The following is a 115,343-nucleotide window of genomic DNA, read 5'->3' as shown; positions in this document are numbered from 1 at the left end:
CACGGTCGCCGCCGACCAGCAGGAGCAGATGTACGTCGACGCGGCCCAGCAGTCGGGCGGCGACGTGGCGCGGGCGCGGGCGAACGCCGCCGCCGTCTCCCCGCTGTCCGAGGACGGCCGGATCGGCACCATGTCCTTCGCATGGGACCTCGACACCGTGGCCGACCTCGAGCGGGCCTCGGTCGAGGAGTTCGAGGAGCTCATGGACACCGTCCACGAGGACACCGGACTCATCGTCGAGGCCAACGGCCAGGGCATGGCGGTCATGGCGCCGCCCGGCGGGACTGCCGAGCTGATCGGTCTCGGCATCGCGCTGATCGTCCTGCTGCTCACCTTCGGCTCCTTCATGGCCGCCGGCATGCCGCTGCTCAACGCGATCTTCGGCGTCGGTCTCTCCATGGCAGGGGTCACCGCGATGACCGCCTTCATGGATCTCAACTCCTCGACCACGGCGCTGTCGTCGATGATCGGTCTCGCGGTCGGCATCGACTACACGCTGTTCATCCTGGCCCGTTACCGCACCGAGCTGCACCACACGGACGACCGCCGGCACGCCGCCGGCATCGCCGTCGGCACCGCCGGATCCGCGGTGGTCTTCGCAGGCCTCACCGTGCTGATCGCCCTCTCCGCCCTCACGGTGGTGGGCATCCCGTTCCTCACCTCGATGGGCCTGGCTGCCGCTGCGACGGTGCTGATCGCCGTACTGGTGGCGTTGACGCTGCTCCCGGCGTTGCTCGGCCTGACCAAGTCCAAGGCCTTCGGTGGCCGGGTCCGCCGTTACGCGCCGAAGCGCGACGACCACGGCCACGTCCTCAACAACGGCGTACGCTGGGCGAACATCCTGTCCAAGGCGCCCATCGCCTGGGTCGCCGGCGTGGTCATCGCCCTCGGCGCCCTGGCGATCCCGGTCACCGACATGTACCTGGCCTTCCCCAGCGACAGCACGGCGCCCAGCGACACCACCCAGCGCAAGGCCGCCGACCTCACCGAGGAGGCCTTCGGCGCCGGGCGCCAGGGCACCTTCCTGATCGTGGCCGACGGTCGCGACATCGCCGACGACGACGCCCGCACCGAGGCCTTCTCCTCGGTCGTCGACTGGGCCTCGGCGCAGGAGGGCGTCGCCAACGCGCAACTGGTGGCCACCAACGCCCCGGTCGACGACACCGGCGCACCGACCGGACCGGCCACCGGCGCGATGATCGTGCTGACGCCGACCTCCGGCCCGGACGACCCGGCGACCCTCGACCTGCTCGAGGTGCTGCGTGACGGCGAGGCGGCCGTGGAGGCCCAGACCGACCTGGTCGTCGGCGTCACCGGCCTGACCGCGATCACCACCGACGTCTCCGACCAGCTCAACAGCGCGCTGCCGGTCTACCTGGCGGTGGTCATCGGCCTGGCGTTCGTGCTGCTCGTGCTCGTGTTCCGCTCGATCCTCATCCCGCTGACCGCCACCCTGGGCTTCCTGCTCTCGGTGCTGGCCACCCTGGGCGCGACCGTGGCGATCTTCCAGGAGGGCACCTTCGGGATCTTCGAGGGCCAGCCGCTGGTCAGCTTCATCCCGATCTTCGTGATCGGCGTGGTGTTCGGCCTCGCGATGGACTACCAGGTGTTCCTGGTGACCCGGATGCGGGAGGCGCACGTGCACGGGCTGTCCACCCACGACGCCGTGGTCGACGGCTTCCGCAACAGCGCCCGGGTGGTCACCGCCGCCGCGGCGATCATGATCGCGGTCTTCTCGGGCTTCATCCTCGAGGACGACGCGATCATCAAGTCGATGGGCTTCGCGCTGGCGCTCGCGATCGTGTTCGACGCCTTCATCGTGCGGATGGTGCTCATCCCGTCGCTGCTCTACATCCTGGGCGACAAGGCGTGGTGGCTGCCGGCATGGCTGGACCGGATCCTGCCCAACGTCGACATCGAGGGCGAGGCGCTGGAGCGCGACTCGATCCCGGGCCGTGCGCCGACCGGCCCGGCCGCCGACGGCCAGGAGCGCGACGACGACCTCCAGGTGATGGGGGTCTGAGCAGACCGCGAGTCGGCAGAAGGTGACGGCCACCTTCTGCCGACTCGGCGCGTTCCTCGGTCCGGGTTCTGGTCGGGGCGGGGGCTCAGCCCTCGGCGGCCCGTGCCTTCGCCAGCGCCTTCTCGATGTCGCCGCCGAGCTTCTCCGGCTTGGTGGTCGGGGCGTAGCGGTCGATCACCTGGCCGTCCGGGCCCACCAGGAACTTGGCGAAGTTCCACTTGATGGCGTCGCCCAGGATCCCGCCGTGCTGGCTCTTGAGCCACTGGTAGAGCGGGTGGGCGCCGTCGCCGTTCACCTCGATCTTGGAGAACATCGGGAAGGTCACCCCGAAGCTCGACTCGCAGAAGGAGGCGATCTCCTCCTCCGAGCCCGGCTCCTGGTGGCCGAACTGGTCGCACGGGAAGCCCAGGACCGTGAAACCCCGGTCCGCATAGGTGTCGTAGAGCTCCTGGAGGCCCTGGTACTGGGGCGTCAGGCCGCACTGGGAGGCCACGTTGACGACGAGCACCACCTGGCCGTCGTACGCCGACAGGTCGACGTCGGAGCCGTCGATCGCGGTCGCGGAGAAGTCATGAAGCGAGGTCATGCCCGCAGTCTGGCAGCCCCGTGGTGAGAGACGTCAGGCATCCAGCACACGGCGCAGGAACGCGCGGGTGCGCTCCTGCCGGGGCGCACCGAAGACCTGCTCCGGCGGACCCTCCTCGACGACCCGACCGCCGTCCAGGAAGCAGACCCGGGTGGCGACGTCGCGGGCGAAGGACATCTCGTGGGTGGCGATCACCATCGTGGTGCCGGCCGCGGCCAGGTCCCGGACGATGCCCAGCACCTCGCCGACCAGCTCCGGGTCGAGCGCCGCGGTGATCTCGTCGAGCAGCAGCAGCCGCGGCTCGGTGCACAGGGCGCGGACCAGGGCCGCCCGCTGCTGCTGGCCACCGGAGAGCCGGTCGGGGTGCTGGTCGGCATGGTCGGCCAGGCCGAAGCGCTGCAGCAGGTCGCGGGCCCGCTCCTCCGCGGCGCGCTTCGACAGACCGTGCACCGCGCGGGGCGCGAGCGTGCAGTTGGCCAGCACCGTGCGGTGCGGGAAGAGGTTGTAGGCCTGGAAGACCATGCCGATGTCGCGACGCACGTCGCGGGGGTCGACCAGCGGGTCGCTGACCTCGCGCCCGCCGAACTCGATCACGCCGTCGTCGATCTCCTCCAGGAGGTCCAGGCAGCGCAGCAGCGTCGACTTGCCCGAGCCCGAGGAGCCGATCAGGCAGACCACGTCGCCGGGCTCCACGCGCAGCGAGACGCCGTCGAGGACCAGCCGGTCGCCGTACGACTTGCGCAGGTCGCGCGCCTCCAGCAGGGCACTCACAGCATCCCGGCCCTCTCCCGCCGCTGCGCCCGCAGCACCAGCCAGTCGCACAACCGGGCCAGCGGCACGGTCAGGGCGATGAAGAAGCAGGCGACGACGACGTAGGGGGTGAAGTTGAAGTTGTAGTTGACGTAGTCGCGGGCGGTGAAGAGGGCGTCGAAGAGCGCCACCGAGGAGACCAGCGCCGTGTCCTTCTGCAGCGAGACGAAGTCGTTGAGCAGCGGCGGGATCACCCGGCGTACCGCCTGCGGCACCACCACGTGGCGCATGGTCTGGCCGCGGGTCAGCGCCAGCGCCTCGGCCGAGGCGACCTGGGAGGGGTGGATCGACTCGATGCCCGCCCGGAAGACCTCGGCGACGTAGGCGGAGTAGGAGACCACCAGCGCGGCCGTCGCCCAGAAGAACGTCGAGGTCGGGACGCCCTGGAGCCCGAGCGCCGGAGCACCGAAGCCGAGCATCAGCACCAGCAGGATCGTGGGGATGCCGCGGATCACGTCGGTGTAGCCGACCGCCAGCGCCCGCACCGGGACCAGCCAGGGCGAGCGGGACTGGCGGACCAGCGCGATCGCCAGGCCGAGCAGCAGGATCAGCGGCTCGGCGATCAGGAACATCTTCACGTTGAGCCAGAAGCCGTCCGTGATCGCCGGCAGCGACTCCCACGCGTGGTGCGGGTCGAAGAACGTGGCCTGCACCGCCGGCCAGCCCGGGGAGAGGACGATCGCGAGGTAGCCGACCCCGAGCAGGAAGAGGCAGGCCAGGGTGGCGATCGCCGTCCGGCGTCGGCGCAGCGAGCGGCGCAGCAGCCGACGCTGCTGCTCCCGCTCGCTCGGCACCCAGCCGGCGCTCATCCGGCGCTCACCGGACGATCATCGCGTGGTGAGGGACCGTCACTGCAACTCGGGCACGCTGACCGAGTCCGACATCCACTCCTGCTCGATCTGGTCGAGCGTGCCGTCGTCCTCGAGTGCCTCCAGCGCGCCGTTGACGCACGGCAGCAGCTCGCTGCCCTGCTCGAAGAGGATGCCGAACTCGTCGGCCTGGCCGCCCTCGTACTGGAACTGGCCGATCACGGTGCTCTTCGGGATCTCCACGGCGCTGATGTAGAACGCCGTCGGCAGGTCGGCCAGGATCGCGTCGACCTGCCCGTTCTGCATCGCCTGCTTGGCGATGTTGGTGTCCTCGAAGACCAGCGGGTCCTGCTCGGGCTGGATCACGTCGCGGATCGCGGTCAGCGAGGTGGTCCCGGTCTGCGCGCCCAGCTTGAAGCCGGCGAGCTCCTCGAGGCTGGTCGCCTCCGCCGCCGGGCTGTCCTTGAGGGCGATCACGGCCTGGGAGGCCGAGTAGTAGGGCGCGGAGAAGTCGACGACCTCCTCGCGCTCCGGGGTGATCGAGATCTGGTTGATGTCGAAGTCGAAGTCCTTGGCGCCCGGCTTGGTCACGCTGTTGAAGCCGACCTTGATCCACTCGACCTGGTCGGCGCTGAAGCCCAGCTGGTCGGCGACCGCGTAGGCGACCGCGGACTCGAAGCCCTGGCCGTTGGAGGGGTCGTTGTCGACGAAGTAGGGCTCGTAGGCCGGCGAGTCGGTGCCGATGGTGAGCACGCCGTCCTTCTTCAGCGGCAGGTCGGCGGTGGCGCACTCGTCCGCCGCGGCCACCTCGCCGGACCTGTCCTCCACCGGCTCCTCGGCGGCGCAGCCGACCAGGGCGGCACCGGCCAGCGTGGCGAGGCCGATCGCGGCGATCGGGCGAGACAGACCGTTGCGGAGGTTCAGGCGCATGGGCGAAAGGCTAGAGCCTCCGGATCAGAAAGGGCGCGAGGGGTCCGGGCGCTCCGGGTCCTCGGGCTCACCCGGCCGCCACCTGCCCACTCGCCGCGCCCACCACAGGACCGCGGCGAGCGCGACCAGGAGGGCGTCGACGACGAGAAGGACCACCCACCCCGTCGAGCCCGTCACCGCGCCCTCGACGGTGTAGGCCGACAGCCTGTCGGGCACCACGCGGACCCGGAGCCAGCCGTCGGACTCCGCGGCCAGGTACGCCGGACGGTCGACCTCGATCGGCCAGATCTGCCGGTCGGGATCGACGTCGCCGTCGTAGCGGAACTGCAGCACGTAGTGCGGCTCGGCGCGAGCGCCGACCACGCGGGTGGAGACCACCTGGGCGGTCGTCTCCACGCCCGACCGGTGCAGGCGGACCTGGGACCAGAGGTGGTCCGCGAGCGGGAGGTTGACCAGCACCGCCACCAGGACCAGCGCCCAGGCGACGCGGCGGCCCGACCCCATCAGCGCCCCCCGGCGCCGGGCCCTGGCTCCTGCTCGGCTCGCGGCTCGGTCGCCGGCTCGGCTCCCGGCCAGGGCCGACCCCAGGCGTCGGCGTACGCGATCTCCGCGAGCGGCCGGCGCTCCCGGGTCCGCTCCTGCTTGGACCGGTCGCGCTCGGTCGCCGTGGCCGGGTCGCCGAGCGCACCGACGGCGATCCCGGTGAGCAGCCGGACGTGGCCGGGGTAGCCGAGGGCGGCGGCGACGGCCTCCTTGTCGAAGCCGGCGAACTGGTGCGCCTGGAGGCCCATCGCCCGCGCCTGCAGGGTCAGGTGGGCGGCCGCCTGACCGAGGTCGTGGAACGAGTACTCCGGCTGGTCCGGCCCCTCGCCCGTCTCGTCCGGGGCGACCTGCGCCGCACCGAGGAAGACCACCGAGGCGCGCGGGACCCAGGTCGCGTTGCCGCGACGCAGGTGCCCGACCAGCACGGCGTGCGCCGGCGTACCGCGCTCGGCGACCAGCAGGCGCCATGGCTGCATGTTCCCGCGGCTGGGGGCCCAGCGCGCGGCCTCCAGCAGCGCGGCGACCTGGTCGGCGGTGAGCCGGTGGTCGGGGTCGAAGACGCTCGGGCTCCACCGCGAGCGCATCGGCTCGGCGAGCACCTCCGCGCCGGGCATCGGGGCGTGGGCCGGGCTGTCGGGCATGGCGCCCAGTATCGCCAACCGGGATCGCCGCGCCCTGCCTTCCACCCGGGTGGTGCCGGAGTGACTTGGGAGTAACCCTGGCGCGAGAGGAGAATGTGTCGGTGACTCGTCCCGTGCCCGCGACCGCGACCGCCTCGTCCAACTCCATCACCATGCGCCTCCACACGGCGGCGGACCACCGGGTGGTGGGCGCGGTGGCGACCGCGATCGCCGAGGCCGGCGGCGTGGTCACCGCGATCGACGTGACCGAGTCGGGGCACGAGCGGCTGGTCGTCGACGTCACCTGCTCCTCCGCCGACGCCGAGCACGGCCGGGAGCTCGAGTCCGTCGTCGCGGCGGTCCCGGGCGTGGAGGTGCACAAGGTCTCCGACCGGACCTTCCTGCTGCACCTGGGCGGCAAGATCGAGGTCCGCTCCAAGGTGCCGCTGAAGACCCGCGACGACCTCTCGATGGCCTACACCCCCGGCGTCGGCCGGGTCTCCATGGCGCTCGCGGAGAACCCCGACGACGTCTCCCGGCTGACCGTCAAGGGCAACACCGTCGCGGTGGTGACGGACGGCTCGGCCGTGCTCGGCCTGGGCAACATCGGTCCCGGCGCGGCGCTGCCGGTGATGGAGGGCAAGGCGGCGCTGTTCAAGCGGTTCGGCGGCGTCGACGCCTGGCCGATCTGCCTGGACACCCAGGACGTCGACGAGATCGTGCGTGCGGTCGAGCTGATCGCTCCCGGCTTCGGCGGGATCAACCTGGAGGACATCGCCGCACCCCGCTGCTTCGAGATCGAGGCGCGGCTGCGCGAGAAGCTGGACATCCCCGTCTTCCACGACGACCAGCACGGCACCGCGATCGCCGTGCTCGCCGGCCTCACCAACGCGCTGCGGGTGGTGGGCAAGTCCCTCACCACGAGCCGCGTGGTCGTCTCCGGCGGCGGCGCGGCCGGCACCGCGATCGTCACCCTGCTGCTCGCCGCCGGCGTCACCGACATCGTCGTCTCGGACCGGTTCGGCCTGCTGGTCGCCGACGACCCCGAGCTCTCCCCGGCACACGCCACCCTGGCCTCGGTGACCAACCCGCGCCGCGTCCGCGGAGCCCTGCGCGACGCGTTGCAGGAGGCCGACGTCTTCATCGGCGTCTCCGCCCCGAACATCCTCGAGCCGGCCTGGATCAAGGAGATGGCCGCCGACCCGATCGTCTTCGCGATGGCCAACCCGGTGCCGGAGGTCGACCCGGCCGCCGCCGCCGAGTACGCCGCCGTCGTCGCCTCCGGCCGCTCCGACTTCCCCAACCAGCTCAACAACGTGCTGGTCTTCCCGGGCGTCTTCCGCGGCCTGCTCGACGCCCGCGCCGGCCAGGTGGGCCTGGACCAGATGATCCGCGCCGCGGAGGCGATCGCCGGCGTGGTCACCGACGACGAGCTCAACGCCTCCTACATCATCCCGAGCGTCTTCCACCCCGACGTGCACCACGCGGTGGCCGCGGCGATCTCCGGCCACCACTGATCGAGCCGGGCGTCAGGCCCCCCGAGCCGGGTCGGCGGGGCCCGAGGCGCAGGTCGGCGGGGCCCGAGGGCCGGGTCGGCGGGGCCCGAGGGCCGGGTCGGCGGGGCCCCAGGCCCGGCTCGGCGAGGAATCGGGTGGGCGGGTCGACCGCCGGTAGGCTGACCCGCGGTGCTGTGCCGGCGATGGGGCCGGCCCGCCTCAGCGCCGCCCACGGAGATGCCACCGCGCGCCCGGGCAGCGCTTCGTCGTACGACGTGGTGGGGTGCGTCCCGCCGCGCCTCGACGCCTGAGCCGCGAAACCCGCGACCCGAGACCGGAGCCGAGCCTTGTCCCAGCCCCAGACCGCCACCGCCGTACCGCCGGCGCCGCCGCAGCACACCGTGCGCGCGGTGCTGCGCTCCCCCCAGCTGCTGCGCACCGAGGCGCTCGCCGGACTGGTGGTCGGCCTGGCGCTGATCCCCGAGGCCATCGCGTTCTCGATCATCGCCGGCGTCGACCCGCGGGTCGGCCTCTTCGCGTCGTTCACGATGGCGGTGGCGATCTCGTTCCTGGGCGGTCGCCCCGCGATGATCTCGGCCGCGACCGGAGCCATCGCGCTGGTGATCGCGCCGGTGGTCCGCGACTACGGCTACGACTACCTGATCGCGACCGTGCTGCTCGGCGGCCTGATCCAGATCGCGCTCGGCGCGGCGGGGGTCGCCCGACTGATGCGCTACATCCCGCGCTCGGTGATGGTCGGCTTCGTCAACGCCCTGGCGATCCTGATCTTCTCCTCGCAGATCACCCACCTGGTCGACGTGCCGTGGCTGGTCTACCCGATGACCGCGGCCGGCGTCGCGATCATCGTGCTGTTCCCGCGGGTCAACACCGTGATCCCTGCCCCGCTGGTCGCCATCGCGGCGCTGACCGTGCTGGTCGTCGCCGGCGGCATCAACGTCCCGACCGTGGGCGACGAGGGCGCGCTGCCCGACAGCCTGCCGTCCTGGTTCTTCCCGGACGTGCCGTTCACGCTCGAGACGCTGAAGATCATCGCGCCGTACGCGCTCGGCATGGCGCTGGTCGGCCTGCTGGAGTCGCTGCTCACCGCGCAGCTCGTCGACGACATCACCGACACCCGCTCGGACAAGACCCGCGAGTCGCTGGGTCAGGGCGCGGCGAACGTGATCACCGGCTTCTTCGGCGGCATGGGCGGCTGCGCGATGATCGGCCAGACGATGATCAACGTGAAGATCTCGGGTGCCCGGACCCGCGTCTCCACCTTCCTGGCCGGTGTCTTCCTGCTGATCCTGGTGGTCGGCCTGGGCGACGTGGTCGCGATGATCCCGATGGCCGCGCTGGTCGCGGTGATGATCATGGTCTCGGTCGGCACCTTCGACTGGCACTCGATCCAGCCCTCCACGCTGCGCCGGATGCCGAAGTCCGAGACCACGGTCATGCTGACCACGGTCGCGTTCACCGTCGCCACCCACAACCTGGCGATCGGCGTGGTCGTCGGCGTGCTGGTCGCGATGACGCTCTTCGCCCGTCGGGTCGCGTCGCTGACCCAGCTGCACCGCGAGCTGGTCACCCTCGACGGGGTGGAGACCGCGCGCTACCGCGTCACCGGCGAGCTCTTCTTCGCCTCCAGCAACGACCTGTACGCCCAGTTCGAGTACGCCGCCGACCCGGCGCACGTGCTGATCGACCTCAGCGACTCCCACATCTGGGACGCCTCGACCGTGGCGGCGCTGGACGCGGTCACCACCAAGTACGAGCGGCACGGGACCACGGTCCGGATCATCGGGCTCAACCAGCCCAGCGCCGACCGGCACGAGCGGCTGACCGGCACGCTGGTCTCGCACTGATCCGGCACGAGTCCCGGCCCGAGACCGCGCAGGCCCGCCCGCTCGCTAGAGCCTCCCGGCCCGGCGGTCGGGCCCCGGGGTGGGTGCCGGCGTCGCCGGACCGCCGAAGCGGCGAGCCCAGGCGACGACCGGTCGCCAGCTGCCGATGACCTTGTGGACGGTCGGGTCCTCGGAGATCACCCGGCCCAGCAGGGCCGCCGCGACCATGATCGCGGCGTACCCGATCAGCCAGGTCGAGACCGCGAGGATCACGCCGAGGGTGCCGAACTGGTCGGCGTTGGCGCGCACGTACGGCGGCATCACCACCGACGAGCCGTGGTTGTAGACCACGCCGACGAAGCCGGTGAGGGCTGCACCGAGCAGCAGCCGGTGCCACGGCACGCGGCCGAAGAGCAACGCCCAGCTCGTCACCAGCCAGATCAGCGTCATCAGCAGTCCCTGGAGGGTGAACTCCAGCCCGTTGCCGAGGATCCCGTCGAGGCCGCCGATGATGCGCTTGATCGCCCCGAAGATCTGCAGCGTGACCAGCCAGCCGATCAGCCAGAGCAGGCAGCGCCGCAGCCCGGAGACGCCGCCGATGTGCTTGCGCTCCCAGATCCGCTCGTACATCCGCTGGATGGCGCGGGCGAAGCTGGTCGCCGAGAAGATCGTGATCGCCAGGCCGATGTAGCCGGTGTGGGTGCGCACCGTCAGCGGGTCGACCTCGGACTCGATGATCGACCTCCCCGAGCCGCCGACCCCCGACGCCGAGGAGAACGTGCTGACGGCTTCGCCGACCAGGTGCGGGAAGAAGGCGGCCAGCACCACCAGCGTCGGCACCAGCGCCAGCAGTCCCTGGGCGGCGATCAGCATGCAGCGGTCGATGAACTCGATCCGGACGAACTCGCTGATCAGCCGGCCGAAGATGGGGATCCGGTCGACCAGGCCCTTGGCCCGGTCCCGACGCAGCTGGTACGCCGACCGCCACCGCTCGCGGGTTCCGGCGATGTCCATCGTCCCTCACCTCCCGTCGCCCGCGCCGCGCGCCCGTCCGGCGGTGCGGGAGACACGGTACGCAAGCGGGGGGCCGGGTCGGCGCGAATCCACCCCGCCGCGGGTGGTCCCGTGCACCCCCGCACCGTGCCACGCTGACTCCATGAGCCACTCCGACACCCCCTCCAGTTGGGCGTCCGGCGTCAGCATCTTCGCCGGCGCGGCGCTCCTCACGATCGGCATCCTCCAGGTCCTCGAGGGCATCTCGGCGATCGCCAAGGACGAGATCTTCGCGGTCACCGAGAACTACGTCTTCGCCTTCGACCTCACCGCCTGGGGCTGGATCCACCTGGTGGTCGGCCTCCTCAGCGCGGCCACCGGCGGCGCGATCCTGGCCGGCCGGACCTGGGCCTACATGGCCGGCATCGGCTTCGCGGTCGCCTCGGCGGTGGTGAACTTCGCCTGGCTGCCCTACCAGCCGTTCTGGGCGGTCGTCATCGTCGCCTTCGACTTCTGGGTGATCTGGGCGCTGGCCAAGGTGCTCGGCAGCGACGACGGCTGACCCCCCGGTGTTGAGGCGCGAGCGAAGCGAGCCTCGCCCGGTGGTTGAGGTGCGAGCGAAGCGAGCCTCGAAACCAGCCGGCGGGCGCCTTGGCTTCGAGGCTCGTGGCTAGCGCTCCCCGTACCTCACCCAGCGGCGACGAGCTCGCCCCAGACCCGCAGCCGCGCCATCCCCCCGTCGGGGAAGACGTCGAGCCGCACGGACTCCACCGGCGTCGCGGCCCCCGCGGTGCCCTCGACCACGAAGACGTGCCGGGTGTCGGGCTGCAGCCGGGTCCGCGGGAGGAGATCGACGTCCCCGTCGGGGCCGCGGCCGGTCACCGACGCCCAGCCGGGGGCGTTGCCGACGAAGTAGCTGGTGTCCAGCTCCAGCCGCCGCACGACGCCGCGGCCGGCCAGCCGCACCTCCACGAAGTCGTTGCCGTCGTCGCGGCGCCGGGCGTTCTCCCAGCCGTCGCCCATGCTCCGCGCCCGGCCGGGGAGCAGCAGCTGCGTGGCGGAGCCGTAGAAGGCGTCGGAGCAGCCGGTCACCACCCCGCCGTTCTCCAGCGCGGCCAGGTCGATGGTGCCGGTCAGCAGCGCCGGGTCCGGCTCGGCCACCCCGTGCACCCGGAACCGAGCGACGCCACCGTCGGGGTAGATGGTGAGCCGGACGTGGGTGATCCGGCGGCCGGCCGCCTCGTCCGAGAGCCCGAACGCGTTCTCGCAGTCGCCCTTGACCGCCACCTTCTCCAGCAGCGGGAACCAGCCGACGATCGCCTCCGGGTCCGGGTAGCCGTCGACCACGGCCCCCTCGACCGAGACGTACGGCGGGTAGTTGCCGGCGAAGTAGGCGGTGTCCACCACGACGCCGTGCACCCGTCCGGGCACCGCGAGGCGCACGATCGCGTGGTCGGAGCCGGGTGTCCGCCGACGGCGGGTCTCCCAGCCGTCGTACACCTTGCCCTTGTGCCCGAAGTCGTCCGAGCGCTGCGCCGGGCCGGGCTTGATCAGGTTCTCCTTCTCCGCGAAGAGCTCGTCGTTCGCGTGGACCACCGCGCCGCCCAGGGCGCGGGCAGCCAGGTCCGGCAGGTTCCGGAAGTCCGTCACAGGGGTTTCCTCCTCAGCAGCCGACCACGCGGCTCGTCGTCCGGCTCGATCCGGTTCCCGGCCAGCCAGGTGCTGCGCACCCGGCCGGTCACCTCGCGGCCGTGGTACGGCGAGACCGGGTTGCGATGCTCCAGGGCCGGGGCGTCGATGGTCCAGCGCTCGTCCGGCGCGAAGACGACCAGGTCCGCGTCGCCGCCGACCGCGATCCGTCCCTTGTGGCCGAACCGGACCAGCTCGGCGGGCCGGGTCGCCATCCAGGTGACCACCTCCGACAGGCCGATGCCGCGCGCGCGGGCCTCCGTCCAGACCAGGGCGAGGCCCAGCTGCAGCGAGGCGATGCCGCCCCAGGCGGTGCGGAAGTCGCCGGTCAGCTTCAGGTCCGCGGTGGCCGGCGAGTGGTCGGAGACCACGCAACGCAGGGTGCCGTCCCGCAGCGCGGCCCAGAGCCGGTCCTGGTGCGACCGCGTGCGGATCGGCGGGCAGCACTTGAACTCGGTGGCGTCGTCGTCCACGTCGGCGTCGGTCAGCGTCAGGTAGTGCGGGCAGGTCTCCGCGCTCAGCACGCCGGGGTGGGCGGCCAGCACGTCCAGCGCCTCGGCGCCCGACACGTGGACGACGTGGATCAGGCAGCCGGTGGCCTCCGCGACCTCGACCAGCCGGGCCACCGCGTCCCCCTCGGACGGGCCGGGGCGCGACGCCAGGAAGTCGGCGTACCCGGGTCCGGCGGGGTCGGCGATCTGCTCGGCGTCCTCGGCGTGCACGATCAACGGCACCTGCAGCCGACGGAGCTCGGCGGCGGCGGCCTCGAGCTCGGCGTCCGACAGCGGCGGGAACTCCGCCACCCCCGAGTCGAGCAGGAAGCACTTGAAGCCGACCACGCCGGCCTCGGTCAGCGGCGCCAGGTCGGCCAGGTTGCCCGGTACGGCGCCGCCCCAGAAGCCGACGTCGACGAAGCACTGGCCCTCCGCGGCCGCCCGCTTGACCTCCAGCGCCTCGACCGAGGTAGTCGCCGGGATCGAGTTGAGCGGCATGTCGACGAGCGTGGTCACCCCGCCGGCGGCCGCCGCGCGGGTGGCGGTGGCGAAGCCCTCCCACTCGGTGCGGCCGGGCTCGTTGACGTGGACGTGGGTGTCGACCAGGCCGGGCAGCAGCACCTCGTCGTCGGCCAGGGCGATGATCCGGTCGCCGACGGAGAGCTCCCGGTCGGCCCGGACCTCCTCGATCGAGGCGATCCGGCCGTCCTCGACCACCACGTCGCGCGGGGTCGGCTCGGCCACGTCCGGCAGGACGACGCGCCCCCGGAAGACGATCACTCGCGCACCACCGTCGCCTCGATCAGCCCATAGGGCCGGTCGGCGGCGTAGAAGACCTCGCCGTCGTTGGCGATGCCGAACCGGTCGAGGTCGTAGAGGAAGTGGTGCTTGTTCGGCGCCGCGAACGAGATCTCGGCGATCTCGGGGTGCTTCTCCAGCACGGCGCTGCCCATCGCGAAGAGCGTCTGCTGCAGCGCCTTGCTGTAGTGGTCGGCGAACGTGCCCAGCACGGTCTCGACCACCGAGGAGTACGCCGCCTCCCAGTCCACGCTCCCGGCGCCGGTGGTGGCGGCGTACCGCCAGGTGGCGACCAGCGAGGTGGCCAGGATCCGGTCGTCCGCCTCCTCCAGGGTGGTGAACTCGTCGACCAGGAAGCCGCGGAACTCCGACCCGGTCGACTTCAGGATCACCAGGTCCTTGATCCCGGAGACCACGCTGACCCCGGCGGGGCCCATCTCGACCACGGTGGTGCGCACCCCGCGCCCGGAGCGGACGAAGGCGTGGTCGTGGTCGCCGATCCGCTCCCAGGCGTACTGCTCCACCGCGATCCGCGCCTCCTCGGCGGCCGGGGTCGCCTCGAGCAGCCGCGTACCGATCGCGATCGCGTACTCCTCGACCGCGCCGGTGGCGTGCTCCTTGGCCAGCGCGAACGCGGTGTTCTTCTGGGTGTCGGTGGGCAGCACCGCGGACTGGTCGCCGACGGTGTGCGCGGCCGTGAAGTCGCCGCGCAGGCTGGTGGAGACGTTGAAGTCGTGGATCTCGTGCCGCGGGGTGTCCCGGACGATCCGGACGACGCGGTTCTCCGCCTTGCCGTACTGGTTGGCACCCAGGCGGATCCCGGCGGTCGAGGTGGTCGGAGCGGTCATGTCAGGACCCCCTGTAGGTCGAGTAGGAGTAAGGGCTGAGCAGCAGCGGCACGTGGTAGTGGCCGTCGTCGTCGACGGCGAACGTGATCACCACCTCGGGGTAGAACGGCGTCGCCACCTCGAAGGTCAGCCGGTAGGTGCCGTGCGGCAGCGCCTCGGGGCCGAGCTCGCGGACCCGGCCGTCGTCGTCGGTGACGCCGGTGGCCTCGATCCCCGGCCCCTCCAGCCGGACCGGTACACCGGCGTAGGGCCGCCCGGCGGCGGCGTCGAGCACGTGGGTGGTCACCTGGCTCATCGGTCGTCCTCCTCACCATCACCGGCGCTCGGGCCGAGCACCGCCTTGCCGATCCGGGAGAGCGCCAGCGAGCGCATCTGCTCGCGGACCTCGGCCTCCTCGGTCGCGTCGTCGTGGTCGAGCCGGCGCCGCAGGTGGCCGATGATCTCCTGGCCGCTGCGGCCCTGGGCGTGGATCAGGAAGACCCGGCCGAACCGCTCCTCGTAGGCGAGGTTGAGCGTGACCAGCTCGTCGGCCTCGGTGGCCCGGACACCGCCCTGCTCCTGGCGCGACCAGCGCGAGTGCGCGTCGGCGCCGGCGGCGCGCTCGCCGATCCGCGGGTGGGCGCGGACGGCCCGGTCGACCTCGGCGTCGGGCAGGGCGTCGAACGCCTCGCCGGCCGCGGCGGTCAGCTCGGTCAGGTCGGCGTACGGCCGGCCGGCGAGGACGGCGTCGACCCACTGCTCGCTCTCGCAGCAGGGCAGCAGGATCGCGGCCGCGTCGTCGGGCGCGGCGTCGTTCAGCCCCGCCAGCGTGGTCTCGGTGGTCATCCGGCTCCTCCCGCGGGGGTGGTCGGCGCGGTCAGGTCCAGCAGGTCGGCGGTCGGGTGCGGCACCTCGGCGGCGTCCACCGCACCGCACTCGACGGCGCGCAGCACGTAGTCGGCGAGCGCGGCCGCGGTGGCCGGCTCGTCCAGGTAGGTCGACGACTGCCGGCCCAGGTAGGCGTCGAGGCGCTCCAGCGCCAGCGTCAGCCCGTCGCGGAAGTAGGCGTAGGTGGCCAGGTACCGGCTCGGCAGCTGGGCGGGGTGCAGGTCCCAGCCCTGGTAGTAGCCGCGGTGCAGCGACCGGGTGACCAGGGCGGCGTGCAGCCGCCATCCCTCGGCACGCGCCTCGGCGCCCCCCACGGGCAGCACGTTGCAGGAGCCGTCGCAGACGAAGACGCCGGTGCCGGCCGCGGCGGCCTGCATCACCGCCTTGGCGTGGTCGGCGACCGCGTGGTCGAGCGCCTGGTCCCGGGCGGCGATGCCGAGCGATCGGGCGTAGTCGTAGGTTCCGTAGTGCAGCCCGGTGACCCGCCCCTCGCCGGCGGCGATCATCCGCGGCAGCGGGGCGGTGCCGTCGGGGCCGAGCACCGCCTGCGCGGTCTCCACCTGGATCTCGAAGGTGAGGGCGCCGTCCGCGAGCCCGTGGCGCGCCTCGAGGGTGCGGGCGATCAGCGCCATCGCCTCGACCTGCGCCACGGACGTGACCTTGGGCAGGGTCAGGTGGTCCTCGGCCCGGTGCGCCCCCGCGGCCAGCCAGCGGTCCAGCGTCCGCAGCCCCCGGGCCCGCGTGGGGGCCTCCAGCGACTTGAACCGGATCCCCTGCTCAGGGGCCCGTCCGCCGCCGGCGACCAGCGCCGCCACCCGGTCGACCTCCGCGTCCTCGACCTCGTCGGGTCGCACGCCGTAGCCGTCCTCGAAGTCGATCCGCAGGTCGTCGACCGGCCGACTGGCCAGCCGCGCGCGCACCCGCTCGACGACGGCCGGGTCGGCGCCGAGCACGTCGGCGCACTCCTCGAGCAGCCCGGCCGCCTCCGCGCCGTACCGGGCGAGGCTGTCGGCGTCGTAGCGGTCGGCCGGCACGTAGAGCGTGTGCACCGGCTGCGGCGCCCGCGGACGGGTACGGCGCCCCGCCAGCGTGGCGTCGGCGTCGGCGAGCAGGGCGTCGACCTCCTCGGCCAGGGCGTCGGGCAGCACCGCGGGCATCGTCGAACGCTCAGCCATCGATCGCCTCGTAGGCGGGCAGCGTCAGGAAGTCGACGTACGCCTCGTCGAGGACGACGCCCTCGAAGATCGGGCGGGCCTCGGCGACCTGGTCGCCGAGCTCGGCGGCCACCTCGTCGATGGTCGCGGCGACCAGCTCGCGGGTCACCGTGCGGCCGTCGTCGAGCACCGACCCGTTGTAGATCCACTGCCACAGCTGGGAGCGGGAGATCTCGGCGGTGGCGGCGTCCTCCATCAGGTTGTGGATGGCCACCGCGCCCTGGCCGCGCAGCCAGGCGGCCAGGTAGAGCAGCGCCACCTCGACGTTGAGCCGCATCCCGGCGTAGGTGATCGCGCCGGAGCCGTCCGCCCAGGCGGAGGCGACGTCGAGCAGGTCGGCGGCGCCGACCTCGACGTCGTCGCGCTGGCGGTCGAGCTGGTTGGGTCGGTCCCCCAGGACCGCGTCGAAGGCCTCGACGCAGATCGGCACCAGGTCGGGGTGGGCCACCCAGGAGCCGTCGAAGCCCTGGCCGGCCTCCCGCTCCTTGTCGGCCTTGACCTGGGCGAACGCCTTCGCGTTGACCTCGGCGTCGCGGCGGCTGGGGATGAACGCCGACATGCCGCCCATCGCGAAGGCGCCGCGCCGGTGGCAGGTCTTGACCAGCAGCTCGGCGTAGGAGCGCAGGAACGGCACGGTCATCGGGACCGCGGCGCGGTCGGGGAGGACGAACTCCGGGCCGGCGTCGCGGAAGCACTTGATCATCGAGAACAGGTAGTCCCAGCGGCCGGCGTTGAGGCCCGACGCGTGCTCACGCAGCTCGTAGAGGATCTCGTCCATCTCGAAGGCCGCCGGGACGGTCTCGATCAGGACGGTGGCGCGGATGGTGCCGCGCGGGATGCCGAGCGCGTCCTGGGCGTGGTTGAAGACGTCGTTCCACAGCCGCGCCTCGAGGTGGCTCTCCATCTTCGGCAGGTAGAAGTAGGGGCCGCTGCCCTGGCGGAGCAGCTCGGCGGCGTTGTGGAAGAAGTAGAGGCCGAAGTCGACCAGGGCGCCGGCCACCCGCGCGTTCCCGGCGGCATCGGCCAGCCCGGGGCCGAGGTCGATGCTCCGCTCGTCGAGGTGCCACCCGCGCGGCCGCATCACGATCGTGGCCAGCGGGTCGTCGTTCAGCGCGTAGGACTTGCCCTCGTCGGAGGTGAAGTCGACCTGGCGGCGGATCGCGTCGTAGAGGTTCACCTGGCCGCCGACGACGTTCGACCAGTGCGGGGTGCTGGCGTCCTCGAGGTCGGCCAGCCAGACCCGGGCTCCGGAGTTGAGCGCGTTGATCGTCATCTTCCGGTCGCACGGGCCGGTGATCTCGACCCGGCGGTCCTGCAGGTCGGTCGGCGCCGGCACGACGGTCCACTCGGCCTCGCGGACCTCGACGGTGTCGGGCAGGAAGCCCAGCGGCAGGCCGCGGCGAGCGGAGCGGGCGGCGAGCAGGTGCTCGCGCCGTACGCCGAAGGCCTCGTGCAGCCCGCGGACGAAGGCGAGCGCGTCCGGGGTGAGGATGCGGTCGGCGCCGGGGACCGGTTCGGTCGGGTGGGGCTGGTCGGACATCGTGGTGCAGGTCCTTTCGCGGTCGCGGATCGGATGAGCTGCGGACCCACGCCGATCGGACGGGTGGCGATCGGGTGGGGGGAGCTGTGGTGGGCTCGTCTCCGTCAGACGGTAGACGCAGGCGGCGCATGGGCCGGGCGAGCGCGTGCTCGACCAGCACCCTCGGCCGGGCCGGGACGCGGACCGCGATCGCGGGCGGCGCCTGCTGCCGATCGTGTCGACGCGGCGGGCGCCGGGTGAGGGCCACCGTGTCGACGTGGCCCACCAAGCGCAGCTGTTCGCCGACGAGCGACCACTTGGCGCCGGACCCTATCAGCCCAGCTCCGCCGCGGACCGGCGGTCCGCCGGGCGCTCGACGAGCGCCAGGACCTCGGCCGCGACGTCGACCGCGATCGCGGCCGGCTCCTTGCTGCGCACACCGCCGGCGCCGATCGGGCAGCGGATCCGGCCCTCGACCTCGGCGTCCTCGTGGCCCGCCGCCCGCAGCTGGCCGCGGAACCGGGACCACTTGGCCGCGGAGCCGATCAGGCCGATCGACGCCGGGCGACGGTGCGCCGGGACCCGCAGCGCGGCGTCGCAGATGGCCAGGTCCTCGGCGTGGTCGTGCGTCATCACCAGCAGGTGGGTGCCGGCGGGGAGCTCGGCGAGCGCGGCCTCCGGGAGCACCGGGAAGTGGCGGGTCTCGACGTGCGCCACGGCGCCGGCGACGGCCGCCGCCAGGTCGTGGGAGCCGAGGACCTCAGCGCGCGAGTCCACCAGGTGGAGGTCGAGGTCGAAGCGGCCGAGGATCCGGGCCAGCTCCAGCCCGACGTGGCCGGCCCCGAAGATCGCGACCGCCGGCACCACGGCGAGCGGCTCGATCAGCAGCGTCACCTCGCCGCCGCAGCACTGCACGCCGTGCTGGTACTCCGCCCGGTCGGAGAGCGCGACCGTCAGCGTCTCCGGCTCGGGGCTCGGGTCGGCCCCGGAGACCTCGCGAGCGCGCCGGATCGCGATCTCCTCGACGTTGCCGCCGCCGATCGATCCCCAGGTGCGGTCGGGGCCGACGACCATCTTCGCCCCGGCGTCCCGGGGCGCGTGGCCGCGTGCCTGGACGACCGTGACCAGCGCGCCGGGCAGGCGGTCCCGGCGCAGTGAGGTCACTCCGTCGATCCAGCCCACGTCAGACCGTCCCCACCAGGTCGCCCGGCTCACCGGCCGAGTCGTCCCGGGCAGCGGTGGTCGGGGTCCCGGCGCCGCCCCCGGCCCGGCGGGCCGCGTCCAGCGCCCAGTAGACCGCCTCGGGAGTCGCCGGCGAGGCGAGCTCCACCGTGCGCCCCGCGGGCCCGAACGCGCCGGCGGCCTCGCGCAGCGCCTCGCGCGCCGAGAACGCCAGCATCAGCGGCGGCTCGCCGACCGCCTTCGACCCGTGCACCACCCCGGTCTCGGTGGCGTCGGCGAGGAAGTCGACGTTGAGCACGTCGGGCAGCTCGGACAGGCTCGGCAGCTTGTAGGTGCTGGCGGCGTTGGTCAGCAGCCGGCCACGGCCCGGCCCGTCGGACTCGTCCCAGCGCAGGTCCTCCAGGGTGAGCCAGCCGAGGCCCTGCAGGTAGCCGCCCTCGACCTGGCCGCGGTCGACCAGCGGGGAGAGCGAGTCGCCGACGTCGTGGACGATGTCGACGCGTCGTACGACGTAGGCGCCGGTGAAGCCGTCGACCTCCACCTCGGTCGCGGCGACGCCGTAGGCGAAGTACTTGAACGGGTGGCCGCGCATCGCCCTGGCGTCCCAGCTCAGGCCCTCGGTCCGGTAGAAGCCGGCGGCGGAGAGCTGGATCCGGGCCAGGTACGCCGCCTCGACCCGCTCCTCCCAGGTCTCACCGGGCACGTCGGCGATCCGCTCCAGGATCTGCTCGCAGGCGTTCTTCACCGCCGCGCCGTTGAGGTCCGCGCCCGAGGAGGCGGCGGTGGCCGAGGTGTTGGGCACCTTGTCGGTGCGGGTCGGTGCGAGCCGCACCTTCTCGGCCGGCAGGCCGAGGGCGGTGGCCGCGACCTGGAGCATCTTGGTGTGCAGGCCCTGGCCCATCTCGGTGCCGCCGTGGTTGATCAGCACCGACCCGTCCCGGTAGACGTGCACCAGCGCGCCGGCCTGGTTGAACGCGGTGAAGTTGAACGAGATGCCGAACTTCACCGGGGTCACCGCCAGGCCGCGCTTGCGGTGCTCGTGCGTGGCGTTGAACGCCGCGACCTCCTCGCGCCGCGCGGCGAGGTCGCCGCGCGCCTCGACCTGGTCCCAGGCCGCCGCCAGCCGCTCCGGGTGGCGGACCGGCTGGCCGTACGGCGTCTCCTGGCCCGCCGCGTAGAGGTTGCGCCGCCGCAGGTCGCCGGGGTCGATCCCGAGCAGCGGCGCGCACCGGCCCAGGATGTCCTCGATCACCAGCATCCCCTGCGGGCCGCCGAAGCCGCGGAACGCGGTCTGGGAGGTCTTGTGCGTCCGCGCGACGCGGCCGGCCGCGCGGATGTGCGGGATCCAGTAGGCGTTGTCGACGTGGCACAGCGCCCGGGAGAGCACCGGCTCGGAGAGGTCCAGGCTCCAGCCGCCGTCGGCGGTCAGCGTGGTGTCCAGCGCGAGGATCCGGCCCTCGTCGTCGAAGCCGACGCGCCAGGCGGCGTGGAAGCCGTGCCGCTTGCCGGTCATCGTCATGTCCTGGGCCCGGGTCAGCCGGACCCGCACCGGCCGCCCGGTCAGGGTGGCGCCCAGGGCGGCGATGGCGGCGTACCCGTGCGGCTGCATCTCCTTGCCGCCGAAGCCGCCGCCCATCCGCAGGCACTGCACGGTGACCTCGTGGCTGCGCAGCCCGAGCACGTGGGCCACGATCTCCTGGGTCTCGGTGGGGTGCTGGGTGCTGCACTGCACGAAGACCTGGCCGGCCTCGTCGACCTGGGCCAGCGAGCAGTGTGTCTCCAGGTAGAAGTGCTCCTGGCCGGCGAATTCGGTCTCGCCCTCCACGATCCGGGCCGCGGCCGCGAAGCCGGCATCCAGGTCGCCGCGCTCCGCGCACAGCGCCATGCCCTGGAAGTGGCCGCCCTCGATCGCCTCGCGGACCGTCACCACCGACGGCAGTGGCTCGTAGTCGACCTCGACCGCCTCCGCACCGAGCCGGGCAGCCTCCAGGGTCTCGCCGAGCACCCAGGCGACGGAGTGGCCGTGGAACATCACCTCGTCGGGGAAGAGCGGCTCGTCGTGCTTGACGCCGGCGTCGTTGACCCCGGGCACGTCGGCGGCGGTCAGCACCCGTACGACGCCGTCGACCGCGTAGGCGGGGGCCACGTCGAGGCGGGTGACCCGGGCGTGGGTGTGCGGCGCCTGCACCGGATGGGCGTGCAGCGTGCCGTGCAGGCGGCCGACCAGGTCGTCGGTGTAGAGCGCCTCGCCGGTCACGTGGCCGGCGGCGCTCTCGTGCGCGACGGCGGCGCCCACCCCCGTGCTCGCGCTCATGCCGGGCTCCCCTCTGCCTGCCCCGCAGGCTCCAGCTCGGCGTGGAAGCGGCGCAGGGCCTGGCCGAGCATCGCGGTGCGGTACGCCGCGCTGGCCCGGTGGTCGTCCATCGGGGTGCCCTCGCCGGCGAGCACGGTGGCGGCGCGCTCGACGGTCTCCTCGGTCCACGGCTGGTCCACCAGGGCCGCCTCGGTCGCCAGGGCGCGGATCGGGGTGGCCGCGACGCCGCCGAGGCCGATCCGGGCGCCGCGGACCACCCGGCCCCCGGGGCCGGCGCCCGAGCCGTCGTCGACCAGGTCCAGCGCGATCGCGACCGCGACGCTGGAGATGTCGTCGAAGCGTCGCTTGGCGATCTTGTGGAAGGCGGTCGCGCCGGCGAGCGGGAGCGGGACACGGACCGCGCGGATCAGCTCGGCCGGTCGGCGTACCGAGGTGCGGTAGCCGGTGAAGTAGCGGTCGAGCCGGACCGTCCGCTCGCCCTCGAGCGAGGCCAGCACGACCTCGGCGTCCAGGGCCAGCAGCGCCGGGGCGAGGTCGCCGATCGGGGACCCGGTGCCGAGGTTGCCGCCGATGGTGGCGGTGTTGCGGATCAGCCGGGAGGCGAACTGCGGCAGGGTCTGTGCGAGCAGCGGCACCCGGCCGTCGAGGCCGCGCTCGACCTCGGTAAGGGTCAGCGCGGCGCCGATCTCGACCGCTCCGGACCGGTCGGGGCCGTCGGTCCAGGTGAGCGTGCGCAGCTCCGGCAGCCGGTCGATCGCGACCACCCGCTCGTGGCGGGTGCCCTTGAGGTTGGCCTCCACCCCGGCATCGGTCCAGCCGGCGACCGGAACGGCGTCGGGGTCCTCGGCCAGCAGCCGGAGCGCCGCGGGGAGCGCGGCCGGGCGGACGAACCACCCGGTGGGCGCCGCCGGGGCGGCGGGCGGCTCCTCGCGGGTCCGCCGCAGCAGCGGGTCGTCCTCGGGCGCCGGGCCGAGCGCCTCGGCGGCCTCGACGATCGGCCGGTAGCCGGTGCAGCGGCACAGGTTGCCGCTCAGCGCGTGGTGGTCGAACCCCTCGCGGCCGGGCCGGTAGTACTCGGCGGCCATCGAGCAGATGAAGCCGGGCGTGCAGTAGCCGCACTGGGAGCCGCCGCGCTCGGCCATCTCCCGCTGCACCGGGTGCAGCCCCGGCCTCCCGTCGGCGCCGAGGGCGAGCCCCTCGGCGGTGCGCACCTCCTGGCCGGCGAGCGCGGCGGCGGGCAGCAGGCAGGCGTTGACCGCCACCCACTCGGTCGGCGCGTCGATGCCGGGCCGCGCGACGAGCACCGCGCAGGCGCCGCACTCACCTTCCGCGCAGCCCTCCTTGGCGCCGGTCAGCCCGCGCTCGCGCAGCCAGTCGAGTGCGTTCTCGTGCGCGCGCGCCGGAGCCGTCCTCGGTTCGCCGTTGACCAGCGCCGAGACCTCCATGCAGCCACCCCCGTCTTCCGTCGGAACGCTCCACCGTCCCACCGACGGCGTCACGCCGGTGGGAGGTCCGCACAGGTGAAACATCGATTTTATGTCGGAAGCGGTCGTTTGCGCGCGGATCGAGTGAGCACCGTTCCGGCGGGCGCAAGGCTTGTCGCGAGGTTTGTAGGGTGCCGAGGAAGAACAAGGTCGGCGACGGCGCCGGCGACGGAGGTGTCCGATGGCGACGCAGCTGGACCTCGGGGCGCTGGTCGACGCGCTCCGCGACGACCTGGGCGATGACCTGGCCGATGACCTGGGCGATGACCTGGGCGACGACGTCGTCCTGGTGGACCCGGACCGGATGGCCGGCTACCGGTGGGACCGGGCGCAGGACCCCGCCGCGGGGGTGCCGCTGGCCGTCGTACGGGCGCGGAGCACGGCGGACGTGCAGGCCGCGGTCCGGTTCGCCGCCGAACACGGCCTGGCGGTGGTGACCCGGGGCGCGGGCACCGGGCTGTCGGGCGGCTCCTCGGCCCTCGACGGCTGCCTGGTGGTCTCGACCGAGCGGATGCGCGCGATCGAGGTCGACCCGGCGACCCGGACCTGCGTGGTCGAGCCGGGACTGCTGAACGCCGAGGTCAAGGCGGCCGCCGCGGAGCACGGGCTCTGGTACCCGCCGGACCCCTCGTCGTTCGAGATCTGCTCCATCGGCGGCAACGTCGCCACCAACGCCGGCGGCCTGTGCTGCGTGAAGTACGGCGTGACCACCGACTACGTGCTCGGGGTGACGGTCGTGCTCGCCGACGGGACGGCGGTCGAGCTGGGCGGACCGCGCCTCAAGGACGTCGCCGGACTGTCGCTGACCAAGCTGTTCGTCGGCAGCGAGGGGACGCTGGGGATCATCACCCGGATCGTGCTGCGACTGCTGCCGGCGCAGCGTCGGCCGGCCACGCTGGTGGCGACGTTCCCGGCGCTGGAGGCGGCGACGTCGGCGGTGCTCGGCATCACCCGGGTGCTGCGGCCCTCGATGCTGGAGCTGATGGACCGGGTGTCCATCAACGCGGTGGAGGACCTGACCCGGATGGGGTTGGACCGCAGCGCCGAGGCGCTGCTGGTCGTGCAGTCCGACGAACCGACCGACTCCGCCCGCGCCGAGCTCGCGCAGGTGGCGGAGATCTGCGCGGAGCACGGCGCCGCCGAGGTGCTCGCCACCGAGGACCCCGACGAGGGCGAGGCCTTCGTGGTCGCCCGGCGGATGACGATCCCCGCCGTCGAGCGGAAGGGCACGCTGCTGCTGGAGGACGTCGGCGTACCGGTGCCGCGGCTGGGCGCCCTGGTCACCGGGATCCAGCAGATCGCGGCGCGGCGCGGGGTCGAGATCGCCGTCGTGGCGCACGCCGGCGATGGCAACACCCACCCGCTGATCGTGGTCGACCCCACCGACGACGAGCAGGCGACGCGCGCCCAGCAGGCGTACGGCGAGGTGATGGAGCTGGCGATCGGGCTCGGCGGCACGATCACCGGCGAGCACGGCGTCGGGCGGCTCAAGCGCCCCTGGCTCGCGGACTACCTCGGGCCCGAGGCGATGGCGCTCAACCGGCGGATCAAGGCGGCGCTCGATCCCGCGGGGATCCTCAACCCCGGCGCGGGGGTCTGAGCCCTCACGGACGGCCGGGGTCGGTCACCCGACGGTGCGCCCCGGATCCCCCAGGCGGCGGGCCACCAGCTCGCGCGGCTCGTCGACCCACAGCGCCACGCGGGAGGCGGTGACCTCGCCGGCCGAGGTGCGCAGCGTCGTCGGGCCGTCGAGGCCGATCTCGACGTTGGTGCGGCTGCTGACCCCGACGAGGACGAGGTCGCCGTCGACGTGCAGCGTGGTCACCAGGCCGGGCAGCTCGTGCTCGGCGGGTCGGACGGTGGCCACCCGGTCCAGCGGCACCTCGACCCAGGTGCGGGCGCCGCTGCGGATCCGGAGCCGGTCGGCGGCGAGCAGGTGCGGGCGGACCCGGTGGGCGGCGATCATGCCGAGCATCCAGAGCGCGCCCCAGACCCCGAGCACCAGCAGCGGCAGGCGGATCGCCTCGGACCAGCCGGTGTCGATGGTGCGCAGCACGACCTCGATCACGACGGTCTCGATGGAGGCCGCGAAGGTCCACAGCCACAACAGCGGGGTGACCTGGCGGGCGTACCCGATCGCGGTCGTCCCCGCCGGCACGTCGGGGCGGCGCGCGAGCCACCGGGCGAGCGAGCGGTAGAGCGCCAGCTCGAGCAGCACCAGCTCCCGGGCCAGGCGACCCAGGCGGCCCAGGCGGCCCAGGGGACCCGACCGGGCCCCGGAGACGCGCGCCCGGGGGGCGTCCGTGTCACTCGTGCTCACCACATCCCGGAACCTATCCGCGGTCGGCGGGTGCCCGGGAATCCCGGTACGCGTGGGCTGCCTGCCCGATGGCGTGGGTCGTGTGCCCCAGACCCCCTCATGCCGGTGCCTCAGGCACACGACGCCAGCCGACGAGGGGGCGCGGACTGATCGGCGCGGACGGATCGGCGCGGACTGATCCGGTGGCGCGAAGGACTGGGGAATATCCCCCCGGGGGGTTATGGTTGTGTCTGTCATCGGGTGCAGCAGCACCCACCGACCTCCGCCGACGCCCCGCGCAAAGGAGCCCGCGACCATGATCTTCACCCAGTACTACCTCGACTGCCTGTCCCAGGCCTCGTACCTGATCGCGGACGAGGAGTCCGGCAACGCCGTCGTGGTGGACCCCCGCCGCGACATCGGCGAGTACCTCGCCGACGCCGAGGAGCGCGGCCTGCGGATCATCGGCGCGATCAACACCCACTTCCACGCCGACTTCGTCTCGGGCCACCTCGAGCTGGCGGACGCGACCGGCGCCTGGATCGGCTACGGCGAGGTCGCGGAGACCGAGTTCGACTCCCGCGCCCTGGCCGAGGGCGAGCGGATCCCGCTGGGCGGCCCCGACGGCGTCACCCTGGAGATCATGGCGACCCCGGGCCACACCCCGGAGTCGATCAGCGTGCTGGTCTACGAGCGCGGCACCGACGAGACGCCGTACGGCGTGCTCACCGGCGACGCGCTCTTCATCGGCGACGTCGGCCGCCCCGACCTGCTGGCCTCCTTCGGCGTGACCGCCACCCAGCTGGGCGAGATGCTCTACGACTCGGTCCAGCACAAGCTGATGGGCCTCGCCGACGAGGTCCGCGTCTTCCCGGCGCACGGCGCCGGCTCGGCGTGCGGCAAGAACCTGTCGACGGAGACGCAGTCCACGATCGGCGAGCAGCGCCGGTTCAACTACGCGTGCCAGCCGATGACGCAGGAGCAGTTCCTCGCCGTCGTCACCGCGGGCCAGCCGCCGGCCCCGGAGTACTTCGGCTACAACGCCACCCTCAACCGGCAGCAGCGCGAGCTGCACGCGCCGGACGCCGCGCTGCCGGCCCTGGACGCCGCCGCGTTCGACGCCGCGGTGGCCGCCGGCGCCGTGGTGATCGACGCCCGGGAGAACACCGCGTTCGCGGCCGGCCACCTGGCCGGGGCGATCAACGTGCCGGTCGACGGCCGGATGGCCGAGACCGTCGGCATGGTCACCGACCCCGACGCCACGATCGTCCTGATCGCCGCCGACGGCGACGAGCTCGAGGCCGCGACCCGGCTGGTCCGGATCGGGTTCGACGGCGCCATCGGCTACCTCGAGGACGTGGAGGGCTACCTGCTCTCCCACCAGGACCAGGTGCGCCGCGCCAGCCGGCTCACCCCCGACCAGCTGGTCCGCGCGCAGGCCGACCACCCGGTCCAGATCGTCGACATCCGCGGGCCCGGCGAGGTCGAGGCCGGGATGCTGCCCGGCGCGCTCACCATCCCGCTCGCCGAGCTGCGCAGCCGGGCGGGCGAGCTGGACCCGCACGCGCCCACGGTGCTCTACTGCGCGGGCGGATGGCGGTCCTCGGTCGGCGCGAGCCTGCTGCGCCACGAGGGGTTCGACGACGTCTCCGACATCCTGGGCGGCTACAGCGCCTGGGACGCGATGGCGCTGGCCTGATCCCCCACCCCGACCACCACCCCACCCGGTCCCTCCCGATCCCACCCGTCCCCCGAACCCCACCAGAACTGCTGAAAGAGGAATCCCCATGTGCTCTCCGGCCACCTGCAACAACTGCGGCAAGGCGTCCTACACCGGCTGCGGCCAGCACGTCGAGCAGGTCCTCGGTCACCTGCCCGCCGACCAGCGCTGCCAGTGCGACGCCCAGCCGCTCGCCGACACCCTGATGGGCAAGCTGTTCGGTCGCTGACCCGCGCGCCGGTCGAGGTGACCGGCCGCTGGTTGAGGTGCGAGGCGCCCCGGCGCCGAGCCTCGAAACCCCGGCACCTGAGTGGCGGTGGTTTCGAGGCTCGCTTCGCTCGCACCTCAACCACCACCCCGCCGTACGACGAAGCGGCCGCACCCCACCCGGGGCGCGGCCGCTTCGTCGTTCCGCTCAGGTGTTCTGCGGGAACCCCAGGTTGATGCCGCCGTGCGACGGGTCCATCCAGCGCGAGGTGACCGCCTTCTCGCGGGTGAAGAACTCCACGCCCTGCGGCCCGTAGGCCTTCGCGTCGCCGAACAGCGACTGCTTCCAGCCGCCGAAGGAGTGGTAGGCGACCGGCACCGGGATCGGCACGTTGACCCCGACCATGCCGACCTGCACGTCCCTGACGAAGCGCCGGGCGGCGCCGCCGTCGTGGGTGAAGATCGCCGTGCCGTTGCCGTAGGGGCCGCCGTTGACCAGCGCCACCCCCTCCTCGTACGACGCCACGCGCACCACCGAGAGCACCGGCCCGAAGATCTCGTCGGTGTAGACCGCCGAGGTGGTCGGGACGTGGTCGATCAGCGTGGGGCCGAGCCAGAACCCGTCGGCCGCCCCGTCGGCCTCGACCGCGCGGCCGTCGACGACCAGCGCGGCCCCGTCGGCCTCGGCGACGTCGAGGTAGCCGGCCACCTTGTCGCGGTGCTCCCGGGTGATCAGGGGCCCCATGTCGCAGGCGCGGCGGCCGTCGCCGGTGACCAGCTTGCCCATCCGGTCGGTGACCTTCTCGATCAGCTCGTCGCCGATCGGGTCGACGGCGACCACCACCGAGACCGCCATGCACCGCTCGCCCGCGGAGCCGAAACCGGCGTTGACGGCGGCGTCGGCGACCAGGTCGAGGTCGGCGTCGGGCAGCACCAGCATGTGGTTCTTCGCCCCGCCCAGCGCCTGGACCCGCTTGCCGTGGGCGGTGCCGGTCTCGTAGACGTACTTCGCGATCGGCGTGGAGCCCACGAACGAGATCGACGCGACGTCGGGATGGGTGAGCAGCGCGTCGACCGCCTCCTTGTCGCCGTGCACCACGTTGAGCACGCCGGGCGGCAGGCCGGCCTCGGCGAAGGCCTCCGCGATCCAGTTCGAGGAGCTCGGGTCCTTCTCGCTCGGCTTGAGCACGACGGTGTTGCCGGTGGCGATCGCGATCGGCACGAACCACAGCGGCACCATCGCCGGGAAGTTGAACGGGGTGATCACGCCGACCACGCCGAGCGGCTCCTTGAGGGAGTAGACGTCGACGTCGGTGGCGACCTCGACCGAGTGCGCCCCCTTGGCCAGGTGCGGGCTGCCGCAGGCGAACTCGACGACCTCCAGGCCGCGGGCGATCTCGCCGGCTGCGTCCGAGAGCACCTTGCCGTGCTCGGAGGTGAGGATCGCGGCCAGCTCGTCGCGGCGGCTGTTGAGGATCTCCCGGAACGCGAACATCACCTGCTGGCGGCGGGCGATCGAGGTGCGGCCCCAGGTCGCGAACGCCTCGGTCGCGGCGGCCACCGCGGCGTCGAGGTCCGCGGCGCTGGCCAGCCGGACGTGCTTGGTCACCTCCCCGAGCGCGGGGTCGTGGACCGGGGCGGTGCGGGTCGACGTACCGGCGGAGGGCGCGCCCCCGATCCAGTGGTCGAGGACGGGCAGGTCGGTGCTGGTCATGCGGATCAGAGCTCCTCGTCGAGCTGGCTCAGGACGGTGTCGTAGATGCCCAGCGCGGTGTCCACCTCGTCGGCGGTCACCACGCACGGCGGTACGACGTGGATGCGGTTGTCGGCGATGAACGGGAGCAGCCCGGCGCCGACGAGCGCGGCCTTGGCGCGGGCCATGGTCGCCGGCGGCAGCGGGGCGCGGGTGACGCGGTCGGCGACCAGCTCGAGCGCCCAGAAGACGCCGGAGCCGCGGGCCTCGCCGACCACCGGGTGCCGCTCGGCCAGGTCGCGCAGACCCGGCCCGAGGACGTCGGCGCCGATCAGCTTGGCGTTGTCGACGATCCCCTCGGACTCCATCGCGTCCAGGGCGGCGACGATCGAGGCGGCGCCGAGCGGGTGGCCGGAGTAGGTGAGGCCGCCGGGGAAGACCCGCTCGTCGAAGGTGGCCGCGATCGGGTCGCTGATCACCACGCCGCCGATCGGCACGTAGCCGGAGTTCACGCCCTTGGCGAAGGTGATCAGGTCGGGGGTGACGTCGAAGGCGTCGAAGGCGAACCACTCGCCGGTGCGGCCGAAGCCGGCCATCACCTCGTCCAGGATCAGCATGATCCCGAACTCGTCGGCCAGCGCCCGGACGCCCGGCAGGTAGCCGGGCGGCGGCACCATGATCCCGGCCGTGCCGGGGACGCTCTCGAGCAGGATCGCGGCGACCGTGGAGGGGCCCTCGCACTCGATGGTGCGGCGCAGGTGGTGCAGCGCGCGCTCGCACTCCTCCTCCGGCGTGGTCGCCCAGAACTCGCTGCGGTAGAGGTAGGGGCCGAAGACGTGGACGTGGCCGCGGGCGTACTCGTTGGGGATCCGGCGCCAGTCGCCGGTCGCGGTCACCGCCGCGGTGGTGTTGCCGTGGTACGAGCGGTAGCGGGAGATGATCTTGTCCCGGCCGGTGTGCAGCCGGGCCATCCGGATCGCGTTCTCGACCGCGTCCGCGCCGCCGTTCGTGAAGAAGACCTTGTTCATGCCTGCGGGTGCGCGGCCGGTGATCCGCCCCGCCGCCTCGCCGCGGGTCAGGTTGGCGATCGCGGGACCGATGGTGGAGAGCTTCTCGGCCTGCTCCTTGATCGCGGCAACCACGGCCGGGTGCTGGTGGCCGATGTTGACGTTGACCATCTGGCTGGAGAAGTCGAGGTAGCGGCGGCCCGCGTGGTCCCAGACGGTGCTGCCGCTGCCGCCCGCGATGACGAGGGGGTCCAGGGCGGCCTGCGCCGACCAGGAGTGGAACACGTGCGCCTTGTCCAGTCGCTTGGCCTCGGCGTCGAGGTCGAGCTGGGTCTCCGTCTCGGTGGTCACGTCCGGTCCTTTCGCGGGGGAGGTTCCGAGTCTCGTCCTCGGGGGTCGCGGGTTCAACGGCCCCGGTCGGGGCAGCGCCTTGGTTTCGAGGCTCGGCGCCGGGGCGCCTCGCACCTCAACCAGCGGCGCCCGCTGGTTGAGGTGCGAGCCTGCGAGCGGTGGTTGAGGTGCGAGCCTGCGAGCGGTGGTTGAGGTGCGAGCCTGCGAGCCTCGAAACCACCACCACGACGGGCGCCTTGGTTTCGAGGCTCGCTCCGCTCGCACCTCAACCGGCGGCTACACGATCAGTTGCCGCCCTCGGTGAGGGTGACGTCGATCGGCGCGAAGTCCGCACCGGTGGTGTCGACCTCGTCGCCCAGCTCATCGATCGCCTGCTGGATGTAGGTGTTGTCGTAGGCGGTGGCCGGCGGCTCCGCGGTGATCAGGTTCTGGCCCTGCTCGTTGACCGCCGCCAGGGCGCCGTCCACGGTCCGGCCCCAGGCCGCCTCGTCGATGATGCCGATGCCGTTGGTCGACGGCCAGATCAGCTTGTTGGTTTCGTTGGCCATCCACAGCTCGTGGCTCGGGCCCCAGCTGGAGCCGGCGGCGACGGTGATCTCGGCGGCGGACTCGACGTTGTCGCGGGCGTAGGCCCAGCCCTTGATGACCGCCTTGAGGAACTTCACCGTCCGGTCCGCGAAGGCCTCGTCGTCCAGGCACTTGGTCTCGGCCCAGATGGCGTCCTGGAGCATCGCGCCGTCGGTGTCCTCGTACGAGATCACGTTGAAGTCGTCGGGCGTGTAGAGCTCACCGGTGTCGGGGTCGACCGACTCCAGCAGCTGGGCGTACTCGTTGTAGGTCATCGCCTGCGCGGCATCGATGTCGCCCTGCAGGAAGGCGTTCATGTTGAAGTCCTGGGTGACGATCTCGACGGTGGTCGAGTCGAGACCCTCGGCGGCCATGGCGGCGAAGATCTCCCACTCGTTGCCGTAGCCCCAGGAGCCGATCTTCTTGCCCTCGAAGTCGGCGACCGACTCGATGCCGGAGTCCGCCCAGGCGACCTGGAGGGTGCCCGAGCGCTGGAAGATCTGGGCGATGTCGGTCAGCTCGGCGCCCTGCTCGATCGAGCCGAGCACCTTCGGCACCCAGGCGATCGCGTAGTCGACGTCGCCCGAGGAGAGCGCGTCCTGGGGGACGATGTCGCCGCCCGACGGGATGATCTCGACGGTCAGGCCCTCCTCCTCGAAGAAGCCCTGGTCCACCGCGGCGTAGTAGCCGGCGAACTGCGCCTGGGGCAGCCACTGCAGCTGGAGCTTGATGTCGTTGCCGGTGTTGCAGCCGCTCACGCTGGCCTCGCCGCTCCCCTCGTCGTCGTCGCTGCCGCACGCGGCGAGCAGGCTGGAGGAGGCCAGGACGACCGCCGTCACCGCGAGGCCGCGGCGTACAGATGTCAGCATTCGATTGCCTTTCGAAACGGTTCTTCAACGGGTGGTGAGAGCACGTACGCCGCGCGACGCTGCGGCAGGCGGACGGTGCGACCGGGGCTCGGCCGACTCACGACGCGGCCCCGGTCGGCAGGAAGTGCTGCACGAGACGTTCGAGCAGCGCGGTCACGACGTACGCGACCAACCCGAGAACGATGGCGGCCGCGACGTAGGCCCACGCACGGGCGTAGGCGCTGGTCGCGGCGCTGGTGGAGATGAAGCTGCCGAGGCCGCCGCGCGGCCCGCCGAAGTACTCCGCCACCAGCGCGGAGATCACGGCCAGCGAGGAGGCGATCCGGATGCCGGTGAGCACGTACGGCGCGGCCGAGGGCAGCGTCAGTCGCCGGAACCGCTGCCCGGCCGAGGCGTGGTAGGCGCGCATCAGGTCGCGGTGCAACGCGGTGGTCTGGTGCAGCCCGCGGACGCTGTTGACGTAGACCGGCACGAAGGCGGCGATCGCGGCGATCACCCGCCGCCCGTACTCGCTGTCGGCGCCGTACATCGAGTTCAGCACCGGCGCCAGCGCCACGATCGGCACCACGGCGAGGCCGGCGACGACCGGGGCGGCCATCCCCTCGGCCCAGCGCGCCGAGGAGGAGACGGCGGCCAGGCCGACCCCGGCCAGGGTGCCGGCGACCAGCCCGATGAACGCGTTGGTGCCGGTGATCCAGAAGGCCTCACGGATCGCCTCGGAGTTGGCACGCCACTCCTCGGCGATCTCGGCCGGCCCCGGCAGCAGGTACGGCGACACCTCGACCACCGAGACCAGGAACTGCCACACGGCGAGCCCGAGCAGGCCGACCACCACGGGCGCGGCGATGCGACCGATCCGCGTCCAGCCCGGGGGTGCGCCGGTGGCGCTCGTGCCGCTCATCGCGCCTCCCGGCCCGACCCGGTGACCGGCGCGCCGTGCAGCGCCTCGCGCACCTCGGTCACCTTGGCGAAGAAGTCGCGGTCCTCGCGGAGCGCGTCGTCGCGCGGGACGTCGCGGCCGATCCCGGTGACCACCTCGCCGGTGATCCGACCCGGCCGCGGCGACATCACCACGACCCGGTCGGCCAGGAAGACCGCCTCGGGGATCGAGTGGGTCACGAAGACGACCGCGGCGCCGGTCTCGGCACAGATCCGGGCCAGCTCGGCCTGCATCCGCTCCCGGGTCATCTCGTCGAGCGCGCCGAACGGCTCGTCCATCAGCAGCAGCCGGGGCTGCTCGGCCAGCGACCGGGCGATGGCGACGCGCTGCTGCATGCCGCCGGAGAGCTGGTCGGGGTGGTGCCCCGCGAAGTCGCTCAGGCCGACCATCTCCAACAGCTCGGCGACCCGCGCCTTGCGCTCGCGGCGGCCGAGGCCGTGCAGCTCCAGGGGCAGCGCCACGTTGGCGGCGACGGTGCGCCACGGCAGCAGCCCGGCCTGCTGGAAGGCGATCCCGTAGTCCTGGTCGGCGCGTGCCCGGGCGGCCGGCTTGCCGAACACCTCGACGGTGCCCGAGGTGGCGGTCTCCAGGTCGGCGATCACCCGCATCAGGGTCGACTTGCCGCAGCCCGAGGGTCCGATCAGCGCGGCGAACTCGCCCGGGGCCAGGGTCAGGTCGACGTCGCTGAGCGCGTGCACCAGCCCGGCACGGGTGCCGAAGGTCTTGGTCAGGCCGCTGACCCGGACGGCGGGCTCCGCGGTGGCGGTGCCGCTCGGGATGCCGCTCGGAGTTCCGGCGGGGGTGTTCTCGGTCGGCTGGCTCACGGTGCCTCTCCACGTCGGTAGGGGCGCATCAGCACGCCGATCAGGGTGACGGCGGCGCCGGCCACCAGGCCCAGCGCGATCGCGCCGAAGATGGGGGCCCACGCCTTGGCGGGGTCGCCGGAGGCCTGGCCGGCGTAGGAGACGAGCAGCCGGCCGATCCCGTCGAGGTAGCCGGTGGACACCTCGGCGACGATGGTGCCGACCACCGCGCTCGCCGCGCCCAGGCGCAGCGCCGGCAGCAGGTAGGGCACCGCCGAGGGGATCCGAACCCGGAGCAGGGTGGACCACCAGCCGGCGGCGTACGCGCGCATCAGGTCGGCGTGGATCGCGGAGTGGGCCTGCAGGCCGCGCAGCGCGCCGACCGCGACCGGGAAGAACGCCAGGTAGCTGGCGATCACCGCGACCGAGAGCCAGGAGGGCCACTCCCAGCCGCCGATCTCGATCCGGGAGCCCCAGGAGCGGACGATCGGGGCGAACGCGATCAGCGGCACGGTCTGGCTGAGCACGATCCAGGGGAGCAGGCCCCACTCGACCACCCGGACCCGTGCCATCGCGACCGCGAGCAGCAGGCCGACGGTCGTGCCGACCGCCCAGCCGACCGCGGCGATGCCGAGCGAGAGCAGGGCGGCCGCGGCGACCGTCTGCCACAGCGCCTCCTCGGAGATGCTGGTGGTCGGCTCGAAGAGCCGCCGCACCATGTCCCAGACGTGCGGCATCGCGAGGTCGGTGCTGCGCGGCAGCACCCGGGACTCGCCGATCACCACGCCGTCCTCGGGGGCGAGCGCCTTGTAGCCCTCCCAGGCCGCGGCGACCGCGAGCAGCCCGAGGAGCCCGAGCAGCGCGGCGCGCATCCGGCCGAGGACGCGCCGGGCTCGCGGTGGGCCCGGGACGCCGGCACCGCCGGGCGCGACGGGCGGTGCCCCGGGCACGCTCGTGGTCAGGGTCGAGGTCACGGTCGAGGTCAGGCCTTCGCGGTCACGTGGTCGCGCAGGTGCGGCATGATCGACTCGCCGTAGACGCGCAGCGTCTCCTCCTTGTTGTCGTGCTGGAGGTAGATCGCGAACTGGTCGACGCCGATCGCCTTGAGCTCCTCGAGCTTGGCGACGTGCTGCTCGGGGGTGCCGAGCAGGCAGAAGCGGTCCACGATCTCGTCGGGCACGAAGTCGACGTGGTCGTTCTCGGCCTTGCCGTGGGTGTTGTAGTCGTAGTCGGTGCGACCCCGGATGTAGTCGACCAGCACCTCGGGGAAGTCGGCCTCCTCGCCGTACTTGGCGACGATGTCGGCGATGTGGTTGCCGACCATGCCGCCGAACCACCGGGTCTGGGCGCGCATGTGCTCCCACGACTCGGGGGTGTCCTCGCCGACGTACGCCGGGGCGGCGACGCAGAAGGTGAGGGAGTCGGGGTCGCGGCCGGCCGCCTCGGCGGCCGCGCGGACCTGGTCGATCATCCACTTCGCGACGTCGACGTCGGCCAGCTGCAGGATGTAGCCGTCGCCGGCCTCGCCCGCCGCCTTCAGCGCCATCGGGCCGTACGCCGCGATCCAGACCTCCAGCTCCGAGGTCCGCGCCCAGGGGAACTGCAGCGTGGCGCCGTTGTGCTCGACCGGCCGACAGTTGGCCAGCTCGCGGATCACGTGGGTCGCCTCGCGGACCTCCTTGAGGGTGGTCGGGCGGCCGTTGAGGACCCGGACCGCGGAGTCGCCGCGGCCCATCCCGACCACGGTGCGGTTGCCGTACATCTCGTTGAGCGTGGCGAAGACCGACGCGGTGACGGTCCAGTCGCGGGTGGCCGGGTTGGTCACCATCGGCCCGACGACGACCCGCCGGGTCTCGGCCAGGATCTGGCTGAAGATGACGTACGGCTCCTGCCAGAGCAGGTGGCTGTCGAAGGTCCACACGTAGTCGAAGCCGTGTTCCTCCGCCTGCTTGGCCAGGCCCACGGTGCGCCAGGCGGGCGGGTTGGTCTGCAGGACGACGCCGAAGTCCATGTCATCTCTCCTTGTCGGTGGTGCGGTGGTGGTGGTTTCGAGGCTCGCTGCGCTCGCGCCTCAACCACCGGCGCCCGGTGGTTGAGGTGCGAGGAGCGCCAGCGACGAGCCTCGAAACCACCACCGGCCGCCGCTCAGTGCAGGTACTGCGTCAGGCCGCGCTTGAGGAACTGCCCGTGCCCGGCGCGGCCGTGGAACGCGCCGTCGGATACGAGCACCGAGCCGCGGCTGATCACCACGTCCACGTGGCCGTCGATCTCGAAGCCCTCCCAGGCCGAGTGGTCCATCGCCATGTGGTGGGTCTTGCCCTCGCCGACGCCGATCGAGGTGTGCCCGTTCGGGTCGTAGACCACGATGTCGGCGTCCGCGCCCGGCGCGATCACGCCCTTCTTGCCGTACAGCCCGAACATCCGGGCCGGGGTGGTGGAGGTGATCTCCACCCACCGCTCCAGGGTGAGCCGGCCGGTGACCACGCCCTGGTAGAGCAGGTCCATCCGGTGCTCGATCGAGCCGATCCCGTTGGGGATGGCCCGGAAGTCGCCCCGGCCGAGCTCCTTCTGGTCCTTCATGCAGAACGGGCAGTGGTCGGTGGAGACCATCTGCAGGTCGTTGGTCCGCAGCCCCTGCCACATGGCGTCCTGGTGGCCCTCCTCCCGCGAGCGCAGCGGCGTCGAGCAGACCCACTTGGCGCCCTCGAAGTCGCCCCACTGCTCGCTGACCGCGGCCAACTGCTCCTCCAGCGAGAGGTAGAGGTACTGCGGGCAGGTCTCGCCGAAGACGTTCTGGCCGCGGTCCCGGGCGGCGGCCAACTGGGCCACCGCCTGCTGGGCGCTGACGTGGACGACGTACAGCGGCGCGTTGGTGAGGTCGGCCAGCATGATCGCGCGGTGGGTGGCCTCCTCCTCCATCTGCCAGGCGCGGGCGACGCCGTGGAAGTACGGCGTCGTCTTGCCGGCGTTGTAGAGCTGCTCGGCGAGCACGTCGATGGCGGGGCCGTTCTCGGCGTGCATCATCGTCATCAGGCCGGACTCGGCGGCGACCTGCATCGCCTTGAGGATCTGGGCGTCGTCGGAGTAGAAGACGCCCGGGTAGGCCATGAACAGCTTGTAGGAGGTGATCCCCTCGTCGACGAGGGTGGTCATCGCCTTGAGCGACTGCTCGTCGACGCCGCCGATGATCTGGTGGAAGCCGTAGTCGATCGCGCAGTTCCCGCGGGCCTTGTCGTGCCAGGCGGCCAGTCCGTCCTCGACCCGCTCGCCGTAGCGCTGCACGGCGAAGTCGATGATCGAGGTGGTGCCGCCCCAGGCGGCCGCGGTGGTGCCGGTCTCGAAGGTGTCGATCGCGTGGGTGCCGCCGAACGGCAGCTCCATATGGGTGTGGGCGTCGATGCCGCCCGGGATGACGTACTTCCCGGTCGCGTCGACCACCCGGTCCACGCTGGCCGCGAGGTCGCTGCCGAGCAGGGTGGAGCCGGGGGCGAGGACGGCGACGATCGTCTCGCCGTCGACCAGGACGTCGGCCTCGGTGCGGCCGGTGGACGACACCACGGTGCCGCCGGTGATCAGCAGGGTGCTCATGTCACTCCCTTTGATGGTGGGCCGTGCGGTCCGGGGTCAGGGCTTGGTGATCGCGGTGTAGGAGTCGGGGCGGCGGTCCCGGTAGAACTGCCAGTCGTCGCGCATCTTCTGGACCAGGTCCATGTCCAGGTCGCGGATCAGCAGCTCCTCCTCCTCGGAGCTGCCGAGGTCGCCGACGAAGTTGCCGCGCGGGTCGATCACCTGGCTGGTGCCGTAGAAGTTCACCGCCTCGTCGCCGTACTCGTTGTCCTCGAGGCCGACCCGGTTCGGCTGGAGCACGAAGTAGCCGTTGGCGACCGCGGCGCACGGCCCCTCGACCTCCCACAGCCGGTTGGAGAGGCCCGGCTTGGTGGCGTTGGGGTTGAACACGATGTGGGCGCCGTTGAGCCCGAACTCGCGCCAGCCCTCGGGGAAGTGCCGGTCGTAGCAGATGTAGACCCCGATCGGGCCGACCGCGGTGTCGAAGACCGGGTAGCCCAGGTTGCCGGGGCGGAAGTAGAACTTCTCCCAGAACTTGTCCACGTGCGGGATGTGGTTCTTGCGGTACTTGCCGAGGATCGTGCCGTCGGCGTCGACCACCACCGCGGTGTTGTAGTAGACGCCGGTCTGCTCCTCCTCGTAGATCGGGAGGATCATCACCAGGTGCAGCTCCTTGGCCAGTGCCGCGAAGCGCTGCACGATCGGGCCGTCGGCGGGCTCGGCGTAGCGGTAGTACTTGGGGTCCTGGGTGATGCCGAAGTAGGGGCCGTAGAAGAGCTCCTGGAAGCACATCACCTGGGCGCCGGCGGCGGCCGCGTCCCGTGCGAACTTCTCGTGCCGGTCCAGCATCGAGTCCTTGTCACCGGTCCAGGTGGTCTGGCTGATCGCGGCGCGCACGATGGTCATCGCTACCTCCGTCGAGTCGTTCGTCGAGTCGTTCGGGCTGCTGAGAGTTCCGTTATCCTTGGACTTGAACATTTCGCGTGGATTTCTTCAATGTACCCCTCTCGTGGCTTTTGGGAAGCCGGTTGCGGGGGACGATTCCCCACCTCTAGGCAGGGCAGATGACCGTTCACGACCCGGGCCTGGCGCCGGTCCTCGACCTGGCCGACCGGACGCCGAGGGGCATCGCCGGGGCCTACGGTCGGGCGATCCGGGCCGGCGAGCTGCGCCCCGGCGAACGACTGCCCACGGTGCGCGACGTCGCCGCCGCGCTCGGCGTCTCCCCGGCCACGGTCTCCTCCGCGTGGCAGGCGCTGCGGCGTACCGGGCTGGTGGTCTCCCGGGGACGCGCCGGCTCCTTCGTCCGCGCCGAGGAGGTCGGCTGGCTCTCCCCCCGGCAGCGCAGCCTGGTCGGCGCCGAGCCGGACCGGCTACGCCTCGACCTCTCCCGCAGCACCCCCGATCCCGCCCTGCTGCCCGACCTCGGGCCCGCGCTGCACCGCGTCGGCCAACGGGCCGGGACGGCCGCCTACCAGGACGAGCCGGTGCTGCCCGGGCTGCGCGACGCCCTGCTCGCCACCTGGCCCTACCCGGCGCCCGCGCTGACCGTCGTCGACGGCGCCACCGACGGCATCGCCCGCACCCTGGAGCAGGTGGTCGGGTACGGCGATCGGGTGGTGCTCGAGTCGCCCGGCTTCCCGCCGTTCTTCGACCTCGTCGAGGAGCTCGACGGCGTCGTGGTGCCGGTGGGCCTCGACGAGCAGGGCGTGCGTCCCGACGCGCTGCGCCGGGCCCTCGAGCAGCAGCCGGTGGCGGTGGTGCTGCAGCCCCGCGCCCAGAACCCGACCGGGGTCTCGACCACGGCCGCGCGCGCCCGCGAGCTGGTCGACGTGCTGCGCCGGGCCAAGGAGCCGCCGTGGGTGGTCGAGGACGACCACTCCGCCGGGATCAGCACCGGCGCCGACGTCAGCCTCGGCACCTGGCTGCCCGAGCGGGTCGTCCACCTGCGCTCGTTCTCCAAGTCCCACGGCCCCGACCTGCGGATCGCCGCGCTCAGCGGGCCCACGGAGATGGTCGACCGGATCGTGGCCCGACGGATGCTCGGGCCGGGGTGGACGTCGCGGATGCTGCAGACCATCCTGCTCGACCTGCTCACCGCCGCACCGTCGGTGGAGCAGGTGACCGAGGCGCGGCGCCAGTACTTCGCCCGGCAGCGGGTGCTCGTCGACGCGCTGGCCCGGCACGGCGTCGAGGTGCCCACCCCCGACGGGATCAACCTCTGGCTCCCGGTCACCGAGGAGCGGGCCGCGCTGGTCGAGCTCGCCGCCGCGGGGATCCGCGTCGCCGGCGGCTCGCCCTTCCTGGCGGCCGGCGCCGCGCCCGACCGCACCGGCGCGGCGGGCTTCGTGCGGGTGACCTCGGGCCTGGTGCACCCCGCCGACGCGCCCGAGCTGGCTCGCGCGCTGGCGGCCGCGGCGCGGGCCGGCTGACCGCCGTCGTCACATGCGGATTGGCCCCTCGTGGGGGCGGGATGGGGCCAATCCGCATGTGAAGCGGGCGGGTGGACGCCACCTCCGCGCAGCGGGCAGCACAAACAGCGTTGCGCGGGGCGCCCGAGTCGATTTGTAGGACTCCTCCAACGGAGGTGGGCCAACGTTGGCGCCTACGACCGCGCTACGGGGGTGCTCGGTGCGGAACCCTACAAGGGTGACTTCCACGGTGGCTGAGCATCCCGTTTCCGACGCCTCCCGCGACGCCGCGCCGGCCACCTTCCGGCGCATCGCGATCGTCAACCGCGGCGAGGCCGCCATGCGGCTGATCCACGCGGTGCGCGACCTGAACGCCGAGGGCGCGGAGCTGACCACCATCGCGCTGCACACCGACGTGGAGCGGACCGCGATGTTCGTCCGCGAGGCCGACGAGGCCCACCTGATCGGCCGCGCCGCCGACCGGCCCTACATCGACCTCGCCGCGCTCGAGCGGGCCCTCGTCGCGACCCGCGCCGAGGCCGTCTGGGTCGGCTGGGGCTTCGTCGCCGAGGACCCGGCGTTCGCCGACCTGTGCGCCCGGCTCGGGATCGCCTTCATCGGCCCCAGCGCCGACGCGATGCGCCAGCTCGGCGACAAGATCGGCTCCAAGCTGATCGCCGAGGAGGTCGGCGTGCCCGTGGCTCCGTGGAGCCGCGGCGGCGTCGACACCCTCGAGGAGGCGCTCGCCGCCGCCGAGTCGATCGGCTACCCGCTGATGCTCAAGGCGACCGCCGGCGGCGGCGGCCGGGGCATCCGCCGCGTCGACACCGCCGACGACCTGGCCGACGCCTACCAGCGCACCCGCGACGAGGCCGAGCGGGCCTTCGGCAGCGGCGTGGTCTTCCTGGAGCGGCTGGTCACCGGCGCCCGCCACGTCGAGGTGCAGCTGATCGCCGACGGCCAGGGCACCGCGTGGGCGGTCGGCGTCCGCGACTGCTCGGTGCAGCGGCGCAACCAGAAGGTGATCGAGGAGTCGGCCTCGCCGCTCCTGGACGCCGAGCAGGTCGACTCGCTCAAGGCGTCGGCCGAGCGACTCGCCCTCGCCGTCGGGTACGCCGGCGCCGGCACCGTGGAGTTCCTCTACCACCCCGGCGAGCGCTCCTTCGCCTTCCTCGAGGTCAACACCCGGCTCCAGGTCGAGCACCCGATCACCGAGGTCACCACCGCCCTGGACCTGGTCAAGCTCCAGATCCACGTCGCCTCCGGCGGCCGCCTCGAGGGCGAGCGCCCCGGCGAGGCCGGCCACGCCGTCGAGGCCCGGCTCAACGCCGAGGACCCCGACCGCGACTTCGCCCCCTCCCCCGGCCGGATCGCGCGGCTGCAGCTGCCCGCGGGCCCCGGCATCCGGGTCGACACCGGCGTCGCCGAGGGCGACACCATCCCCGCCGACTTCGACTCGATGATCGCCAAGATCATCGCCTCGGGCCGCACCCGCGACGAGGCGCTGGCCCGCCTGCGCCGCGCGATGGCCGAGACCACCGTGGTGATCGAGGGCGGTGTCTGCAACAAGTCCTTCATCCTCGACCTGCTCGACCAGTCCGAGGTGGTCAGCGGCGAGCCGATGTGGGCCGACACGGGCTGGATCGACCGCGTCCGCGCCGAGGGTCGCCTCGTCGCCCACGAGCACTCCGGCGTCGCGCTCGTCGTCGCCGCGATCGAGGCCCACGAGGAGCAGCAGTCGCTCGAGGTGGCCCGGCTCCTGGAGACCGCCCACGGCGGTCGACCCCAGCTCCAGCACCAGGTCGGAGCCACCATCGACCTCAAGCTGCGCGGGGCGGCGTACAAGCTGGTCGTGCTGGAGGTCGGGCCGCACCGCTACCGCGTGACGCTCCTCGCCGGCGGCGAGGAGCAGACCGTCGAGGTCGAGCTGACCCGGATCGACGCCGACCGCAGCCAGGTGCTGATCTCCGGCCGGCGCTTCCGCCTGGTCACCGCCTCGCACGGCCCGGTGATGCTGGTCGAGGTCGACGGCGTCACCCACCGGGTCTCCCGCGACGAGGGCGGCGTGCTGCGCTCCCCCGCGCCGGCGCTGGTGGTGGCCACCCCGACCCAGGTCGGCGACGTCGTGGAGGCCGGCGCCCCGGTGCTGGTGCTGGAGTCGATGAAGATGGAGACGGTCCTGGTCGCCCCGTTCGCGGCCAAGGTCCGCGAGGTGCTGGTGATCGCCGGCAGCCAGGTCGAGACCGGCGCCGCGCTGGTCCGCCTGGACCCCGTCGCCGACGGCGGCGACGCCGCGCCCGCCGAGGTCGACGAGTCCGGCCCCGGCATCGAGCTGCCCGCGCCCACCACGAGCGGCGACGCCGCCGGACGTGCCGCCCGCGGGCTGGCCGACCTCTCCGCGCTGCTGCTCGGCTACGACGTGGACCCCCGCGACGGGGGCTCCCCGCTGCCCGGCTACCTGGCCGCACGCGAGGAGCTCGCCGCGTCGGGCGCGGACGTGATCACGCCCGAGATCGAGCTGCTCGGCATCTTCGCCGACCTCGCCGAGCTCAGCCGCAACCGGCCGGTCGACGGCGAGCTGCACACCGAGCTGCGGGTGCACAGCTCCCGCGAGCACTTCCAGACCTACCTGCGCAGCCTCGACGTGGAGCGCGACGGGCTGCCCGACCAGTTCCGCGAGCGGCTGGCCAAGGTGCTGGCGCACTACGGCATCGACGGCCTGGACCGCACCCCCGAGCTGGAGCGGGCCGTCCACCGTGTCTTCCTGGCGCTGCGGCACAGCGGCACCGACACCGAGATCGCCACCGCGATCCTGGGCCGCTGGGCCGCCGACCCGGCCCCGAGCGACCCGCTGGCCACGGACGCGCGTGGACTGCTGGAGCGCCTGGTCCGGGCCACCCAGCTGCGGCTCCCCGTCGTCGGCGACCTGGCGCGCAGCATCCGGTTCCGCTGGTTCGACCAGCCCGAGGTCGACCGCCAGCGGGCCAGCGTGCTGGCCGGCGTCGGCGACGAGGTCGCGGACCTCGCCGCCGACCCCCACGCCCGCGACTACGCCGAGCGGATCGCGGCGCTGGCCGCGATCCCCGAGCAGCTGGTCGGGTTCCTGGCCGCGCGGCTCGTCGGCGGCATGCCCGAGCACGAACCGATGCTCGAGGTGCTGATCCACCGCCACTACGGCGAGCACTCCCTGCGCGCGGTGCACGCCTTCGACGCCGACGGCCGCCCCGCGGTCTCCGCCGAGTACACGATCGCCGGGCTCGAGACCCGGATCCTGACCACCCTCGGCACCGTCGCCGAGCTCGGCGACCCCGCCGGCGCGCTGGCCGGGCTGATCGAGGAGCACCTGGCCGCCCGCCGTACCGGGTACGACGGCGTGGTCGACCTCTACCTGTCCTGGCCGGAGCAGCCGGAGAGCGACGACGAGGCGAGCGCCGCGCTCGCGGAGATCCTCGGCGCGCTGCCGTGGACCCAGCAGGTGCGCCGCGTCGCCGTCGCGACCTGCCCGGGCGACGACCGGCCGGTCGGCTACTTCGAGTTCCGCCCCACCGCCGGCGCCGACGGCGCCGCAGCGGTCGCCGAGGACACCTTGGTCCGCGGCGTGCACCCGATGGTCGGCGAGCGGCTCAACCTGCGCCGCCTGCGGAACTTCCACGTCACCCGGCTGCCCGCCCCCGCGAGCGTCTTCCTCTACGAGTGCGTGGCGAAGGAGAACCCGAGCGACCGGCGCCTGGTGGCGCTGGCCCAGGTCCGCCAGCTGAGCGTGGTCCGCGACGAGGCCGGCGAGGTGGTCGGCGTACCGCACGCGGAGCGCGCGATCGAGAACTGCCTGGAGTCGATCCGCCGGGCCCGCACCGCCCGCGGTTCCGCGGGCAGCAAGCTCGACATGAACCACGTCTGGGTCCACGTGTGGCCGGTGGTCGACGCCGACATCAGCCAGCTCACCGCGCTCCAGGGCAAGATCACCCCGCTCACCGACGGCGCGGGCATCCACGAGGTGGTCGCCGAGGGCCGCCTCGCCTCCGCCGAGGGGCCGGTGCCGCTGAGCATCCGGTTCCACCGCCAGCCCGGCGCGGGCATCACCGCCTCGGTCGCCGCGCCCACCACCGAGCCGCTGCGCACCCTCGACGACTACGACGCCAAGGTGCTGCGCTCGCGGCGCCGCGGCCTGGTCTACCCCTACGAGCTGGCCGACATCCTGGCCGGTCCCGGCGGGTCGATGGTCGAGCACGACCTGGACGAGGACGGCCGCCTGGTACCGGTCTCGCGCCGCTACGGCCTCAACACGGCCGGCATCATCTGCGCGCTGGTCACCACCAAGACCGAGCTGCACCCCGACGGGATGACCCGGGTGCTGCTCTGCGGCGACCCGACGAAGGCGCTCGGCGCCGTCTCCGAGCCCGAGTGCCGGCGGATCATCGCCGCGCTCGACCTCGCCGAGGAGATGGGCGTGCCGGTGGAGTGGTTCGCGATCTCCGCCGGTGCCCGGATCTCGATGGACTCGGGCACCGAGAACATGGACTGGGTGGCCGCCGCGCTGAAGCGGATCGTGACCTTCACCCAGGCCGGCGGCGAGATCAACGTCGTGGTCGCGGGCATCAACGTCGGCGCCCAGCCGTACTGGAACGCCGAGGCCACCATGCTGATGCACACCAAGGGCATCCTGGTGATGACCCCGGACAGCGCGATGGTGCTCACCGGCAAGCAGTCGCTGGACTTCTCCGGCGGCGTCTCGGCCGAGGACAACTACGGCATCGGCGGCTACGACCGGGTGATGGGCCCGAACGGGCAGGCGCAGTACTGGGCACCCGACCTGGCCGGGGCGTTCGACGTGCTGCTGGCCCACTACGACCACACCTACGTCGCCCCGGGCGAGTCCGGGCCGCGGCGGGCGCCCACCACCGACCCGTCCGACCGGGACATCTCGTCGTACCCGCACCACTCGGCCGACAGCGACTTCACCACCGTCGGCGAGATCTTCGACCCGGCCCACAACAAGGACCGCAAGAAGGCCTTCGACATCCGCACCGTGATGCGAGCCGTCGCCGACCAGGACCACGCCACGCTGGAGCGGTGGGCCGGCATGGCCGACGCCGACACCGCCGTCGTCCTCGACGCGCACATCGGCGGCTTCCCGGTCTGCCTGCTCGGCATCGAGTCCCGCCCGGTCCGCCGACGGGGCTTCCCGCCCACCGACGGCCCGGACACCTACACCGCGGGCACGCTCTTCCCGCGGTCCTCGAAGAAGGCGGCCCGGGCGATCAACGCGGCGTCGGGCAACCGGCCGCTCGTGGTGATGGCCAACCTGTCCGGCTTCGACGGCTCACCGGACTCGATGCGCCACCTGCAGCTGGAGTACGGCGCGGAGATCGGCCGGGCGATCGTCAACTTCGACGGCCCGATCGTCTTCTGCGTGATCTCGCGCTACCACGGCGGCGCGTTCGTGGTCTTCTCCAAGGCGCTCAACCCGTCGATGACGGTGCTCGCCGTGGAGGGCTCCTACGCGTCGGTGATCGGCGGTGCGCCCGCGGCGGCCGTGGTCTTCGCCGGCGAGGTCGACAAGCGCACCGCCGCCGACCCGCGGGTCAAGGCGCTGGAGCAGGGCCTCCGGGAGGCGACCGGCGCCGACCGCGGTGCACTGGCCGCCGAGCTCGCCGAGACCCGGGCCGCCGTACGGGCCGAGAAGATCAACCAGGTCGCCGGAGAGTTCGACGGCGTGCACGACATCCACCGGGCGGTCCAGGTCGGCTCCGTCGACGCGGTGATCACCGGCGCCGAGCTGCGGCCGCGGATCGTGGCGACGATCGAGGAGTTCTTCGCGGGCTGAGCCCCGCGGTTCGCGTCACACGGACCCTGGCCGCATCTCGGTTGCGGCCAGGGTCCGGACGGCGTCAGGTCACGCCGGAACGCGATCGACGGCCGCCGTTCGCCGGACGACCTCGCGACCGACCAGGGCCACCACGACCACCGCGAGGAGGCCGTCGGCGACCGCCACCGGGAGCCGGCCCGCGAGGGGGAGCACGCCCAGGGCGAGCCCGGCCCCGACGTAGAGCCAGCGCGCCTCCCCGACCCGCCCGTTCGCGGCCTGCTGGAGCCAGGCGATCGCCGCCAGGGAGACCGCGACCGGCACGGCCACGGCCGCCACGGGTGCGAGCGAGCTGCTCCCGTGCTCGGCGTGCGCGAGGTGGAGCTGGGCCTGGACCCCGGCGCCGATCGCCCCCACGGCGGCGAACAGGGCGTAGTGGCCGTAGCCCCACAGGAACGCCGCCCTGCGGCTGCGGGTCAGGGCGTCGCGGCCGAGCGCGTCGAAGTAGATCCACCAGAGTCCGAACGCGATGACCAGCGCGGCCACCACGATCGCCGGCGCCGGACCGACATCGCCCGCGCCGTCGAGGGCGTCGCGCAGGCCCACGGAGACGGCCAGGATCGTCTCGCCGAGCACGATGATGGTGAACAGGCCGTACCGCTCGGCGATGTGGCCGGGGTGGTAGACCTGGTCCGGCGACCGCTTGACCGCCAGCATCGGCGTGGCCAGCTCGACGCCGAGCGCCGCCACGAAGACCACCGCGGTGGCGGCGGGCGGCAGCACCGCTCCGAGCACCCACAGCACCTGCGCGACGACCGCACCGCCGGCGTAGGTCAGCGCGAAGGCGCGGTGCGCGGGGTCGGCGCGGGCGGAGCGGAGCCACTGCGCGACCAGCGGGAGCCGCATCGCGGCGTACAGCAGGGCGAACGACAGCAGGTCCCCGTCCCAGGCCGTGGGCACCGCGGCGGCGACCGCGAGCACCCCGCCCATCTGGAGCAGCGTCAGCAGCCGGGTCAGCGGGTCGTCGTGGGAGAACGCGGTGGCGAACCACGTGTAGCTCATCCAGGCCCACCAGATCGGCACGAACAGCAGTGCGTAGCGGGTCGCGGCCTCCGCGGCGTGCCCGTCCACGATGCCGTGGTCGAGCTCGGCGGCGAGCACCGCGACGGCGACGACGAAACACAGGTCGAAGAGGAGCTCCAGCGGTGTGGCCGGTCGCTCGGGCACGCCGTGGTCACGCATCGTGGGCCCCGTGCCGAGGCCGCTGAGGCCGGTCACGGGCGCCGGTGCGAGACGAGCACGTGCTCCCGTCCCCGGCCGCCGGCGAACGCCAGCAGCCCCCAGTAGCGCGCGGCCGCCTCGAGCAGTGCCGCGGCGTCGAGCCCTCCGACGTCGACGGCGTCGAACCCCATCGCCGCGGCCAGCTCCACGACGGCGCCACGCGCCGCGGGGTCGTCGCCAGCGACCGGGAGGACCGGCCGGTGGCCGTCGGGGAGGGCCGGGTGGGTCATGTGCTCCGCCCCCAGCACGTTGAAGGCCTTGACCACGCGGACCCCGTCCCCCGCGGCAGCCGCGACGACCGCGGCGCCGCTGGGACTGCCGCCGGTGTCGACGCCGAACGGGTTGGTCGCGTCGACCACCAGCTGTCCGGGTGCGAGCCCGAGGCGTGGCACCACCTCGCCGACCGCGGCGAACGGCACCGCCAGCAGGATCAGCCCGGCGCCCCTCGCCGCCCCGTCGACGGGAACCGCCGTGGCGCCGGGCGGCACCCGGTCCCCGCGCACCGCGTAGCGGACCCGGCGACCGAGCGCGGCGAGGTTGTCGCCGAGGGCCCGGCCCACCCGCCCGGCACCCACCACGGTGATCGGGTCCAGCGCGCTCGGGCCGACGGGGTCGATGACGGCTCCCATGGGGCCACCCCCTCATTTCGTGTCAATGCTGCATCGAAACGGTACGCCCTGACCACGTCGCTTTCAATACAGCGACGTAACGTAAACTGGCGCGATGAGCCGTCCGTCGCCCGACCCCTCGCCTGCCGCGCCGGGGCGGCCGCGCGACGCCTCGATCGACGTCGCCGTGCTGGAGACGACGCTGCGCCACCTGGCGCGCGACGGCTTCACCGGGCTGTCGCTCGCCGCGGTCGCCCACGACGCGGGCACCACGCGGCCCGCCATCTACCGGCGCTGGAAGGACCGGACCGCGCTCGCGGTCTCCGCGGTCGCCCACCTCGCCCAGGTCTCCCCGCCCCGCGTCACCGGCGAGCCGTTCACCGACCTGGTCGCCGAGCTCGAGCACTTCCGCCACTGCATCACCGACGCCGGCGCCCTACCCCTGGCCGGGCTGATGCTCGGCGACGGGGTCGCCGAGGACGTACGCCGCGAGTACGCCGCCCAGGTCGTGGCACCCCGACGAGCCCGGATCCGGGCCTCCCTCAGCGCCGCGGTCGACCGCGGCGACCTGCCCGCGGACGCCGACCTGCTCATCGCCGCGTCCTTCATCACCGGCTCCTGGTACTCCCTGGCGCTGGCGGGCGCGGAGGTGCCCGACGACTGGGCGGTCCGCACGGCCACCCTCGTCTGGCGGGCGTGCGGCGGCGAGCCCCTCCCGGCTCACGCCCGCGCCAGCACCGCCCGCGCCGCCTCCCAGCGCGCCACCGGCACCCGGAACGGCGAGCAGGAGACGTAGTCGAGCCCGACCTCGTCGAAGAAGTGGATCGACTCCGGGTCGCCGCCGTGCTCCCCGCACACCCCGAGGTGCAGGTCCGGCCGGGTCTCGCGCCCGATGCGCGAGGCGAGCCGCACCAGCGCGCCGACGCCCTCGACGTCGATCGACTCGAACGGCGAGACCGGCAGGATGCCGCGCTCGCGGTAGGCCGGGAAGAACTCCGCCTCCACGTCGTCGCGGGAGAAGCCCCAGGTGGTCTGGGTGAGGTCGTTGGTGCCGAAGGAGAAGAAGTCCGCGGCCTCCGCGATCCGGTCGGCGGTGACCGCCGCCCGCGGCAGCTCGATCATGGTGCCGATCGGAATGCTCAGCTCCACCCCGCGCTCCACCTCGACCGCCTCGACCACCTCCTCGAGCTGGTCCCGGACCAGCCGCAGCTCCCGCTCCGTGGCCACCAGCGGCACCATCAGCTCGGGCCGCGGGTCGCCGCCGAGCTCGATCCGGTCGGCGGCCGCCTCCGCGACCGCCCGCGCCTGCATCGCGAAGAGGCCGGGGACCACGATGCCCAGCCGGACGCCCCGCAGGCCGAGCATCGGGTTCTGCTCGTGCAGCCGTCGGACCGCGACCAGGAGCTCGTGTCCGTGCGGGTCCTCGACCCGGCGCTCGTCCTCGATCGCCACCCGGACGGCCAGCTCGGTCAGGTCGGGGAGGAACTCGTGCAGCGGCGGGTCGATCAGCCGGATCGTCACCGGCAGCCCGTCCATCGCGGACAGGATGTCGCTGAAGTCCTGGCGCTGCAGCGGCAGCAGCTTGCGCAGCGCCGCCCCCTGCTCCTCGGCGTCCCGGGCGACCACCAGGTCCTCGACCAGCTCGCGGCGCTCGCCGAGGAACATGTGCTCGGTGCGGCACAGCCCCACGCCGGCGGCACCGAACCGGCGGGCGCGGGCCGCGTCGTCGGGGGTGTCGGCGTTGGCCCGTACGCCGAGCCGGCGCAGGCTGTCGGCGTGCTGGAGCAGCCGGCAGACGCCCGCGGCGACCGGGTCGTCGACGCGCTCGCCCTCGAGCTGGCGCACCACGTCGGAGTGACCCACCGGGACCTCGCCGAGGAACACCTCGCCGGTGCCGCCGTCGATCGAGACCACGTCGCCCTCCGCAACCGTCGGCCCGCCGCGGATCCGGAACCGGCGCTCGGCGAGATCGATCGTGATCGCCTCCGCCCCGCACACGCAGGTGCGGCCCATGCCGCGGGCGACCACGGCGGCGTGCGAGGTCTTGCCGCCCCGCGCCGTCAGGATGCCGGCGGCCGCGACCATGCCGGGCAGGTCGTCGGGGGCGGTCTCCTTGCGGACCAGGATCACCCGCTCGCCGCGTTCGGCCCACTCCACTGCGGTCTCGGAGTCGAGCACCACCCGGCCCACCGCCGCGCCCGGCGAGGCGTTCATCCCGCTGGTGACAGGCTGATGCGAGCCGTCGTGCTCGAAGCGCGGGAACATCAGGCTGGCCAGCTGGTGGCCGGTCACCCGGCGCAGCGCCTCGTCCAGGTCGATGAGCTCCTCGTCGACCATGTCGACCGCGATCCGCACGGCCGCCTGCGGCGTACGCTTCCCGACCCGGGTCTGCAACATCCACAGGTGGCCGTCCTCGATGGTGAACTCGAGGTCGCACATGTCGCGGTAGTGGTGCTCGAGCACCGACATGATCAGCCGCAGCTCGTCGTACGACGCCCGGTCGATCCGCGCCAGCTCGGCCAGCGGCACGGTGTTGCGGATGCCCGCCACGACGTCCTCGCCCTGCGCGTTGGCCAGGTAGTCGCCGTACACGCCCGTCGCGCCGGTGGCGGGGTCGCGGGTGAAGCAGACGCCCGAGCCCGAGGCCTCACCGCGGTTGCCGAAGACCATCGCCTGGACGTTGACCGCGGTGCCGAGGTCCTCCGGGATGCGCTCCTGGCGCCGGTAGAGGACGGCGCGCGGGGTGTTCCAGGAGTCGAAGACCGCGCGGATCGCGAGCCGCAGCTGCTCGCGCGGCGCCTGCGGGAACGGGTGCCCGGTGTGCTCCTCGATGATCGCCTTGAACGCGGCGACCAGCACGGCGAGGTCGGCGGTGACCAGCTCGGCGTCCGAGAGGACGCCGCGCTCCTCCTTCAGCGCCTCGATCCGCTCCTCGAACCGGTCGGCCGGTACCCCGAGGACCGTCGCGCCGAACATCTGCAGCAGCCGCCGGTAGGAGTCGGTGGCGAAGCGCTCGTCGCCGCTCTGCGCGGCGAGGCCCACCACCGAGTGGTCGTTGAGCCCGACGTCGAGGACGGTCTCCATCATCCCCGGCATCGAGAACTTCGCGCCCGATCGCACCGAGACCAGCAGCGGGTCCTTGGGATCCCCGAGGCGGCGGCCCATCCGCCGCTCGAGCGCCCACAGGTGGGCGTCCACCTCCGCCTCCAGCTCGGTCGGCTCGGCGCCGTGCTCGAGGTAGGCGCGGCAGGCGTCCGTGGAGATGGTGAAGCCGGGCGGCACCGGCAGCCCCAGCCTGGTCATCTCCGCCAGGTTGGCGCCCTTGCCGCCCAGGAGGTCCTTCTGGTCCTTGCTGCCGATCGCGAAGTCGTAGACGAAGGTGCCCATGCTCCCGACCCTGCCCGCTTTCCCGGGGCCGCGCGAGGGGCGATGGTCCCGAGAGGCACACGTCGGTCCACCGGCGGGTTGCGCGCGGAAGCGTCGGGGCGATGATCTAGAACTGTGCTCCCGGGGGCGTGACGAGGCCCCCCCATCACAGCGCGAGGCACGCATGTCCGACCGACCGATCCTGCTCTTTCTCCACGGCGTCGGGGGCGGCGACTGGGAGAACACCTGGAGGGCGCCGCTCGCGACGTCGCTGCTCGAGGCCGGCTACCCGGGCCTGGACGGGGTCAGGGTGTTCGCGCCGAAGTACGCCAACGCGCTCAAGGGGGTGGACGACGACGACCCGCTGCCCAAGCTGACCGTCAAGGCGCTCTCCGGCGAGGCCGCCAAGCGGCACCGCCGGGACTTCGAGCGCCGGACCGGCGCCGTCGAGATGCGGCTCGGCCGCCACGACCCGGGGAATGGATGGTTCGGCGGCGGCGCGATCGTGGGGCTGGCCGCCGGCGCTCCCGGGTTCGGCCAGGCCAACAACTACCTCACGAGCCGCCGGATCCGTGCCCAGGTGCTCAAGAGGGTGCTGGGGCGCCTGCCGGCGTCCGGCCGGATCGTCGTCGTCGGCCACAGCCTCGGCTCCGTGATCGCCGCCGACGTCCTCCGCCGCCTGCCCCCCGGCCTCGAGGTCACCGGCTTGGTGACGATCGGCAGCCCGCTGGGCCACCCCAGCTTCAACGTGGACAAGCTCCGCGACACCCTCGGCGGCCCGCCGAGCAACCTGGCGTGGTGGGTCAACTTCTGGAACGCCCTCGACCCGGTCACCTCCGCCAAGGGCGTCTCCGCCGTCTTCCCCTGGATGATCGACCATCGGGTGCAGGCGCCGCCCGGGCCGGCCGTCCACTCCGCGCGGACGTACCTGTCCCAACCAGCGGTCGCGCAGGCGATCGGCTTCGGCCTCTTCGGCTCGCAGTCGAAGGAGCTCGCCACCGTCGACACCGGCATCGACATCCCGCTCGACTACGCCGAGACCGTCGCCCTGCTGGCCCTCCGCTACGCGCACCTGACCAGCGCGCACCTCGAGGGCGACAAGCAGGAGCGGTACGCCGGAGCGCTGCGCCACGTGCAGGGGTCGACCGTCGAGCTGATCCGCAAGCGGAACGCCGACGCCGGGCGGCCGATGCCCTCCGCACTGGCCCGCCTGGACGTCGACCTCTCGGACCTCGAGGCGCCGGCCCCGGTGCCCGGCGAGGTCACCCACCTGTCCAAGGACGAGGCGATCGTCCCGCTGATCAGCATCGCCGCCGCGAACGTCCTGCGCCCCTTCGAGATCGAGGTGCCGAAGCGCGAGCGGCGGCTGGCGATGGAGGCGCTGACGGTCGAGATGGGACTGGGCCGTCAGATCGGCACCGACGTCTTCGTCGCCGGGGAACGGGCCCGCGACGTGCTCAAGATCGGCGGCACCAACTGGATCAAGTGGCTGGCCCTCGGCCTGGGCGCCGCCGCGGTCGTCGCCGCGACGGGCGGCCTCGCGCTGATGGCCGCCCCCGGCGCGGTCGGCGCCGCCGCCGTCACCAGCGCGCTGGCCGCCTTCGGCCCCGGCGGCATGATCGGCGGGCTGCTCACGGCCGGAACACTGGTCAGCGCCGGTGGCGGCGGGATCGCGATCGGCCTCGCCAGCCCCGGCACGTCGGCCGAGACGGTGGAGGCGGTCATCGCCACCCAGCTGTCGTCCGTCATCCTGCGCCAGCTCCAGGGGATCGACCAGGACCCGACCACCTGGGACGTGCTCGCCGAGACCGGGATCGAGGTGCGGCGCGAGCTCTCGCGCCTCCGCGCCTACTCCGACGACTCCGCTCCGATCCTGAGGGAGCTCAAGCGCAAGCTCGACGCGATCGACCGGGCGCTCGGCTACCTCCATGAGCACGGGCTGGGCCCGGGCGAGGAGGAGGTGGACCGGGACGACGCCGAGCTGGTCGACGCCGAGCTGGTCGACGCCGAGCTGGTCGACGCCGTGGTGGTCGACGACCCGCGCTGACCGGGCGCGGTCGCGAGTCGGCCGACGTGCTCGGTCACGCCGTGGAGGGCCTGCCGACCACGAAGAACGTCTCCCACTCGCCCGCCACGGTGCGGTCCGCGGTCAGGAACTCGCCGCCGCCCGGCTCGACGGACCACAGCCGCCCGGTGAGGGTGGAGACCCACGCATGGCGGCCGGGGTCCGCCATGGTGCCGAGGATGAAGGTCTCCCACGGCCCGCGCTGGGTGGCGCTGGCGGTGAGGGCGCCGCCACCGCCGCCGGCGGCGGAGACGAACAGCCCGTTGGCAGCCCGGAGGGCGACGAGCACCTTCTCGCCGTTGCCGTCCATGACGTCCTCGAGCTCCAGGACGGTGAACCGTTCCCGCGGGCCGATGAACTCCTCCGCGCCGGTCGTCCGCAGCGCGCCGGGCAGGACGACGGCGTCGTCGTCGTTGACCGTCACCATCCGACCGTCGAGCGTGATCAGGCTGCCGACGTACTGCCGCTGGGCCTGCGTGCTGGCGGCGGTGACCTCCGGGTCGAAGGAGCGGGTGGCGGTGAGCAGCGTCGGCGCCGGCCTGCCGTGGGCGTCCGGACGCTCGCCGACGGTGAACGCGACCAGCGTGTCGAGGGAGAGCGCGGCCGCGGCGACGGCGCTGCGGCTGGTGGCCCTCAGCCCGTCCACGGCCTCGGTCTCCGGCTTCCAGCTCCCCGCCTCGAAGAAGCGGACCAGCGGGGCACCGCCGCCGACCAGCGCCGTCGCGGCACCCGGACGCCCGGCGACGGCGGCCACACCCGCGTCCGGGCCCGGGGTGTCCGCGAGCGGGATGCGGTTGATCTGCCACGGCGGCCAGGCGCCCAGGTGGCCCTCGATGCTCAGCAACCGCGCGTCGTCGGCCCCCTCGGTGACGGCGTGGACCTGCACGTCGGATCCGTCGAGCGGCTCGGCCGCGAGGGCGCGGGCCCGCGCCACCGGCGGCAGGGTGTCGGCGTCGACGACATGGCCCGCCGCGTCGAGCGTGAACTGCCGGACGAGGCCCTCCCTGTCGGAGACGAAGAGCTCGATCCGGTCGGCACCCGTCGCGGCGGCGGCGAGGCGCGACCGCCCGTCGACCTCGACCGCCACGTCGTCCAGCGGATCCCAGGCCGGCCCCCAGGCGCCGTCGGCGAAGCGCCGGACCTGCACGGCCCCGCCCCCGACGGCGAACACCTGCTGCGTGGTCGGGGTGGGCGAGGCGACGGCCAGCCCGGCATCGGGCGCGAAGGTACGGCCGCCGAGGGCCCGCCACGCCTCCCAGACCCCGCCGTCGTACCGGCAGGTGTGGACCGTCCCGCTGCGACCGATCACGAACAGGTCGATGCCACCGTCCCGGCCGACCGCCGCGAGCTGCGAGGCCGCGTCGAGGTCGGGGGCGGCCAGGGGCGTCCAGCCGCGCCACGGGTCGAGGGTGATCGTCACCCTCGCCTCGCGGGGCCCGGACCCGTCCTCGGCCGTCACCCGCAACGGGGCGCGCCCGAGCCGCATCCACGAACGGGGTGTCGCAGGGCAGGAGGACAGCAGGTACGTCGCGCCGCGGGGAGCGGCCTCGGTGGCGATCAGGAAGGCGTCGCCGGGGCTCCCGCCGTCCGGGGTGGGGTACCCCCGGTCCCACCGGGACGCCGGTGAGCGCAGGGCGATCCACACGGGATCGCCGCCCGGGGCGAGGCCACGCGCGACGACGGCGACCTGGGGGCCCTGGTGCCCCGGGCGTGGCGAGCCCGCCCAGGGCGCGAGCGTGAGCTGCGCGGGCAGCCCGCCGGTGACGTCGGCGACCACCGTCGCGTCGGTGGGGTCCAGCCAACCGGCGCGCTCCGTCATCGGCGGGCTCATCCCCGGCCCCGCGAGCGTGTACGCCGGCGGCGTCCTCGTGCTGCCGGCGGGATCGGAGAAGGTCGGGCCCGTCGGCAACGCGACGGAGGCGTCCACCAACCAGCCGGGGCCACCCATCAGGCAGGACAGGTCGGTGTAGTCCAGATTGGTGAAGTTGCTGTACCGGCCGGCATGGCCGGTGAGGCCGGCGTGCCGGGTCTGGAAGAAGTGCCCCATCTCGTGCAGCACGATGTTGACGGAGAAGTTCAGGGCCACGACGGTCGGATCCGTCGCGGTCTGCCCGGTCCCCGGGTCCGGCCAGTCCTTGAAGACCACGAGGTGCTCGTCGTCGGCGAACGGCAACCCGTCGGCGGCTGCCTGCTGCCTGACCAGCGCCACGGTCTGGCTCGAGGTCGGCGGCGTCCCCCCGGCCACCACCAGCCTGACCGGCGCGTGCACGGACCAGGCGACCGACTCGCGGCCGCCCGAGGCGTCCGACCAGTACTGCTCGACGTACGCGCCACAGGCTGTCAGCCAGGCGAGGTCGAGCGTCGGGCCCGTCCGCACCAGGTCCTTGACGGAGGCCACCACCGCGACGAACTTGGTCGCCATGGATCGACAGTAGGCCGATCACCGACCCCGGTCGACGGTCGACCGCCGGGCGGCCGATGATTTCACCCCGCTCTCGGGGTCGAACTGGGGGACAAACCCGATGGAGACTGTCCCCACCCCCTGAGAAGGTCGAACCATGCACCGTCAGATAGCTGGCCGACTCACCGGCCGTGTGACCAAGTGGTTGGTCCTGCTGTTCTGGATCGCTGCACTCGTCGTCTTCGGCAGCCTCTCGTCGAAGCTGATCGACGTCCAGAACAACGAGGCGTCCTCGTGGCTGCCCGGGAGCGCGGAGTCCACCGAGGTGGCCGACGAGCTCGCGGACACCGTGGACCCCAACAACATCCCGACGCTCGTCGTCTACTACCGCGACTCGGGGCTCACCGCTGCCGACCGCGGCGAGATCGACGCCCAGGCTGCCGAGATCGCGACCCTCGACGGCGTGGTCGAGGGCACCGTGCTCACCCCCGAGCAGGCGGCGCAGGCGGGCTTCCCCGCCGAGTCCGCGGACGGCCAGGTCGCCGTCACCTCGCTCACCTTCAACTTCGGCGCCGACGGGTGGAACGCGATCCCCGACGCCGCGACCGAGGTCCGCGACATCGCCCAGATCGACGGCGTCACCGTCCACCTCGCGGGGTACGGCGGCCAGGCCGCCGACGCCGCCACGGTCTTCGAGGGCGTCGACACGACGCTGATCCTGGGCGCGCTGACCGTCGTCGTCATCATCCTGCTCTTCACCTACCGCAGCCCGATCCTCTGGGTGCTGCCGATCTTCAGCGTGGTCGTGGCCTACAGCGTCGCCGGCGGCGTGGTCTACCTGCTCGCCAAGTACGCCGACCTCACCGTGAACGGCCAGAGCCAGGCCATCCTCGGCATCCTGGTGATCGGCGCCGGCACCGACTACGCCCTGCTGCTGGTCGCCCGATATCGCGAGGAGCTGCGCCGCCACGACGACCGCCACGAGGCGATGGCGTTCGCGCTGCACCGGGCCGCGCCGGCGATCTTCGCCAGCGCCTCGACCGTGGCCGCCGGCATGCTCTGCCTGCTGATCGCCGACCTCAACTCGACCGCCGGCCTCGGCCCGGTCAACGCCGTCGGCATCGGCGTCACCTTCCTGGTGATGGTGACCCTGCTCCCGGCGCTGCTGGTCATCTTCGGCCGGTGGATCTTCTGGCCGAAGCGGCCCGCGCACGGCTCCCGGGAGCCGAACACGACCGGCCTGTGGTCCAAGGTCGGCTCGGCGATCGCGCCGCACCCCCGACGGATCTGGCTGGTCACGACCGGGGTGCTGCTGGTGGCCTGCCTCGGCATCCTCAAGATCGACGCCGGCGGCATGTCCACCGAGGACACCTACACCAAGGAGTTCGACGCGATCGTCGGACAGAAGGTGCTGATCGAGCACGGGATGGTCGACAACTCCAACACCATCCAGGTCGTCGCCGACACCGACCAGATCGCCGAGGTGCAGCAGGCGGTCTCCGGCGTCGACGGCGCCGGGGATCCCACGGACCCGCAACCGATCTCGCAGTCGCGCTCCTACTTCGAGGCGACCGTCGACGCCGACGTCTCCTCGCAGGCGGCGTACGACATCGTCGACCGGAGCCGCATGGCCGCGGACGGCGTCGACGGGGCCGACGCGCTGGTCGGCGGCGGGTCGGCGTTCTACCTCGACACCAAGGAGGCCGCCACCCGGGACAACTGGGCGATCATCCCGACGGTGCTGGTCGTCGTACTGCTGATCCTGATCGGGCTGCTCCGCGCACTGGCGGCGCCGCTGATCCTGGTCGGCACGGTGATCCTGTCCTTCGGCGCGGCGATGGGGCTCTCGGCGCTGCTCTTCGACTACGTCGTGCCACTGGTCACCGACCACTGGCCCGAGGGGGTGCAGGTCGATCCCGGGTTCCCGCTGTTCGCGTTCGTCTTCCTGGTCGCGCTCGGCATCGACTACAACATCTTCCTGATGACCCGGGTCCGCGAGGAGACCGCCACCCACGGCACCCGCCAGGGATCGCTGATCGCGCTGAGCTCCACCGGTGGCGTGATCACCTCGGCCGGGTTCGTGCTCGCGGCGACCTTCCTGGTGCTGGCCTCGATCCCGTTCGTCTTCCTGGTCGAGCTGGGCGTCGCGGTGGCGCTCGGGGTGCTGCTCGACACCATCATCGTCAGGTCGGTGCTGGTCACCGCGATCAACCTCGACCTGGGCGGCAAGATCTGGTGGCCCAGCGCGCTGGACCGCAAGCCGCCGGTCACCCCTCTGGCGGACGGCGCGACCGCGACCGCGGACAAGCCGGCGACGCCGGTGTCCGCCCAGGAGTGGTGAGCCGACCGGATACCCCAAGTGCGGGACAACCCGCGGCAGCACCCGGCGCCCCGCGCGCCGGGTGCTTGTCTGGAGCGATGGCTTCTCGGTGGCTGCGGTTGCTGGTCTCGGTGTCGCTGGCGGGCGCGGCGGGGTTGACCTTCGCCGCCGCCTGGCAGCGCTGGTGGCCCGCGTGCCCGCGGGGTGGCTTCGACTCGGCGGCCTGCCTGGCGGTGCAGAGCCACGAGTACGACTACCTCGTGCCGAGCGATCCCTGGGTACCGATCGGCCGGGCGGCCGAGCTCGCCGGGGCCTCCCTGCTGGTGCTCGCCGTGGCCGCGGCGGTGCTGCCGCTGGTGCTCCGCCCCGGACCGCTGCACGCCGGCACGCGGCTCCTCGTGGTGCTGACCGCCCTCGTACCTGCCGCGGGCCTCACCCTGCTCGGGCTGGTCACGCTGCGCGCGGGGATGGTCGGCCACCCGGTCGCGCCCGACCTCCCCGTCCTGACCCTCGGCTACCTCGCCTGCGGGGTCTTCTGGCCCGCGGCGCTGGTCTGGCTGGCCGCGACGCGGCCCCGACCGCGCGCGGCCGCGCTCACCACGGCCGTGCTGGTGGCGCTGGCCACGCCGATCCCGGCGCTGCTGGTCCTGGGTCCGCTCGCGGCCGGGTACACGTCGTACGACACCGCGCCGTGGAGCGAGGCGGGCGCGGCGCCGGTCCTGCTCGCGGCCGCGGTCGCGGTCTGGGCCGTGCGGCGACCGCGCGCCACACCGCCGCCCGCCGACCGCAGCCTCCCGACGGTCCGGCACTCCGCGTCCGCGTAGCGCTCGAGATGGCGCTCGCCGTCTGCCTGCTCTTCGACGACCGCTCCGACCGGCTGGTGCGGGAGCTGTGGTCTCGGCTGGAGGATGCCGGGGTCGCCACCCTGGCCACCCACACGCACGGCCACCACCAGCCCCACCTGTCGTACGCCGTGCTCCGGGACTGGGACCTGGACCGGGTCCGCGAGGCGCTCGCCACCCTGCCGCCCGCCCGGCCGTGGCCGATGTCCTTCCACGGCACGCTCGCCTTCCCGCGCGGCCGGGCCGCCCTGGCCCCGGCCGTCACCGCGGACCTGGCGCTGCGGCAGTGGCGGATCGCCACGGCCCTCAAGGCCACCGGCGCCGACCTGCACCGCAACTACGAGTCCGGCGAGTGGGTCCCGCACGTCGCGGTCGCCACCCGCGCCCAGGGCGACCAGCTGGCCACGGTGGTGAAGGCGATCGCCGACGTTTTGCCGATGACGGTCCGCGTGGACCGGGCGGCGTTGATCGACAGCTCGACCGGGCAGACCTGGCCGCTGCGCCGCATCCCCTGACGCCAGGCGTGTCACCGGTACGTCGGTGCCGGGACCCGCGGTCGCGCCCGCGGAGAGCGAGCCGCGCCTGCAACAAACTTCGAGACCGTCACTCGACGCCGATGAGACACACATGGCCAACACCGAGATTCCGCAACCGACCGCCGCTCCGCAGCCGGGCCCGCCCGGCCCCCCGCCCGCACAGGGCAGCAACGGGCTCGCAACCGCGGGCTTCGTGCTGGGCCTGCTGGGCCTGCTCGGCTCGTGGATCCCGCTGCTCAACATCCTCGGGATCCTCCTCGGCGCGATCGGCGTCGTCCTCGCCGGTGTCGGTCTCGCAAAGTCCAAGAGGGCCGGAGCCGGCAGGGGCCTGTCGATCGCCGGCATCGTCCTCGGCGGCCTCGCGGTCGTGTTCGCGATCGTCGTGAACGTCGCCTTCGTCGGCGCGGTCGACGAGGCCATCGACGACGCCATCGACGAGACGAGCACGTCGTCGGGCGCCAATGGCACCGGGGGCAAGTCGAACGAGCTGGACGAGGCCGAGGACGCTTCCTCCTTCGTCGACGGCGTCCTGACGACCCCTGACGTCAAGATCGTCATCACCGACAACAAGGTCATCCCGGTCGGCGCCAAGGGCAACGAGTACGGCGACAAGCCGGTCATCGCGTTCTGGTACGAGATCACCAACCTCAGCGGCGAGAAGATCGACCCGATGGAGTGGCTCTTCCTCATCAGCGCCTACCAGGACAACAACCCGAACGCCGAGAACGAGCTCGAGGTGGGCTCGCTTCCCGATGACCGGTTCCTCGACACCCAGATGGAGACGATCAAGAAGGGCGGAACCGTCGAGAACGCCATGGCGTACGAGCTGGACGACGAGGTCACTCCGGTCGACCTCGTCGCCTCCGACATGCTCGGCATGGACGAGTACGGCACGGTCACCTACGACGTGAAGTAGGCGGGTCCGGCGGGCACCCGTCGCACCTGTACTGAGCCGCAAGCGGAGGGGCGTGGCCCGCTGGCCCGCCCCTCCGCCGTCGAATCGGCGCCTCGCGGACCGGCGCCTGGAAAAACAAGAAACCCCCAGGTTTCCCTGGGGGTTTCGCTGTGCGCGAGGGGGGAGTTAAACCAGAGCATTTCCACGTTCAGATGTCCGAAATCCGCCAGCCTGAGCGTGATATCGACCTTCGAGCAAGTCCGGTTGACTCCCGATTTCCCGGGGGTGTGCCACCTGCGTCTCGGCTTCATCGCGGCCCGAGACATCGCCAAACGAACCACTACGGCCGAATCTGAGTGAGGTGAGGTCGCGCGCGGAATCGCCGACGTCGCGCGGCATCCGCTCAGCACACGCCCAGCCCCTACGGCTACAGACACCGAGGTCCGGAGCCGCACCGCCGGCGTTCCCCACCTCGCCGACAGTCGCCCGAACTGCACCCGTAGCCTTGAGTTGACCACTCCCCAAACAGAGCGTCAAGCCCTTCGCGATCAGCGCATAAGGGCTCACGGCCCCACGCGGACGGGACGCGCCAACCCACTCCTTCGGAGACGCCGAGGCATCAGCCGCTCTCATCCGAATCGGATCGGATCGGATCGGATCGGATCCGATGGAATCATTCTCGGTCTCTCAAAGCCAGAATTACCCGGCCCGAAACAGGGCGCAATGAGTGAAAGATTAACGATGCGCCACACCATAGAATTGCTTCGAGCCATGCCGCGCTTCGATAGGACGCTAATCCTCGTCGTCTACTCGGTCCTTGCGGCATCGCCCCTATACGCCGTTGGAGCGAACCAGGGCCTGCAATGCTCGGCTGAAGACTGGCAGAATTGCAGAACAATCTCCGGAATCGGCATCGCAATGGTTTCCATCGCACTATTCGCCGGCGGCGCGCTCTTCATGAGGTCGAAATTGACTCGCCGCTCCATTATCCGCGACCGTTGGGCACGACTGCAGATCGTCTGCATCGCTCTTCCCCTGGCCGGTTTCACGGCAACCGCCGCGGCATTCGCCCAGCAGGCTGGCGACCTATCGCGCGGGCCGTTGACCCTCTCCTTCATCGGCATTGCTTGTTGCGGCCTCCTTGCAGCCGATGTCTCCTCGCCCAAGCAAGGCGGCACGCCCATCCTCGCAGCAGCGATCTTCCTTCCAGCGGCAAGTGCGATTTGGACAAGCCATGGATCATGGGGCCATAGGGAGGTTGCGTCAGGCCATCTGTATGTGGGCTACCTGCTGGCTGGGATTGTCGCCGCCCTGCTGGGAAGCCCATTGGCCACGGACGGAGCGGTCGGACTATTGGAACAACAGTCCAGGCATATTCACGGCTTTATCAGATCCCTTCCCCGTCGAATATCACTCCGCTCGGTCGCCATCGCGATCGCGATTTGCAAGTTGGCTGGCTACCTCGTGTTCAGCGCCGATTCACACCTGATCACTTCACCGCTCGCGCCAACACTGGCAACCGCCACGGTCGTGCTGACGTGGGTCCTGCTCGCGTCAGGGCAGTCGAGCAACATTTCGGCCTCCAGGGTGTCGCGCTCGCGGTCCAGGCTGTTCGCATACCCACAAACCGCTATTGCATTCGTGATCGCACTGGCAGCCTTGGCCTACCTTGCATCCAGAAGCATTGCCTACGAGGCAAACCGGAGTCGCATTGATTTCGGAATCGAACTGAATCTCGCCCTAGCATTCCTCCTTGCCCCGATGGTGACTACCTCCATCCTCTCTATCTATACGAGCCGATTTCGCAAAACGTTGACGCTCGCAACTATCGCAGGGGCAACGTGGGCCAGCTTCAAGTGGTCCATTCTCCCGTACGCCGCAATTTATGGAATGGACTTCCACCTCGACCCGCTTTGGGCGGTCATTTCTGGACGGGGTGCCTACTTGTGGCTATTCGGTTGTTGTGCCTTAATCTGGGCCGGCACCCTACTGATTCGAATTTTGTTCAATTTGTGGGCAGCCAGTACGGGCGCTGGCCCCGTGCTATTCACTTCTGCACACTGGACGACGATCTATCGATCCAGGCTGCTATGGGCCGCATGGGCTGGAATCATGTACGTTTGCATACTGACCGCCGACGAGAGCGACTTTCTCGCGAGTGCACCCGATCCCGCGGATGTCGACCTAGTGACTACCGCCGCCTTCTTGATCCTTTCCGGTCTCGCTGGCCAGCAACTCTCCAATCGCGTTCTGATGGCGGTTGTCACATGGATGATATTGATGCCCGCAATGGCCTTCGCGCCGCTGATCGCCGGGTGGGTTCCCGCGGGCGTGCCGTTCTTTTCCGTCCTCGTTGCTCCCGCCATTCTTATGCTCACCACCGGCGCCAAGGAGCTGGTTGGCGATCCCCACGGCCCAGCGACCTTTCTGTCCGAAGTAGGTCTTTCCGGGATGACGGTGCCCATCTGGTCAATCACAGCCTCCTTCGGATTCGGTGTGTCCACCGTTTCCGACATGCTTTCCCCCTTGGTGGAAACACCCAATGGCGACATAGTCGAGAATCTACTCTTACTGATTGGCCTACCTGCCGTGACGGCGTTTTCTACGGCATCCCGCCACGGCTACCGCATACCTGAGCAAAGTTTCTTGTACCGCACCGAGGCTTGGGATGCTCTGATCCCCGAAAAAGGATGGCCGGATACCGGCGAAGGCATCTCATATGAGCAACGCGGCCTTATCTACGGCATTGCTCTCGCCGAGCGCTCCCTGGCCGCAGTTCAAACAAACGCTCCCCACGTCGACCCTGAAATGCGCGCTTCGCTGGACGCACTTTGGTCGCACGCAGATGGCACGCATCCGCTTTCTCTCGAATCGGCCAACTCGCTTCTCGAGTCATGCAACCAGAGGGTCGAACAACTGAGGGACAATGAGCGTCAGCCATGGCCCGGTTGGGGGGATCCATTTGCCGACCACTGGCTCGCATCCTTGGCGTTGAGTTGGTCGGCGGCGGTCGTAGTTGGGATTGAGGAGGACGATGCATGTCTAAGCGAGTTGTCCTCGATGGAGCGACAGCGCTTGGCGGCAATCGAGGCGACCGATGGCGCCACCGGAGATCATACTGAGCGCGCCTTCGATGAGGCGATGTTTCGCGCATTGCTTGCCGTTCGGTCACTGAATATAGCCGGAGTCATGACAGCAGCCACCAACTACTCCCTCGCCATATCAAAAGGACAATTGGACCTACTCAAGCACGAAAATGCCGAATTGGAATTGAGGGGAGAATTGGCCGTCTTGGGATCGCCGGCGTCGCTCTACCACGTGTTGGACATGATGAAGACCGTCGAAGACCTCAGAACGGGCGCGACCGCTTGACGCGTGCACGACATCAGCGATCCAGGCGCCGAGTCGGAGTCATGCCCAGCCTCCACCGCGCCCGCGCAGCCAGATACCCGCTTGGTTTGACTCTGCATCTTCCGCCAACGCCCAAACCTCTCGCGAGAAATTGTTGGCATGGCCACGTGCCAGTGGGGCGGAGCCCAACATTCGGTCCGCGCTGGTCGTTCGTCGCCGCGGATTGCTCGGGATAGGCTGCGGACCAGCTGGACGAGTGCGGGCGGACATGCCCAGATCAGGAAGGCGTCGAATTGCTAAGGTTGGGCCGACCGCACGGTCTCGTGGCGTTCGCTGGCGACCGCATGTGGCCGCAACTCGACGCACTCGCTCAGTGGAGCGGCGGGCTGAGTGAAGTACACCTGGTTGTGGCGCACGGTGACGAGGCCTCGGGCGGACCCGCGGACCGGATCGCGGCGTTTGTCGCCGATGCCCTGCCTCACGTCGTTGTGAACCGGCACGGGCCGATCGCCGACGACGAGCCGGCCGAAATCTTGGCGGCCGTCGAGAAGGCGACCGGCGGCCACGGGGCCGGATGGCTCCTAGATGCTTCCGGCGGGTCACGGTTGATGTTCGCGGGAGCGGTGCGCGCCAGCGCAACGATCCCCGGCCTACGAGTGGTTCACCGCGACGCCCGTGGCCCCTGGTACGAGGTCCACGCCGACGGTGGCGCGCGCCTGCTGGAGGGTTGGGACCCCGCGGCGATCGAGCAGTTCACACTGGCCGACCTGCTGGCCGTCACCTGGGCGGACGAGGAGCGGACCGCGACCGTCCAAAGCACCACAGTGGAATCCGAGATCACCGCGGCCGCCGCCACCGCCGCCAAGGGGGCCGACTGGCGGCACGAGTTCGAACGCGCAGCCACCCGCGTGCGGGCCCGCCGATCGATCGGCCAGGGTTCGCTGTTCGAGCAGTTCGTGCTCGCACTGGTGCGTCAACTCGGCGTGGAAGCGGATGATATCGGGATCTCGGCAATGCTTCACGACGGCACTCAAGCGGTCCAGGAGGTCGACGTCGTGGTCAACAGCCACGGACGGCTTCACGTCATCGACTGCAAGCTCACCGACGAAGCCGGGTCCGCACCGATCGGGATGCAGATCCGCGACGCCTACGCCACCCGACGACAGCTCGGCGACGGCGCCGACCAGTACATCCTGCTCCGCCCCAACCGGGTCGTCGGCGAGGAGTTCCGCAGCCTCGCGGAGGAGTACGACATCCGGGTCGTCGACCAAGCCACCCTGGAGGAGCGGCCGCTGCCCGACGTACTTGAGCAACTGCTGCGCCCAGGACACCCCGGTTCGCCGGCCCCAAGTCGACCGCTCCCCCGGACGCTCCGGGTGGCGCAGGAGAACGGGCTTGTGGATGTGTACGCCGAGTTCGTCCAGTCCCGGGAACCGGTGCGGGTCTACGACCACCAGCGGTACATGGTCCTCCAGATCTCCGCCGGACGCCGCCTGACCTCTCACCAGGTGACGAAGGCTGTCTCAGGGGTACTGCGCGACGCGGGAACGGTCATCGACACGCAGCGCTGCAGCAAGGGCACCCGATTCACGGTCGTCGTGCGCCCCGGGGACCGCAGGCACGACCAGGCCGCCCAGCGGCTCGCGACCTTCACCCTCGACCACCTGCGCTGACCGGAGACCCGTCAGATCGTCCGCCAGGGACGCTGCTGCGAGGGGTCGACATCCCACGTCAGGACTCGATGCCGCAGTTCGTCGCGGGCCACTGCGGACGTGCTCCAGAGGCTGGCGAGCCAGGTGTTCATCTGGGACTCGCGCACGACCGCGAGTTGCCCGGCCAGCACCCAGTCGGGGTTGCCAGCGTACCCGTCGACGAACGCCTCCCAACGGTCACTGTCGCGGTGGAACCGGCGGTAGGTGACGAGCGACGGGGCGAGGTCCAGCTCCGGGGGGCCGATGCAGAGGTCGTCCAGATCGATCATCCTGTGCTCGCCATCGAGGCGGACCAGGTTGCCGGGCCAGGCGTCGCCGTGGAGGACGACCGCACCGGCGGCCGCATTCAACGGGAGCCCTGCGAGCAGGTCGAGAGCTGCTTCGGCGTGGGCATGCAACGAGCCGGAGATCTCGCCGGGGATCGTGGGGTCGAGCTCCTTGAGGCGCCGCCGGATCCGGTCAGCGACACCCGGTGCCGGGAGATCGACCGGCGGGACGACGGCGTGCAACCCGGCGAGGGTGCGCCCCAGAGCAGCGGCATCGTCCGCCCCATCGTCGCTCACCGGCTGACCGAGCGGCCATGCCGTCGCGACGAATCTGTCGGCCCGAACCGAGGCCGGTCGGGCTGGCGGCACGACGGGCGCACCTGCCTCGGCGAGCTGGCTCGCCAGGTGCAGGGCCGCATCGACTGCTGGCAGGTCGTCGATGTGGTGGACGCGCAGGATCACACGTTCCACTGGCGCTCGGAAAACAGCGGCGGAGCCCCGGCGTACTAGCTCGAGGTGACCGACCGGATGACCGAGCAGTTCGGTTGCGAGGTGCCGCAGCTCAGGCCTGCCACGATCGTCGGCGACGATTTCGGCCAACGAGTCGGAGGTGGCCGTATGCGCCGGAGAATGGTAGGTGTCGCCCGTCCCTGATCGGGTTCGGCACGCTGGGCAGGCTGGTCGATGGCGTGAGCAGTCGCCCAGCGGCGCGCTTCCGGGACAACTTGAACCGGTTCTGGTTCGGTACCGCCCATGACTCAGATCGAACGCGCGTACGACGGCACAATTCCCTTCGCCCTCATGGTTGTCGTGCTCCTCACCACCGGCGTGTTCCTCTGGCGCTCCTTCAACGGCAACGAGCCCCTGGGCGCACGCAGCATCGCCAGCATCAGGGTCGCGCTTCTCACGGCCTCCGTCGCGTGCGTCCTCTACGTCACACTGCTTCCGGCGCAGGTCGGGGAGGGCGGGAGCGAGCTCATGCCGTTCACCAACCTCGACTCGTACGCGGGCCGCTCGCAGGCAATCGCGAACACGCTCCTACTCATCCCCACCGGCTTCCTCTACGCACTGAACATCGCGCGCGGCAGGGAGCGCCCGATCCGGAATCTCGCCGCGTTCGCGGTGCTGTTCTCCGTCGGCCTCGAGGTCGCCCAGGGCGTCCTCCCCATCCACCGCGTCGTGGCGACCGAGGACGTGCTGATCCACGTCGTCGGCGGGTTGGTCGGTGGGCTCGCCGCATTCGCGATCTGCGCCGTCGCTCCGCGTCGGGTCATCGCCGTGACCGCAGCCTGATCCGCGATCGTCGGAACGGTTCCCGTCGATCCGCTTCCCCTCGTGGGTGCACTAGGTGTGTACCGCTTCAGATCGCTCGAAAAGTGAGGCACGAAACTGCTCCGGTGAGCGACGGCGCCGTCCCTCGGCGGTGGGCTTCTCCAGGCCGAGGGACAGCAGGGGCGTCAGCAGCTATCGCAGGTGCAGGTCAGGCTCCAATCCGCAGTCCCAGCACACCGGCCATTGCCCGTACGGGATGTACTCATGTGTGGCTTCATGAGCCTCACACCAACGACAGACTTCGACAGACACGGCGTTTCTCTCCCCTACTCGGTACCTTGACGGATGCCGACGGCGGCGCCCCCTTCACCGGGGACCAGCACTCGGCGTCTCGGACCGTGCAGCCCGCGGTGACCCGCGCAACAGCGACCAAGATGGGACGGCGCTGATGGGACGACAGCCACGGCACCGCTCGATCTGCATTCGAATGCCGAGACGGTGAACTGGCCGCACTTCACGAGTGGCCCCGTGTCCGGCGCCGGAGCCGGAATCTATTCAGAGCTCCGAACAGCCGGCACCTGGCGTGTCCATTCCGGGGCGTGCTTGCGCTTGCAAGGGGCATGGAGATTCTGTCGATCAAGGCGCCTGGCGCCTGCGCCCACTGCCGGCAGCCGTTCGAGCGCCCGCCCGCGCGCGTCGGGCGCATGCGGGTCTACTGCTCCGATCGGTGCCGCAGGGCCGCCTGGGATGCTCGTGCACGGCCCGGCTCGGACGGCGTCAGGGTCGTGATGGTCGAGCGGGTGGTCGTTGAGGCAGTCGACCTCAACGAGTGCTCGCGAAGGGTGGCGGAGTCCCCGGTCGCGTGTCGCAACGTCCTGCGGGCGCTGCAGGATCTGGCCGAGGCTGGCCGCCTCGACTCCGACCCGAAGTGGGAGCGCGCGTACAAGGCCTTCCTCGATCTCCGCGCCACGCTCGAGCCGAAGCCGAGGGGGTGGCGGTGATGAGCGGGCGGCTGCTGACGACCAGGGAGGCGGCCGAGCTCCTCAACGTCCCCGAGCGGTGGGTCGCGGACGCGGCCAGGGCGGGCCCCATCCGGTGCACCAAGATCGGCAAACACGTTCGGTTCCGCGCCGAGCACATCGAGGAGCTCATCGCCGCCGGCGAGCAGCCGGTGACCGCGGCACCCGCGGGGCTCACCGTTGTTCCGCCCCGACGCAACGGCAGTCGCTCAAGGCTCTGAGCGTTCAGGTGCCGGGCCCGACGATCTGCGCGATCCGGTGCGCTCGGTCTTCTACTTCCCGAGCGAGTGCCTCGAGCTCTGCGCGGTCGATCGGTTGGGTCGCCTCCAGTGCCGCCGCACGGATGAAGGAGGTGACCTTGGCACCGGCGGCCTCGGCCCGTGCACGCAGCTCGGCGATCTCGGCATCGGAAAACCGCACCGAGATGGTTACGTTCCGACGGACCGTCACCGGCTCCGGGTGCTCGAGGTCGAACTCCGAGACGCCCTCGGTCGTACCTCACCTCCACTCGCGCCGACCCGATCGATTGTGTTACGGAGCAAGTGGTTCCGCAACGCAATCCGGAATCCGCGGCCAGTCGCTACGTCAACACCTCGGGCAGCAGCGAGAAGTGGCCACCGGCCGCGGGCGTGAGAGCCGGGAAGTGGCGGCGATCAAAGGTCGCGATCTCGTACACGCCCAGGCGCTCCGCGACCGCCGCCACGGACGCGTCGGTGCCGCCGAGAGGAAACGACGCGTACGCCCGCACCAGCGAAGCCATGCGCTCGACGTCCGCGGTGGTCAGGTCCACCAGCGTGAACGTGCCCTCGGCAACGGCATCAAGGAACGCGGCTTCCACCTCGGGGCCGCCGTGTGCGTTGAGCCAGTAACAGACCTCGGCCATCACGGTGGCCGGCAGCAGGATCTCCTCACCTGACATGTGCAAGGTGCGGAAGAGGTCGTTCGCCACCGCGTAGTAGCGATCCTTCACGTTTGCGAGCGCGACCAGCGGGCCGGTGTCGCAGATGATCACTGCTGTTCGCTGCCGAAGCCGCGGGCGAGGACCGAGTCGACGTACTCCGGCGACGAGCCGTCGTCCGGACCGTCCTTGATCATGCCGGCGAACTTCGGGGGCCACGTTCCCTTGGGCGTCGACGAGCTCAGCCTGCGGGCGTCCGCGAGCAGCACGTCGACCTGATCGTCGGGCATGCCCTCGATCAGGTGAATGAGCTCGTCGCGGTTCGCGGTCACGACATCCACTCTAGGTGAGCGGCACTGCGCCCCGCAGGCGTCGGCGCGCGCAATCCACAAGCCCGCGTTCACGCCTGCCCCTTGGGTCGGATCGTTTCTCCCGACAGCGCGGTGTCGATGATCCCGGAGATCAGCTCGTCACCGACCGGCAGCAGGTGGCCGTAGGTGTCAATGGTGGTGGTGATCGACTCGTGCCCCAGCCGCGCCTGGATGTGCGGGAGCGGGGCGCCGCCGGCGACAAGCCACGCCACATGGGTGTGGCGGAGGTCGTGGAAGCGGAAACGTGGGACGCCCTCGGCCTCCAGCGCCTTCATCAGCTTGCGCCAGACGTGGGTGGCGAAGTCGGCGTTGTGGAGCGGGTAGCCCTTGTTCGAGGTGAAGACGAAGTCGTCCGCAGCCCGGCCCTCGACGTGCGGCCGGAGCACCGTCACCAAGGACGGGGAGATGGTGATGGTGCGGCGCGACTTCGCCGTCTTCGGTACGCCGAGGTGGTGCTCACGCATCGTGTGCTTGGCCGTCAGCTGCCGGGCCAGCCAGCCAGGGATCTCGGTGGCGTCGGCCTCGCCGTTGCGCTTCCACGCCTTCGTCACCCGGATCGTGCGGCGCTCGAGGTCGACATCACCCACCCACAGGGCACCGAGCTCGCCGAAGCGCAGGCCGGTGCCGACCGCCACCGTCAGCAGGTCCCCGAAGGGGCCGGCCAAGGAAACGGCCCGACGCAACTCGGCCTCGGTGAGGAACCGGAGCTCGGGCCGGGACTGCTTCACCCGCGACATCCGCGGCGCCGTGCCGATCGCGGGGTTGGCCGCGAGGTGGCCCTGGTCGACGGCGTACGCGAAGACGCCGTGGATGAGCCCGTGGTAGTTCGCCTTGGTCTTCAAGGACCGGTCCCAGTCGATGAGCCACTCCTTGAGGTCGGCCGAGCCGATCGCCGACACCGGCCGCGTGAACAGCAACCGCCCACGCACCGACAGCTCAGCCAGCACCCGAATGTGCCCCAGGTAGCGCTTCCGCTGCCCCGGCGACAGGTCGACGATCTGCCGCACGTACTCCTCCCCCAGGTCGTCGAACCGCGGCGTCGGCCGCAACGGATCAGCCGACGCAACCGGACGGACGAAGCCCTCGCCCTTCACCCACCCCTCGGGCCACCGCTGCCCCGCCGCGTCGACCATCTTGCGGAACCCCTCGGCCCGCAGCAGGTTCTGCTCGTCGGAGCCGGCCGCGAACGTCTCCACCTGCCGCGCGCCCTCGCGGAACCCGCCCAGGCGCCACACCACCCGCGCCGACGTGCCCCCGTCGGAGCGCCTCCGCTTCTCGATCCACGCCATGCCCAGCACCTTCCGAGTAAGGCTGGTGCCCCCATCGTGCCCCCACGGGCCGACAGTTCCTCGGGAAAAACAAGAAACCCCCAGGTCATCCCTGGGGGTTTCGCTGTGCGCGAGGGGGGAGTTGAACCCCCACGTCCTTTCGGACACACGGACCTGAACCGTGCGCGTCTGCCTATTCCGCCACTCGCGCTGGTGTGGTGAAGCGCCTGAAGGCTAACCCAGCGATGGCCCCGGACTCAAAACGGGGGCGCATGTCGGGGTGCGGGCGGCTCTCGCGGTTGGCGGGGATGCCGGATCGGCGAGGTCCACCCCGATACGATCGAGCGACCGATCCGCCCCCGTGCAGAGCCGTACGGCACACTCCGGGGCGTTCCAGCACGCAGCAAACGACCCGACGCCGATGTCGGGCTCTGAGAGGGGGTGCCTACCCGTGGGAGGACTTCAGCGTTTCGAGGAGCGACTCGAACGGGCGATCTCGGGCATCTTCGCCCGGACCTTCCGCTCCGCCGTGCAGCCGGTGGAGATCGCCGCCGCGCTCCAGCGGGAGCTGGACAACAAGGCGCAGGTGATCTCCCGCGAGCGGCGGATCGTGCCCAACACCTTCCACGTCGAGCTCTCCGCGGGGGACCTGGACCGGATGGCCGCCTACACCGGCACCCTCGCCGACGAGCTGTGCGACCAGCTCCGCGACCACGCCGACCAGCAGGGCTACGTCTTCCCGGGCCCGGTACGGATCGACTTCGATCGTGCCGAGGACCTGAGCACCGGCCGGTTCCGCGTGCTGAGCAAGGCCGAGGCCTCGGTCACCGACCGCCACCACCCGAACGGCCCGGCCGCCACCGGCCGCTCCAGCCGCGCCGTGCTCGAGATCAACGGCACCCAGCACCCGCTCTCCGCGCCCGGCGCGATCGTCGGCCGCGGCAGCGACGCCGACCTGCGGATCAACGACCCCGGCGTCAGCCGCCAGCACGCGCAGTTCCTGGTCAGCCAGTCCAGCACCGGGCAGGGCCCGGTGCAGATCGAGGTGCACGACATGGGCTCCACCAACGGCATCCGCGTCGACGGCCAGAAGGTCACCCGCGCCGTGCTCCGGGACGGCTCCCGGGTCCAGATCGGCCACACCGACCTGGTGCTGCGCCTGCACCACGAGAACCAGCAGGGGGGCGGCGGTGCCTGAGCTCACCCTGTTCCTGGTGCGCATCGCGTACCTGGCGATCCTGTGGATCTTCGTCCTCTCCGCGGTCTCGGTGATCCGCTCCGACATGTTCGGCGCCCGGATGCCCAGCCCGGCCGCGGCCGCGCCGCAGCCGCGCGCGGCCAAGCAGAAGGCCGCCACCCCCAAGAAGCGCGGTACGCCGACCCACGTCGCCGTGGTCCAGGGTCCGAACTCGGGGATCACCGCCGACCTGGCCGACGCGCCGATCCTGATCGGTCGGGGCAACGACGCCGCCATCAAGCTCGACGACGACTACGTGTCGACCCGTCACGCCCGGATCGTGCACAGCAACGACCAGTGGCTCGTCGAGGACCTCGGCTCCACCAACGGCACGTACCTGGGCACCCAGCGGATCACCCAGCCGGTGCCGATCGGCCTGGGCTCGCAGGTCCGGATCGGTAAGACGATCGTGGAGCTGAGGAAGTAGATGAGCCAGACCGAGCCCCTGCCGGCTCCCCCCAGGCAGCTCCGGCTCCGGTACCACGCCGTCTCCGACGTCGGCCGGGTGCGCAAGGACAACCAGGACTCCGGGTACGCCGGCCCCTGGCTGCTCGCGGTGTGCGACGGCGTCGGCGGCGCCGCCCGCGGCGACATCGCCTCCAGCACCGCGATCACCGAGCTGCGCACGCTCGACGAGCCGCCCAGCAACATCGACCTGCTGACCCGCCTCAGCGACGGGATGCACGACGCGCACGACTCGATCGGCCACCAGGTCGACCAGGACCCGGCGCTCAACGGCACCTCGACGACCGCCACCGTCGCCCTCTTCGACGGCCAGCGGCTGGCCGTCGGCCACGTTGGCGACTCCCGCGCCTACCTGCTGCGCGACGGCGAGCTCTCCCAGCTCACCAACGACCACACCCTGGTGCAGAGCCTGATCGACGAGGGCCGGATCACCGAGGCCGAGGCCCGGGTGCACCCGCACCGCAACCTGATCCTCAAGGCCCTCGACGGCCTGCACGAGGTCGAGCCCGACCTGTTCGCCCTCGAGCTGGTCCCCGGCGACCAGCTCTTCCTGTGCAGCGACGGTGCCTGCGGCGTCCTCGAGGACGACCGGATCGCCCGGATCCTGCGCGGCAGCACGCCCGAGTTCGCGGCCGTCGAGATGGTGCGCGCCAGCCTCGACGCGGGCAGCTCCGACAACGTGACCTGCGTCGTCGCGGAGGTGATCACCGCCGAGGCGGCCGACGCCGACCCGCACTTCGCCGCCCTGCAGCCCGAGGTGGTCGGCGCCGCGGCGGAGCTGAAGCGGCGGATGCCGCGCGCCCTGTTCCGCGGGCACCGCTCCGGCGACACCGGCGAGATGGAGCCGATCGACGCGGAGATCCCCGCCGGCATCGACCACGTCATCCAGGCCGACCCGATCGACCCCGAGGCCTACCGCTACGCCCCGCGCGCCCCGCGCCGCTACGGCTGGGCGCGGCGCCTGCTGGCCCTCGCCGTGCTCGCCGGCCTCGCGTGGAGCCTGCTGGCCACCGGCTACTGGTGGACCCAGCGCCAGTACTACGTCGGGGAGTCCGACGGCTTCGTGACGATCTACCGCGGCGTCAGCGGCATCCCGGGGCTCTCCAGCGTCTACCAGACCAGCGACCTCGCGGTGGAGGACCTCTCCGAGGTGGACCGCCTCAGCGTGGAGGACGGCCAGGCCGCCTCCGACCTCGAGAACGCGGAGAAGATGGTGCGCGACCTCGCCGAGCGCGGCGCCGCCGACGACAGCGACGACTCCGACGAGACCACCTTCCCGACCGACTCCACGACCGACGCGACCGAGCCGCCCGGCTCCGAGTCCGCGCCGACCGCGCCGACCACGGAGGCCCCCACCGAGGCCGGCGCGAGCGTCGACCAGGCCGGCCAGGGCTGAGCCGACGATGACGACGAACTCGGCCCCGATCGGCTTCGCGCACCGCCGACGGCGGGGCGCGGAGCTCTTCCTGCTCGTGCTGGCGCTCGCCGTCGGCATCGGCGCCTACGCCGCGGTCGGCCTCGGCGTGGACGGGGAGGTCCCCGCCAACCTGCTCGGGTACGGCGGCTGGCTGACCGCCCTGATCGTCGCCGCCCACGTCACGGTCCGCCTCGTCGCGCCGTACGCCGACCCGGTGCTGCTGCCGGTCGTGGCGGCCCTCAACGGGCTCGGTCTGGCGATCATCCACCGCATCGACCTGGCCGTGGACACCGGCAACGCGAGCCGCCAGCTGGTCTGGATGAGCCTCGGCGTCGGGCTGTTCGTGGCGACGCTGGTGCTGATCCGCGACCACCGCGTCCTGCAGCGCTACACCTACACGTTCGGGCTGGCCTCGATCGTGCTCCTGCTGCTGCCGATGCTGCCCGGCATCGGCAACGAGGTGAACGGCGCGCGGATCTGGATCCGGGTCGGCCCGATCGGCTTCCAGCCCGGCGAGATCGCGAAGGTGCTGCTGGTCCTGGCGTTCGCCAGCTACCTGGTGCAGCACCGCGACGCGCTCGCCCTGGCCGGGCGCCGGATCCTCTTCATCGACCTGCCCCGCGGCCGCGACCTGGGCCCGATCCTCACCATGTGGGGGGTCAGCCTGGCGATCCTGGTCCTGCAGAAGGACCTCGGCTCCAGCCTGCTCTTCTTCGGGCTCTTCCTGGTCATGCTCTACGTGGCCACCGAACGACCCGGGTGGCTGGTGGTCGGCGGGCTGATGTTCCTCGGCGGCGCGGTGGCGGCGTACGTGTTCGTGCCCCACGTGACGCAGCGGGTCGACATCTGGCTCGACCCGTTCGAGGACCGCAACGGCGACGGCTACCAGCTGGTGCAGAGCATCTACTCGTTCTCCTGGGGCGGGATGATCGGCCGCGGACTGGGCCAGGGCATGCTCACCCTGGGCTCCGGGGACAACGTGCACCTGCGCGTGCCCGAGGCGCACAACGACTTCATCATGGCCGTGATCGGCGAGGAGCTCGGCCTGACCGCCGTGATGGCGGTGCTGCTGATGTACGGGCTGATCGTCGAGCGGGCGCTGCGCGCGGCGCTGATCGCCCGGGACGGCTTCGGCAAGCTGGTCGCCACCGGCCTCGGCACGGTCATCGCGATCCAGGTCTTCGTGGTCACCGGCGGCGTCACCCGGCTGGTCCCGCTGACCGGCCTGACCACGCCGTTCCTCTCGGCCGGCGGCTCGTCGCTGGTCGCGAACTGGGTGATCATCGCGCTGCTGCTGCGGATCTCCGACCACGCCCGCCGCCCCGCGCCGGCGGTCGCCAGCCCCACCGGCGAGCTGGACCAGATGAACACCCAGATCGTGAAGGTGGTGCCGCGATGAACAAGCCGATCCGCGCGGTGTCCCTCTTCTGCATGGTGCTGTTCCTGGCACTGATGGTGAACGTCACCTACCTGCAGTTCTGGAAGGCCGACGACTACAACAGCGACCCGGCCAACGCCCGCTCCGCGGAGGCCTCCTTCGCCCGCGAGCGGGGCCTGATCCTGGCCGGCAGCGCCCCGGTGGCGCGCAGCAAGCCGGTCGACGACCAGTTCAAGTACCTGCGGGTCTACCCCAAGCCGTTCCTCTACGCGCCGCTCACCGGCTACCTGCAGCTGGGCACGCAGACCGGGATCGAGCGCTCGCAGAACGACATCCTCTCCGGCGAGGACCCCCGGCTGTTCGTGAACCGGCTGGTCGACATGCTCCAGGGCGACAGCAACCAGGGCGGCAACGTCGTCCTGGCCATCAACCAGCGCGCCCAGCGGGTCGCCTACGACAAGCTGCAGGAGACGATCGGACCCGACGGCGAGGGCTCCGTGGTCGCCATCGAGCCCAAGACGGGCCGGGTGCTGGCGATGGTGTCGCTGCCGACGTACGACCCGAACAAGCTGGCCAGCCACAACGCCACCGAGCGCACCCGCACCTACGAGCGGCTCGACACCGACGACAGCGAGCCGCTGCTCAACCGCGCGATCCAGACCCGGCTCTTCCCCGGCTCGACCTTCAAGGTGGTCACCGCGGCCGCGGCGATCGAGAACGGCCTCTACACCGTCGACGACAACGTGCCCTCCGGCGCGACCTACCAGCTGCCCGGGACAACCGGCGAGCAGAACGTCGTCGACAACGAGGGCCGCTACCTGTGCGACGCCGCCGAGGTGCCGTTCCGGACCGCGATGGCGCAGTCCTGCAACACCGCGTTCGCCCGGATGGCGGTCGAGCTGGGGCCGGAGAAGATGCGTGCCCAGGCCGAGGCGTTCGGCTTCAACAGCGAGTACCTGGAGGACCTGCCCGGCCAGGTCGAGTCGGTCTACCCGACGTCGGTCACCGACCCCGGTGCCGACGAGTCCCGCGAGCTGAACGACGCGGAGACGGCCCGCACCGGGTTCGGCCAGTTCGAGGTCCAGGCGACGCCGCTGCAGATGGCGATGGTCGCGGCCGCGATCGGCAACCGCGGTGGCCTGATGCGGCCCTACACCGTCGAGGAGCTGCAGACCGCCGACTACCAGACGCTGGAGAGCACCGACCCCGACCAGCTGGGCGAGGCGATCTCCCCGAGCACGGCGAGCCAGCTGGCCGAGCTGATGGTCGACACCGTCGACGGCGGCACCGCCTCGCCCGCGGCGATCCCCGGCGTGGACGTCGCCGGCAAGACCGGCACCGCCGAGCGCGGCATCGCCGGCGCGCCGCCGTACGGGTGGTTCATCTCCTTCGCCCCCGCCGAGAACGCGCAGGTCGCGGTCGCGGTGATGATCCAGGAGGCCCCCGGCCAGCAGATCGCCGGCGGCCAGCTCGGCGGCCCGATCGCGAAGGCCGTGATGGAAGCGGTGATGGAGAAGTGACCGAGCGCTACGCGGACCCGGCCCACCGGTACCGCCTCGACGCCAAGATCGCCACCGGCGGCATGGGCGTGGTCTGGCGTGCCACCGACATGCGGCTCGGCCGGACCGTGGCGGTGAAGGTGCTCAAGAGCGAGTACGCCGAGGACATCACCTTCCGCACCCGCTTCGAGACCGAGGCCCGCAGCGCGGCCGCGCTGCACCACCCCGGCATCGCCGGCATCTTCGACTACAGCGCCGAGGGCGCGACGTACCCCGAGGAGTCCGCGCCGTTCCTGGTGATGGAGTACGTCGAGGGCGAGCCGCTCTCGGCGCTGCTGGCCCGCGCCAAGGACGCCGGCCGCACCCTCGACGTCGAGGCCGTCCGCACCCTGATGGCACAGACCGCCGACGGCCTCGCCGTCGCCCACGCGGCCGGCATCGTGCACCGCGACATCAAGCCCGCCAACCTGCTGATCACGCCCGAACGGCAGGTCAAGATCACCGACTTCGGCATCGCCCGGGCCGGCGACAGCACGGCGATCACCCGCACCGGCGCGGTGATGGGCACCCCGCAGTACCTCTCCCCCGAGCAGGCCCGCGGCACCACCTCGACGCCGGCCTCCGACGTCTACAGCCTCGGCATCGTCGCCTTCGAGTGCCTGGCCGGCTACCGGCCGTTCGAGGCGGAGACCCCGGTGGCGACCGTCCTGGCGCACCTGCAGAAGCCGGTCCCCGACCTCCCCGACACCGTGCCGGCCGACCTCGCCGCGGTGGTCCGCCGGGCGATGGCCAAGGAGCCTCGCGACCGGTTCCCGGACGGCGCGGCGTTCGCCGCCGCGCTGCGCGACCCCTCCCGGTTCCTGCCGCCGCCCGGCGCGGGCACGGTCCTGGACCCCGCCACCGCGGTGATGCCGGCGGCGACCGGGGTCGTGCCGCCGGTCTCGCCCGGCACCGGCGAGGTGCCCGACGTGGGCCACCTGGACCCCGTCGCGGCCTACGAGGGCACCGAGGAGGACGACGGCGGGGTGCGCTGGGGCATCGTGATCGCGGTGATCCTGGTCGTCCTCGCCGTGGTGCTCGGCGCCTTCCTGCTGCTCGGCGGCGACGGCGACGACGAGCCCGAGGCGCCGGCGACGACCGCCTCCAGAGCGCCCACCACCGAGACCACCCCGACCACGCCGAGCGAGCCGACCACGAGCGCGACCACGGAGGACACCTCGGTCACCATCAACGCCGACGACTACGTCGGCGAGGACGTCCGGACCGTGGAGAGCGAGCTCTCCGCCCTCGGCCTGCGACCCACCCTGGTGGAGCAGACCAACGACGGCTCCCAGACCGCCGGCGTGGTCACCTCGGTCACCCCCTCGGGCACCGTGCAGCGTGGCGACACGATCACGGTCACCTACTGGGGCGCCGCGCCGCCGCCGACCACCAGCGCGGCGCCGACCACCACCGCGCCCACGACGCCGACCACGGCACCGCCCACCACCGCGCCCACGACGGCCGCGACCACCGAGAGCACCAGCGCAGAGGAGGGTGTTCAGCCATGAGCACCGGACCGACCGAATCCAGCACCGTTGGCGGTCGCTACCAGCTCGGCGAGCTGCTCGGCCGCGGCGGCATGGCGGAGGTCCGCAAGGGCACCGACGACCGGCTCGGCCGCGTGGTCGCGGTGAAGCGACTCCGCACCGACCTCGCCAGCGACGCGACGTTCCAGGCCCGGTTCCGCCGCGAGGCCCAGTCGTCGGCGTCGCTGAACCACCCCGCGATCGTCGCCGTCTACGACACCGGCGAGGAGCCCTCCGCCGACGGGACCGCGATCCAGCCCTACATCGTGATGGAGTACGTCGAGGGCCGGACGCTGCGCGACGTGCTCCGCGAGGGCCGCAAGATCCTGCCCGAGCGGGCGCTGGAGATCACCAGCGGCGTGCTCTCCGCGCTGGACTACAGCCACCGCGCCGGGATCATCCACCGCGACATCAAGCCGGGCAACGTCATGCTGACCAAGGCCGGCGACGTGAAGGTGATGGACTTCGGCATCGCCCGCGCGATGAGCGACGCCGCGTCCTCGATGACCCAGACCGCGGCCGTCGTCGGCACCGCCCAGTACCTCTCCCCCGAGCAGGCGCGCGGCGAGACCGTCGACTCCCGCTCCGACGTCTACTCCGCGGGCTGCCTGCTCTACGAGCTGCTCACCGGCCGGCCGCCGTTCGTCGGCGACTCCCCGGTCGCGGTGGCCTACCAGCACGTGCGCGAGCAGGCCGACCCGCCCTCGACGCACGACCCCGACCTGTCCCGCGACATCGACGCGATCGTGATGAAGGCGCTGGCCAAGCGGGTCGAGGACCGCTACCAGTCGGCCGCCGCGATGCGCACCGACATCGAGCGCTACCTGGCCGGCCGGCCGGTCTCGGTCGTGCTGCCGCCGACGGTGCCGACCCCGGCCCCCGACCCGAACGCCGACACCGCGGTCCGCGCGCCGGTGCCGCCGGCCCCGAACGACGACGGCCGCCGTAGCAAGGCCCCGCTGTGGATCCTGCTCGGCGTCCTGCTCGCCGCGCTGCTGGCCACGGCGTTCGTGGTGTGGCCCAAGCTCTTCCCGGAGCGGGAGGTGCAGGTCCGGGTGCCCGACGTGTTCCGGATGACGGAGGCCGACGCCCGCGACGCCATCGGCGACGCCGGGCTGCTGATCGGCGACGTCACCTTCCGCAACGACGAGAACATCGACGCCGGGCTGGTGAGCGAGCAGAGTCCGGACGGCGGCGACTACGTCGCCGCCGAGACCGAGATCGACCTGACCGTCTCCACCGGGCCCGGGGAGTTCCCGCTCCCCGACGTGACCGGCAGGAAGAAGACAGCCGCGATCAACCAGCTGGTGGAGGCCGGCGTCGCGCGACGCAAGATCTCCGAGACCTCCTGCGACGCCGACGACGCCCAGGGCACCGTGGTCGAGCAGACCCCCCGCGGCGGCACCTCGGTGGCCAAGGACGTCAGCGTCGAGCTGTGCATCTCCGACGGTCCCGAGGAGGTGCCGGACGTCATCGGTCTGCCCCAGAAGCAGGCCGAGGCCGCGATCGAGGACGCCGGCTTCAACCCCGTCGTCCGCGACTACTCCGGCGAGACCACCGACCCGAAGGGCACCGTGGTCGACCAGGTGCCCGGCGGCGACCAGACCCGCGACCAGGGCTGGGACGTCGTCATCTTCGTCTCCACCTACGAGGAGCCGAAGGACCGCGACGGCGACGGACTGACCGACGACCAGGAGGCCGAGCTCGGGACCGACCCGAAGAAGGCCGACACCGACGGCGACGGGCTCGACGACAAGGCCGAGGTCGACGCCGGCACGGACCCGACGAACCCGGACACCGACGGCGACGGCGTCTCCGACGGCACCGAGGTGCAGCAGGGCAGCGACCCGCTGGATCCGTCCAGCCGGCCTTCGCAGGGCGACCAGGGCGGCGACCGGCGGCGGTTCTGGCCCACCACGCCGCCCCGGGACTGACCGCGGCGGCCACGGCATGGGCCGTCCCGGAGGCCTCCGCCTCCGGGACGTGCCGACGGGGCTGGGTCTCGGGCTGGGTCTCAGGCGAGGTCTCGGGCGAGGGGTCGGGCGAGGTGTCGGGCGCGCTGCGGGGCGGTCAGCGCAGCGGTACGGCGTACCGCATCTCGTGGACGCCGGTGAACGCCGGTGCGACCACCTCGTCCTCGACGTCCATCGCCCAGCCGACGGCGATCGTCGGGTCCGCGGCGTCCGCGCGGTAGCCGCTGACCAGCGGGTCCGACGCGATCGAGGTGACCAGGTCGACGGGGTCGCCCACCGCCTCGATCACGTAGGGCTGCGGGTAGGGGACTCCCTGGAGCTGGACGGCGTTGCCCTCGCACTTGATGCCGGTGGTGGAGACGACCCGCTGACCGGCGATGGTCACCGCGCTGGCACCGCCCAGCCAGAGCGCGTTGACGACGGCCTGGATGTCCTGCTGGTGCACGACGAGCCGGTTGAGGTTGAGGTCGGTGCCGGCGTCGATCGCGGCGGCGAGGACGTCCTCGGGCGCGTCGGAGAGGGTCACCGAGACGCCGGGGCCCTGGCGCGGCTCGAGGCCGGCCGAGTCCTTGAGCTCCGCCACCTTGCCCTGGGCCCGGGCCACGCCGGCGTCGGCGATGTCGTTGGTGAGCGCCTCGACCTCGTCGGTGAGCGCCTGGCGCCGGTCCTCCAGCGACCGGTAGCTGGCCGCGTCGGCCTCGACCACGCCGGCGAGGTCGGTGTAGCGACCCGGCCGCAGGTCGGTGCCCTCGCTGTCCACGGCCGAGGTCACGAAGAGCGCTCCGGAGAGCAGCACGACGACCGGGGTGCCGATCCGCCACACGTGAGCCCGCCGGTTCGCCTCGGGCGAACGGTGGCCGTGCGACTCCTCGGCATGGACACCCGTCATACTGACTAGGGTAGGCGCGGCGCTCGCGCCGATCCGCACCACCCCGTACTGCCGAGGAGTCTCCCCGTGGCCAAGCCGTCCCGCCTGCCGAAGATCCGCAAGGAAGGCTCGGCCTCCATCGACCCCGATCGCGGTCCGGTCTTCACGCCCCGGTTCGTGATCGCGCTCGCGCTCATGGTGCTCGGCATCGCCTGGATCCTCTACACCTACGTCGGTGTGCGCCCCGAGGACGGCTGGGGTGCGATCAACCTCGACACCGGCAAGGAGAACGCCGCCGGCGGCCCCGGGTTCATGCAGGACCTGGAGAACTGGAACTACCTGATCGGCTTCGGCCTCTTCTTCGTGGGCCTGCTGGCCGCCGCCCACCCGTCCACGCCGCTGGGTCGTGGCCGCGGCGTCGTGGTCGGCATGCTCGGCTGCTTCCTGCTCGGCCTGGTCTGGATCTGCTGCTACTACATCTTCCTGACCGGCCAGGACCCGGCCGACATCCCGATCTTCAACGACCTGGGCCAGAAGAACCTCTTCGTCGGCATCGGGTTCATGGCCACCGGCTTCGCGTTCGCCACCCGCTGGGAGTAGGCCGAGCCGGGCCCCAGGCCCCCGCGAGCCGGGCCTCAGGCACCCGCGAGCCGGGGCACCAAGCCATTCAGACGGGGGCTTCCGACCACGTGTCGGAAGCCCCCGTCTCGCATGTCCCGGACCCCCGGCTCGGCGGGTTTTCCCCAGGTTCTTCCACAGTCTGGGGAGGAGTTACACCGATGTAGTTCTCCCCAACCTGTGGAGAATCCTGGGGAGAACTACCTCGGTGTCAGTCCTCCCCACCGCGTCAGAGCAGCAGCTTCTTCTGGACCTTGCCCATCGCGTTGCGCGGCAGCGTGTCCACGAAGACCACCTCGCGCGGCCGCTTGTGCCAGGAGAGCCGCTCGGCGACCAGGTCCGCGAGCGCCCCACCGAGCCCCGGCGCCGGAGCCGCGGCCGGCACCACGAACGCCGTCACCCGCTGACCGAGGTCCGCGTCGGGGAGTCCGACCACGGCCACCTCCGCGACCGCGGGGTGGTCCAGCAGCACCGACTCGATCTCGCCGCTGCCGATCCGGTAGCCGCCGGACTTGATCAGGTCGATCGACGCGCGGCCCACGATCCGGTGGAAGCCGCCGGCATCCCGGGCCGCGATGTCGCCGGTGACGAACCAGCCGTCCTTGCTGAAGGAGCCGGCGGTCGCCTCGGGGCGGCCGAGGTAGCCGTCGAACAGCGAGGGACCACGCACCTCGAGGCTGCCGATCGACTCACCGTCGGCCGGCACCGGCTCCCCGGTCTCCTCCGAGACGATCCGGGTCTCGGAGGCGCCGACTGGGACCCCCACCCAGCCGGGCCGACGCTCCCCGTCGGCCCGCGCACTGAGGGTGATCATCGTCTCGGTCATGCCGTAGCGCTCCACGGGCCGGTGGCCGGTGAGCGCCGCGAGGCGGGCGAACACCGAGGCGGGCAGCGGCGCGCTGCCCGAGACCAGCAGCCGGGCACGGGAGAGCGCGCGGGCCGCCGGCGGGTCGGCGGCGACCCGCCCCCACACCGTCGGTACGCCGAAGTACAACGATCCGCCCGCGGCGGCGTACCCGGCGGCAGTGGGCCGCCGGGTGTGGCGCAACGGGGAACCGAAGCGCAGCGGGCCGAGCGTGCCCAGGATCAGGCCGTGGGTGTGGAAGAGCGGCAGGCCGTGCACCAGCCGGTCCTCCTCGGTCCAGGCCCAGGCCTCGGCGAGCCCGTCCAGGCCGGCGGCGATCGCCTCCGCGCTGAGCTCGACGCCCTTGGGCGCCCCGGTCGTGCCCGAGGTGTAGAGGATCAGGGCCGGCCGACCGGTGTCGGACCGGTCGCCGGCGCCGGCGCCGGCGGTCGCGCTCGCGCTCGCGCTCGCGGCGGGGTGGACCACGGGCAGGTCGACGCCGTCACGGGTCGGGCCGGACCAGGCCACCGCGCGGCTGTCGCTGACGATGTGCGCGACCTCGGTCGGGCCGGCGTCCGGCGGGACCGGGACCACCGGCACGCCCGCGGCGAGGCAGCCGACGACGGCGACCACGGTGTCCAGCGACGGCTCGGCCAGCACCGCGACGGGGCCGTCCGAGGCGATGCCGGCGGCGAACCGGCCGGAGGCCTCGACCAGGTCGCCGCGCGAGAGCGCGTCGTCCCCGACCCGGACGGCGACGGCAGCGTCGGTGGCGCCCGGGTGGTCGACCAGGGAGCTGAGCAGCGGCGTCATGCGCTCGGCCCGGCTCAGCTGAGCTGCACGACGCGCAGCGCCGTGGCGGCGAGCAGGAGCGCGGTGAAGCCGGCGACGCCGGCCCACTGGACGGTGCCGCGCCTCGGGCCGCGGGGCGCGAGGACCAGGATCGCGGCGACCAGGGCGCCGCCGAGCAGGCCGCCGACGTGGCCCTGCCAGGAGATGTTGGTGCCGGGCATGAAGGTGATCAGCACGTTGAGCGCGAGCCAGCCCCACAGCCCGGAGATGTCGGCCTTCATCTTGGTGCCGATCACGAGCAGCGCACCCATCAGGCCGAAGACCGCCCCCGATGCGCCCAGCGTGAGCTGGTACTGGCCGGAGAGCCAGAACACCGACACCGAGCCGGCCAGCGCGGAGACCAGGTAGAGCGCCACGAAGCGGGCACGGCCCAGCACGTGCTCGAGCTGCGGTCCCAGGAACCACAGGGCGAGCATGTTGAAGCCGATGTGCAGCGGTTGGACGTGCGCGAACGCGCTGGTGATGAGCTGCCAGTACGCGCCGTCGGCGACGCCCGGCAGCCACGTCCCGCCGTTGGCCAGGCAGGCGGAGCGGGCGACGTCGAAGTGGCCCGGCCCGAGCTGGCACAGGCCGTTGGGCCGCAGCGCCAGCAGGTCGACCAGCCGGCTGCCGGCCCCGCCCGTGGGCAGGATCGCCGCCCAGACGGCGACGTTGATCCCGATCAGCGTGACCGACACCGAGCCCGGCTTGCCCGAGCGGATCCCGCCGTACGTCGTACGTCCGGCGCGGGTCGCCTTCGCCCCCTCGGAGACGCAGGAGGGGCACTGGAACCCGACGGCCGCCTCGCGCATGCAGTCGGGGCAGATCGGCTGCCCGCACCGCTGGCAGCGGATGTAGGACTCACGGTCGGGGTGCCGGTAACAGGTCGGCACCCCGGCCGTAGGTTCCGTCATCGAGGTCAGGCGCCGATGATCTCGACGGACTCGATGACCACGGGCTCGATCGGGCGGTCCATCGCGCCGGTCGGCGTGGTCGCGATCGCGTCGACCACGTCGCGGCTGGACTGGTCGGCGACCTCGCCGAAGATCGTGTGCTTGCGGTTCAGCCAGTCGGTCGGAGCGACGGTGATGAAGAACTGCGAGCCGTTGGTGCCCGGGCCGGCGTTGGCCATCGCGAGCAGGTAGGGCTTGTTGAAGACGAGCTCGGGGTGGATCTCGTCCTTGAACTGGTAGCCCGGGCCGCCGGTGCCGGTGCCCAGCGGGCAGCCGCCCTGGATCATGAAGTTCGGGATGACCCGGTGGAAGCCGAGGCCGTCGTAGAACGGGCCGCTGCGGCCGTTGCCGGCGTCGTAGGCCTTCTCCCCGGTCGCGAGACCGGTGAAGTTGGCGACCGTCTCCGGCGCGTGGTTCGGGAACAGGTTGACGGTGATGTCGCCCTTGTTCGTCTTCAGGACGGCCTGGAGATCTGCCATGGCGGTTGTCGATCCTCACGTCGTTGTGTGCCCGGACCCGGATGCCCGGAGCGTGGGGTGGTGCCGTGCCGCCGCGCGCGGCGGGTCGGTGCGTCGATCCTACGGTGGACGCGGGTGGTCGCCGACAGCCACCCGTGGTGGGATGGGCGCAGACCAGGCACCACCGACCGGTGGGCCGAGCGGCAGAAGGGACCCCCACCATGGCGAAGCTCAAGAAGCTGGTGATCGTCGCAGGCCTCGGCGTGGCGGTGGCGGCCGTCGCCAAGCGCCTCCAGGGCGGCGGCGCGGGCAGCGAGTGGCAGTCGTCCGCCGGCCCCTCGGCGACGATCCCGCCGGTGCCCCCGACGCCGCCGATGCCCGAGCCCGAGCCGACCCCCGCGCCCGAGCCCACACCCACCCCCGAGCCCGAGCCGACCCCGGGACCGGAGACGGTCGCCGAGCCGGATGCGGACGCCGAGCCGGCGCCCGACCCGCTGACGGACCCCATCGACGAGGTCGAGGCCGCGGCCGAGCAGGCGGACGCGACCGAGGAGAAGCAGACCGAGGAGAAGCCGGCCGAGTGAGGCTCCGGTGGTTGAGGTGCGAGCGAAGCGAGCCTCGAAACCACCAGACCCGCGTGACGGGCCTTGGCTTCGAGGCTCGGCCGCAGGCGGCCTCGCACCTCAACCGCCGGCGGGACCGGTCAGGCGTCGGCGAGCTCGGCGGCGAGGTCGTCGCGCAGCTGCAGCGCGACCTTGTGCTCGACCCAGAAGATCAGGCCGGGGATCAGACCGGCGATCATCATCAGCAGGAACTGCGGGAGCGCCCAGCGCGCCTTCTGGGTCAGCATGAAGGCGATGATCACGTAGACGATGTAGATCCAGCCGTGGACCATCCAGACGATGTCCAGGTCCTCGCCCAGGCGCTGCGGCCCGGTGCCCTGGGCGAACCCGTACTTGAGGACGGCGTCGAGCGTGCCGACCAGGAGCAGGACGCCGACGATGTAGGCCAGCACCCGGTAGGTGGTGAAGAGCTTCGTCACGACTCCGAGGCTACGGGGTCTCCCTGCGCCGGCATCGAATCGTCGCCGGCGTCAGCCTCGTCACCCGAGCCGTCCGGACCGGCCTCGCCACCGGCGTCCCGACGGGCCTCCTGGAGCGCTTCGCGCACGTACCGCCACCAGAGGAAGGCAGCGAAGCTGGCGAAGACCCACCACTCGATGGCGTAGAGGATGTTCCGCAGGCCGGTGAACCGGCTGACCTCCGGCATCTGGTCCAGCGTCGCCGCGGCCAGGCCCGGCTCGGGCTCCTCGGCCACGACGTAGGCGCCGTACAGGTCCTGGTCGACGCGCTGGACGAGGTCGGCGATCCGCACCTGGGGAAGCACGTCGTCGCTCGGGTCGGGGTCGGTCTCGCCGGTGCCCTCGCCGGGCTGCAGCCAGCCGACCAGCTCGCCGGTCTCCCCGGGAGCCGGTACGTCGGCCGGGTCGGTGCCCGCGGGCACCCAACCGCGCACCACCGGGATCGCGGGGGCCGTGGCGTCGCCGTCGGTCAGCGGCGTCACCACCCAGCTGCCGTCCGCGCCGTCGGCGGCTTCCCGGCCGGAGACCAGGACGGTGCCCTCGGGCAGCCAGGTGCCGGCCACCTCGACCGGGCGGCCGAGTCCGGCGCGCGGGAACGGGTCGTCGGGGCCGATCAGGTCCTGCAGCGGCACGGGCGCGGCCTCGGTGAGGTCGACGCGCTCGGCGGCGCGGCGCGCCTGCCAGGCGTCGTACTGCCAGACGCCGAGGCTGATCGCCACGGAGACCAGCACCAGCGCGATGACGTGTGCTCCCAGCAGCTGCGGGTGCCACCAGCGAACGGCCCTCTGCTCCACCCGGTCAGGGTAAGCGCTGGCTCCTCGGCGCCCCGCTTCGGCGGGGTCCCCGTGGCCGGCGACGTGATCAGAGCCTCTCGGCCAGCCGCCGGGCCGCGACCTGCAGCACCTCCCAGGCGGTCGCGAACGGCGGCGCGTAGGACAGGTCCATCCAGGCCAGGTCGTCCACCGTCATCCCGCCCCACAGCGCCGCCGCCGCGGCGTCGATCCGCTTGCCGGCCCCCGGCCCGCCGACCACCTGCACGCCGAGCAGGCGACGGTCGGACCGGTCGGCGAGCACCTTGATGGTGATCGGCTCGGCCTCCGGCATGTAGCCGCTGGCGGTGGTGCCCTCGGTGACGAGGGAGGCGACGTCGTGGCCGGCCTCGAGGGCCTGCTCGGTACCGAGGCCGGTGCGCGCGACCTCGAGGTGCTCGCCGCCGGCGGCGAACCGGGTGATCGCCGTGCCGAGCACCCCGCCGAACTGCCACCCGGCGCCGAGCAGGTTGGCGCCGAGGATCCGGCCGGTCTTGTTCGCGTGCGTGCCCAGCGGCACGAACGCGCGCTGTCCGGTGATCCGGTGCCGGTACTCGCAACAGTCCCCCGCCGCCCAGATCCCGGGCGCGACCCGGCCGCCGGGGTCGGGCAGGTAGCCCCCGTTCTCCCCGAGCGGGAGGCCTGCGGCGCGCCCCAGGGCGGTGGTCGGCTCGACGCCCAGCGCGGGCACCACCAGGTCCGCCGGAAGCCGCTCCCCGGCGGTGGTGACCACCGCCCGGACCCGGCCCCCCTCGCTGACCACCTCGCCGATCTCGACGCCGGAACGCAGCACGACCCCGGCCCCGGCGAGGTCCTCGGCGATCCGGTCCCCGAGCTCCTCGTCGAGGCTGCTCATCACCCGCGAGCGGGTGACCAGGGTGGTCGCGACGCCGCGGCGCAGGAACGCCTCGGCCATCTCGATGCCGAGGTAGCCGGCGCCGACGACCACCGCACGCGGCCCGGCTCCGTGGTCGTGGCCGCCCCGGGCGGCGGCCGCGGTCTCGGCCTCGGCGATCAGCTCGTTCCAGCGGGCGCCGTCGACGAGCGTCTTCACCGAATGGATCCCGGCGATCGGCTCGCCGTCCCGCTCCGCCCAGTCGGGGTGCACCGGGTGCGCACCGGTGGCGAGCACCAGCTCGTCGTACCGGAGGGCCTCCTCGGCCCCGTCGGCGGTGGTCGCGGTGACGGTGCGCCGCACGGGGTCGAGGGCGGTGGCGCGGGTGTGCAGCCGCAGGTCGATGCCGGCCGAGCGGTGCTCCTCGGCGGTGCGGGCGACCAGCTCCTCGCCGTCACCGACCTCGCCGGCGATCCAGTACGGGATGCCGCAGGCCGAGTACGACGTGTCGCCGCCGGCCTCGAGCACCACCACCTCGACCGGCCGGCCGGCCGCACGGGCGCGGCGCAGCGCGGTGTGCGCCGCGCTCATCCCGGCGGCGTCGCCGCCGACCACCACGATCCTCATCGGGGTGAGCCTAGGGGGCAGGCGCAGGGCGCCTCGGTGTCGAGGCTCGGCGCCGGGGCGCCTCGCACCTCAACCAGCAGTGGCCGGTGGTTGAGGTGCGAGCGACGCAGCTCAACCAGCGGTGGCCGGTGGTTGAGGTGCGAGCGAAGCGAGCCTCGAAACCACCCGACCCCCGGCTCGGCGGTTCCTCACCCCCGGCTCGGCGGTCAGACGGCGGCGCGATCGGCGCCGAACAGGTGCACCGGGAGCGCCTCGACGCCGTACACGGCCGAGAGCTTGCGGAAGTCCAGCTCGGAGATGTCGTTGGCCATCGCCAGGTCGGGGAACCGCTCGACCAGCATCCGCAGCGCCGTGCGCAGCTCCATCCGGGCCAGCTCCGCGCCGACGCAGCGGTGCATGCCCCAGCCGAACGAGAGGTGCCGGACGGGCTCGCGGGTGGGGTCGAAGGTGCCCAGGTCGTCGCCCAGCACCGGGTCCCGGTTGGCGGCGAGCAGGGAGACGCCGACGCAGTCGCCCTCCTTGATCGGGACCCCGCCGATCACCACGTCGCGCTTGGCGAAGCGGAGGAAGGCGAGCTGGACCACGCACAGGTAGCGCAGCAGCTCCTCGATCACCCGGTCCACCGACGCCGGGTCCGAGCGCAGCATCCGCGCCGCCTCGGGCGTGGAGGCGATCAGGTAGGTGCCCATCGCCAGCATGCTGGCGCTGGTCTCGTAGCCGCCGAGGAAGACGCCGTCGGCGATGCCGCCGAGGGTGACGTCGTCCAGCTCGTCGCCGTACTCGGCGATCATCGCGCCGATCAGCCCGTCGCCGGGGGCGAGCCGCTGCTCCTTGACCGCGTTGATCAGGAACTCGCGGGTCTGCGCCTGCGCGCCGAACGCGCCGGCGCCGCCGCCGGAGAGGTCGAACCGGGCCACGCCGAGCTCGAAGAAGCGCCTCCGGTCCTCGACCGGCAGGCCGAGCAGGTCGCAGATCACCTCGAAGGGGACCGCGAACGCGAACTCGGCGACGACGTCGACCGGGCGGCCCTCCTCGGCCGCGGCCGCCATCGCGTCCAGGCGGCCGGCGACGACCGCCTCGATCGAGGGCTGCAGCCGGGCCAGCCGGCGCATCGTGAACTCCGGGGTCAGGTAGCGGCGCAGCTGGGTGTGCAGCGGCGGGTCGGTCATGCCGAGCCCACCGATCTGCTCCTCCTCGGTGCGGCCCTCCTGGGAGACGAACTGGCCCAGGTCGTTGGACCAGGTCTCGGCGTCGCCGGAGAGCACCTCACGCGCCGCGTCGTAGCCGGAGACCAGCCACACGCCGCGGCCGAACAGCTCGGCGAGCCGCTTGACCGGCTCCTCGGCCTGGGTCCTCATCAGCCCCGGCAGCGGGTCCAGACCGTCGCGCTTCAGCGGGAGGCTGAGCGCGTCCGGGAAGAAGCGGAGCTTGCGCAGGTCGATGCCGTTGCGCATGGTGCGGTTCAGCACCCACAGGCCGAGGTACCGCTTCAGGGAGCCGAACAGCTGCATGAGGCGTATTCCACCAGAACAGGCACCCCTTTCACCTCGGGGTTGCCCCTGATCCTCCGAGTGGCGTACGGCACGTCGCGGCGCCACACGGGAGGTTCACCGCGATGAAACCGCGAACGACTCGACGCTGGCTACGCTGCAGGAATGGACTGGAGCGACTACGAGGCTGCCCTGTTCGACCTGGACGGCGTCGTCACGCCGACCGCCGAGGTGCACATGCACGCGTGGGCGAAGATGTTCAACGACTTCCTCGCCGCGCGGGGTGACTCCGCGCCGTACACCGCCGAGGACTACTTCACCTACGTCGACGGCAAGCCGCGCTCCGACGGCGTCCGCTCGTTCCTCGCCTCACGCGGGATCGAGCTGCCCGACGGCTCGCCGGACGACGGCCCCGAGGCCGAGACCGTGCACGGGCTCGGCAACCGGAAGAACGGCTACTTCGGGCAGGTGCTCGCCGACGAGGGCATCGCGCCGTACCCGGGCTCGCTGCGCCTCCTCGACCTGCTCCGTGAGCGGGGGACGCCGATGGCGATCGTCTCCTCCTCCCGCAACGCGCCCGACGTCCTGGAGGCGGCCGGGGTCAGCCACTACTTCCCCGTGGTCGTGCACGGCGGCGTCGCCGCGGAGCAGGGGCTGGACGGCAAGCCGGCCCCCGACACCTTCCTGTACGCCGCCCGCGAGCTCGGCGTCACCGCCGACCGCGCGGTGGTGCTGGAGGACGCCGTCAGCGGCGTGCGCGCCGGCGCGGCCGGCGCGTTCGCCCTGGTGATCGGCGTGGACCGCGGCGTGGGCGCCGACCAGCTGCGCGACGCCGGCGCGGACGTCGTGGTGACCGACCTGGACCAGCTCCTCCCGCCCGGTGGGGCCGGTGGGGCCGGCGCGACCGGCGCGACCGACGCGACCGGCGCGACCGACGGCGAGACCGCGGAGTCGGGGGCGGAGCGGTGAACGCCCAGCACGACCTCGGGCCGTCCCACATCGCTCCCCCGGTCGCGGACCCGATGGACCGCACCCGGTTCCCGGTGGACACCTGGCGCCTGGTGGAGACCCGGTTCGACTCCGACGACCTGGGCACCACCGAGTCGCTGTTCAGCGTCGGCAACGGCTACCTGGGCCTGCGCGGCAACTACGAGGAGAGCCGCGACGCGCACGTCGACGGCACCTTCATCAACGGGTTCCACGAGACCTGGCCGATCAACCACGCCGAGGAGGCCTACGGCTTCGCGCGGATCGGCCAGACGATCGTCAACGTCCCCGACCCGAAGGTGATCCGGCTCTACGTCGACGACGAGCCGCTCCAGCTCTCCACCGCCGACCTGCTGGAGTACGAGCGATCGCTCGACCTGCGCGAGGGCGTGCTGACCCGCGACCTGCTCTGGCGCACCCCGGGCGGCAAGAAGGTGCGGATCCGCTCGACCCGGATGGTGCCGCTGGGGCAGCGGCACCTCGCCGTGATGACCTTCGAGGTCACCGTGCTCGAGACCCGCGCCTCGATCGCGATCTCCTCCCAGCTGCTCAACCGGCAGGACCGCCAGGAGCAGCCGGTCGAGGGACCCCAGAACCACGACACCACCGCCAGCGACCCACGCAAGGCCGAGGCCTTCAACCGCCGCGTGCTGCAGCCGGCCCACCAGCACGCCGACGCCGGGACCGGCCGGCTGGAGCTGGCCTACAAGACCACGGAGTCCGGGATGACGCTGGGCGTGGTCGCCGATCACCGGATCGACACCGACTGCCGCTACAGCGCCGAGGCGATCGCCGAGGACGACATGGCGAAGGTGATCTACCGCGTCGCCGCGGAGCCGATGACGCCGATCAGGATCACCAAGATCGTCTCCTTCCACACCGCCGACTCGGTGCCGCCGCGGGAGCTGATCGACCGCGCGCAGCGGACCTTGGCGCGCACGTGGGAGCAGGGCGTCCAGCACGAGTTCGACGAGCAGCGCTACTGGCTGGGCAAGTTCTGGGAGGCCGCCGACGTCGAGATCCCGGGCCACGAGGCGCTGCAGCAGGCGGTCCGCTGGAACCTCTTCTCGATCCTGCAGGCCTCGGCGCGCGCCGAGGGCCAGGGGATCGCCGCCAAGGGCGTGACCGGCTCGGGGTACGGCGGTCACTACTTCTGGGACACCGAGATCTACGTGATGCCGTTCCTGACCTACACGATCCCGTGGGCGGCGCGGAACGCCCTGCGGTTCCGCTACACGCTGCTCGACTCCGCCCGCAGCCGCGCCCGCGAGCTGGCCCAGAAGGGCGCGCTCTTCCCGTGGCGCACGATCAACGGCCACGAGGCGTCGGCCTACTACGCCGCGGGCACCGCGCAGTACCACATCGACGCCGACATCGCGTACTCCCTCAGCCAGTACGTCGGCGCCTCCGGCGACCTCGACTTCCTGGCCCGCGAGGCGATCGACATCTTCGTCGAGACCGCGCGGCTCTGGGCCGACCTGGGGTTCTGGCGCGACGAGACCCGGCGCACCTTCCACATCCACGGCGTCACCGGGCCGGACGAGTACACGACCGTGGTGAACGACAACCTGTACACGAACGTGCTCGCGCGCTTCAACCTGCGTCGCGCGGCGCACGCCGTGTGGGACCTCAAGCGCGAGGACCCGATCGCCTACGCGCAGCTGGTCCGTCGTACCGGGCTGACCGACGACGAGCCCGACGAGTGGGCCGAGGCGGCGCAGAGCATGGCGATCCCCTACGACGACCACCTCGGGATCCACCCCCAGGACATGCACTTCCTGGAGCGGGAGATGTGGGACCTGGAGAACACCCCGCTGGAGAAGCGGCCGCTGCTGCTGCACTACCACCCGCTGGTGATCTACCGGTTCCAGGTGCTCAAGCAGGCCGACGTGGTGCTCGCGCTGTTCCTCCAGGGCGAGGAGTTCACCGCGGAGCAGAAGAAGGCCGACTTCGACTACTACGACCCGATCACCACCGGCGACTCCACCCTCTCGGCGGTGGTGCAGTCGATCATCGCCGCCGAGGTCGGCTACCACGACCTCGCGCTGCGCTACTTCCTCTCCGCGCTCTTCGTCGACCTCGACAACCGGCACAACAACACCGCCGACGGCGTCCACGTCGCCTCCACCGGCGGCGTCTGGTCGGCGCTGGTCTCCGGCTTCGGCGGGTTCCGCGACATCGGCGCGCAGTACGGCGAGCGGCAGTGGCAGATCGATCCGCGGCTGCCGGTGCGCTGGGACGAGCTCTCGTACAAGCTGACCCTCAAGGGGACCCGCGTGAAGGTCACGGTGCGCACCGACGAGGTCGAGCTGGAGCTGGAGGAGGGTCCCGGGCCGCTGACCTTCGACGTCCGGGGCAAGGTGGTCACGCTGGCCGGGGACGGGGAGGACTCCTCGGTGCGGGTGCCGCTGACCCACCAGGGGCCGCGTCTGGACGGGGAGCCCGCCAACCCCGCCGGCATCCAGCGGTCCGACGGGACGGTGATCTCCGCGATCGTGCCGTCGGGCGACTGATCGCCGGCGGGGTGACCCCACGAGCCCCAGGACGCCCTCCGCTATCCAGATAGCGAGATCACCGTCTCATTTATCGGGACGCGGGTGTTGACTGACCGCGTGGCCGTCACTCCGACCCCGGACGCTCCGCCCGCGTGGCAGCGGGTCAGCGCGGGGCGTCGCTGGGCGATGCTCGCCAGCTCGACGGCGGCCCAGGCGGCCTCGGCCGCGATGGTCACCGGACCGGCGTTCCTGATCCCCCAGCTGCACACCGCCTACGGGATGAGCCTGGGCGAGGCCGGGCTGGTCGCCTCGGCACCGCTGCTCGGGATGATGCTCACGCTGATCGCGTGGGGCGTCGTGGTCGACCACCGCGGCGAGCGGTTCTCGCTGCTGGTCGGACTGGTCGCGGCCGCGGTCGGCGGCGGGCTGGCGATCGCGGGGGCCGCGACCGGTGACCCGGGTGGCTCCGCCGATGCGGCGCGCGGACCGGTGGTCGCGATGGCGCTGGCCCTGGTACTGGCCGGCGCCGCCTCGGGCGCGACGAACTCCGCCTCCGGCCGGGTCGTCGTCGGCTGGTTCCCGCCCGAGCGGCGCGGGCTGGCGATGGGGATCCGGCAGACCGCCCAGCCGCTCGGGGTCGGCCTGGCCGCGGCGACGATGGCGGTGCTCGCCGAGCGGGCCGGCATCGGCGCGGCGCTGTGGGTGCCGACCGCTGCCTGCGCGCTGGCGGCGGTGGTGGTCGCCGCGGTGGTGCTCGACCCGCCCCGACCGCAGCGGCACGAGGCGCCGGCGCACGCCGCCAACCCCTACCGCCAGGACCGCTTCCTGGCCCGGATCCACGGCGCCTCGGTGCTGCTGGTCGGCCCGCAGTTCCTCGTCTGGACCTTCGGCCTGACCTGGCTGATCGACGACCTCGGCTGGTCGGCCGCGGCCGCCGGCCTGCTGATGCTCGGCACCCAGCTGGTCGGCGCCGGCGCGCGGATCGGCGCCGGCTGGTGGTCCGACGTCGCCGGCAGCCGGATGCGCCCGATGCGCCAGGTCGCGGTCCTGGCCGCGGTCACCATGCTGGCGCTCGGCGCCGCCGCCGCGGCGTCCGGCTCCGTGGCGTGGCTGACCGGGGCGGCGGTGCTGCTGCTGGTCGCCGCCTCGGCGATCACCGTCGCCGACAACGGCCTGGCCTTCACCGCGGTCGCCGAGCGCGCCGGCCCGTTCTGGTCGGGCCGGGCGATGGGCATGCAGAACACCGCCCAGCACCTGATGGCGGCCGCCGTCCCGCCGGTCGCCGGGCTGACCATCACCCACCTCGGCTACGGCGCCGCCTTCGCGATCGCGGCGGCGCTGCCGCTGGCCGCCGTACCGCTGGTGCCGGTTGCGCACGAGCGACTCATTTCTTAGCCAGCCGGCCTCACGCATCACCTATTCTGACTACGCCGGGCGGCAGATCGACCCGGCGACCATCTCGGGTGGCCCAGCATCTCCTGCTCCGCTCCCGAAAGGTTCTGCCACGCTCATGCGCCTGCTCCACGCGTCCAACCCGCTCCGCCGCCTCCGCCCGCTCGCCGCGATCGCGGCCACCACCGCCCTGGCCGCGAGCATCGCGCTCACCTCGGCCACGGCCGCCCGCGCCGGCGAGCAGCCCGCGGAGCCGGACGGTCCTTCCTACGGCGCGCCCACGGTCGGCGAGTGCCACAAGTACGGCTGGAAGGTCTTCCTGAGCGACACCGACACCAGTCCGGCGGTGCCCTGCAGCGCCGTCCACACCGCCTACGTCCACAAGGTCGCCTACCTGCCCAGCGGACTCGCCTGGAGCACGACGGACGACGCCGCGTTCATGGAGAAGATCTACAACAAGGTCGTCCCCGGCTGCATGAAGTCCGTCCGGAAGACGCTCGACGCCCCCTGGGCCAAGGTGTCCAAGACCGCCTACGCCGGGGCCTTCTACTTCCCCACCGAGGACCAGATCGCGCACGGCGCCCGGTGGATCCGGTGCGACCTCATCCTCTTCGGCGGCAAGAGCAGCCTCCTGAACCTGCCGACGGTCAAGCCCGCACTGGGCAAGATCACCACGTCCGAGCGCGGCTGCATCGTGGTGCGCAAGGGCACCGGCTACCTGACCGGCTGCACCCAGACCCACCACTACCGGGCGGCCTCGACCCACCGGATGCCCGGAAGCGCCTACCCGGCGGAGAAGAAGTTCCAGAGGTTCGCCCGCACCCACTGCCCGCAGAAGCGGGCGTGGTGGGCCCGACTGAGCTCGCGGACGGACTGGAAGGCCGGCAACCACAACGTCCAGTGCTACGTGGCCGGGCGCTGACCACGCGGCTTCAGGGCTCAGCCTGAGGCCAGCGCCCGCGCGCGGTCGACCACCAGGTCCACCACGCGCGGGTGCGGGCCGATCACGTCGGCGACGACGGTCGCGCCCGCGGCCCGGGCCGCCTCCTCGAGGCGGCGGTGGAAGAACCCCGTCGCGAACAGGTACGGCGACACGGCGTCCCCCGGCTGCACGACCTCGTCGGGGCGCGGACCGAGCCCGGTCATCGTGGCCAGCCGCACCGGGCCGCCCCATGCCTCGGCGAGCGCGGCCACCGCGCCGTCCAGGTCCGCCAGCGCGTCCGGCTCCGAGGAGCCGGCGGCGACCATGACCAGCGGCTGGCCCACGGCCGCCCCCGCGGCGCGGAGGCGCTCCACCTGGGCAGCGGCGAGCAGCGGGTCCGGGCCCAGCTGGGCACCCAGCGCGACGTCCGAGCGGCCGGAGGCGGCGACCGCCTCGGGCAGGTCCTGGCGCACGTGGATCCCGGTGGAGAGCAGGGTCGGCAGCGCGACCACCGGGCCCGGCACCTGCGCCACCACGTCCGCGAAGAGCGGTGCGCAGAGCTCGACGTACGACGCCGTGGCCGGCCAGCCGAGCCGCTCACCGGCGGCGGCGGTGATCTCGGCGACCACCGTGTTGCCGGCCGCGGTCCGGGTGCCGTGCGCGACGGTGACCAGGTGCGGGGTGCCGGCGCTCACAGCGCGACCGCCAGCCGGTAGCCGCGCTTCACCACGGTCTGCACGCACCGCGTGCCGAGCGACGCGCGCAGCCGGGCGACGGCCATCTCCACCGCGTGCTCGGAGCCGGCGGTGCCCGAGGGCAGCGCGGCGAGCAGGTCACGCCGGGAGACCACGTTCCCCGGGTTGACCAGCAGCGCCTGGAGGACGGCGTACGGCGCCGGGGAGAGCTTCACCTCGACGCCGTCGACCAGCACGTCGTCGCCGTGCAGCAGCAGCGTGTGGCCGGCCACCTCCAGCGTGGTACCGGTGGCGCGCGAGGGCAGCTCGAGCTCGAGCTGCTTGATCATCGCCGCGAGCCGGGATCGCTCCGGGTAGACCGACGGCACGCCCCACATCTCGAACGCGGCCGCGGTCACCGGGCCCACGCAGGAGGCGATCACGTCGGCCTGGAAGGCGGTGACCACCTCGTCGCGGTGGCCGGTGGAGACGGCGGCCTCCATCAGTGCCGCGATCGCCGGCGCGGCGGTGAAGGTGACCGCCTGCACCCGGCGGGCCGCGATCTCCTCGATCAGGCCGAACATCGGCTCCGGGTCCTCGGCCCGCTCCACGCGGTAGACGGCCACGGTGGAGACGTCGGCGCCGCGGCGGCGCAGCGCGTGCGCGGCCATCGACAGCGACTGACCGTGCTCCTGGACCACGATCCGCAGTCCGGTCAGGTCACGCCGGCGCAGGTGGTCGAGCACGTCCTCGAAGCACTCCGACTCGGGTGCCCACAGCTCGCGCAGCCCGAACCGGCGCAGCGCGCCGACGCTCTTCGGGCCGCGGGCCAGGATCTCGGCGGCGCCGAGGTGGTCGAGCAGGTGGTCGCCCATCCCCCAGCCGTCGGCCAGGGTCAGCCAGGACTTCATGCCGATCCCCGTGGTCGCCACGAAGATGTCGACCGGCGCGGCCAGCACGTGCGCCGTGGCCGCCCTCAGCGCCGGCTCGTCGACCCGGTTCGGGTCCACCGACAGGGCCGGGGCGTGCACCACCTCCGCGCCGCGGCGCTCGAGCAGTGCGATCTGCTCCTCGGCTCTCCGGGCAGCCGTGACTCCGATCCGAAAGCCGTCGAGCGGCTGCGCCGGAGACTGCTGGATCACGTGCCCCCGCTCTCCCGTCGTCGGCCGACGACGACCACCCCGTCGATCACCCGCACCGGGTACGTCGGGACGCCGACCGCCTCGTCGTCGAGGCAGCGGCCGGTGCGCAGGTCGAACGGCTGCTTGTGCATCGGGCTCGCCACGAAGGGCACGTCGTTCCCGTCGATCGCCCTTGATCCGACGATGCCGCGCGACAGCACCGATGCCTTCGAGTAAGGATCGTAGTTGGAGATCGCGAAGACCTGGTCGTCGAACGTGCGAAACACCGCGACGGCCTCGCCGTCGACCAGGGCCGCGACGCCGCCCTCGACCTCGATCCGCTCCAGCGGGCAGACCACGGTGCCGACCGCCTCCGGCGCCGGGGAGCCGGTCGCGTCGCTGTTGCTGCCGGTGCTGATCGTGCTCATCGGGGGCCTCCGACGGGGATCGTGCTGCCGAGCGTGACCGGGCCCAGCGTGACCGGGCCGTCGCTGGCCGCGGGGGCGATCTGCCCGCGCTCGTCGCGGAAGGAGATGTGGGGGTCGGGCACGCCCGGGGCGTTGACGAAGGAGACGAAGCGCTGCAGCTTCTCCGGGTCCTCGACGGTGGCCTTCCACTCGTCGAAGTAGGTGTCGACGTGGCGACCCATCGCCGCCTCCAGCTCCGAGCCGAGCCCGAGCGCGTCGTCCACGACGATCTCGCGGACCCGGTCCAGGCCGCCCTCGAGGCTGTCGATCCAGGGCGCGGTGCGCTGCAGCCGGTCGGCGGTGCGGATGTAGTACATGAGGTAGCGGTCGAGGTAGCTGATCAACGTCGGGGTGTCGAGGTCGCCGGCCAGCAGCTGGGCGTGGGCCGGGGTGGCGCCGCCGTTGCCGCCGACGTAGAGGTTCCAGCCCTTCTCGGTCGCGATCACGCCGAAGTCCTTGCCGCGGGCCTCGGCGCACTCCCGGGCACAGCCGGAGACGCCGCCCTTGAGCTTGTGCGGCGAGCGCAGGCCCCGGTAGCGCAGCTCCAGCTCGATCGCGAGCCCGACCGAGTCCTGCACGCCGTACCGGCACCAGGTGGAGCCGACGCACGACTTCACCGTGCGCAGCGCCTTGCCGTAGGCGTGGCCGGACTCGAAGCCGGCGTCGACCAGCCGCTTCCAGATCAGCGGCAGGTCCTCCAGCCGGGCGCCGAACAGGTCGATGCGCTGGCCGCCGGTGATCTTCGTGTAGAGGCCGAAGTCGCGGGCCACCTCGCCGATCACGATCAGCTTCTCGGGGGTGATCTCGCCGCCGGGGATCCGCGGCACGACCGAGTAGGTGCCGTTCTTCTGGATGTTGGCCAGGTAGGCGTCGTTGGTGTCCTGCAGGGTGCGGTTGGAGCCGTCCAGCACGTGGTGGTTGAGCAGGCTGGCCAGGATCGAGGCGACGGCCGGCTTGCAGATGTCGCAGCCGCGGCCCCGGCCGTGGCCGGCGACGATGTCGTCGAAGCGGGTGTAGCCGTGGATCGCGACGACCTCGAAGAGCTCCTGGCGGGTCATCGGGAAGTGCTGGCACAGCGACCTGTCGACCTCCTTGCCGACGGAGGCGAAGTGGTCCTCGACGATCTTCTTGACCACGGTCTTGCAGGAGCCGCAGGTCGAGCCGGCCTTGGTGCAGGCGGTGACGCAGCCCGCGTCCCCGCAGGGGCCGCCGTCGTTGTGGGTGGCGTCGTCCGAGACGGCCGCCACGATCTCGGCCTTGGTCACGTTGTTGCAGGAGCACACCTGGGCGTCGTCGGGGAGACCCAGCTCGACGCCGCCGCGGCTCGCCGGCAGGATCAGCTCCTCCGGGTTCTCCGGCAGCTCCATGCCGCTGCCCACCATCGGCCGCAGTACGCCGTACGCGCTGGCGTCGCCGACCAGGATGCCGCCGAGCAGCTCGAACCCGCCGGTCGCGTTCTCGGCGACGACCAGCTTCTTGTAGATGCCGGCGACCGCGTCGGAGAAGACCAGCTCGAGGGCGTCGGGCGTGGTGCAGAAGGCGTCGCCGAACGAGGCCACGTCGACGCCCAGGAGCTTCAGCTTGGTCGACATGTCCGCGCCGGTGAACGCGCCGGCCTCGCCGCCGAGCAGTGTGTCGACCACGACCTCGGCCATCGTGTAGCCGGGCGCGACCAGCCCGTACATGCGGCCGCCCGGGGCGGCGCACTCGCCGATCGCCCAGATGTTGTCGATCGAGGAGCGGCACTGCTCGTCGACCAGGACGCCGCCGCGCTCGGCGATCTCCAGGCCGGCGGCGCGGGCGATCGCGTCGCGGGGGCGGATGCCGGCGGAGAAGATGACGATGTCCAGCGGCAGGGTGTCCTGATCCTTGAACCTGATGCCCGAGACCTTGCCGTCGGCGTCGCCGTCGATCAGCTCGGTCATCACGCCGGTGTGCACCGTCAGGCCGAGGTCCTCGATGTGCCGCTTGAGGGTGGCGCCGCCCGCGTCGTCCACCTGCACCGCCATCAGCCGCGGCGCCATCTCGACCACGTGGGTCTGCACGCCGAGCTGGTGCAGCGCGTTGGCCGCCTCCAGGCCGAGCAGGCCGCCGCCGATCACGGCGCCGGCGCGGGCGCCCCTGCTCGCCTCCCGGATCGCCTCGAGGTCCTCGATGGTCCGGTAGACGAAGACGTTGCCGAGGTCCTTGCCGGGCACCGGCGGCACGAACGGCGCGGCTCCGGTGGCCAGCACCAGCTCGTCGTAGGCCAGGACGTCGCCGTCGGCCAGCAGGAGGGTCTGCGTCTCGGGGTCGAGCCCGGTCACCTCCGCGCTCAGGCGCAGGGTCACCCGCGGGTCCTCGTAGGCGCCGCCGGGCAGGAACGACAGCGCCTCGTCGCCGACCTCGAAGAACGAGGTCAGCGCCACGCGGTCGTACGCCGGCCGCGGCTCCTCGCCGAGCACGGTGATGTCGTAGGTCTCGGTCAGCCCGCGCTCGATCGCCGCTTGGACGAAACGGTGTCCGACCATGCCGTGGCCGACCACGACGAGCTGCTTCCTCAGGTGCGGTGCCATCAGGGATTTCCTCTCAGGGGTGACGCGGGCGGGTCAGACCGGGTGGTCAGGCGTGGGCGGGGGTGGTGTCGAGCAGCTCGCGGACGGTGCCGGCGCAGCCGCCGCAGCCGGTGGTGGCGCGGGTGGTGGCGCGGACCTGCTCGAACGAGGAGCAGCCGCGGATCCGACCGGCCGAGACGCCCGCGCAGGCGCAGACCTCGGCGTCGTCGGGCAGGGTCCGGACGGTGCTGCCGGCGCCGGCGGGGCGGTCGGGCATCAGCAGCGCGCCCGGCTCGGTGGGTCCGAGCACGGTGCCGCGGTCGAAGTGCTGGGTGATCAGGCCGACCCGGGACAGGTCTCCGACCAGGGTGGCGGCCACGATCCGGCCGTCGCGCACCACGAGCCGGCGGTGGGAGCCGGCGATCGGGTTGGCCACCTCGACCACTTCGCCGCCGGCCTCGATCTCGGCGGCGGCGTCGCCGAGCACGGCGACGTCCAGGCCGGTGGCCCGGAGCCGGGCGACGATCCGGGTGCCGTCGTAGGTCTGCGCCCCATCGTCACCGGAACGGTCGGCGAGCAGCCCGGCCAGGATGCCGGCCTGCTCCCACGCCGGCGGCACGAAGCCGGTCACCCGGCCGTCGTGCTGGGCGCAGTCGCCGATCGCATGGATCGCCGGGTCGGTGACGCTGGCCAGCCGGTCGTCGACGACGATCCCCCGCCGCACCTCGAGCCCGGCGCCACGGGCCAGCGCGGTCGAGGGTCGGCCGCCGGCGGTGAGCACCACCAGGTCCGTGTCGAGGGTGACGCCGTTGTCCAGGCGCAGCGCGAACCGGCCGGGGTGGCGGGGCAGCGGGTCCAGCACCCGCACGTCGCCGCCCACGCCGCCGCCGGCGACGCCCGGCCCGGCGGTCGCGCCGGCGGGGCCCGAGGTGCCGACCCCGGCCGGCAGGGCCGCGTCGCTGAGCCGGACCGCGCGGGCGCCGGTGTAGACGTCGACGCCCAGCCTGCGCAGGTCGCGGGCGAGGATCCGGCCGGCCGCGGTGTCCAGCTGGGTGTGCAGCAGGTGGTCGCCGCCCTCGACGATCTCGGTGTCCAGGCCGCGGGCGCCGAGCGCGCGGGCGACCTGCAGGCCGAGCAGGCCGCCGCCGACCACCACGGCGCGGCGGTTCACCGGCTCCCCGGAGGCGCCGGCCGAGGGGTCGGTCGCGGTGACCGCCGCCAGCAGCTGCTGGCAGTCGGCCAGCGAGCGGAAGGCGTGCACGGCCTCGTGCAGCGTGCCGTCCATCCGGACCAGGCCCCGGATCGGCGGCAGCGTCGGGATGCTGCCCGTGGCGAGCACGAGGACGTCGTACTCGACGAGGGTGCCGTCGACCATCATCACGTCGCGACGCTCGGGGTCGACCCCGAGCACGCGGGTGCCGAGCCGCAGGTCGATGCCGTGGTCGGCGTACCAGCCGGGCTCGCGCAGCGTCAGCGCCTCGGGTCGGTGCGTGCCCTCCAGGACCGCCGAGAGCAGGATCCGGTTGTACGGCGCCACCGGCTCGTCGCCGAGCACGGTGATCCGGTCGCGGGCGTGGACGCCGCGGATCACCAGCTCCTCGACCAGCCGGGTGGCGGCCATCCCGGACCCGATCACCACGATCCGGCGGTCCCCCCGGTGGTTGAGGTGCGAGGCCGCCCGCGGCCGAGCCTCGAAACCACCACCCCCCGCGGCGCTCACCGGGTCACCTCCGCGGCGCAGACCTTGAACTCCGGCATCCGGCTGGAGGGGTCGAGCGCGTCGTTGGTGAGCCGGTTGGCGCCGACCCAGTGGAACGGCACGAAGACGGTGTCGGGGCGGATCGTGGTGACCACCCTCGCCGGGGCCTTCATCTCCCCGCGACGGGTGCGGACGACGACCGGCTCGCCGTCGTGGGCGCCGATCCGGTGGGCGAGCATCGGGTGCAGCTCGACGAACGCGCCCTCGTCGGGCAGCGACCTGATCCGGCGGGTCTGGGCGCCCGACTGGTACTGGCCGAGGACCCGGCCGGTGGTCAGGTGCACCGGGTAGGTCGCGTCCGGCTCCTCGGCGGCGCCGACGAACTCGGGGACCACGAACCGCGCGCGGCCGTCGGCGTGCGCGAAGGAGTCGGCGAACATCCGCGGCGTGCCCGGGTGCGCCGCAAGACCCTCGGGGGCCGCGGGGCAGGGCCAGAAGACGCCCGCCTCGGCCTCGATCCGGTCGTAGGTGATGCCGGAGTAGTCGGCCTTGCCGCCGGCCGAGGCGCGGCCCAGCTCGGCGAAGATCTCCTCGGGGTCGGTGGAGAAGCCGATCGGGGCGTCCAACCGCTCGGCCAGGCCGGCGACCACCTCCAGGTCGCTACGCACGCCCGCGGGCGGGGAGACGGCGCGCCGGCGGAGGATCACCCGGCCCTCGAGGTTGGTCATCGTGCCGGTCTCCTCGGCCCACTCGGTCACCGGCAGCACCACGTCGGCGATGGCCGCGGTCTCCGACATCACCAGGTCGCAGACGACCAGCAGGTCGAGGGAGTCCAGGCGCTCGGTGACGTGGCTGGCGCGCGGGGCGGAGACGACGATGTTGGAGCCGTGCACCAGCAGCGCCTTCGGCCCGTCCTCGGTGCCGAGCGCGTCGAGCAGCTCGTAGGCCGAGCGGCCCTTCCCGGGCAGGCTGTCGGCGTCGACCCCCCAGACGCCGGCGACGTGGGCGCGGGCGGCGGGGTCGTCGATCATCCGGTAGCCGGGCAGCTGGTCGGCCTTCTGGCCGTGCTCGCGGCCGCCCTGGCCGTTGCCCTGTCCGGTCAGGCAGCCGTAGCCGGAGTACGGGGCGCCGGGCAGGCCGAGCGCCAGCGCCACGTTGATCCAGCCGAGGACGGTGGCGGTCCCCTGGGCGTGCTGCTCGGCGCCGCGCGCGGTGAGCACCATCGCCGCGCTGGCGCCGGCGAGCAGGTCGACCAGGGCGCGCAGCTCGTCGGTGCCGACGCCGGTGACCCGCTCGACCCGCTCGGGCCACCAGGCGGCGGCGCCGCGCCGGGCCTCCTCGAAGCCGGTGGTGCGGACGGCGACGTACTCCTCGTCGACCAGCCCTCGGGCGTCCAGCAGGTGCAGGACGCCGAGCGCGAGGGCCAGGTCGGTGCCGGGGACCGGCTGGAGGAAGAGGTCGGCCCGCTCCGCGGTGCTGGTCAGCCGCGGGTCGATCACCACGACCTTGCCGCCGCGCTCACGGAGCCGGTCCAGGTGACGGGCCGCGGGGGGCATGGTCTCGGCGAGGTTGGAGCCGACCAGGATCACCAGGTCGGTCTGCTCGATGTCGGCGAGGGGGAACGGGAGGCCGCGGTCGATGCCGAGGGCCTGGTTGCCGGCGCTGGCGGCGGAGCTCATGCACCAGCGGCCGTTGTAGTCGATCTGGCTGGTGCCCAGCGCGACCCGGGCGAACTTGCCGAGCTGGTAGGCCTTCTCGTTGGTGAGGCCCCCGCCGCCGAAGACGGCGACCGCGTCCCTGCCGTGGTCGTCCTGGATCGCGCGGATCCGGGCGGCGACCAGGTCGAGGGCCTCGTCCCAGTCGGCCGAGCGCAGCTCGCCGGTGGCGCGGTCCCGGACCAGCGGGGTGGTGAGCCGCTCCCGGTGGCCACGCAGCTCGCCGGCGGTCCAGCCCTTGCGGCACAGGGCGCCCTCGTTGACGGGGAACTCGTCCCAGGCGCCGGTGGTGATGCCGGCGCGGCCGATGCGGGAGACCGTCATGCCGCACTGCAGGGAGCAGTAGGGGCAGTGCGTGCGGGTGGCGGGCCGGGTGGGCTCCGCTCCGGTCACGGGCGTCTCGGTCATGGCATCCATTCCAGTGGCCTGGGGTTTCATCGCTGCTCCCTTCTGTTTCCGGTACTGACAACTCGGTCTCACGGCCTCACCACGCCCGGTGGTTGAGGTGCGAGGCGCCCCGGCGCCGAGCCTCGAAACCACCACCCCCGAGGGGGCCGGGTTTCGAGGCTCGCTCCGCTCACACCTCAACCGGCGGCGGTGGTGCGTCAGATGCCAGCCTTGGCGTAGCTGACGTGCGCGCGGGCCGGGTGCGGCGTGCGCAGGTAGACCGCCCAGGTGACGACGGCGCAGACGACGTAGAACGCGGTGAAGATGAAGAACGCGATCTTCGTGGCCTCCATCGGCGCGCTGATGAACGGCGAGGCGAAGGTGATCGGGATCAGGAAGCCACCGAGGGCACCGGCGGCGCCGATGATGCCGATCGCGGCCGAGGCGCGCTTGGTGGCTCCTGCCAGGGCGGAGGCGCGCTCGGGACTGCCGGGCTCCCCGACCCGGGAGGCCTCGGTCCTGAAGACCGCCGGGATCATCTTGTAGACCGACCCGTTGCCGATGCCGGTGAAGGCGAAGACCAGCAGGAAGAAGGCGAGGAACAGCGGGAACCAGGCCTCGTTGTCGGCCGCGATCGCGACCTCCTTGTTCGGGTTCGGCGTGAGCTGGGTCAGCGTCCACAGCACGGCAGCGGTGAAGGTGATCAGGCCCGCGAAGGAGATCAGGGTGATCCGCGCGCCGCCGTACTTGTCGGCCAGCCAGCCGCCGAAGGGGCGGGTGAAGGAGCCGACCAGCGCGCCGAGGAAGGCGTAGTAGGCGAAGAAGACGCCGGTGCCGAGCGGGGCAGGCTCGGGGACCCAGAAGTTGATCTTGATCAGCAGCGGCATCGCGGCGGAGTAACCGATGAACGAGCCGAAGGTGCCGACGTAGAGGAACGCCATGATCCAGGTCTGCTTCTTCTTCAGGACAGCGAGCTGGGACTTCGTGTCGGTCTTGGCGGTGCCCAGGTTGTCCATGAAGAAGTACGCCGCGAGCGTGGCCACGACGGCGAGGCCGGCGTAGACCCAGGCGGCGCGCTCGAGGTGGATGCCGCCGTCGGAGGCCTTCACGATGCCGAAGATGCCGGCGCCGCCGACCAGGATCGGCAGGAAGAACTGGATGAACGCGACACCGACGTTGCCGCCGGCGGCGTTGAGGCCGAGCGCGGCGCCCTTCTTGCTGGCCGGGTAGAAGAAGTTGATGTTCGCCATCGAGGAGGAGAAGTTGCCGCCGCCGAGACCGGCGGTCGCGGCGATCAGGCAGAACGCCCAGTACGGCGTGCTCGGGTTGGTGACGGCCCAGGCGAAGGTCAGGGTCGGGACGAGGAGCAGTGAGGCACTGACCATCGTCCAGTTGCGACCGCCGATCTTGCCGACCATGAGGGTGTAGGGCACCCGCAGCAGCGAGCCGATCAGGTTCGGGATGGCGACCATGAAGAAGAGCTGCTGGGGCGTGAAGTCGAAGCCCTGGGCGACGAGGAAGGCCGAGCTGACGCTCCAGATCAGCCAGACCGAGAAGCCCAGGTGCTCGGAGAAGATCGACCAGATCAGGTTGCGACGCGCGATCCGGGAGCCTCCGGACTCCCAGAAGGCCTCGTCCTCGGGATTCCACTCCTCGATCCACCGCTTGGTGCGGCGGTGCGGGTGGGCGGTGGCGGTGGCGGGGGTGCTCGAATCGGGCGGCGATGCGAGGGACATCTCGGGCTCCTGGCGGACAGGGGTCGGTGTGGGATGTCACCGATCCTGGGAGCCGGGTGTGTCACCCGAATGTGTCGCGGGATCCCGTTGCGTCAACTCCGTCTCACGCCCTCACACTTCTCACCGCCTCACCGTGAGATCACGCATCTTCCCAGGTGAGGCCGTGAGAATCCGCCGCAGCCGGGCGTGAGGCCGTGAGGGCGACAGCGTCAGGACTGCGGAGCGACCGGCAGCGGCTCGCGCAGCAGCCGCGCGGCGCAGCCGAGGGCGAGGACGCCGCCGCCGGCGACCATCACCAGCCCGGGGCCGGGCATCCAGCCGCCCGTGCCGACCAGGCTCAGCACGTGCACCAGCTGCCAGGCGGGCACGACCAGGGCGATGGCCGCCATCAGTCCCGCGTGCACGGCGCCCACCTTGCGGAAGGGGAGCAGCACCCCGGCGAGGCCGAGCATCGCCCCGTAGAACGTCCACAGGCCCGGCCCGAGGGCGCCCGACTTCGGCGCGCCGCCGACGTAGAGCCAGGGCAGGAAGGACCCGATCATCACCAGCACCACGGCGAGGATCAGCCGCTTGCGTGCCGGGTGCACGGGCTGCCGGGCTCGGGTGGAGGGGACGAGGGAGACGCGTCGCTCGGCCGGTGTGGTCGCCATGGGGCGACGGTAACCGGAGTGACGCACGTCACGCAGCCCCTCAGGTGGCCGACGACCGGTCACCCCGTCGGATCGAGCGCCGACGGGCGCGACGAGCGGTCGTGCTGGAGCGACGAACGGTCGAATTCGGGGGTGCCGGGCGGCCGTCCCGGTGCCGCCGACCGCTCATCGCTCATTCCGGCACGCTCGGCGCAAAATGTGACCGGCGCCACAGTTTTGTCTTGACCGTCCCCCCGGGGATTGCTTGCCTCGTGCTCCAAAAGTGGTGTCGGTCACAGCCGACTCCGGGACAGCGCGACTACCTGTGGAGGGTGCCGTGGACGAGCAAGCCCGCCGTGACTACTGGCGGAAGAACGTACGACTACTGAGCGTGCTGCTGACGATCTGGGCCCTGGTCTCCTTCGGAGCCGGGATCTTCTTCGCCGACGCACTCAACAACATGGAGGTCGCGGGCTTCCCGATCGGCTTCTGGTTCGCCAACCAGGGCTCGATCCTGATCTTCCTCGCCCTGATCGCCGTCTACGTGTGGCGGATGGACAAGCTCGACAGGGACTACGGCATCGACATCGACGACTACGAGGGGGAGGTGCACCACTCATGAGTGACATCCAGATCTGGACGCTCGTCTTCGTCGTCCTCACCTTCAGTGTCTACATCTACGTCGCGTACGCCAGCCGGGTCTCCGACACCTCCGGCTTCTACGTCGCCGGCGGCGGGATCCCGGCGCCGGCCAACGGCGCCGCGATCGCCGCGGACTGGATGAGCGCCGCGTCGTTCATCTCGATGGCGGGCCTCATCGCGCTCGCCTACAACGGCTACGGCGGCTCGGCGTTCCTGATGGGCTGGACGGGCGGCTACGTGCTGCTCGCCCTCCTGCTGGCGCCGTACCTGCGGAAGTTCGGCAAGTACACGATCCCGGACTTCGTGGGCGACCGGTACAACGAGACCGCGCGCTTGATCGCCGTGGTCTGCGCGATCGTCGTGTCGCTGACCTACGTCGTCGGCCAGATGGCCGGTGTCGGCGTGGTGTTCAGCCGGTTCCTCCAGGTCGACACCACCGTCGGCGTCATCATCGGCATGGCGATCGTGCTCTTCTACGCCGTCCTCGGCGGTATGAAGGGCATCACCTGGACCCAGGTCTGCCAGTACTCGGTGCTGATCGTGGCCTACCTGATCCCGGCGGTCGCGATCTCGGCCAAGCTGACCGACATCCCGCTCCCCCAGATCGGGTTCGGCCAGATCCTGGCCGAGCTGGAGGCGCTCCAGTCCGAGCTCGGCTTCGGCGAGTACACCTCGGCGCTGACCGGCAGCAGCCAGCTCAACATGTTCCTGCTGACCGCCACGCTGATGTTCGGTACGGCGGGCCTGCCGCACGTGATCGTCCGGTTCTACACGGCCAAGAACGTGCGGGCCGCCCGCTACTCCGCGCTGTGGGCGCTGTTCTTCATCGCGCTGCTCTACACCACCGCTCCCACGGTGGCGGCGTTCGCGAAGTACAACATCCTCACCGAGTCGCAGGCCGGCACCCTGGCGGACCAGACCTGGTTCGACAAGTGGGCCGACGTCGGGCTGATCACCGGCCTCGACGGCGGCGCGGTCACCGACCTCAACGGCAACGGGGCGATCGACTTCCTCGGCGGCGCCGGCAACGAGGTGCTCATCAACAACGACATCCTGGTGCTCGCCTCGCCGGAGATCGGCGGCCTCCCGGCCCCGATCGTCGGCCTGGTCGCGGCCGGCGGCCTGGCCGCCGCGCTGTCGACGGCGTCGGGCCTGCTGCTGGTGATCTCCTCGGCGGTCGCGAACGACATCTACCACAAGCGGATCAACCCGGCGGCGCCGGAGAAGACCCAGCTGCTGGTGGCCCGGATCTCGATGGCCGTGGCGGTCGTCGTGGCCGGCTGGCTCGGCATCAACCCGCCCGGCTTCGCAGGCCAGGTGGTCGCCTTGGCCTTCGGATTCGCGGCCGCGACCTTCTTCCCGATCCTGGTCCTCGGGATCTTCTGGAAGAAGTGCACGGCCGCGGGCGCCGCGGCGGGCATGGCCGTCGGGCTCGCCGTCACCGCGGCGTACTTCGTCTGGACGCTGCCGTCCGACTCGGCCTGGTTCTTCCTCGGGAAGGACCCGATCCTGGACATCGCCCCGACCGGCTTCGGCTTCATCGGGATGCTGCTGAACTTCGCGACCATCATCGTGGTCTCGCAGTTCACGACGAAGCCCTCGGAGACCATGCAGGAGCTGGTCGAGGAGATCCGCTACCCCGGTCGCACCGACCTCGTGGCGAAGCACGCACAGGGCGAGATCTGACCCATCCACCACGCGGGGCGGCGGTCCGGGAAGGAGCCGGACCGCCGCCCCGTCGGCTTCATCGAGAACGCGCCCCCGCACCCCTTCGACAGGGTTCTAGTGTGGTGCGCATCACCCCACCCCATCAGGAGAGATCGTGAGCAAGACCGAGGAGACCCTGGCCAACCTCCTGAAGGAGGACCGCCGCTTCGAACCGCCGGCCGAGCTCGCCGCGAACGCGAACCTCACCGCCGCGGCGTACGACGCGGCCGCGGCCGACCCGGAAGGGTTCTGGGCCGAGCAGGCCGCCCGCCTCGACTGGGCCGAGCCCTTCAGCCAGGTCCTCGACTGGTCCGACGCCCCGTTCGCGAAGTGGTTCGTCGGCGGCCGGATCAACGCGGCGTACAACTGCGTGGACCGGCACGTCGAGGCCGGCCGCGGCGACAAGGTCGCGATCCACTGGGTCGGCGAGCCGCTGGACGACACCCGCGACCTCACCTACGCCGACCTGCAGCGCGAGGTCTCGAAGGCCGCCAACGCGCTGACCGACCTCGGCGTGGCCACCGGCGACCGGGTCGCGATCTACATGCCGATGATCCCCGAGGCGATCGTCACGATGCTGGCCTGCGCCCGGATCGGCGCGCCGCACACGGTCGTCTTCGGCGGCTTCTCCTCCGAGGCGCTCGCCTCGCGGATCGAGGACTGCCAGGCCAAGGTCGTGGTCACCGCGGACGGCGGCTACCGCCGGGGCGCCCCCTCCGCGCTGAAGCCCGCGGTCGACGAGGCGGTGCAGAAGGCCGCCGACGCCGGCCACAAGGTCGAGAGCGTGCTCGTGGTCCGGCGTACCGGCCAGGAGGTGGCCTTCGACGGTCCGGACCAGGGCGGCATCGACGTGTGGTGGCACGACGTCGTCGACGGCGCCTCGGACCAGCACACCCCGGAGGCGTTCGACAGCGAGCACCCGCTCTACGTCATGTACACCTCGGGCACCACCGGCAAGCCGAAGGGCATCTTGCACACCACCGGCGGCTACCTGGTCGGCACCTCCTACACCCATCACGCGGTCTTCGACCTCAAGCCGGAGACCGATGTCTACTGGTGCACCGCCGACATCGGCTGGGTGACCGGCCACTCCTACATCGTCTACGGCCCGCTGGCCAACGGCGTCACCCAGGTGCTCTACGAGGGCACCCCGGACAGCCCCGAGCGCGGCCGCTGGTGGCAGATCGTGCAGGACTACCGGGTCTCGATCTTCTACACCGCGCCGACCGCGATCCGCTCGTTCATGAAGCAGGGCCGCGAGGTGCCGGACTCCTTCGACATGTCCTCGCTGCGCATCCTGGGCTCCGTCGGGGAGCCGATCAACCCGGAGGCCTACGTCTGGTACCGCCACGTCATCGGCGGCGACCGCACCCCCGTCGTCGACACCTGGTGGCAGACCGAGACCGGCGCGATCATGATCTCCCCGCTGCCCGGCGTCACCGCCGGCAAGCCCGGCTCGGCGATGACCCCGATCCCCGGCGTGTTCGCTGACGTGGTCGACGACGAGGGGAGGTCGGTGCCGAACGGCTCCGGCGGCTATCTCGTGGTCACCCAGCCGTGGCCCTCGATGTTGCGCACCATCTGGGGCGACGACAAGCGGTACGTCGACACCTACTGGTCGCGGTTCCGCAAGGAGGGCTACTACTTCGCCGGCGACGGCGCCAAGAAGGACACCGACGGTGACATCTGGGTGCTCGGCCGGGTCGACGACGTCATGAACGTCTCCGGCCACCGGCTCTCCACCACCGAGATCGAGTCCGCGCTGGTCTCCCACCCGAAGGTCGCCGAGTCTGCGGTGGTCGGCGCCACCGACCCCGACACCGGCCAGGCGGTGGTGGCGTACGTGATCCTTCGCGAGGAGGCCGGCGACGGCGGCCCCGACATCGTCAAGGAGCTCTCCGACCACGTCCGCCACGAGATCGGCCCGATCGCCAAGCCGCGGCAGATCATGATCGTGCCCGAGCTGCCCAAGACCCGCTCCGGCAAGATCATGCGGCGGCTGCTCCGCGACGTCGCGGAGGGCCGGGACGTCGGTGACACCCAGACGCTCGCCGACTCCTCGATCATGGACCTGATCTCCGCGGGGAAGAGCACCTCCACCGAGTAGCGCGAGTGGGTGGGGAGCCCCGGCCGAGTCGGTCCTCAGGACCGGCCCAGCAATGCGAAAGCGACCGCCGAGTCATCTCGGCGGTCGCTTTCTCACGTCTCGGGTGTCGCTAGGGCGCGACTGGGACGTCGTCTTCGACCGACTCGGCGGGCTGGGTGTCGTCGGTGCCGACCTTGCTGGTCAGCACCAGCAGCACGACGCCCACCACCGCAGCCACCAGCGAGGCGATCAGGATGCCCACCTTGGCCTCGTCGGTGATCGCCGGGGAGTCGGGGAAGGAGAGACCGGCGATGAACAGCGACACCGTGAAGCCGATGCCCGCGACCATGCCGATGCCCGCGAGCTGACCCCAGTTGCTGCCCTGCGGCATCCGACCCAGACCGAACCGGATGGCGAGGAACGCCGCCGCCAGGATGCCCAGCGGCTTGCCGATCACGAGGCCGGCCCCGATCGCCAGCGCCGCGGTCGAGGTGACCGCGTCGCCCAGCGCGCCACCGGTCAGCACCACGCCGGCGTTGGCGAGCGCGAAGATCGGCAGCACCACGTAGGAGGAGACCGGGTGCAGGCGGGACTGCTGGCGCTCGGCGAGCGCCACCGACTCCTCCAGGAGGAAGCGCAGCCGGTGCACCTCCTCGGCGTCGAGCTCCCGGTCCTTGAGCGCGGTGACGGCGTAGTTCTTCGCCACCGAGGGCTCCAGCAGGGCCGTCGCCGGGGTCAGCAGGCCGACCGCGACACCGGCCAGCGTGGCGTGCACGCCGGACTCCAGCAGCGCGAACCAGATGCCGAGGGCGAGCACCAGGTGGACCGAGCCGGCCCAGAACTTGATCACCCGCAGGAACGCCATCACCGCGAGCAGCAGCAGCGCCAGGCCGAGCCAGCCGAGCGACAGGTCGCTGGTGTAGAAGACCGCGATCACGATGATCGCGCCGATGTCGTCGACGATCGCCAGCGTCAGCAGGAACAGGCGCGCCGAGGACGGGATCCGCCGCCCGAGCACACCCAGCACACCGACCGCGAACGCGATGTCGGTGGCCATCGGGATGCCCCACCCGGCGCTGGCGTCGCCGCCGCCCGCGATGAGGGCGTAGATCCCCGCCGGGACGAGCATGCCGCCGAGCGCGGCCACGATCGGCAGCGCGGCCGTCCGGGGGTCGCGCAGGTCGCCGTGGACGATCTCGTACTTGATCTCCAGACCGACGACGAAGAAGAAGATGGCCATCAGGCCGTCGTTGACCCAGTGCTGCAGCGACTCCTCGATGTGGAAGTCGCCGAGGTGGATCGAGAGCTCGGTGTGCCAGAAGTGGTCGTAGGCCTCGGCCCAGCCGTCGAAGGGCAGGTTCACCCAGAGCAGCGCGGCGATCGTCGCCGCCAGCAGCAGCAACGAGCCCGCCGCCTCGATGCGGAGGAACTCGCGCAGCGGTCGGGCGACGTACTTCGCGATCGGGCGGTCACTGGCGGTCCAGACGGGCCCCTGCTTCCAGAGCTCGTCCGGGGCACGTTCGGGGCGGTCGGTGGGCGTCACATGGCCTCCAGGCGGGGGTGGAGAACGGGCAGGGCGAATCGACTGCCGACCAGACTTCCCGGCTCACCTGTCAGCGATCCTATCGATATCGGTATGGTCGTCGGCATGGCCACCGACCCGATCGCCGAAGAGCCCACCATCGGGCGCCTGATCAAGGACGCACAGAGCGACATCTCGATCCTCGTCCGCAAGGAGATCGAGCTCGCCAAGTCCGAGCTCAAGGTGAGCGTGACCGCCGGAGGCACCGGCGTCGCCCTCCTCGGCGTCGCGGCGTTTCTGCTGCTGCTGGCGCTGATCATGTTCTCGGTCGCGCTCGCCTACTTCATCCACTGGAACGGCGAGGGCCTCGACCTGCAGTGGGCGTTCCTCTGCGTGGTCGGCATCTACGTGCTGCTGGCCGCGCTGGTCGGCTTCATCGGCGTTCGCCGGTTCAAGAAGGTCAGGGCGCCGGAGCGTGCCATCAACCAGGGTCGTGAGATCCCGAAGGCGCTCAAGGGGCAGGCCTGAGGCACCACGCGCCTCGGCGTAGCCAGCACCGCCCGGCCGGACCCGTGGGAGGTGAGGCGGGGTGGCTCGGCAACCGGTGATCGCTGAGCGCGCCGAGCAGCTGCTCGGCACCGCGGTGATCGCCACCGCACCGGTCGCCGGAGGCGACATCGCCACCGCGGTGAAGCTCCGGCTCTCCACCGGCCGCTCCGCCCTGCTCAAGACCCTCACCCCGGCGCCGCCGCGGTTCTTCGCCGCCGAGGCCACCGGGCTGCGCTGGCTCTCCGAGGTCCCCGGCGGTGCCGCCACTCCGGAGGTGCTCGCCGTCGCCGAGGACTGCATCATCCTCGGCTGGGTCGAGCCGGGGCGCCCGGACGCGGATGCCGCCGCCGGCTTCGGCCGTGCCCTGGCGCGCACCCACGCGGCGGGCGCGGCGTCGTACGGCGGCCCGACCGACGGCTACATCGGTCGGCTGCCGATGCCGAACCGCCCGCTCGACACGTGGGCGGAGTTCTACGCCGAACGACGGATCCGGCCCTACCTCACGGTGGCCCGGAACAAGGGACTGCTCGCGCCGGAGGACGCGGACGCCATCGAGCGCGCCGCGGCGGCCTGTGCCGAGATCGTCCCCGAGGAGCCGCCGGCGCGACTGCACGGCGACCTGTGGAACGGCAACGTGCTCTGGGGCGCGGAGGGCCGCGTCGTCGTCATCGACCCCGCCGCCCACGGCGGCATGCGGGAGATGGACCTGGCGATGCTGGCGCTCTTCGGACTGCCGCAGCTGCCGGCGGTGATGGCCGCCTACCAGGAGGAGACCCCGCTGGCCGAGGGCTGGGAGGACCGGCTCGCGTACCACCAGCTCTACCCGCTGCTGGTGCACACCTGCCTCTTCGGCGGCCAGTACGGCGCCCGTGCCGGCCGGTTGGCGCGCCGCTTCGCCTGAGCCGACCCGCTGCGCCGACCCGGCGCCGCCCGCCCCGCGGCGCGCTCTCAGCGCCCGCTCAGCACGATCGGCCATGATGAGGCCATGCCCAGCAACGCGACGCCCGCCGCCCGGATCCTGGTGGTCGACGACGACCGCGCGGTGCGAGAGTCGCTGCGCCGCTCCCTGGAGTTCAACGGGTACGACGTCCACCTGGCCAGTGACGGCGCCGAGGCGCTGGCCGGGATCGGAACCGTCGCCCCCGACGTGGTCGTGATGGACGTGATGATGCCGCGGCTGGACGGCCTGGAGACGACCCGGGCGCTGCGGGCCGCCGGGAACGACGTACCGATCCTGGTGCTGACCGCGCGCGACGCGGTCGGCGAGCGGGTCGAGGGCCTCGACGCGGGCGCGGACGACTACCTGACCAAGCCGTTCGCGCTGCAGGAGCTGCTGGCACGGCTGCGTGCCCTGCTGCGCCGGGTGGTGCCGGCCGAGGAGGGCGACGCCGAGGAGACGCTCTCCTTCGCCGACCTGACGATGAACGTGACCACCCGCGAGGTGACCCGCGGCGGCCGACCGATCGAGCTGACCCGCACCGAGTTCACGCTGCTGGAGATGTTCCTGCGCCGGCCGCGCCGCGTGCTGGACCGCAGCTTCATCCTGGAGGAGGTCTGGGGCTACGACTTCCCGACCACGGCCAACTCCCTCGAGGTGTACGTCGGCTACCTGCGCCGCAAGACCGAGGCCGGGGACGAGCCCCGGCTGATCCACACCGTCCGCGGCATCGGCTACGTGCTGAAGGCGCCCGACGCGTGAGCTGGTCCCTGGCGGTCGGGCCCGGCCCGGACGGCCGCTGGCACTACCGCCGGTCCCTGGCCAGCCGGGTCGTGCTGCTGACCACGATGGCGGTGGCGCTGGCCGTCGCGTTCGTCGCCGTGGGCGCCTACGTGACCGCGCGGGTGCAGATGCAGGACAGCCTCGATCGCAACCTGGAGAAGCGGGCCAACGCCGCGGCCGGCTCCAACACGCTGCTCGCCCTCGCCGACACCAAGGTGCCGTCCTGGGCGATCGGCGCGGCGGACGTCCGGATCGCCTTCCTCTACAGCAACGGGCACGGCCAGATCCTCGACCGCGGCCCCAACATCGAGCTCGGCGCGCCCGAGCTGAAGGTGGCCCTCGGCGAGAGCGACTCCAGCCTGCGCACCCTGCTGATCGCGGACGAGCGGTACCGGGTGGTCGCGGTACCGACCCAGGCCGACGGCGTCGCGCTGATCATGGCCCAGCCGCTGGCCGACCAGGACCTGATCCTGGCCCGGCTGGGCTGGGTGACGCTGGCGTTCGGCATCCTCGGGGTGGTCACCGCCACCTTCGCCGGCCTGGGGGTCGCCACCAACGGCCTGCGACCGGTACGCCGCCTCACCGACGCGGTGGAGGACATCGCCCGCACCGAGGACCTGACGCCGCTGCCCGTCGAGGGCGACGACGAGGTCGCGCGCCTGGCGACGGCGTTCAACCACATGCTCACGGCGCTGGACGCCTCCCGGACCCGGCAGCGCCAGCTGGTCGCCGATGCCGGCCACGAGCTGCGCACCCCGTTGACGGCGCTGCGCACCAACATCGAGCTGCTCACCATGGCCGGGAACGACCCCGACGCGCTGCCCGCCGAGGCCCGCACCGAGCTGCTCGACGACATCCGGGCGCAGATCGAGGAGCTGACCACGCTGATCGGGGACCTGACCGCGCTGGCCCGGGAGGAGCCCGTGCGCCTGCAGGTGGAGGCGATCGACCTGGGCGAGGTGGTCGAGCACGCCGTGCAGCGGGTCCGGCTCCGCGCCCCGGGCCTGAGCTACGAGGTCTTCACCCGCCCGTGGTGGGTCGTCGGCGACGCCGCCGAGCTGGAGCGGGCGGTGACCAACCTGCTCGACAACGCCGCGAAGTGGAGCCCCGCCGAGGGCCAGGTGACGGTGCGGCTCAGCGACGGCGTGCTCACCGTGGACGACCAGGGTCCCGGCATCGCCGAGGCGGACCGTACGCTGATCTTCGACCGGTTCTGGCGCTCCCCCGACGCCCGTACGATGCCCGGTTCCGGACTCGGACTGGCGATCGTCCGGCAGGTCGCCGAGCGGCACTCCGGCACCGTGCACGCCACGGAGAACGCGAGCGGCGGAGCCCGCCTGGTGCTCCGACTCCCCGGAAAGGAACGTCCCGATGCCCCCGTTGCCTAGGTCACCGAGGACAGACCGCCCCCGTCTCCGGACGGCCGCCGCACTGGCCGCGCTGCCCGTGCTGACGCTCGGCCTGGCCGCGTGCTCGGACGACGAGGCCGCCCCGAGGCCGGACCTGCCCACCGAGACCCCGGCGCTGTGGAACCCCTGCGACGCGATCACCGAGGCGTTCGTGAAGAAGCACCTCGGCGCGGAGACGACCAAGAACGACGGCACCCCCACGCAGCCGGACTGCCGGTTCGCGCCGGA

At 72.2% G+C, this 115,343-nt stretch carries 94 protein-coding genes and 1 tRNA gene (2 of these 95 running past the window's edge); 41 read left to right on the top strand and 54 right to left on the bottom strand.

The annotated features are described in order from the left end of the window. Positions 1-2,023, top strand: the 3' portion of a protein-coding gene (locus E8D34_RS01195) for an MMPL family transporter (protein WP_136592736.1). It extends 362 nt beyond the left edge of the window; only the last 2,023 of its 2,385 coding nucleotides appear in the window; its start codon lies off the left edge, out of view; the stop codon is at positions 2,021-2,023. A gap of 85 nt (positions 2,024-2,108) precedes the next feature. Here E8D34_RS01195 and E8D34_RS01190 read toward each other — a convergent pair whose 3' ends face one another. From E8D34_RS01190 to E8D34_RS01165, 6 genes are read right to left on the bottom strand one after another with little or no spacing between them, the layout of a single operon-like run. Further along, a complete protein-coding gene (locus tag E8D34_RS01190) occupies positions 2,109-2,609 on the bottom strand; it encodes a glutathione peroxidase (RefSeq protein WP_136592735.1) in 501 nt (166 codons plus the stop codon). Between the two features lie 33 nt (positions 2,610-2,642). Further along, entirely contained in the window at positions 2,643-3,380 is a 738-nt protein-coding gene (locus E8D34_RS01185) for an amino acid ABC transporter ATP-binding protein (RefSeq protein ID WP_136592734.1), read from the bottom strand. Continuing rightward, positions 3,377-4,228, bottom strand: a complete 852-nt coding sequence (locus tag E8D34_RS01180; protein WP_136592733.1) for an amino acid ABC transporter permease — start codon at positions 4,226-4,228, stop codon at positions 3,377-3,379. Before E8D34_RS01180 ends, E8D34_RS01185 begins: the two co-directional genes overlap by 4 nt. Positions 4,229-4,267: 39 nt before the next feature. Beyond that, positions 4,268-5,158 carry an ABC transporter substrate-binding protein gene (locus E8D34_RS01175; protein WP_136592732.1) on the bottom strand — a complete coding sequence of 297 codons (891 nt, stop codon included), beginning with the start codon at positions 5,156-5,158 and terminating at the stop codon, positions 4,268-4,270. 24 nt (positions 5,159-5,182) lie between these two features. After that, positions 5,183-5,662: a hypothetical protein gene (locus E8D34_RS01170; protein WP_136592731.1), complete on the bottom strand. Its 480-nt coding sequence runs from the start codon at positions 5,660-5,662 to the stop codon at positions 5,183-5,185. After that, positions 5,662-6,342, bottom strand: coding sequence for a nitroreductase family protein (locus E8D34_RS01165; protein ID WP_136592730.1), 681 nt, complete (start codon positions 6,340-6,342; stop codon positions 5,662-5,664). Before E8D34_RS01165 ends, E8D34_RS01170 begins: the two co-directional genes overlap by 1 nt. Positions 6,343-6,494: 152 nt before the next feature. On the opposite strand from E8D34_RS01165, the gene E8D34_RS01160 reads away from it, so the two are divergent. Further along, positions 6,495-7,838: an NAD-dependent malic enzyme gene (locus tag E8D34_RS01160; RefSeq protein WP_136592964.1), complete on the top strand. Its 1,344-nt coding sequence runs from the start codon at positions 6,495-6,497 to the stop codon at positions 7,836-7,838. Between the two features lie 326 nt (positions 7,839-8,164). Continuing rightward, positions 8,165-9,682, top strand: a complete 1,518-nt coding sequence (locus E8D34_RS01155; protein ID WP_136592729.1) for a SulP family inorganic anion transporter — start codon at positions 8,165-8,167, stop codon at positions 9,680-9,682. Positions 9,683-9,727: 45 nt separating this feature from the next. Here E8D34_RS01155 and E8D34_RS01150 read toward each other — a convergent pair whose 3' ends face one another. After that, positions 9,728-10,675 carry a YhjD/YihY/BrkB family envelope integrity protein gene (locus E8D34_RS01150; protein ID WP_136592728.1) on the bottom strand — a complete coding sequence of 316 codons (948 nt, stop codon included), beginning with the start codon at positions 10,673-10,675 and terminating at the stop codon, positions 9,728-9,730. Between the two features lie 142 nt (positions 10,676-10,817). On the opposite strand from E8D34_RS01150, the gene E8D34_RS01145 reads away from it, so the two are divergent. Then, a complete protein-coding gene (locus tag E8D34_RS01145; protein WP_136592727.1) occupies positions 10,818-11,216 on the top strand; it encodes a hypothetical protein in 399 nt (132 codons plus the stop codon). A gap of 125 nt (positions 11,217-11,341) precedes the next feature. On the opposite strand, the gene alc is transcribed toward E8D34_RS01145, so the two are convergent. From alc to E8D34_RS01095, 10 genes are all read right to left on the bottom strand, one after another. After that, positions 11,342-12,304 carry an allantoicase gene (gene alc, locus E8D34_RS01140; protein WP_136592726.1) on the bottom strand — a complete coding sequence of 321 codons (963 nt, stop codon included), beginning with the start codon at positions 12,302-12,304 and terminating at the stop codon, positions 11,342-11,344. Beyond that, positions 12,301-13,617 (bottom strand): allantoinase AllB, encoded by a 1,317-nt coding sequence (gene allB / locus E8D34_RS01135; protein ID WP_136592725.1) that lies wholly within the window; start codon positions 13,615-13,617, stop codon positions 12,301-12,303. The genes alc and allB overlap by 4 nt, the downstream gene beginning before the upstream one ends. Next, a complete protein-coding gene (gene pucL, locus E8D34_RS01130) occupies positions 13,614-14,483 on the bottom strand; it encodes a factor-independent urate hydroxylase (RefSeq protein WP_136592724.1) in 870 nt (289 codons plus the stop codon). The genes allB and pucL overlap by 4 nt, the downstream gene beginning before the upstream one ends. A 1-nt stretch (position 14,484) precedes the next feature. Further along, positions 14,485-14,778, bottom strand: a complete 294-nt coding sequence (uraH, locus tag E8D34_RS01125; protein WP_136592723.1) for a hydroxyisourate hydrolase — start codon at positions 14,776-14,778, stop codon at positions 14,485-14,487. Continuing rightward, entirely contained in the window at positions 14,775-15,308 is a 534-nt protein-coding gene (uraD, locus tag E8D34_RS01120; protein ID WP_136592722.1) for a 2-oxo-4-hydroxy-4-carboxy-5-ureidoimidazoline decarboxylase, read from the bottom strand. Before uraD ends, uraH begins: the two co-directional genes overlap by 4 nt. Further along, a complete protein-coding gene (locus E8D34_RS01115) occupies positions 15,305-16,525 on the bottom strand; it encodes an aldolase/citrate lyase family protein (protein WP_240771019.1) in 1,221 nt (406 codons plus the stop codon). Before E8D34_RS01115 ends, uraD begins: the two co-directional genes overlap by 4 nt. Continuing rightward, positions 16,518-18,104, bottom strand: a complete 1,587-nt coding sequence (gene aceB / locus E8D34_RS01110) for a malate synthase A (RefSeq protein WP_136592721.1) — start codon at positions 18,102-18,104, stop codon at positions 16,518-16,520. Before aceB ends, E8D34_RS01115 begins: the two co-directional genes overlap by 8 nt. A gap of 312 nt (positions 18,105-18,416) precedes the next feature. Beyond that, positions 18,417-19,247 carry a xanthine dehydrogenase accessory protein XdhC gene (gene xdhC / locus E8D34_RS01105; RefSeq protein ID WP_240771018.1) on the bottom strand — a complete coding sequence of 277 codons (831 nt, stop codon included), beginning with the start codon at positions 19,245-19,247 and terminating at the stop codon, positions 18,417-18,419. A gap of 19 nt (positions 19,248-19,266) precedes the next feature. Further along, positions 19,267-21,579: a molybdopterin cofactor-binding domain-containing protein gene (locus E8D34_RS01100; RefSeq protein WP_136592719.1), complete on the bottom strand. Its 2,313-nt coding sequence runs from the start codon at positions 21,577-21,579 to the stop codon at positions 19,267-19,269. Beyond that, positions 21,576-23,024 carry an FAD binding domain-containing protein gene (locus E8D34_RS01095; protein ID WP_136592718.1) on the bottom strand — a complete coding sequence of 483 codons (1,449 nt, stop codon included), beginning with the start codon at positions 23,022-23,024 and terminating at the stop codon, positions 21,576-21,578. Before E8D34_RS01095 ends, E8D34_RS01100 begins: the two co-directional genes overlap by 4 nt. Positions 23,025-23,244: 220 nt before the next feature. Between E8D34_RS01095 and E8D34_RS01090 the strand changes: the two genes are divergently transcribed. After that, positions 23,245-24,663, top strand: a complete 1,419-nt coding sequence (locus E8D34_RS01090; protein ID WP_136592717.1) for an FAD-linked oxidase C-terminal domain-containing protein — start codon at positions 23,245-23,247, stop codon at positions 24,661-24,663. Between the two features lie 24 nt (positions 24,664-24,687). Here E8D34_RS01090 and E8D34_RS01085 read toward each other — a convergent pair whose 3' ends face one another. Then, a complete protein-coding gene (locus E8D34_RS01085) occupies positions 24,688-25,383 on the bottom strand; it encodes a hypothetical protein (RefSeq protein ID WP_136592716.1) in 696 nt (231 codons plus the stop codon). A 295-nt stretch (positions 25,384-25,678) separates the two neighbouring features. Between E8D34_RS01085 and E8D34_RS01080 the strand changes: the two genes are divergently transcribed. Both E8D34_RS01080 and E8D34_RS20655 read left to right on the top strand, forming a co-directional pair. Beyond that, positions 25,679-27,061, top strand: a complete 1,383-nt coding sequence (locus E8D34_RS01080; protein ID WP_136592715.1) for an MBL fold metallo-hydrolase — start codon at positions 25,679-25,681, stop codon at positions 27,059-27,061. Positions 27,062-27,149: 88 nt separating this feature from the next. After that, positions 27,150-27,311, top strand: coding sequence for a hypothetical protein (locus tag E8D34_RS20655; protein WP_168929290.1), 162 nt, complete (start codon positions 27,150-27,152; stop codon positions 27,309-27,311). A gap of 186 nt (positions 27,312-27,497) precedes the next feature. Here the strand turns inward: E8D34_RS20655 and E8D34_RS01075 are convergent, their stop codons facing one another. The 9 genes from E8D34_RS01075 to E8D34_RS01035 all read right to left on the bottom strand — a co-directional run bounded on the left by E8D34_RS01075 (position 27,498) and on the right by E8D34_RS01035 (position 37,992). Further along, positions 27,498-29,003, bottom strand: a complete 1,506-nt coding sequence (locus tag E8D34_RS01075; protein ID WP_136592714.1) for a CoA-acylating methylmalonate-semialdehyde dehydrogenase — start codon at positions 29,001-29,003, stop codon at positions 27,498-27,500. A 5-nt stretch (positions 29,004-29,008) separates the two neighbouring features. Continuing rightward, positions 29,009-30,340, bottom strand: coding sequence for an aspartate aminotransferase family protein (locus E8D34_RS01070; RefSeq protein WP_136592713.1), 1,332 nt, complete (start codon positions 30,338-30,340; stop codon positions 29,009-29,011). A gap of 284 nt (positions 30,341-30,624) precedes the next feature. Further along, a complete protein-coding gene (locus tag E8D34_RS01065) occupies positions 30,625-31,776 on the bottom strand; it encodes an ABC transporter substrate-binding protein (RefSeq protein WP_136592712.1) in 1,152 nt (383 codons plus the stop codon). 97 nt (positions 31,777-31,873) lie between these two features. Continuing rightward, a complete protein-coding gene (locus E8D34_RS01060) occupies positions 31,874-32,677 on the bottom strand; it encodes an ABC transporter permease subunit (RefSeq protein ID WP_136592711.1) in 804 nt (267 codons plus the stop codon). Next, the gene (locus tag E8D34_RS01055) at positions 32,674-33,540 is read right to left on the bottom strand and encodes an ABC transporter ATP-binding protein (RefSeq protein WP_240771017.1); all 867 of its coding nucleotides are present in this window, start codon (positions 33,538-33,540) and stop codon (positions 32,674-32,676) included. The genes E8D34_RS01060 and E8D34_RS01055 overlap by 4 nt, the downstream gene beginning before the upstream one ends. After that, positions 33,537-34,493 carry an ABC transporter permease subunit gene (locus E8D34_RS01050; protein ID WP_240771016.1) on the bottom strand — a complete coding sequence of 319 codons (957 nt, stop codon included), beginning with the start codon at positions 34,491-34,493 and terminating at the stop codon, positions 33,537-33,539. Before E8D34_RS01050 ends, E8D34_RS01055 begins: the two co-directional genes overlap by 4 nt. 8 nt (positions 34,494-34,501) lie before the next feature. Next, the gene (locus E8D34_RS01045) at positions 34,502-35,530 is read right to left on the bottom strand and encodes a TIGR03842 family LLM class F420-dependent oxidoreductase (protein WP_136592710.1); all 1,029 of its coding nucleotides are present in this window, start codon (positions 35,528-35,530) and stop codon (positions 34,502-34,504) included. Positions 35,531-35,664: 134 nt separating this feature from the next. Continuing rightward, a complete protein-coding gene (hydA, locus tag E8D34_RS01040; protein WP_136592709.1) occupies positions 35,665-37,107 on the bottom strand; it encodes a dihydropyrimidinase in 1,443 nt (480 codons plus the stop codon). A gap of 36 nt (positions 37,108-37,143) precedes the next feature. Further along, complete coding sequence (locus E8D34_RS01035) at positions 37,144-37,992, bottom strand: nitrilase-related carbon-nitrogen hydrolase (RefSeq protein WP_136592708.1); 849 nt, start codon at positions 37,990-37,992, stop codon at positions 37,144-37,146. A gap of 158 nt (positions 37,993-38,150) precedes the next feature. Between E8D34_RS01035 and E8D34_RS01030 the strand changes: the two genes are divergently transcribed. Further along, positions 38,151-39,518, top strand: coding sequence for an aminotransferase class I/II-fold pyridoxal phosphate-dependent enzyme (locus E8D34_RS01030; protein ID WP_136592707.1), 1,368 nt, complete (start codon positions 38,151-38,153; stop codon positions 39,516-39,518). Positions 39,519-39,747: 229 nt separating this feature from the next. Then, complete coding sequence (locus E8D34_RS01025) at positions 39,748-45,321, top strand: carboxyl transferase domain-containing protein (protein ID WP_240771015.1); 5,574 nt, start codon at positions 39,748-39,750, stop codon at positions 45,319-45,321. A 69-nt stretch (positions 45,322-45,390) separates the two neighbouring features. Here the strand turns inward: E8D34_RS01025 and E8D34_RS01020 are convergent, their stop codons facing one another. Together E8D34_RS01020 and E8D34_RS01015 are read right to left on the bottom strand one after the other, a co-directional pair. Then, the gene (locus tag E8D34_RS01020; RefSeq protein WP_136592706.1) at positions 45,391-46,542 is read right to left on the bottom strand and encodes a low temperature requirement protein A; all 1,152 of its coding nucleotides are present in this window, start codon (positions 46,540-46,542) and stop codon (positions 45,391-45,393) included. Between the two features lie 32 nt (positions 46,543-46,574). Then, positions 46,575-47,210, bottom strand: a complete 636-nt coding sequence (locus tag E8D34_RS01015) for an NAD(P)-binding domain-containing protein (protein ID WP_136592705.1) — start codon at positions 47,208-47,210, stop codon at positions 46,575-46,577. Positions 47,211-47,304: 94 nt separating this feature from the next. Between E8D34_RS01015 and E8D34_RS01010 the strand changes: the two genes are divergently transcribed. After that, positions 47,305-47,985, top strand: coding sequence for a TetR/AcrR family transcriptional regulator (locus tag E8D34_RS01010; protein WP_136592704.1), 681 nt, complete (start codon positions 47,305-47,307; stop codon positions 47,983-47,985). Here E8D34_RS01010 and ppdK read toward each other — a convergent pair. Next, complete coding sequence (ppdK, locus tag E8D34_RS01005) at positions 47,910-50,576, bottom strand: pyruvate, phosphate dikinase (RefSeq protein ID WP_136592703.1); 2,667 nt, start codon at positions 50,574-50,576, stop codon at positions 47,910-47,912. The two genes, E8D34_RS01010 and ppdK, sit on opposite strands and share 76 nt — an antisense overlap. Before the next feature lie 163 nt (positions 50,577-50,739). On the opposite strand from ppdK, the gene E8D34_RS01000 reads away from it, so the two are divergent. Then, the gene (locus tag E8D34_RS01000; protein WP_206056491.1) at positions 50,740-52,602 is read left to right on the top strand and encodes a hypothetical protein; all 1,863 of its coding nucleotides are present in this window, start codon (positions 50,740-50,742) and stop codon (positions 52,600-52,602) included. 34 nt (positions 52,603-52,636) lie between these two features. Here E8D34_RS01000 and E8D34_RS00995 read toward each other — a convergent pair whose 3' ends face one another. After that, positions 52,637-55,042, bottom strand: a complete 2,406-nt coding sequence (locus E8D34_RS00995) for a hypothetical protein (RefSeq protein WP_136592702.1) — start codon at positions 55,040-55,042, stop codon at positions 52,637-52,639. A gap of 172 nt (positions 55,043-55,214) precedes the next feature. On the opposite strand from E8D34_RS00995, the gene E8D34_RS00990 reads away from it, so the two are divergent. From E8D34_RS00990 to E8D34_RS00965, 6 genes are all read left to right on the top strand, one after another. Then, entirely contained in the window at positions 55,215-57,362 is a 2,148-nt protein-coding gene (locus tag E8D34_RS00990) for an MMPL family transporter (RefSeq protein ID WP_240771014.1), read from the top strand. 77 nt (positions 57,363-57,439) lie between these two features. Beyond that, the gene (locus E8D34_RS00985; RefSeq protein ID WP_136592700.1) at positions 57,440-58,165 is read left to right on the top strand and encodes a hypothetical protein; all 726 of its coding nucleotides are present in this window, start codon (positions 57,440-57,442) and stop codon (positions 58,163-58,165) included. Positions 58,166-58,173: 8 nt separating this feature from the next. Further along, entirely contained in the window at positions 58,174-58,698 is a 525-nt protein-coding gene (locus tag E8D34_RS00980; protein ID WP_136592699.1) for a 2'-5' RNA ligase family protein, read from the top strand. A gap of 112 nt (positions 58,699-58,810) precedes the next feature. Next, positions 58,811-59,635, top strand: a complete 825-nt coding sequence (locus E8D34_RS00975) for a DUF5067 domain-containing protein (RefSeq protein ID WP_136592698.1) — start codon at positions 58,811-58,813, stop codon at positions 59,633-59,635. Positions 59,636-60,385: 750 nt separating this feature from the next. Beyond that, the gene (locus tag E8D34_RS00970; RefSeq protein WP_136592697.1) at positions 60,386-62,986 is read left to right on the top strand and encodes a hypothetical protein; all 2,601 of its coding nucleotides are present in this window, start codon (positions 60,386-60,388) and stop codon (positions 62,984-62,986) included. A 302-nt stretch (positions 62,987-63,288) separates the two neighbouring features. Beyond that, positions 63,289-64,638 carry a hypothetical protein gene (locus tag E8D34_RS00965; RefSeq protein ID WP_136592696.1) on the top strand — a complete coding sequence of 450 codons (1,350 nt, stop codon included), beginning with the start codon at positions 63,289-63,291 and terminating at the stop codon, positions 64,636-64,638. An 11-nt stretch (positions 64,639-64,649) separates the two neighbouring features. On the opposite strand, the gene E8D34_RS00960 is transcribed toward E8D34_RS00965, so the two are convergent. After that, positions 64,650-65,543: a phosphotransferase gene (locus tag E8D34_RS00960; protein ID WP_168929289.1), complete on the bottom strand. Its 894-nt coding sequence runs from the start codon at positions 65,541-65,543 to the stop codon at positions 64,650-64,652. 153 nt (positions 65,544-65,696) lie between these two features. Here E8D34_RS00960 and E8D34_RS00955 point away from each other — a divergent pair, with 153 nt between their 5' ends. From E8D34_RS00955 to E8D34_RS00945, 3 genes are all read left to right on the top strand, one after another. Then, positions 65,697-66,236, top strand: a complete 540-nt coding sequence (locus tag E8D34_RS00955; protein ID WP_136592694.1) for a VanZ family protein — start codon at positions 65,697-65,699, stop codon at positions 66,234-66,236. A gap of 599 nt (positions 66,237-66,835) precedes the next feature. Continuing rightward, the gene (locus E8D34_RS00950) at positions 66,836-67,216 is read left to right on the top strand and encodes a hypothetical protein (RefSeq protein WP_136592693.1); all 381 of its coding nucleotides are present in this window, start codon (positions 66,836-66,838) and stop codon (positions 67,214-67,216) included. Further along, a complete protein-coding gene (locus tag E8D34_RS00945) occupies positions 67,216-67,455 on the top strand; it encodes a helix-turn-helix domain-containing protein (RefSeq protein ID WP_136592692.1) in 240 nt (79 codons plus the stop codon). Before E8D34_RS00950 ends, E8D34_RS00945 begins: the two co-directional genes overlap by 1 nt. Before the next feature lie 4 nt (positions 67,456-67,459). On the opposite strand, the gene E8D34_RS00940 is transcribed toward E8D34_RS00945, so the two are convergent. From E8D34_RS00940 to E8D34_RS00920, 5 genes are all read right to left on the bottom strand, one after another. Next, entirely contained in the window at positions 67,460-67,684 is a 225-nt protein-coding gene (locus E8D34_RS00940; protein ID WP_136592691.1) for a hypothetical protein, read from the bottom strand. Between the two features lie 130 nt (positions 67,685-67,814). Further along, complete coding sequence (locus E8D34_RS00935; RefSeq protein ID WP_136592690.1) at positions 67,815-68,246, bottom strand: PIN domain-containing protein; 432 nt, start codon at positions 68,244-68,246, stop codon at positions 67,815-67,817. Next, positions 68,243-68,464: a hypothetical protein gene (locus E8D34_RS00930; RefSeq protein ID WP_136592689.1), complete on the bottom strand. Its 222-nt coding sequence runs from the start codon at positions 68,462-68,464 to the stop codon at positions 68,243-68,245. The genes E8D34_RS00935 and E8D34_RS00930 overlap by 4 nt, the downstream gene beginning before the upstream one ends. Positions 68,465-68,532: 68 nt before the next feature. Continuing rightward, positions 68,533-69,792 carry a site-specific integrase gene (locus E8D34_RS00925; protein ID WP_136592688.1) on the bottom strand — a complete coding sequence of 420 codons (1,260 nt, stop codon included), beginning with the start codon at positions 69,790-69,792 and terminating at the stop codon, positions 68,533-68,535. A 106-nt stretch (positions 69,793-69,898) separates the two neighbouring features. After that, a tRNA-Leu gene (locus E8D34_RS00920) sits at positions 69,899-69,982 on the bottom strand. A 240-nt stretch (positions 69,983-70,222) separates the two neighbouring features. On the opposite strand from E8D34_RS00920, the gene E8D34_RS00915 reads away from it, so the two are divergent. From E8D34_RS00915 to pknB, 7 genes are read left to right on the top strand one after another with little or no spacing between them, the layout of a single operon-like run. Then, entirely contained in the window at positions 70,223-70,969 is a 747-nt protein-coding gene (locus E8D34_RS00915; protein ID WP_136592687.1) for a DUF3662 and FHA domain-containing protein, read from the top strand. Next, a complete protein-coding gene (locus tag E8D34_RS00910) occupies positions 70,962-71,435 on the top strand; it encodes an FHA domain-containing protein (protein WP_136592686.1) in 474 nt (157 codons plus the stop codon). The genes E8D34_RS00915 and E8D34_RS00910 overlap by 8 nt, the downstream gene beginning before the upstream one ends. Then, positions 71,436-72,869: a protein phosphatase 2C domain-containing protein gene (locus tag E8D34_RS00905; protein ID WP_136592685.1), complete on the top strand. Its 1,434-nt coding sequence runs from the start codon at positions 71,436-71,438 to the stop codon at positions 72,867-72,869. 7 nt (positions 72,870-72,876) lie between these two features. Further along, a complete protein-coding gene (locus E8D34_RS00900; protein WP_136592684.1) occupies positions 72,877-74,289 on the top strand; it encodes an FtsW/RodA/SpoVE family cell cycle protein in 1,413 nt (470 codons plus the stop codon). After that, a complete protein-coding gene (locus tag E8D34_RS00895) occupies positions 74,286-75,788 on the top strand; it encodes a penicillin-binding protein 2 (RefSeq protein ID WP_136592683.1) in 1,503 nt (500 codons plus the stop codon). The genes E8D34_RS00900 and E8D34_RS00895 overlap by 4 nt, the downstream gene beginning before the upstream one ends. Then, positions 75,785-77,317, top strand: a complete 1,533-nt coding sequence (locus E8D34_RS00890) for a serine/threonine-protein kinase (protein ID WP_136592682.1) — start codon at positions 75,785-75,787, stop codon at positions 77,315-77,317. Before E8D34_RS00895 ends, E8D34_RS00890 begins: the two co-directional genes overlap by 4 nt. Further along, positions 77,314-79,269: a Stk1 family PASTA domain-containing Ser/Thr kinase gene (gene pknB / locus E8D34_RS00885; protein WP_136592681.1), complete on the top strand. Its 1,956-nt coding sequence runs from the start codon at positions 77,314-77,316 to the stop codon at positions 79,267-79,269. Before E8D34_RS00890 ends, pknB begins: the two co-directional genes overlap by 4 nt. A gap of 136 nt (positions 79,270-79,405) precedes the next feature. On the opposite strand, the gene E8D34_RS00880 is transcribed toward pknB, so the two are convergent. Then, entirely contained in the window at positions 79,406-80,197 is a 792-nt protein-coding gene (locus E8D34_RS00880; protein WP_136592680.1) for a DUF881 domain-containing protein, read from the bottom strand. A 66-nt stretch (positions 80,198-80,263) separates the two neighbouring features. Here E8D34_RS00880 and E8D34_RS00875 point away from each other — a divergent pair, with 66 nt between their 5' ends. Further along, positions 80,264-80,776: a cell division protein CrgA gene (locus tag E8D34_RS00875; protein WP_240771013.1), complete on the top strand. Its 513-nt coding sequence runs from the start codon at positions 80,264-80,266 to the stop codon at positions 80,774-80,776. 247 nt (positions 80,777-81,023) lie between these two features. Here E8D34_RS00875 and E8D34_RS00870 read toward each other — a convergent pair whose 3' ends face one another. The 3 genes from E8D34_RS00870 to E8D34_RS00860 are packed head-to-tail and all read right to left on the bottom strand — an operon-like array spanning position 81,024 to position 83,901. Then, positions 81,024-82,451 carry an AMP-binding protein gene (locus E8D34_RS00870; protein ID WP_136592679.1) on the bottom strand — a complete coding sequence of 476 codons (1,428 nt, stop codon included), beginning with the start codon at positions 82,449-82,451 and terminating at the stop codon, positions 81,024-81,026. 14 nt (positions 82,452-82,465) lie between these two features. Then, the gene (locus E8D34_RS00865) at positions 82,466-83,383 is read right to left on the bottom strand and encodes a rhomboid family intramembrane serine protease (RefSeq protein WP_136592678.1); all 918 of its coding nucleotides are present in this window, start codon (positions 83,381-83,383) and stop codon (positions 82,466-82,468) included. A 5-nt stretch (positions 83,384-83,388) separates the two neighbouring features. Beyond that, a complete protein-coding gene (locus E8D34_RS00860) occupies positions 83,389-83,901 on the bottom strand; it encodes a peptidylprolyl isomerase (protein ID WP_136592677.1) in 513 nt (170 codons plus the stop codon). 200 nt (positions 83,902-84,101) lie between these two features. Here E8D34_RS00860 and E8D34_RS20995 point away from each other — a divergent pair, with 200 nt between their 5' ends. Then, positions 84,102-84,464, top strand: coding sequence for a hypothetical protein (locus E8D34_RS20995; protein WP_206056490.1), 363 nt, complete (start codon positions 84,102-84,104; stop codon positions 84,462-84,464). A gap of 119 nt (positions 84,465-84,583) precedes the next feature. On the opposite strand, the gene E8D34_RS00850 is transcribed toward E8D34_RS20995, so the two are convergent. From E8D34_RS00850 to E8D34_RS00835, 4 genes are all read right to left on the bottom strand, one after another. Beyond that, positions 84,584-84,922 (bottom strand): DUF3817 domain-containing protein, encoded by a 339-nt coding sequence (locus tag E8D34_RS00850; RefSeq protein ID WP_136592676.1) that lies wholly within the window; start codon positions 84,920-84,922, stop codon positions 84,584-84,586. Then, positions 84,919-85,755 carry an SURF1 family protein gene (locus E8D34_RS00845; RefSeq protein WP_136592675.1) on the bottom strand — a complete coding sequence of 279 codons (837 nt, stop codon included), beginning with the start codon at positions 85,753-85,755 and terminating at the stop codon, positions 84,919-84,921. Before E8D34_RS00845 ends, E8D34_RS00850 begins: the two co-directional genes overlap by 4 nt. A gap of 67 nt (positions 85,756-85,822) precedes the next feature. Continuing rightward, positions 85,823-87,232, bottom strand: coding sequence for an FAD-dependent oxidoreductase (locus E8D34_RS00840; protein ID WP_136592674.1), 1,410 nt, complete (start codon positions 87,230-87,232; stop codon positions 85,823-85,825). Positions 87,233-87,438: 206 nt separating this feature from the next. Further along, positions 87,439-88,743 carry a cytochrome P450 gene (locus E8D34_RS00835; protein WP_136592673.1) on the bottom strand — a complete coding sequence of 435 codons (1,305 nt, stop codon included), beginning with the start codon at positions 88,741-88,743 and terminating at the stop codon, positions 87,439-87,441. 144 nt (positions 88,744-88,887) lie between these two features. Between E8D34_RS00835 and E8D34_RS00830 the strand changes: the two genes are divergently transcribed. The 4 genes from E8D34_RS00830 (at position 88,888) to E8D34_RS00815 (ending at position 94,518) form a co-directional block, all read left to right on the top strand. Beyond that, on the top strand, positions 88,888-89,691 hold the full coding sequence (locus tag E8D34_RS00830; protein ID WP_136592672.1) for a beta-phosphoglucomutase family hydrolase: 804 nt from the start codon (positions 88,888-88,890) through the stop codon (positions 89,689-89,691). 53 nt (positions 89,692-89,744) lie between these two features. Next, entirely contained in the window at positions 89,745-92,222 is a 2,478-nt protein-coding gene (locus tag E8D34_RS00825) for a glycosyl hydrolase family 65 protein (RefSeq protein WP_136592958.1), read from the top strand. 99 nt (positions 92,223-92,321) lie between these two features. Further along, positions 92,322-93,599, top strand: a complete 1,278-nt coding sequence (locus tag E8D34_RS00820) for an MFS transporter (protein WP_240771012.1) — start codon at positions 92,322-92,324, stop codon at positions 93,597-93,599. Between the two features lie 115 nt (positions 93,600-93,714). Continuing rightward, positions 93,715-94,518, top strand: a complete 804-nt coding sequence (locus E8D34_RS00815) for a septum formation family protein (RefSeq protein WP_136592671.1) — start codon at positions 93,715-93,717, stop codon at positions 94,516-94,518. Positions 94,519-94,535: 17 nt separating this feature from the next. On the opposite strand, the gene E8D34_RS00810 is transcribed toward E8D34_RS00815, so the two are convergent. The 8 genes from E8D34_RS00810 to E8D34_RS00770 form a co-directional block, all read right to left on the bottom strand. Beyond that, entirely contained in the window at positions 94,536-95,213 is a 678-nt protein-coding gene (locus E8D34_RS00810) for a CbiX/SirB N-terminal domain-containing protein (RefSeq protein WP_168929288.1), read from the bottom strand. Beyond that, the gene (locus E8D34_RS00805) at positions 95,210-96,334 is read right to left on the bottom strand and encodes a uroporphyrinogen-III synthase (protein WP_168929287.1); all 1,125 of its coding nucleotides are present in this window, start codon (positions 96,332-96,334) and stop codon (positions 95,210-95,212) included. Before E8D34_RS00805 ends, E8D34_RS00810 begins: the two co-directional genes overlap by 4 nt. Next, positions 96,331-96,741 carry a nitrite reductase small subunit NirD gene (gene nirD / locus E8D34_RS00800; protein ID WP_136592669.1) on the bottom strand — a complete coding sequence of 137 codons (411 nt, stop codon included), beginning with the start codon at positions 96,739-96,741 and terminating at the stop codon, positions 96,331-96,333. Before nirD ends, E8D34_RS00805 begins: the two co-directional genes overlap by 4 nt. After that, positions 96,738-99,335, bottom strand: coding sequence for a nitrite reductase large subunit NirB (nirB, locus tag E8D34_RS00795; protein ID WP_206056489.1), 2,598 nt, complete (start codon positions 99,333-99,335; stop codon positions 96,738-96,740). The genes nirD and nirB overlap by 4 nt, the downstream gene beginning before the upstream one ends. Before the next feature lie 46 nt (positions 99,336-99,381). Further along, positions 99,382-101,034 (bottom strand): FAD-dependent oxidoreductase, encoded by a 1,653-nt coding sequence (locus tag E8D34_RS21230; protein WP_240771011.1) that lies wholly within the window; start codon positions 101,032-101,034, stop codon positions 99,382-99,384. Next, positions 101,031-103,136: a molybdopterin oxidoreductase family protein gene (locus tag E8D34_RS00780; protein ID WP_136592668.1), complete on the bottom strand. Its 2,106-nt coding sequence runs from the start codon at positions 103,134-103,136 to the stop codon at positions 101,031-101,033. Before E8D34_RS00780 ends, E8D34_RS21230 begins: the two co-directional genes overlap by 4 nt. A 197-nt stretch (positions 103,137-103,333) precedes the next feature. Then, on the bottom strand, positions 103,334-104,851 hold the full coding sequence (locus tag E8D34_RS00775) for a nitrate/nitrite transporter (protein ID WP_136592667.1): 1,518 nt from the start codon (positions 104,849-104,851) through the stop codon (positions 103,334-103,336). 209 nt (positions 104,852-105,060) lie between these two features. After that, on the bottom strand, positions 105,061-105,501 hold the full coding sequence (locus tag E8D34_RS00770; protein WP_206056488.1) for a hypothetical protein: 441 nt from the start codon (positions 105,499-105,501) through the stop codon (positions 105,061-105,063). Between the two features lie 316 nt (positions 105,502-105,817). Between E8D34_RS00770 and E8D34_RS00765 the strand changes: the two genes are divergently transcribed. From E8D34_RS00765 to acs, 3 genes are all read left to right on the top strand, one after another. Continuing rightward, positions 105,818-106,102: a DUF4212 domain-containing protein gene (locus tag E8D34_RS00765; RefSeq protein WP_136592666.1), complete on the top strand. Its 285-nt coding sequence runs from the start codon at positions 105,818-105,820 to the stop codon at positions 106,100-106,102. Next, positions 106,099-107,808, top strand: coding sequence for a sodium:solute symporter family protein (locus E8D34_RS00760; protein WP_136592665.1), 1,710 nt, complete (start codon positions 106,099-106,101; stop codon positions 107,806-107,808). The genes E8D34_RS00765 and E8D34_RS00760 overlap by 4 nt, the downstream gene beginning before the upstream one ends. A gap of 136 nt (positions 107,809-107,944) precedes the next feature. Further along, a complete protein-coding gene (gene acs, locus E8D34_RS00755; RefSeq protein ID WP_136592664.1) occupies positions 107,945-109,936 on the top strand; it encodes an acetate--CoA ligase in 1,992 nt (663 codons plus the stop codon). 109 nt (positions 109,937-110,045) lie between these two features. On the opposite strand, the gene nhaA is transcribed toward acs, so the two are convergent. After that, on the bottom strand, positions 110,046-111,458 hold the full coding sequence (gene nhaA / locus E8D34_RS00750) for a Na+/H+ antiporter NhaA (protein ID WP_206056487.1): 1,413 nt from the start codon (positions 111,456-111,458) through the stop codon (positions 110,046-110,048). Positions 111,459-111,563: 105 nt separating this feature from the next. On the opposite strand from nhaA, the gene E8D34_RS00745 reads away from it, so the two are divergent. The 5 genes from E8D34_RS00745 to E8D34_RS00725 all read left to right on the top strand — a co-directional run. Next, the gene (locus tag E8D34_RS00745; RefSeq protein WP_136592663.1) at positions 111,564-111,965 is read left to right on the top strand and encodes a phage holin family protein; all 402 of its coding nucleotides are present in this window, start codon (positions 111,564-111,566) and stop codon (positions 111,963-111,965) included. A gap of 61 nt (positions 111,966-112,026) precedes the next feature. Next, complete coding sequence (locus E8D34_RS00740; RefSeq protein ID WP_136592662.1) at positions 112,027-112,887, top strand: fructosamine kinase family protein; 861 nt, start codon at positions 112,027-112,029, stop codon at positions 112,885-112,887. A gap of 84 nt (positions 112,888-112,971) precedes the next feature. Then, on the top strand, positions 112,972-113,685 hold the full coding sequence (locus E8D34_RS00735) for a response regulator transcription factor (protein WP_136592661.1): 714 nt from the start codon (positions 112,972-112,974) through the stop codon (positions 113,683-113,685). After that, the gene (locus tag E8D34_RS00730; protein WP_240771010.1) at positions 113,682-115,094 is read left to right on the top strand and encodes a HAMP domain-containing sensor histidine kinase; all 1,413 of its coding nucleotides are present in this window, start codon (positions 113,682-113,684) and stop codon (positions 115,092-115,094) included. Before E8D34_RS00735 ends, E8D34_RS00730 begins: the two co-directional genes overlap by 4 nt. Continuing rightward, a protein-coding gene (locus E8D34_RS00725) for a hypothetical protein (protein WP_136592660.1) crosses the window boundary here: on the top strand, positions 115,078-115,343 show its 5' end (the start). Its footprint extends 376 nt past the window's final position; only the first 266 of its 642 coding nucleotides appear in the window; the start codon lies at positions 115,078-115,080; its stop codon lies off the right edge, out of view. The genes E8D34_RS00730 and E8D34_RS00725 overlap by 17 nt, the downstream gene beginning before the upstream one ends.

The organism is Nocardioides sp. GY 10113 (genome assembly GCF_004919105.1).
GTDB lineage: Bacteria > Actinomycetota > Actinomycetes > Propionibacteriales > Nocardioidaceae > Nocardioides.
Note: the sequence above shows the minus strand (reverse complement) of the source record. Positions and strands in the feature narration are given on the sequence as shown.

Bases quoted from the DNA above. Each gene is read 5' to 3' on its own strand.
- E8D34_RS01150 (WP_136592728.1), bottom strand. From the start codon at position 10,675: ATGGACATCGCCGGAACCCGCGAGCGGTGGCGGTCGGCGTACCAGCTG.
- uraH (WP_136592723.1), bottom strand. From the start codon at position 14,778: ATGAGCCAGGTGACCACCCACGTGCTCGACGCCGCCGCCGGGCGGCCC.
- E8D34_RS00835 (WP_136592673.1), bottom strand. From the start codon at position 88,743: ATGCAGCTGTTCGGCTCCCTGAAGCGGTACCTCGGCCTGTGGGTGCTG.
- E8D34_RS01100 (WP_136592719.1), bottom strand. From the start codon at position 21,579: ATGAGCGCGAGCACGGGGGTGGGCGCCGCCGTCGCGCACGAGAGCGCC.
- E8D34_RS00900 (WP_136592684.1), top strand. From the start codon at position 72,877: ATGACGACGAACTCGGCCCCGATCGGCTTCGCGCACCGCCGACGGCGG.
- E8D34_RS01115 (WP_240771019.1), bottom strand. From the start codon at position 16,525: ATGGCTGAGCGTTCGACGATGCCCGCGGTGCTGCCCGACGCCCTGGCC.
- nirD (WP_136592669.1), bottom strand. From the start codon at position 96,741: ATGAGCACGATCAGCACCGGCAGCAACAGCGACGCGACCGGCTCCCCG.
- uraD (WP_136592722.1), bottom strand. From the start codon at position 15,308: ATGACCACCGAGACCACGCTGGCGGGGCTGAACGACGCCGCGCCCGAC.
- ppdK (WP_136592703.1), bottom strand. From the start codon at position 50,576: ATGGGCACCTTCGTCTACGACTTCGCGATCGGCAGCAAGGACCAGAAG.
- E8D34_RS00955 (WP_136592694.1), top strand. From the start codon at position 65,697: ATGACTCAGATCGAACGCGCGTACGACGGCACAATTCCCTTCGCCCTC.
- E8D34_RS00905 (WP_136592685.1), top strand. From the start codon at position 71,436: ATGAGCCAGACCGAGCCCCTGCCGGCTCCCCCCAGGCAGCTCCGGCTC.
- E8D34_RS00745 (WP_136592663.1), top strand. From the start codon at position 111,564: ATGGCCACCGACCCGATCGCCGAAGAGCCCACCATCGGGCGCCTGATC.
- E8D34_RS01020 (WP_136592706.1), bottom strand. From the start codon at position 46,542: ATGCGTGACCACGGCGTGCCCGAGCGACCGGCCACACCGCTGGAGCTC.
- pknB (WP_136592681.1), top strand. From the start codon at position 77,314: ATGAGCACCGGACCGACCGAATCCAGCACCGTTGGCGGTCGCTACCAG.
- pucL (WP_136592724.1), bottom strand. From the start codon at position 14,483: ATGACCGCTCCGACCACCTCGACCGCCGGGATCCGCCTGGGTGCCAAC.
- E8D34_RS01000 (WP_206056491.1), top strand. From the start codon at position 50,740: ATGTCCGACCGACCGATCCTGCTCTTTCTCCACGGCGTCGGGGGCGGC.
- E8D34_RS00980 (WP_136592699.1), top strand. From the start codon at position 58,174: ATGGCGCTCGCCGTCTGCCTGCTCTTCGACGACCGCTCCGACCGGCTG.
- E8D34_RS01165 (WP_136592730.1), bottom strand. From the start codon at position 6,342: ATGCCCGACAGCCCGGCCCACGCCCCGATGCCCGGCGCGGAGGTGCTC.
- E8D34_RS00780 (WP_136592668.1), bottom strand. From the start codon at position 103,136: ATGACCGAGACGCCCGTGACCGGAGCGGAGCCCACCCGGCCCGCCACC.
- aceB (WP_136592721.1), bottom strand. From the start codon at position 18,104: ATGTCCGACCAGCCCCACCCGACCGAACCGGTCCCCGGCGCCGACCGC.
- E8D34_RS01175 (WP_136592732.1), bottom strand. From the start codon at position 5,158: ATGCGCCTGAACCTCCGCAACGGTCTGTCTCGCCCGATCGCCGCGATC.
- E8D34_RS01015 (WP_136592705.1), bottom strand. From the start codon at position 47,210: ATGGGAGCCGTCATCGACCCCGTCGGCCCGAGCGCGCTGGACCCGATC.
- E8D34_RS01160 (WP_136592964.1), top strand. From the start codon at position 6,495: ATGCGCCTCCACACGGCGGCGGACCACCGGGTGGTGGGCGCGGTGGCG.
- E8D34_RS00760 (WP_136592665.1), top strand. From the start codon at position 106,099: ATGAGTGACATCCAGATCTGGACGCTCGTCTTCGTCGTCCTCACCTTC.
- E8D34_RS00770 (WP_206056488.1), bottom strand. From the start codon at position 105,501: ATGGCGACCACACCGGCCGAGCGACGCGTCTCCCTCGTCCCCTCCACC.
- E8D34_RS00860 (WP_136592677.1), bottom strand. From the start codon at position 83,901: ATGGCAGATCTCCAGGCCGTCCTGAAGACGAACAAGGGCGACATCACC.
- E8D34_RS01090 (WP_136592717.1), top strand. From the start codon at position 23,245: ATGGCGACGCAGCTGGACCTCGGGGCGCTGGTCGACGCGCTCCGCGAC.
- E8D34_RS01030 (WP_136592707.1), top strand. From the start codon at position 38,151: ATGACCGTTCACGACCCGGGCCTGGCGCCGGTCCTCGACCTGGCCGAC.
- E8D34_RS00925 (WP_136592688.1), bottom strand. From the start codon at position 69,792: ATGGCGTGGATCGAGAAGCGGAGGCGCTCCGACGGGGGCACGTCGGCG.
- E8D34_RS00895 (WP_136592683.1), top strand. From the start codon at position 74,286: ATGAACAAGCCGATCCGCGCGGTGTCCCTCTTCTGCATGGTGCTGTTC.
- E8D34_RS01075 (WP_136592714.1), bottom strand. From the start codon at position 29,003: ATGACCAGCACCGACCTGCCCGTCCTCGACCACTGGATCGGGGGCGCG.
- E8D34_RS00865 (WP_136592678.1), bottom strand. From the start codon at position 83,383: ATGACGGAACCTACGGCCGGGGTGCCGACCTGTTACCGGCACCCCGAC.
- E8D34_RS00945 (WP_136592692.1), top strand. From the start codon at position 67,216: ATGAGCGGGCGGCTGCTGACGACCAGGGAGGCGGCCGAGCTCCTCAAC.
- E8D34_RS00825 (WP_136592958.1), top strand. From the start codon at position 89,745: ATGGACCGCACCCGGTTCCCGGTGGACACCTGGCGCCTGGTGGAGACC.
- E8D34_RS00880 (WP_136592680.1), bottom strand. From the start codon at position 80,197: ATGACGGGTGTCCATGCCGAGGAGTCGCACGGCCACCGTTCGCCCGAG.
- E8D34_RS01190 (WP_136592735.1), bottom strand. From the start codon at position 2,609: ATGACCTCGCTTCATGACTTCTCCGCGACCGCGATCGACGGCTCCGAC.
- E8D34_RS01095 (WP_136592718.1), bottom strand. From the start codon at position 23,024: ATGGAGGTCTCGGCGCTGGTCAACGGCGAACCGAGGACGGCTCCGGCG.
- E8D34_RS00870 (WP_136592679.1), bottom strand. From the start codon at position 82,451: ATGACGCCGCTGCTCAGCTCCCTGGTCGACCACCCGGGCGCCACCGAC.
- E8D34_RS20655 (WP_168929290.1), top strand. From the start codon at position 27,150: ATGTGCTCTCCGGCCACCTGCAACAACTGCGGCAAGGCGTCCTACACC.
- E8D34_RS00735 (WP_136592661.1), top strand. From the start codon at position 112,972: ATGCCCAGCAACGCGACGCCCGCCGCCCGGATCCTGGTGGTCGACGAC.
- E8D34_RS01045 (WP_136592710.1), bottom strand. From the start codon at position 35,530: ATGGACTTCGGCGTCGTCCTGCAGACCAACCCGCCCGCCTGGCGCACC.
- E8D34_RS00970 (WP_136592697.1), top strand. From the start codon at position 60,386: ATGCCGCGCTTCGATAGGACGCTAATCCTCGTCGTCTACTCGGTCCTT.
- E8D34_RS00975 (WP_136592698.1), top strand. From the start codon at position 58,811: ATGGCCAACACCGAGATTCCGCAACCGACCGCCGCTCCGCAGCCGGGC.
- E8D34_RS00985 (WP_136592700.1), top strand. From the start codon at position 57,440: ATGGCTTCTCGGTGGCTGCGGTTGCTGGTCTCGGTGTCGCTGGCGGGC.
- E8D34_RS01170 (WP_136592731.1), bottom strand. From the start codon at position 5,662: ATGGGGTCGGGCCGCCGCGTCGCCTGGGCGCTGGTCCTGGTGGCGGTG.
- E8D34_RS01145 (WP_136592727.1), top strand. From the start codon at position 10,818: ATGAGCCACTCCGACACCCCCTCCAGTTGGGCGTCCGGCGTCAGCATC.
- E8D34_RS01180 (WP_136592733.1), bottom strand. From the start codon at position 4,228: ATGAGCGCCGGCTGGGTGCCGAGCGAGCGGGAGCAGCAGCGTCGGCTG.
- E8D34_RS00840 (WP_136592674.1), bottom strand. From the start codon at position 87,232: ATGAGGATCGTGGTGGTCGGCGGCGACGCCGCCGGGATGAGCGCGGCG.
- E8D34_RS01010 (WP_136592704.1), top strand. From the start codon at position 47,305: ATGAGCCGTCCGTCGCCCGACCCCTCGCCTGCCGCGCCGGGGCGGCCG.
- nirB (WP_206056489.1), bottom strand. From the start codon at position 99,335: ATGGCACCGCACCTGAGGAAGCAGCTCGTCGTGGTCGGCCACGGCATG.
- hydA (WP_136592709.1), bottom strand. From the start codon at position 37,107: ATGAGCACCCTGCTGATCACCGGCGGCACCGTGGTGTCGTCCACCGGC.
- E8D34_RS00995 (WP_136592702.1), bottom strand. From the start codon at position 55,042: ATGGCGACCAAGTTCGTCGCGGTGGTGGCCTCCGTCAAGGACCTGGTG.
- E8D34_RS01080 (WP_136592715.1), top strand. From the start codon at position 25,679: ATGATCTTCACCCAGTACTACCTCGACTGCCTGTCCCAGGCCTCGTAC.
- E8D34_RS01035 (WP_136592708.1), bottom strand. From the start codon at position 37,992: ATGACCATCGTGCGCGCCGCGATCAGCCAGACCACCTGGACCGGTGAC.
- E8D34_RS00950 (WP_136592693.1), top strand. From the start codon at position 66,836: ATGGAGATTCTGTCGATCAAGGCGCCTGGCGCCTGCGCCCACTGCCGG.
- E8D34_RS20995 (WP_206056490.1), top strand. From the start codon at position 84,102: ATGGCGAAGCTCAAGAAGCTGGTGATCGTCGCAGGCCTCGGCGTGGCG.
- E8D34_RS00815 (WP_136592671.1), top strand. From the start codon at position 93,715: ATGCGCCTGCTCCACGCGTCCAACCCGCTCCGCCGCCTCCGCCCGCTC.
- E8D34_RS01065 (WP_136592712.1), bottom strand. From the start codon at position 31,776: ATGCTGACATCTGTACGCCGCGGCCTCGCGGTGACGGCGGTCGTCCTG.
- E8D34_RS00830 (WP_136592672.1), top strand. From the start codon at position 88,888: ATGGACTGGAGCGACTACGAGGCTGCCCTGTTCGACCTGGACGGCGTC.
- E8D34_RS01060 (WP_136592711.1), bottom strand. From the start codon at position 32,677: ATGAGCGGCACGAGCGCCACCGGCGCACCCCCGGGCTGGACGCGGATC.
- E8D34_RS00775 (WP_136592667.1), bottom strand. From the start codon at position 104,851: ATGTCCCTCGCATCGCCGCCCGATTCGAGCACCCCCGCCACCGCCACC.